Source organism: Citrobacter telavivensis (genome assembly GCF_041807075.1).
Taxonomy (GTDB): domain Bacteria; phylum Pseudomonadota; class Gammaproteobacteria; order Enterobacterales; family Enterobacteriaceae; genus Citrobacter_A; species Citrobacter_A telavivensis.
The window spans coordinates 1-115,343 of the sequence record NZ_JBGUBF010000005.1; the positions used below are offsets into that span (position 1 = coordinate 1).

Consider the following 115,343-nt stretch of genomic DNA (forward strand, 5'->3'; position numbering starts at 1 on the left):
CGATGGTAGTGTGGGGTCTCCCCATGTGAGAGTAGGGAACTGCCAGGCATCAAATAAACAGGAAAACCTCATGCGAAAGCATGGGGTTTTTTTGTTTTATCTGCAGTTCAGTGAAGAGGCCATCCTGAGGATGGCCTTTTTGCGTTTATATCTACTTCTAAACCTTTCAAATCTCCTACGCTTACTCCTAAATTCTTTCCCTGCTAATTAAAATCGTGATCCCTGTCTCATAATAAAATATAACAATTATATAACATTTTATTTACTAAAAATGACAGCAAACACAACCGAAAAGAACAATCGGAACTTTGGCAGGAGTACCATTCTAATGACTGAAAGCAGTGTAACTGCGACCGGGTCACTGACTGACAGTGATACCCGTCGTCGCATATGGGCAATTGTAGGCGCATCATCCGGGAATCTGGTTGAATGGTTTGATTTCTATGTCTACTCGTTCTGCTCGCTCTATTTTGCCCACATCTTCTTTCCTTCCGGAAATACGACAACGCAGCTACTACAAACCGCAGGTGTTTTTGCCGCCGGGTTCTTAATGCGTCCTATTGGCGGCTGGCTATTCGGTCGCATCGCCGATAAACATGGCCGTAAGAAATCCATGCTTTTGTCCGTGTGCATGATGTGTCTGGGATCGCTGGTGATCGCCTGCCTGCCGGGTTATGAAACCATCGGAACCTGGGCTCCGGCACTGTTATTGCTGGCGCGTTTGTTCCAGGGGTTATCCGTTGGCGGGGAGTATGGCACCAGCGCAACCTATATGAGTGAAGTTGCCGTAGAAGGCCGTAAGGGGTTCTACGCCTCTTTTCAGTACGTCACGCTTATTGGCGGTCAACTGTTGGCTCTGCTCGTTGTGGTTGTCTTACAGCAGACCATGGAAGATTCAGCACTCAGGGAGTGGGGCTGGCGTATTCCTTTCGCTTTAGGTGCTGTGCTGGCGGTAGTGGCGCTTTGGTTGCGTCGTCAACTGGATGAAACGTCAAAGCAGGAAACTCGTGCGCTGAAAGAGGCGGGATCGTTGAAAGGGTTATGGCGTAACCGCAAAGCCTTCATCATGGTGCTGGGTTTCACTGCGGCAGGATCGCTGTGCTTCTATACCTTCACCACATATATGCAAAAGTATCTGGTGAACACCGCAGGTATGCATGCCAATGTGGCGAGCGGCATTATGACGGCGGCGCTGTTTGTTTATATGCTCGTGCAGCCGCTGTTTGGCGCACTGTCAGATAAAATTGGCCGACGTACCTCTATGTTGTGCTTCGGTGCGCTGGCAACCCTGTTTACTGTGCCTATTTTGACCGCACTTCAGAATGTGACTTCACCGTATGCAGCATTTGGTCTGGTGATGTGTGCGCTGTTGATCGTCAGCTTCTACACTTCAATCAGCGGTATTTTGAAAGCTGAAATGTTCCCGGCGCAGGTTCGCGCACTGGGTGTGGGGCTTTCTTATGCCGTGGCGAATGCGCTGTTTGGTGGTTCTGCGGAATATGTGGCGCTGTCGCTGAAATCGGTCGGCATGGAGACCTCGTTCTTCTGGTATGTCACCGCTATGTCGATCGTGGCATTTCTGGTCTCGCTGACATTGCATCGAAAAGGGAAAGGTCTGCGTCTCTAGTGATGTGCCATTTGCCAGAGGGTATAGCCGGTCGTTGCGCCGGCGACATCCCAGGCAAAGTCTTTCCAGCTCCAGCCGCTCCCTGCGGGGCGGCTATCCCAAAGTTCTTTTGCTGCCCCCAGACCGACCGAGAACATCAAACCCACCATCGCACTGCGATCGCGGTTCATCCCCTGATGCTGAGCGAACTCATTGCCTGCGGCTGAGAGCATCGCGGAAGCAATAAAGTGCTGTGCTTTGTCCTGCCCACTCCAGCTGTCCTGCGCCATATGGCTACAGCCTGACAGAGTAAAAACACTAAGAAGAAAAATAACGCGCACCCGCGGTCCCCATAGAAAAAACCCCGTTCAGGACGGGGTCTCGCTTACAGAATACGGCTTATCAGCCGGTCGATTCGAATACGACGCAATCGACGGATCAGTTTGCGAACTTTTACCGGGTAATCGGCAATGCTCTGCAAGTCACGATAGTGCTTAACGACGGTGGTATGCGTACGAATCAGCGCCAACTCTTTCTCTCGCTGCGCAGCCAATTCTTGCTTAGGATCGTGGATCAGGATCGCATTTTCCAGATCCAGACGCCAGGCGCGCGGGTTGAGGTTGTTCCCGGTCAACAGCATCCACTTGTCATCGATCCACATCCCTTTGAGATGGTAGGTGTTATCGTCGTCTTTCCACAGGCGAACGACCAGCTGATCGGTATTTACGTAATACTGCAAACGGCTCAGGAAACGACGCAGGTTAATCTCATAGAGATAGGGTAGTGCGCCGATTATCTTAAATGGCTCGTTTTCCGGGATATAAAAGTCGTTGGCGGTTTTGTCTCCCACAATGATCTCAACCTTTTTCCCTTCCCGCAGCAGTTGAATGATGTTGCGGACAAGAATTGCTGGCAGGTTGAAATAGGGGGTGCAAATCGTAAGCTTATGTTCCGCACAGGGCATAAGGTGGAAAATGGTTTTGTTCAGCAGGCTGGATTTCCCCAGACCGACCAATGGCGTCACGGACAGCTGTTCATTATCGGCATCGCCCTGGAAGTGATAAGCGGCGTCGCGTAACTCCTGGCGATATAAACGAATGTCGTTTTTAATCTCCGGGCTTTTCGGACGCTGGGTGTTATCCAGACGATTCACGCCACGACCGTTCATCAGGTTCTGGGTCACCCATTCGAACATGATGTCAGCCATTCGGGCGTTGCGGATTAACTGATAGCGGTCATAGCGATATTTATCGTGCTGATGCAGATAAACATCGTTCAGACTAGCACCGCTATACAGGACGCTATCATCGATGATAAAGCCTTTAAAGTGCAGAACGCCGAGGGCTTCACGGGTATTGATCGGTACGCCGTATACTGGAACATCGACTCCCGGATTTTCATGCGCCATCCGGCAATACCAGTCGGCATTAGTATTGGATGCTGCCGCGCCAATACGTCCACGCTGCGCACGATGCCAGTCGACGAGTACCCGAACATCCAATTCAGGACGCTGCCGTTTCGCCTCGTATAGCGCGCTGAGAATGCCTTTGCCACCGTCGTCCTGTTCCAGATACAGGGCAATAATGCAAATGCGCTGCTTCGCGCTGGCTATCTTTTCCAGCAGGGTCTCCCTGAACCTGGCGGGAGCATAAAAGAAATCGACATCATCAACTGATTGAGAAATCTTAGGTAGTTGGGCAAGGTGTTGTTGATGTTTATTACGCTTAAATTTTGACAACATCACAGTGCATTTCTTCTCTGTTCATTGAAGGGTCCTCTGTGCTATGCAGACGACATAAGCGGGCAATGATAACACCGTCCCCGTCAAAGTGGTCAACATTTCCAGTACCTTACTCACGATTCCTCGGGCGGAGCCAGATCCAGCGACAGCCCGACGATTCCCTCTTCGAGCTGGATATCCACGCTAAAGCCAAGCTTACGCGCCAGCGCGACCATGCCACGATTATTTGGCATCGTAATACCATTCAGCCTTCTCAGTCCGTGATCTCGTGTATAGGTAATCAATTTTTCCAGCAATCGACGACCCAATCCTAACCCTTTGAGATCGGAACGAACCAGCACGGCAAATTCTGCATCAATGTTATCCGGATCGGAGATCGCACGGGTCACGCCGAGGATCTCTTCCGTTCGTTCTACGCGCCTCACCGCGACAAACGCCATTTCCCGATCGTAGTCGATCTGCGTCATGTTAGCTAAATCTTCATGAGTAAATTCATTTATCTCACTGAAATAACGGTAATAAAGATCTTCTTTGGTGACCTGGGAAATAAACTGCTGAAGCTGAGGTTCATCCTCGGGCAGGATAGGGCGGAACAGACATTGCTCGCCGTTTTTCATCTCCACCCACTCTTCCAGTTGCTGCGGGTAGGGGCGCACGGCAAGACGGCTTTCGTTATCGCCCTCGAATGGGGCGATATCCAGCGTGACGTCCAGAGCAGTGAACTCACCGGCGGAGGCCAGCAGCGGATGAATATCCAGACGCTGGATCTCGGGGCAGTCGACAATCAGGTTTGAGACCTGGACCAGCAGTTGGCTTAATCCTGCAACATCCAATGGGCGCAACGCACTGCGGCCGCGGATCTTTTTATTTTTGATCGCCTGAATCACTAAATAGCGCGCCAGGTTCATGTTCAACGGAGGTAATGCCACCACGGCCTGCTCTTCAGGACGCCACTCCACGCCGCCTTCACCCAACATAATCAATGGGCCAAACACCGGATCGTGTTCAACCACCACGCGCAGTTCCTGTGCCCCAGCACGATTCGCCATGCTTTGCACCAGCAGACCGTGGATCCGCGCCTGCGGCCAGGCCATTTTCACGCGATCGATAATGGCGTTGGCTGCCTGCTGAACTTCATTTGCCGTGCGCAGGTAAAGCATGACGCCCTGAACTTCAGATTTGTGCGGGATGTCCGGCGAACGCAACTTCAGTGCAACCGGATAGCCAATTTGTTCCGCAATATGGACGGCTTCGATGCTGTCGCCGGCAATCCAGGTCGGGAGCGTATGCAAGCCATAAGCCTGCAGGATCGGCTGAACCTCATGGGTGTCAAGCGAAGTCGCGCCTTCAGCAATTGCCTGCTGAAGCAGATCATGCGCCTGGGCCGTGTTGGACGTCAGATTACTGGGCAGGGCCGGCGTTTCACGCAGTTGTTTCTGGTTTCGCCGGTACTCGACCATATGCATAAACGCGGTGATAGTCCCTTCCGGGGTGCGATAAGTGGGGAGTCCGGCTTCACTGAACAGTCTGCGGGCTTCCTGGGAGGAAAACTCCCCACACCAGTTGGTCAACAGCGAGACAAATTTTCCGCGTGGATGATGCTTAACGGATTCAATCAGCGTCTGAGCACACTCGGTTGCGGGGGCGGCGGCGCTGGGGGAATGAATCACCATCAGCGCGTCAAAATCCTGGCTGGCGAGCAGGATATCCAGCGTTCGGGTGTAATGCTCAATGCTGGCATCGTCGCGCAGGTCCAGCGGGTTGGCGATCTCAACATGGACAGGCAGAGCATCGCGCAGCTTCTGACTGGTCTCTTCACTCAACATGGCCAACTTGCCGTTACGTGACCAGAGTTGATCAAGCGCCAGCGCTGCAGGTGCGGCACCGTTACTGATGATCATCAGCCTGTCACCGCGCAGAGGGCGCATGTGGCTGAGCGTTTCCACTGCGGAAAAAAGCTCGTGGGTATCATTCACGCGCAGCAAACCGGCGCGCTGGATGGCGGCATCCCAGGCAGGATCCATTCCGGCGCTGGTATGCAATAACCGCTGTGCCGCCGGGCTGCGACCGCTCTTAATCACCAGGATTGGTTTATTGCGTGAGGCACTACGGGCGGCGGAAACAAAGTGTCGGGCATCGCTGAGATGTTCGAGGTAAAGCAGAATGGCACTGGTTTTGCTGTCGCGTGCCAGATAATCCAGCAGCTCATCGACATCAATATCCAGGCTGTCACCGAGTGCAATAAAGTAGGAGAACCCCATTTCCCGCTGCTGCGCCCAGTCGAGAATGGTATTGGAGACCGCGGCGGACTGAGAAATAAACGCCAGCTTGCCGCGTTTAATCGGGACCGGTGAGAAGCTGGCATTCAGCCCCTGCCAGGGGGCCAGCAGGCCAAGACTGTTAGGCCCAAGCAGACGCATGTTGTAGCGTTGCGCACAGGCCAGTAGTTCTGCATGTTGCGCGGCGGGGGCCGAGAGAATAATGCAGGTTTTACAGCCTTTTTCCCCCAGGGCTTCCAGCAATGCCAGATTGCGGCTGGCATTGGTGCACAATACGGCGAGGTCGGGGGTGAAAGGCAGGCTGGCAACATCGGGCCAGGCCAGGACGCCCAGAACGGCTTTCCAGGCGGGGGTTACCGGCAAGACAGGACCGTTAAATCCTCCCGCCAGCAGGTTGCGCATCATCAGATAACCAGCCCGATTGGGCTTCATCGATGCCCCAATTACCGCGATCGATTTTGGTCGCAGAAGCGCTTCCAGTCCTCGCTGACTCATACCGGTTTCCCTTACACAGAAGTGACCGAATGATTCTAAACGCTTTCTGCCGATTCTGCTGTGATGCTTCCCTGATGTTGGGTTTTTCCTGCAAGGTAGCGCGTTTTAAAGCGGGTAAAGTGCTCGCCCAGGCCGCTTGCCGCATCGGTATCCCCGGCCAGATCCAGCAGCGCAATGGCGACTTCGGCCGTGCAATATTGCCCTTCGGCATGGACTTCGCGCAGATGGTAGGCCGACAGACGCGACAGATCCACCGAGATCACGGGTAGAGAGTCGAGATACGGGCTTTTGCGGAACATCTTACGCGCTTCCGGCCAGGTGCCGTCGAGCATTATGAACAGCGGAGGCTTATCTGTTGGTGGGGTAAAAATCACCTCACGTTCGGCTCCGGCATACGATGCAGGAAAGACGACGATCGGTTGATAATCCGGGTTTTTCACCAGATCCAACATGGCCTGCGGCGGTTCTGTTCGTGACCATTGAAACGCGGCGGTGTCCGGTAAGATATCGGCGATCAGACGTCCGGTATTGCTCGGTTTCATCGGTTCCGTATCAAACATCACCAGACAAAAACGGCTTGTCGCCCGAGAGGGTGACAGCGTCGCGCACAGGCAAAGTTTCAGCGGCAGCAGGCAGCGCTGGCAGCGGCGAATGCGATTGCCTCGGGCGAGAAACGGGCGAGTGGCGCGCGCCAGACGTTCAGCGCGAAGCTTGAGAACAGCGTTTTCAGTCATAGTGAATGCGTTGAAAAACGCTATTGTCGCAGAGGTGAAAACGGGGCACAAGATGCGCCCCGCGGAGTTTACAGTGATTCGTTCAGCCAGTTGTCAAATGGCGCTTTGGGAACCGCGCCGTTCAGCATGTCGACAACCTGACCATTTTTGAAGATCATAATGGTGGGAATGCTGCGGATACCAAAGCGCGCGCTGAGCTCACGTTCGGCCTCCGTGTTGACCTTCACGAAGCGAACTTTGCCGCTGCGCTCTTCGGCGACATCTTCAAATATAGGGGCGAAGTTACGGCACGGGCCGCACCACGGTGCCCAAAAGTCGATCACCACGGGCAGATCGTCTTTGAGCAGTTTCTCCAGTGTTTCACCGGTCGCATTGATCACCTCCCCGTCGAACAGGTCGTGACCACAGCGTCCGCATTTTGCCGCATCCTCAACCCGATCGTCGGGAATGCGGTTGATGGCCTGGCAGCTGGTACAAACGGTATTCATAACAAACCTCTGGATGCGTCGGGGTGTTGAACGGCAGAAATGCCGGTATGTTTCCAATATGTTACATATTATCGATGAGACTGTTTTAAACGACAATCTGTTTTATTCAATGAGTACAATAGTCATAAGCTTTTAAATGAAATAATGGCTAACCTGGTGCACATCGGGTAATCTGCGCGCTTCGCGCAGCGCTGGTGGAGAAAAGCATGAACGATGAATTGAAAAGTAAAAGCGGCAAGGTCAAAGTGATGTATGTCCGCAGTGATGATGATTCTGATAAACGTACCCATAACCCGCGTACCGGGAAAGGTGGCGGGCGTCCAGGAAAATCTCGTGCCGACGGTGGCCGTCGCCCCGCCCGCGATGAAAGAACCCCTCAGAACCGCGATCGCAAGCGTGAAGACTCGCCGTGGCGGACCGTATCCCGCGCGCCGAGTGATGAAACGCCTGAAAAAGCCGATCACGGTGGTATCAGTGGTAAAAGCTTTATTGATCCTGAAGTCTTACGTCGTCAGCGTGCGGAAGAGACCCGCGTTTACGGTGAAAATGCCTGTCAGGCCCTGTTCCAGAGCCGTCCGGAAGCGATTGTCCGTGCCTGGTTCATTCAGAGCGTCACGCCACGTTTCAAAGAAGCATTACGCTGGATGGCGGCAAACCGCAAAGCGTACCATGTGGTTGATGAAGCGGAACTGACGAAAGCCTCAGGAACTGAGCATCACGGCGGTGTCTGCTTCCTGATTAAAAAACGTAACGGCACCACGGTGAAGCAGTGGGTGAGCCAGGCGGGCACGCAGGACTGCGTGTTAGCGCTGGAAGATGTTTCTAACCCGCACAATCTTGGCGGCATGATGCGTAGCTGCGCGCACTTCGGTGTGAAAGGCGTGGTGGTGCAGGATGCGGCGCTACTGGAATCCGGCGCGGCGATTCGTACTGCAGAAGGCGGTGCCGAACACGTTCAACCGATTACCGGCGACAGCATCGTTGATGTGCTGGATGATTTCCGTCAGGCGGGCTACACCGTGGTGACAACGTCCAGCGAACGCGGCAAGCCGCTGTTTAAAACCGAACTGCCAGAGAAAATGGTGCTGGTGTTAGGTCAGGAATTTGACGGTTTGCCGGATGCGGCGCGCGATGCCAGCGATCTGTGCGTGAAAATCGATGGCACGGGTCACGTTGAAAGCCTGAACGTCTCGGTGGCAACCGGTGTGTTGCTTGCCGAATGGTGGCGTCAGAACAAAGCCTGACAGAAAAAATGCCAGCGAATCGCTGGCATTTTTTTATTCGCTCTCTGCCGGTAAAACAGGCATCCAGTCAATCGGCTTTTCGCCGCGTTGTTCCAGCCACTGATTCGCCAGGACAAAATGGTTACAGCCAAAGAACCCACGATGTGCCGAGAGCGGTGAGGGGTGAGGCGCTTTCAGTACATGGTGACGTTTCTTGTCAATAATCGCGCCTTTCTTCTGCGCATGAGAGCCCCAGAGCAGGAAAACTACCCCTTCACGATGTTCGTTAATCAGGCTGATCACTTTATCGGTAAAGGTTTCCCATCCCAGACTGGCATGAGAATGCGCCTGACCCGCCCGCACGGTTAATACCGTATTGAGCAGTAGAACCCCCTGATGCGCCCAGCTTTCAAGATAACCGTGGGCAGGACGAGTGAAACCGGGGATTGACCCTTCCAGTTCCTTATACATGTTCAGCAGCGAGGGGGGCGTGGCAATACCGGGGCGAACGGAAAACGCCAGACCATGCGCCTGACCGGGGCCGTGGTACGGGTCCTGTCCAAGGATCACGACCTTAACATCACCCAGCTCGGTGAAGCGAAACGCATTGAACACATCTTTTTGCGGCGGATAAACCGTTATCCCGGATTGACGCTCTCCGGCAACGGTATGCAGCGTATTCATAAAGTAGGGCTGCTGTTTCTCTTCAGCCAGCACATCGTGCCAGGTTAATTCAGTGGCCATCTCGCTCTCCTGCGAATTTTTAATCACCATAGCTTAACTGCTTCTTTCGATGGCGCAAAATTCTCTCCGCAGCGGTGTGTGCTATGCACTTAATAAAGTTGAAAATTTGTGTAAAAAGTTTATGCCTGCACATGGCGTAAGTTGATGTAAAACAATAACATCATCCAATCACCATGTTTGATGTGTGGATTTTATTGATTTAAATCAATGAATCGAGGGTGTTAGGGGGGTATATATACACTCAAGCAACAATGGTTTTACCAATTGGCCGCGAGGCGGCCAACCCTAATCAAATAATTTGCCGGGGAGGCATCACAATGATTACAGGTATCCAGATTACTAAAGCCGCTAATGACGATCTGCTGAATTCCTTCTGGCTGCTGGACAGCGAAAAAGGCGAAGCACGCTGCATCGTGGCGAAAGCCGGTTTTGCCGAAGACGACGTGGTAGCGGTCAGCAAACTGGGTGAAATTGAGTACCGCGAAATTCCGATGGAAGTAAAACCGGAAGTCCGTGTGGAAGGTGGTCAGCACCTGAACGTTAACGTTCTGCGTCGCGAAACGCTGGAAGATGCGGTTAAGCATCCGGAAAAATATCCGCAGCTGACTATCCGTGTTTCTGGCTATGCCGTGCGCTTTAACTCACTGACGCCGGAACAGCAGCGCGACGTTATCGCTCGTACCTTTACTGAAAGCCTGTAAGGCTTAACGTTTAAATAAAAACGCCGGGTTCCCCCCGGCGTTTTTTTTATTCTTCGTTTGATTCCTGCGGCGTCGTTGCCGCACTCGGCTTGCGACGTTTACCAATGTTTTTGGTATCGCGATGGCGTTTTTTCACGCGCGGTTTATCTTTGTCTTTCTCTTTTTTCTTCTCTTCGCGTTTCGCGAGCGCTTTCTTCGACGGTTTGCCCGTCATCTTTTCGCTCGGCGCGCGTGAAGTTGGACGCAACTCATCAATCACCCTTGATTTCAGCGGTTCTTCGATGTAGCGGCCAATTTTCAGCAGCAGCAGGTGATCGTGCGCTTCGACCAGCGAGATTGCCGTCCCCTTGCGACCGGCGCGGCCCGTACGACCAATACGGTGCAGATAGGTGTCTCCGCTACGCGGCATGTCGAAGTTAATCACGTGGCTGACGTCTGGAATATCGATTCCACGCGCGGCAACGTCGGTGGCAACCAGCACGTTAACGCGACCGTCAGTAAGACGATTAATACCTTCGTTACGCTTGACTTGCGCCATCTCACCTTCGAGATAGCAGTTGTTGATCCCCGCCAGACGCAGTTTTTCAGCCAGTTCGTGCACGCGCTCACGTTTGCGGACAAATACGATGGTACGGGTGGCATCGTCTTGTTTCAGCAGGTGCTTCAGCAGTTCGAATTTGTGCTCGAAGTTATCCGCGCGGTAATACCACTGATGAATCTTCTTACGCTCGCGGGTTGATGGTGTCGCAGAGACTTCAACCGGCTCTTCCAGCAAACGCTCGGCGAAATCTTTAATCGCATCGCCTTCCAGCGTGGCGGAGAACAGCAGAGTCTGTTTGCGCCAGCGCGTTTCCCCGGCGATGTGCTCGATGTCCTGGGCAAAGCCCATATCCAGCATTCGGTCAGCTTCGTCGAGGATCAGCGTTTCCACGGCGCGGCAGTCAAAATTCTCTTCTTTAATATACTGCATCAGACGCCCGGTGGTGGCGACCACGATATCCTGGTTTTCGCTGAACACTTCGGCGTGGTTCATGTACGCTACGCCGCCGGTAATCGTCGCGATATCCAGGTGGGTGTTTTTGGCCAGTTCACGGGCATGATCGGCGACCTGCATTGCCAGTTCGCGTGTCGGCGTCAGGATCAAAATACGCGGCGGACCGGATTTTTTACGCGGAAAGTCGAGCAGGTGCTGCAACGCTGGCAGCAGATACGCCGCCGTTTTACCGGTGCCTGTCGGCGCAGAACCGAGTACGTCACGGCCTTCGAGCGCAGGCGGAATGGCGGCAGCCTGAATGGCGGTCGGGCGAGTGAAGCCTTTTTCCTGGAGGGCATCCAGCAGGCTTTCATCGAGTTCAAGTTCGGAAAAAGTCGTTACAGTCATGTTCTACCTCTGTGTGGGGCGCTGATTATAGACGTTACGGCTGCAATCTTCATCTGTTTGTATGGATATCGCTTCTCAGGTATTGTTTCCACCAGGTGCTGTTGCCGTTTTTCCTGCAAGGTTTTTAATTCATGCCTCAGTCTACATCCGTCCTTCGTCGTAATGGATTTACTTTTAAACAGTTTTTTGTCGCGCACGATCGTTGTGCGATGAAAGTCGGTACAGATGGGATTCTGTTAGGGGCATGGGCACCGGTGGCAGGTGTAAAGCGGATCCTTGATATCGGGACCGGCAGCGGCCTGTTGGCGCTGATGCTGGCGCAGCGTACCGATGAAAGCGTCACCGTTGATGCCGTGGAGCTGGATAGCGACGCCGCCGCACAGGCGAAAGAAAATGTTGCCCGATCGCCATGGGCGGATCGGGTGATCGTACAGGCCGAAGATGTTCAACTCTGGGCTGCGCGCCAGACCGTCAAATATGACCTTATCATCAGCAACCCACCTTATTACGAGCAGGGTGTCGAGTGTGCCACGCCGCAGCGGGAGCAGGCGCGTTATACCACGATGCTGGATCATTCCGCATTGTTAGCGACGGCGACGGGGCTTATCACGGAAGAGGGGTTCTTGTGCGTCGTGCTGCCGGAAAATATCGGCAATACCTTCACGCAGCAGGCGTTAAATATGGGCTGGCATTTACGGCTACGCACTGACGTTGCTGAAACCCAGGCGCGATTGCCGCATCGGGTGCTGCTGGCATTCTCCCCAAAGAAGGGAGAATGCTTTAGCGACAGGCTGGTGATTCGCGGGCCGGATCAACGTTACTCTGAAGGTTACACGGCGCTGACCCAGGCATTTTATCTGTTTATGTGAGCATGTAACGGTGAGAGCACTGATGGGCCTGAATCCTCGAGCAGCGCCGGGTAATCGAGCGTGTAGTGCAGACCCCGGCTCTCTTTGCGCATCATTGCACAGCGGACAATCAGTTCAGCAACCTGTACCAGGTTGCGTAGCTCCAGCAAATTATTCGAGACGCGGAAATGGGCGTAATACTCGTCGATCTCCTGCTGTAACATGGTGATACGGCGCAGGGCGCGCTCCAGGCGTTTGGTGGTGCGTACAATCCCCACATAGTCCCACATAAACAGCCGCAGCTCATGCCAGTTATGCTGGATAACGACCAGTTCGTCGGGGTTGTCCACGCGACTTTCATCCCAGGCGGGCAGGGTGTTGACGCTACGGGCATAAGGCATTCGTCTGTCGATATCTTCCGCCGCGGACCAGCCGTAGACCAGACACTCCAGCAGCGAGTTTGAGGCCATGCGGTTCGCGCCGTGCAGGCCGGTATAACTCACTTCCCCGATAGCATACAGGCCATCCACATCGGTGCGACCAAAGTCGTCAACCATCACGCCGCCGCAGGTGTAGTGTGCCGCCGGCACAATGGGCACCGGTTCTTTGGTCAGGTCGATGCCCAGCCCCAGCAGTTTTTCATAAATCATCGGGAAATGCTGACGCACGAAGGCTTCTGGTTTATGGCTGATATCGAGGAACATGCAGTCCGCGCCAAGACGTTTCATCTCATGGTCGATAGCGCGGGCGACGATATCGCGCGGCGCCAGTTCTCCTCGTGCGTCAAAGTCCGGCATAAACCGTGTGCCGTCCGGGCGTTTGAGATGGGCGCCTTCTCCGCGCAGCGCTTCGGTGAGCAGGAAATTACGTGCCTGAGGGTGATACAGCGCGGTAGGGTGGAACTGATTAAACTCGAGGTTGGCGACCCGGCATCCTGCACGCCAGGCCATTGCAATACCATCGCCGGAGGAAATGTCCGGATTCGTCGTGTATTGATACACCTTGGATGCACCGCCGGTCGCCAGCACGACGGACTTCGCGTGGCAGGTTTCCACCGCTTCTTTATTCCGGTTCCAGACCCATGCTCCGACGACGCGTCGCGTGCCGGGCAGGCCAATTTTATCGGAGATGATTAAATCGACGGCATTACTGCGTTCCAGTACCCGAATGTTCGGGTGGTTTTGCGCCTTGCTGACCAGCGTGGTTTCCACCTCTTTGCCGGTGGCGTCGGCGGCATGCAAAATGCGACGATGACTATGGCCGCCTTCACGCGTCAGATGGTAACTTTCTTCACCGTTAGGCTGGACCTGAGTATCAAACAGCACGCCCTGGTCAATCAGCCACTGTACGCAGGGGCGGGCGTTGCTGGCGACAAACTCCACCGCATGGCGATCGCAAATACCGGCGCCAGCAATGAGCGTATCTTCCACATGTGAATCAATACTGTCGGTTTCATCGAAAACGGCGGCAATCCCGCCCTGCGCATAGAAGGTGGAGCCTTCACTGACGGGGCCTTTACTCAGCACGATAACCTGGTGCTTTTCAGCCAGACGCAGCGCCAGCGAGAGTCCGGCAGCGCCGCTACCGATAATTAACACGTCACAAGAGAGATCTGGAGTGGTTTTCATGATTTTTGTTTAATTTACTAAACATTGTTTGGCCAGCATAGCACCACAATTGGCGATTCAGCACGTTTTATTTTCAGTTGTGTTGTAATGGCTAAACAAAAAAGCGCGATGTAAACGGATATCTGCCAGGTAACTCATTTTGCGTGGCAGGCCGTAAGCTCCAGATTAGATGATGAAATAAAGTGGCCATTGGGTTACTCTGCTCGCGGTTTATGGGCATTTCTAAACAATATACCCTTCATACTTCAGGTTGCATGTGCGTTGGCTTTCCTCGCTTACCCAGTCACGTACTGGAGTACGCTCCCGGGGATTCACTGCGTCGCCCCTTTCCGCAACTCGAATTATTTAGGGTATTGTGCGTTGTTCGGACTCTGTAGACTTATAATGAGAGATAATGACCGTCTACAACATGACAAACAAAAAACAGATGCGTAACGGAACTTTACAAAAACGAGACACTCTAACCTGTTGCTTGCTCATAGTGCAGCTAATGGAGTGGCGTTTCGCGAACGCGTGGAAATTTGGTTTGGGGAGACTTTACCTCGGATGAGCGAGCAGTTAACGGACCAGGTCCTGGTTGAACGGGTCCAGAAGGGAGATCAGAAAGCCTTCAATTTACTGGTAGTACGCTACCAGCATAAAGTGGCGAGTCTGGTTTCCCGCTATGTACCGTCGGGCGATGTTCCCGATGTGGTGCAAGAATCATTTATTAAAGCCTATCGTGCGCTGGATTCGTTCCGGGGAGATAGTGCTTTTTATACCTGGCTGTATCGCATTGCGGTGAATACAGCGAAGAATTACCTGGTGGCTCAGGGGCGTCGTCCGCCATCAAGCGATGTTGATGCGATTGAAGCAGAAAACTTCGAAAGTGGCGGTGCGCTGAAAGAAATTTCGAACCCTGAGAACTTAATGTTGTCAGAAGAACTGAGACAGATAGTTTTCCGAACTATTGAGTCCCTCCCGGAAGATTTACGCATGGCAATAACCTTGCGGGAGCTGGATGGCCTGAGCTATGAAGAGATAGCCGCTATCATGGATTGTCCGGTGGGTACGGTGCGTTCACGTATCTTCCGAGCGCGGGAAGCTATTGATAATAAAGTTCAACCGCTTATCAGGCGTTGACGATAGCGGGATACTGGAAAAGGTATTAGGCATGCAGAAAGAAAAACTTTCCGCTTTAATGGATGGCGAGACGCTGGATAGTGAGTTGCTTAATGAACTGGCTCACGACCCGGATATGCAAAAAACCTGGGAAGGCTATCACCTGATCCGTGATTCAATGCGGGGTGATACACCTGAGGTTCTTCATTTCGATATTTCCGCTCGCGTAATGGCCGCTATTGAAGATGAGCCGGTACGCCAGACGGTGCCATTCATTCCAGAGGCCCAGCCTGCGCCGCAGCAATGGCAGAAAATGCCGTTCTGGAAAAAAATGCGTCCGTGGGCCGCGCAACTTACCCAAATGGGTGTTGCCGCGTGCGTATCGCTTGCAGTTATCGTTGGTGTCCAGCACTATAATGGACAATCTGAAACGTCCCAGCAGCCTGAAACACCGGTCTTCAATACTTTGCCGATGATGGGTAAAGCCAGCCCGGTAAGCCTGGGAGTACCTTCTGATGCGACCGCAAACGGTGGGCAACAGCAGCAGGTACAGGAGCAGCGTCGTCGGATCAACGCTATGTTGCAGGATTACGAACTGCAACGCCGACTGCACTCCGAACAGCTTCAGTTTGAGCAGGCACAGACACAGCAAGCCGCTGTTCAGGTGCCAGGAATTCAAACTCTAGGAACGCAATCGCAGTAATGAAGCAACTTTGGTTTGCCATGTCACTTGTGACGGGTAGCCTGTTCTTCTCTGTCAACGCCTCGGCCAACACTGCGTCCGGGGCGTTGTTGCAGCAGATGAACGTGGCCAGCCAGTCACTCAATTACGAGCTGTCATTCGTCAGCATTACGAAACAAGGCGTTGAGTCTCTGCGCTATCGCCATGCACGCCTGGAAAATCGTCCGCTTGCGCAACTGCTGCAAATGGATGGTCCGCGTCGTGAAGTGGTCCAGCGTGGGAATGAAATCAGCTATTTCGAGCCTGGACTCGAACCGTTCACCCTGAACGGTGACTACATCGTCGACTCCCTGCCATCGCTTATCTATACCGATTTCAAACGTCTCGCCCCCTACTATGATTTCATTGCGGTGGGCCGTACCCGTATTGCCGATCACCTGTGCGAAGTGATTCGCGTGGTGGCGCGTGATGGTACGCGTTACAGCTATATCGTCTGGATGGATACTGAAACGAAGCTGCCAATGCGGGTTGATCTTCTCGATCGCGATGGCGAAACGTTAGAGCAGTTCCGGGTGATCGCCTTCACCGTGAATCAGGATGTGGGTAGCAGCATGCAGACGCTGGCGAAAGCCAGTTTGCCGCCGCTGCTTTCCGTTCCGGCGGGTGAAAAAGCGAAATTCAACTGGAATCCAACCTGGCTTCCGAAAGGGTTTAGCGAGGTGTCCAGCGGCCGCAGACCGTTGCCAACGATGGACAATATGCCGATTGAATCGCGTCTCTACTCTGACGGTCTGTTTAGCTTTTCGGTTAACGTAAACCGGGCGACTCAGGCCAGCACCGATCAGATGCTGCGCACCGGACGCAGAACGGTCAGCACCAGCGTACGCGACAACGTGGAAATCACCATTGTGGGTGAATTGCCGCCGCAGACTGCGAAGCGTATTGCCGACACCATTAAGTTTGGAGCCTCACAATGATTAAAGAGTGGGCTACCGTGGTTTCATGGCAAAACGGCGAAGCGCTGGTGAGTTGCGATGTGAAAGCGTCCTGTAGCAGTTGTGCTTCGCGCGCCGGTTGCGGCACCCGTGTGCTGAACAAACTGGGGCCGCAAACCACGCATACCATTGTCGTGGCGAGCGATGTGCCGTTAGAGCCGGGCCAGAAAGTGGAACTGGGGATTGCCGAAGGCAGCCTGTTAGGTTCCGCCATGCTGGTTTATCTGTCGCCGCTGGTGGGGTTATTTCTCATCGCATCGCTTTTTCAGGTGCTGTTTGGCTCTGATCTTGCGGCGTTAAGCGGCGCGATACTCGGTGGCGTCGGCGGATTCCTGATTGCCCGCGGTTATTCCCGCAAACTTGCCGCACGCGAAGCCTGGCAGCCCATTATTCTTAATGTTGCTCTCCCGCCCGACATGATTCGCGTTGAAACACCCTCTGCCGAAACGACCCCATGATATTCTTGCCGGATGGCGGCTTCGCCTTATCCGGCCTGCTAACGATCGGCAAGCCCAGTAGGCCCGATAAGCTTGCGCCATCGGGCATCATGCTTCTTTTACGATGTTTTACATCAGAAAAGCGATGCCGTTTCCAGTTCCCGCTATCCTGACTCTACGAACATTTCCTCGCCTTCGCGTTGTAGTGTAGAATGCGGCGTTTCAGTTAAACAGACGTTAAGCTCAGAACAGCGACTTCTCAAAGCCTGTCCAACCAGGCGTAAGGCACAATAATTACACTATATGAAGAACATACGTAACTTTTCGATCATTGCTCACATCGACCACGGTAAATCGACGCTGTCTGACCGTATTATCCAGATCTGCGGTGGCCTGTCTGACCGTGAAATGGAAGCGCAGGTTCTCGACTCGATGGATCTTGAGCGTGAGCGCGGTATTACTATCAAAGCGCAGAGCGTAACGCTCGATTTCAAATCCGCTGATGGTGAAACTTACCAGCTTAACTTCATTGACACCCCAGGCCACGTTGACTTCTCGTATGAAGTTTCCCGTTCGCTTGCTGCCTGCGAAGGCGCACTGCTGGTGGTGGATGCCGGACAGGGCGTAGAAGCGCAAACCCTGGCAAACTGCTATACCGCGATGGAAATGGATCTCGAAGTGGTGCCAGTCCTCAACAAAATTGACCTGCCAGCCGCCGATCCCGAGCGTGTCGCCGAAGAGATTGAAGATATCGTCGGTATTGATGCGACCGATGCCGTGCGCTGCTCGGCGAAAACCGGTGTGGGCGTGACCGACGTACTGGAACGTCTGGTGCGTGATATTCCGCCGCCGGAAGGCGATCCGGATGGCCCGTTACAGGCGCTGATCATCGACTCCTGGTTTGATAACTATCTCGGCGTTGTTTCGCTGGTGCGTATTAAAAACGGCACCCTGCGCAAAGGCGATAAAATTAAAGTGATGAGCACCGGTCAGACCTATAACGCGGACCGTCTGGGGATCTTCACGCCAAAACAGGTTGATCGTACCGAACTGAAATGCGGCGAGGTAGGCTGGCTGGTGTGCGCCATCAAAGACATTCTCGGCGCACCGGTTGGCGATACCCTGACGCAGGCGCGTAACCCGGCAGAAAAAGCGCTGCCAGGCTTCAAAAAGGTAAAACCGCAGGTTTACGCGGGTCTGTTCCCGGTCAGCTCCGATGACTACGAGAACTTCCGCGATGCGCTTGGCAAACTGAGCCTCAACGACGCCTCCCTGTTCTATGAACCAGAAAGTTCTACCGCGCTGGGCTTCGGCTTCCGCTGTGGCTTCCTCGGCCTGTTGCACATGGAGATCATTCAGGAACGTCTGGAACGTGAATACGATCTGGACCTGATCACCACCGCGCCGACCGTAGTGTATGAAGTCGAAACCACGGCGAAAGAGACAATCTACGTCGACAGTCCGTCCAAGCTGCCACCGTTGAACAACATCTACGAACTGCGCGAGCCGATTGCGGAATGTCATATGCTGCTGCCTCAGGCTTACCTCGGTAACGTCATTACCCTGTGCATTGAGAAACGCGGCGTACAGACCAACATGGTTTACCACGGTAACCAGGTGGCGCTGACCTATGAAATTCCGATGGCTGAAGTGGTACTCGACTTCTTCGATCGTCTGAAATCCACCTCGCGCGGTTATGCATCGCTGGATTACAACTTCAAACGCTTCCAGGCCTCCGACATGGTGCGTGTTGATGTCTTGATCAACAACGAACGTGTCGATGCGCTGGCGCTGATCACACACCGTGATAACTCGCAAAGTCGTGGTCGCGAACTGGTGGAGAAGATGAAAGAACTGATCCCACGTCAGCAGTTCGATATCGCGATTCAGGCAGCTATTGGTACGCACATTATTGCGCGTTCTACCGTGAAACAGTTGCGTAAAAACGTTCTGGCAAAATGCTATGGCGGTGATATCAGCCGTAAGAAAAAGCTGTTGCAGAAACAGAAAGAAGGTAAGAAGCGTATGAAGCAGATCGGTAACGTCGAACTGCCTCAGGAAGCGTTCCTCGCCATTCTGCATGTCGGCAAAGACAGCAAATAATCCTTAAGGAGTTGGCATGGCGAATATGTTTGCCCTGATTCTGGTGATTGCCACATTGGTCACGGGCATGTTGTGGTGCGTGGATAAATTTATCTTCGCGCCAAAACGTCGGGAGCGTCAGGCGGCAGCGCAGGCTGCTGCCGGAGATTCACTGGATAAAGCAACGCTGAAGAAAGTGTCGCCGAAGCCTGGCTGGCTGGAAACCGGTGCCTCGGTTTTTCCGGTGCTGGCTATCGTGCTGGTCGTGCGTTCGTTTATCTATGAACCTTTCCAGATCCCGTCGGGTTCGATGATGCCGACACTGTTGATCGGTGATTTTATCCTGGTGGAGAAATTCGCCTACGGTATTAAAGATCCGATTTACCAGAAAACGCTGATCGAAACGGGTCATCCACAACGTGGCGATATCGTGGTCTTTAAATACCCGGAAGATCCGCGTCTGGATTACATCAAGCGGGCAGTCGGTTTACCCGGCGATAAAGTAACCTATGATCCGGTCGCGAAAGAAGTGACTATTCAACCGGGTTGCCGTTCGGGCCAGGCGTGTGAAAACGCGTTACCTGTCACCTATAGCGACGTTCAGCCGAGCGATTTTGTGCAGACGTTTGCACGTCGTAACGGTGGAGAGGCCACCAGTGGTTTCTTCGAGATCCCTCTGAGCGAAACGAAAGAGAACGGTATTCGTCTGTCTGAGCGTAAAGAGACGCTGGGCGACGTGACGCACCGCATTCTGACCGTGCCGATTGCTCAGGATCAGGTGGGGATGTATTACCAGCAGTCTGGGCAGCCACTGGCGACCTGGATTGTGCCGCCGGGCCAGTATTTCATGATGGGTGACAACCGCGATAACAGCGCAGACAGCCGTTACTGGGGCTTTGTCCCTGAAGCGAATCTGGTTGGCAAAGCCACTGCCATCTGGATGAGTTTCGACAAACAAGAAGGCGAATGGCCTACTGGCGTTCGTTTAAGCCGCATTGGTGGTATTCACTAATTGCTGCGATTCGTTCACGTTGCCATCGTTATGACGGCAACGTGAATTATTTCTTCGATAAATCCGTCCAGGCTAACGACATCCCTTGTCGTTGTGTATAGAATATTCCCCCGAAGTTTCAGGTTGGCGCCTCCTGGTCGCCACGGCACACGAAACAGCGTTGGTCCCCCTATATGAGCGATATAAGCTGCTTAGCGCGGCTGATAGAATGCTACGTATATCAGGTCTGTTTCGTGTGCTGAATTGTTGACGCATTTATTTATTGGTATCGCATGAACCCCATCGTAATTAATCGGCTTCAACGGAAGCTGGGCTACACTTTTACTCATCAGGAGCTGTTGCAGCAGGCATTAACCCACCGCAGTGCCAGCAGCAAACATAACGAGCGTTTAGAATTTCTTGGCGACTCAATTTTAAGTTTTGTGATTGCGAATGCGCTTTATCACCGCTTCCCGCGTGTGGACGAAGGTGATATGAGTCGTATGCGCGCGACGCTGGTGCGCGGTAATACGCTGGCTGAATTGGCCCGTGAGTTCGATCTGGGCGAGTGTTTGCGCTTAGGGCCGGGCGAACTGAAAAGCGGCGGATTCCGTCGCGAATCGATTCTGGCCGATACCGTCGAAGCGCTGATTGGCGGGGTCTTCCTCGACAGTGATATTCAGACCGTCGAAAAGCTGATCCTCAACTGGTATCAGACTCGTCTGGACGAAATCAGCCCAGGCGATAAGCAAAAAGATCCGAAAACGCGTTTGCAGGAATATTTGCAGGGTCGCCATCTGCCGCTGCCGTCATATCTGGTGGTGCAGGTGCGTGGTGAAGCGCACGATCAGGAATTTACTATCCACTGCCAGGTTAGCGGCCTGAGTGAACCGGTGGTTGGCACAGGTTCAAGCCGTCGCAAGGCGGAACAGGCTGCCGCCGAACAGGCGTTGAAAAAACTGGAGCTGGAATGAGCGACGAAAAAACTTACTGCGGATTTATTGCCATCGTTGGACGTCCGAACGTTGGCAAATCCACGCTGTTGAACAACCTGCTCGGGCAGAAGATTTCGATCACCTCCCGTAAAGCGCAGACCACGCGTCACCGCATTGTCGGGATCCATACCGAAGGGGCATGGCAGGCGATTTACGTCGATACCCCGGGCCTGCACATGGAAGAAAAACGCGCGATTAACCGTCTGATGAACAAGGCCGCCAGCAGCTCCATTGGTGATGTTGAACTGGTGATCTTTGTGGTGGAAGGCACTCGCTGGACACCGGACGACGAGATGGTGCTCAACAAACTGCGTGACGGTAAAGCGCCGGTGATTCTGGCCGTCAACAAAGTGGATAACGTGCAGGATAAAGCCGATCTGCTGCCGCACCTGCAGTTCCTGGCAAGTCAGATGGACTTCCTCGACATCGTGCCAATCTCTGCGGAAACCGGGATGAATGTCGACACCGTTGCGGGCATCGTGCGTAAGCATCTGCCGGAAGCGGAGCATCACTTCCCGGAAGATTACATCACCGATCGTTCACAGCGCTTTATGGCTTCTGAAATCATCCGTGAAAAGCTGATGCGTTTCCTGGGCGCTGAGCTGCCGTACTCGGTGACCGTGGAAATCGAACGTTTTGTGACTAACGAACGCGGCGGTTACGATATCAACGGGCTGATCCTCGTCGAGCGCGAAGGGCAGAAGAAGATGGTCATTGGCAACAAAGGGGCCAAAATCAAGACCATTGGTATTGAAGCGCGTAAAGACATGCAGGAAATGTTTGAAGCCCCGGTTCACCTTGAACTGTGGGTGAAAGTGAAATCCGGCTGGGCCGATGACGAACGCGCGCTGCGCAGTCTCGGTTACGTCGACGATCTCTAAACCTGCGCTCTGAACAGGCGACGAGCATGATGGAGGGCTGGCAGCGCGCATTTGTCCTGCATAGCCGTCCCTGGAGCGAAACCAGTCTGATGCTGGACGTCTTCACGGAAGAGTCGGGTCGCGTGCGCCTTGTTGCCAAAGGCGCTCGTTCTAAACGCTCTAATCTGAAGGGTGCACTCCAGCCTTTTACCCCCCTGTTAGTCCGCTTTGGTGGACGTGGCGAAGTCAAAACGCTGCGTAGCGCGGAAGCCGTTTCTCTGGCGCTTCCTCTGAGTGGTATCACGTTGTACAGCGGTCTGTACGTCAATGAGCTGCTCGCCCGCGTGCTGGAGCACGAGACCCGCTTTTCTGAACTCTTTTTCGATTACCTGCACTGCATACAGGCACTGGCGGGGGCAACGGGAACGCCGGAGCCTGTGCTGCGCCGTTTTGAACTGGCGTTGCTCGGTCATCTCGGTTATGGGGTCGATTTCCTGCACTGTGCGGGCAGCGGTGAGCCGGTGGATGACGCCATGACCTACCGCTACCGCGAGGAGAAAGGCTTTATCGCCAGTGTCGTGATCGACAACAGTACCTTTACCGGACGCCATCTGCGGGCGCTGGCAGAACGCGAATTTCCGGATATCGATACGCTGCGCGCGGCGAAACGCTTTACCCGCATAGCGCTGAAGCCGTATCTTGGTGGTAAGCCCTTAAAGAGCCGCGAATTATTCCGGCAGTTCATGCCGAAGCGAACATAAAATCACGAGGATTGTCATGGCTGAATTACTGTTAGGCGTCAACATTGACCACATTGCCACGTTACGTAATGCGCGCGGTACCGCGTATCCGGATCCGGTTCAGGCGGCATTCATTGCCGAGCAGGCGGGTGCTGATGGCATCACCGTCCATTTACGCGAAGATCGCCGCCACATTACCGACCGCGATGTCCGCATTCTGCGCCAGACGCTGGACACGCGTATGAATCTGGAAATGGCGGTGACGGAAGAGATGCTGGCGATTGCCGTTGAAACCAAACCGCATTTCTGTTGCCTGGTGCCGGAAAAGCGCCAGGAAGTGACCACTGAAGGCGGTCTGGACGTAGCCGGGCAGCGCGACAAAATGCGTGATGCCTGCAAACGTCTGGCTGACGCCGGGATCCTTGTCTCGTTGTTCATTGATGCGGATGACGTGCAAATCAAAGCGGCTGCAGATGTCGGCGCGCCATACATTGAAATTCATACCGGCTGCTACGCGGATGCGAAAACCGATGCAGAACAGGCGCAAGAGCTGGCGCGCATCGCGAAAGCCGCGACCTTCGCCGCGAGTCTGGGGCTGAAGGTCAATGCGGGGCACGGTCTGACCTATCACAACGTCAAAGCTATCGCCGCACTGCCGGAAATGCACGAGCTGAATATCGGCCATGCGATTATTGGTCGCGCGGTAATGAGCGGATTGCGTGAAGCCGTAGGGGAAATGAAGCGTCTGATGCTGGAAGCGCGCGGCTAATGGCCATTCTTGGATTAGGCACCGATATCGTGGAGATCGCTCGCATAGAAGCGGTGATCTCCCGCTCCGGTGATCGGCTTGCCAGACGGGTGCTCAGCGATAACGAATGGGCTATCTGGGAAACGCACCAGCAGCCGGTGCGTTTTCTGGCTAAACGCTTTGCCGTCAAAGAGGCCGCCGCGAAAGCCTTTGGTACCGGTATCCGCAATGGGCTGGCGTTTAATCAGTTTGAAGTGTTTAACGATGCGCTCGGTAAACCGCGCCTGCGGTTATGGGGAGAGGCGCTCGCGCTGGCGGAGAAACTGGGCGTTGCGCATATGCACGTGACGCTGGCCGATGAACGTCACTATGCCTGCGCCACGGTCATTATCGAAAGTTAGATTTTATCGGCGTGGTGCATCTGGACGAACTTGTCCCAGAGTTGTTCTTCCGTTTCGATATGTGCCGGATCTTTAAGGATCGTGTTGGGGATTGGGCACACCTTCTGGCAGGTGGGCGTGTCGTAATGACCGACGCACTCGGTGCACTTGTCGCTGTTAATCTCATAGATGCTGTCGCCCATCGAAATGGCCTCATTCGGGCATTCGGGTTCGCACATATCGCAATTGATGCATTTTTTTGTGATTAACAGGGCCATCAGGAAACTCTCAAAACAACACAAACCGGGCGGGCATTATACGCGCATTCTTTGCTCAGACCAGTTTTTTTACCAGCGCCTCACTGTGGCGAATACGTCCCGGTGCGTGCTCCAGATCCTGCTGTACCAGCGCCATAAAAAGCAGGTCGGTGAGCATCATTTGCGCGTGGGTTGATGAGATAGCCGCACTGCGGGTGGCCTGTTCTTCCGCGATGGTATACAGACAGTGGCTGGCGCGCTGCTGGAGCGCATTGGGCGTGAACCCGGTGATCGCCAGGATCTGCCCCCCGACGCGCAGGGTTTCCTCTGCTGCCAGATTCAGTTCCCGACGTTCCCCGCTGTAGGAAATCGCCACCAGCAGAGAGTCTGGCGTCAGCGCCTGAACCGTGGCCAGCAGCGCATGCATATCGCGCTCAACAATGGCGTTCAGACCAATCTTCATCAGTTTCCAGGCAAAATTCTGCGCCACCAGGCCGGATGCGCCAATGCCGGTTAACACTATCCGGCGGGCGTTGCGCAGCATCGTTACGCTTTCGGTCAACTTCTCTTCGTCGTTGACATCCAGCGTGGCATGCATCGCCGCCACGTTCTCTTTGATCAGTTTTTCACCGACCAGACGCAGGGGATCGTCGCCGCGGATTTGGTTATGCACCGGCACGGAATGCGGGTTCGGGTTGCTAACCAGCGCTTCGCTGATCGCCAGTTTCAGCGCCGGGAACCCCTTATAGCCGAGCTTTTGCGCGAACTTCACCACGCTCGACTGGCTGACGCCCGCTTCGGCTGCCAGCTGCTGTGAACTGAGGTGTCGGGCGGCATCGGGTTGGATCAGAAGATAGTCCGCGAGTTTTTTATCGCTTTGCGCAAACCCCGGGTAGCGCTGGCGGATGCGAATCAAACAGTTCATGGTCTCTCCTGGCGAAAACGTGATGGCGGCAACAAAATGAAATTTCACTCGCCTGTACGAATATTATATTCCATTATTGGTCGATAATATGAATTAAAAATTCCTGAGGAGCAAACATGAATCTCGGCGCTTTAGTGTCAGAAACCCGTAATCCGCAAACAATGGACCTCGACGCGCTGTCGACGCTGGAGCTGGTTCACCGTTTTAATCAACAGGATACGCTGGTAGCGGAAGCAGTAAAAGCAACATTGCCCGATGTTGCGAGCGCCGTCGATGCAGCGGCTGAAGCGTTAAAATCCGGTGGCCGGATTATCTACATGGGTGCGGGGACCAGCGGCCGACTCGGCGTGCTGGATGCGTCTGAATGCCCACCCACGTTTGGCGTTCCTCACGGTCTGGTGGTGGGGCTGATTGCCGGTGGTCCGGGGGCCTTACTGAAAGCGGTTGAAGGGGCAGAAGACAATGCGCAGCTCGGTGAAGACGATCTGATTGCCCTGAACCTCGCGCCGCAGGATCTGGTGGTTGGACTGGCGGCCTCAGGGCGTACGCCGTATGTCATCGGCGGACTGAAATATGCCCGCAAAACGGGCTGTACCACGGTCGCTATCTCCTGTAATCCCGACTCTCCTATTGCCCGGGAAGCCGACATCGCGATTTCTCCTGTGGTAGGGCCGGAAGCATTGACAGGCTCAACGCGGTTGAAATCCGGCACCGCGCAAAAGCTGGTGCTCAATATGATCTCCACCGGGGCGATGGTGAAGTTTGGCAAGGTTTACCAGAACCTGATGGTGGATATGAAGGCCACCAATATCAAGCTGATGGACCGCGCATGCCGGATGGTGGTTGAAGCCACTGGCATTGCGCGGGCAGAGGCACAAACGTTGCTGAAGCAGACCGATTTTGATGTGAAACCGGCCATTCTCATGGCGCTGAGCGGCCTTAACGCCGATGCGGCGCGAGAAAAACTGGCCACCCATCAGGGATTTTTACGGGCTGCGTTAGCAGACTCATCGAGGTAACTATGGATAAGACGGCGACCCTTGCCAGCGACATTCTGCTGGGGATAGGCGGAGAACAAAACATTCTGCGTCTGGAAAATTGCATGACGCGCGTCAGGGTGGAGGTGAAGGACGATGCGGTGTTGGATATCCCGCGTCTGAAACAGCTACCCGGCGTCAGTGGCTACGTAAAGCAGGGGGCGCAGCATCAGCTTATCGTCGGGCCCGGCAAGGCGGCAAAGGTCGTTGATGCCATGCGTTCACTACTGACAGAAGGGGGAGCGCGCCCGGTCGGCGATGATATTGAGCGCACGAAATCGCAGGCGAAAGCGAAGTACAAAGCGCCCATGAGCGATGCGCTACGCAAACTGGCGAACGTTTTTATTCCCCTGATCCCGGCGTTTATCGCTTCCGGTTTAATCACCGGCATTATTAACATTCTCAAGCGCCCGGATATCGTCGGTGATTTCGCCACCCATTATCCCAATATGCTGGGGCTGATGGGGATCTTCGGCAGTGCGGTCTTTGCCATCATGAACATTCTGGTGGGGGTGAATACTGCCAAAGTCTTCGGCGGTTCGCTGGCGATGGGGGGCGTGATGGCGGGCATCCTGTCGAGTCCGCAACTGGCGCAAATTACCCTCTTTGGCGAAGCGTTGCAGCCAGGTCGCGGTGGGGTTATCGCCGTGCTGCTGGTGGTGGCGCTGATGTGCTGGATCGAGCGTAAGTTCCGCGAGATATTGCCCGGTTCACTGGAGCTGATCCTCAATCCGCTGCTGACGACGATCATCACCGGCACGATTGCGATTGTGGCGCTGCAACCGCTGGGCGGCTGGATTTCAGAATCGATAGCCCAAGGCGCGTCCTGGGCTATCGATCGCGGCGGCTTGCTGGGGGGCGCGGTCCTGGCGGGAACATTCCTGCCGCTGGTGCTGACGGGGCTGCATCAGGGACTGGTGCCAATTCACGTCGAGCTGGTGCAGGCTCACGGCTACAACGCGCTCTTTCCCATTCTGGCGATGGCAGGCGTCGGGCAGGTGGGGGCGGCGATTGCCGTGCTGATGAAAACCCGTAACGCGCGGCTGAAAAAAGTGATTAAGGGGGCATTACCGGTAGGATTACTCGGGATTGGCGAACCGCTGATTTTTGGCGTCACGTTACCGCTGGGCAAGCCGTTCATGGGGGCCTGCCTGGGCGGCGCGGTAGGCGGGGCGCTGATCAGCTACTGGAAGGTCGCAACCGTTATCACCTTTGGCATTTCCGGATTGCCGCTGGCGTTAACGATTGTTGCCGGAAAAGTGATGTTCTATCTGTTAGGCTATTTAGTAGCAGTCATAGCCGGGTTTTTGTTTACCTGGCTGTTAGGATTCAACGATCCCGAGGAGTAAGGTTTGACCAATCACGCGCGTCGTGTCGTTTTTTTTGATTTGGATGGTACGTTACATCAGCAGGATATGTTCGGCAGTTTCCTGCGCTATCTGTTGCGTCGCCAGCCGCTGAATGCGCTGCTCGTGCTGCCGTTGTTGCCGGTGATCGTTGGCGCATTACTGATCAAAGGGCGCGCCGCGCGCTGGCCGATGAGTCTGCTGCTGTGGGGGTGTACCTTCGGTCATCGCGAGGCTCGTTTGCAGGCCAGACAGGCCGATTTTGTCCGCTGGTTTCGACAGAACGTCACGGCGTTTCCTCAGGTGCAGGAACGTCTGACCACCTATCTGCTCAGTTCTGATGCCGATATCTGGCTCATCACCGGTTCGCCGCAGTCGCTGGTGGAACAGGTCTACATTGATACGCCGTGGCTGCCGCGCGTGAATCTGATCGCCAGTCAGATGACGCGAGGATACGGCGGTTGGGTGCTGACCCTGCGCTGTCTGGGACACGAAAAAGTGGCTCAGCTTGAACGTAAGATCGGCACGCCGCTGCGCCTTTACAGCGGCTACAGCGACAGTAATCAGGACAACCCGCTGCTCTATTTTTGTCAGCACCGCTGGCGCGTTACGCCTCGTGGAGAACTCCAGCAACTGGAATAGTTGAAATCATAGTATAATGCGCCCGCTATGATTACCGGAGTACTCCCTTTGTCAGATGTTGAATTTAGCCACGAATACTGGATGCGTCACGCGTTAACGCTGGCGAAGCGCGCCTGGGATGAACGAGAGGTCCCGGTCGGTGCCGTATTGGTGCACAACAATCGCGTGATTGGCGAGGGGTGGAACCGCCCGATTGGCCATCACGATCCCACCGCGCACGCAGAGATCATGGCGCTGCGCCAGGGCGGCCTGGTCCAGCAAAACTATCGTCTGATTGATGCGACGCTGTACGTGACCCTTGAACCGTGCGTCATGTGCGCGGGTGCGATGGTGCACAGTCGCATTCGTCACGTGGTATTCGGCGCGCGTGATGCAAAAACCGGTGCAGCCGGTTCGCTGATGGATGTCCTTCATCATCCGGGAATGAATCATCGCGTTGAGGTCACTGAGGGGATACTGCGTGAGGAGTGTGCGACGCTGCTCAGCGATTTTTTCCGCATGCGCCGTCAGGAGATCAAAGCGTTGAAGAAAGCCGCAGGTCAGTAACCATTGCGGCTCTGTTTACTTCTTCTCTTCTTTCTTCTGCGGTAAACGCAGCAGTGATGGAGAGTGCGTCAGATAGCCAGATGACGATTGCGACAGGAAGGCGACGAGTGGTCGTCGCTGTTTGCCAAAATCTGTCGGCGAAACGACCGGATACTCTTCAGCCAGTTTCATCTCTTCTGCCAGCTGCTTTTCTTTCTCCTGCAAATAGCCCAGCAGGCTTATCTGATACTTACGGATGTTCTCAACATAGGCGTAGGCTTCATGTCCGCGCGCATAGCCATAGGTCAGCTTGCTGTAATACTGTTTTTGACTGAGCATGGGCAGGCGCTGTTTGACGTCCGCCCAACTGTCCGGATTGCCCTTCGTCTTGGCCGTCAGCGCCCGCGCATCAAGCATATGCGCATAACCCATGTTGTAGGCCGCCAGCGCAAACCAGATGCGCTCGTTTTCCGGCACGGTGTCCGGCACTTTACTCATCATGTCCTGTAAATAGCGCGCCCCACCGCTGATGCTCTGCTCAGGATCGGTCCTGTCGGTCAGACCCAGACTTTGCGCGGTGTTCTTAGTGAGCATCATCATGCCGCGCACGCCGGTGGGCGATGTGGCCTGCGGATCCCAGTGTGATTCCTGCCAGGCAATTGCGGCAAGCAGCTGCCAGTCAATCTCCTGGGCGTATTTCTCAAACAGCGGTTTCAGGTCGGGGAGCATGGCGTCAACCGCGCGCAGAAAGGTGCGGGTATCGACATAGTCAAAATCATCGCCGTGCCCAAGATACTTTTCTTCGAGACGTGCCAGTGAGCCGTCTTCATTCATGCCGTTGAAGAAATCGAGCAGGGCGGCAGATAGCGAGTTGTCATTATCCAGCGGGCTAAACCAGGTCACCGGCTGTTCGTCGGTGACGTCCAGCGCAACGGCAAGTTCGGGGTGGACGCGCTGGTAAAGGCTGATGGCGACAGAGTCGGCGATGGTGTAATCCAGTTGACCGGCAATCACCGCATCAAGCAGTTCAGTTGAGCCTTTTTTCTCGTCGATCCGCCAGCTCAGTTCAGGGTATTTTGTCTGTTTCAGGGTTTGCAGATCGTTCGCCACCACATGTCCTGGGGTGATGGTGAGCTGACTTTCCGTCACGCTGCCCAACGAGCGGGGACGATACTGGCCCACTTTGTAGACCAGTTGCTGGGATACTGAATAGTAGGTTGGCCCCGGCTGATAGTTTTTCACCCGTTCGCTGTTGTAGACCAGCCCGGCCGCCAGCAGGTCGGCGTTGCCATTATCGAGGTCGTCAAACAACTGGCTGATGTTCTGGCGTACGGTAATCTTCAGCTTTACGCCCAGATAGCTGGCGAACTGCTGCGCCAGCTCATAATCGAGCCCGTACGGCTTACCGTTAAGTTTTGACCAGGTGAGCGGCGACTCAATGGTGCTCACGCGCAACTCTCCCCGCGACTGGATCGCGGCGATACGATTATCAGCTTTACCGAACCAGGGGATTGAGGGCCAGAGGGCCGCCGCCAGCAACAGCGTCAGTATGCCGATGAACAGATAATTAATCTTTAATTTTTTCAATTAGTTAATTCTCTGAACCGTGCGTTGCCTCAGGATGGGAAAAGAAATAGAAAGACCAGGATTATTCATCAATGAGCGGCATTTTGCTTAAACTTGCGCCAGTTGGCAACTAATTAGCGCTATCGATAGCATCGTATGACAACAATGCGGGGTGATTTTATTTCGACGCAAACGGTTTCGTCGGCGGCTCAGATTCTTTATAATGACGCCCGTTTCCCCACTTGGGCACACCGAAAGCTTAGAAGACGAGAGACTTATGATGGAAATTCTGCGTGGTTCGCCTGCACTGTCCGCATTCCGTATTAACAAACTGCTGGCACGTTTTCAGGCTGCCAACCTCCAGGTAAGCAATATTTACGCCGAGTACGTCCATTTCGCTGACCTGAACGCCCCGTTGAACGAGGATGAGCACGCGCAGCTTGCCCGTCTGCTGAAATACGGCCCCAGCCTGAGCAGCCACACCCCGGAAGGGAAACTGCTGCTGGTGACGCCTCGTCCTGGCACCATCTCCCCCTGGTCTTCCAAAGCGACGGACATCGCCCATAACTGCGGTCTGCAACAGATTGACCGTCTGGAACGCGGCGTCGCTTATTATGTTGAGGCCTCCACGCTGACCGCTGAACAGTGGCAGCAGGTTGCCGCTGAACTACACGATCGAATGATGGAGACGGTGTTCTCTTCATTAACCGACGCGGAAAAACTGTTTGCCCACCATCAGCCTGCGCCGGTTGCAAGCGTTGACCTGCTGGGTGAAGGCCGTCAGGCGTTGATTGACGCTAACCTGCGTCTCGGTCTGGCGCTGGCGGATGACGAAATTGATTATCTGCAGGACGCGTTTACCCGACTGGGGCGCAACCCGAACGATATTGAACTCTACATGTTTGCGCAGGCGAACTCTGAGCACTGCCGTCACAAGATTTTCAACGCTGACTGGGTTATTGATGGCAAGCAACAGCCGAAGTCGCTGTTCAAGATGATCAAAAACACCTTTGAGACCACCCCGGATCACGTGCTTTCCGCTTATAAAGACAACGCGGCGGTGATGGAAGGGTCTGAAGTGGGTCGTTACTTTGCCGACCACGCGACCGGACGCTACGACTTCCACCAGGAGCCGGCGCATATCCTGATGAAGGTGGAAACCCATAACCACCCGACGGCGATCTCCCCGTGGCCGGGGGCGGCGACCGGTTCCGGCGGCGAAATTCGTGATGAAGGGGCTACCGGACGCGGCGCGAAGCCAAAAGCGGGTCTGGTCGGTTTCTCGGTCTCTAACCTGCGTATTCCGGGTTTTGAGCAGCCGTGGGAAGAAGACTTCGGCAAGCCGGAGCGCATTGTGACCGCGCTGGATATCATGACCGAAGGCCCGCTGGGCGGCGCGGCGTTTAACAACGAATTTGGTCGTCCGGCGCTCAACGGCTATTTCCGGACTTACGAAGAAAAAGTGAACAGCCACAATGGCGAAGAGCTGCGCGGTTATCATAAGCCGATCATGCTGGCGGGTGGGATCGGTAATATCCGCGCCGATCACGTGCAGAAAGGCGAAATAGTCGTTGGGGCGAAGCTGATTGTCCTCGGCGGCCCGGCGATGAACATCGGCCTGGGCGGCGGCGCGGCGTCCTCCATGGCGTCCGGCCAGTCTGACGCGGATCTCGATTTTGCCTCCGTCCAGCGTGATAACCCGGAGATGGAACGCCGCTGTCAGGAGGTTATCGACCGCTGCTGGCAGTTGGGCGACGCCAACCCGATCCTGTTTATCCACGACGTCGGCGCGGGCGGTCTGTCGAACGCCATGCCTGAACTGGTCAGCGACGGCGGACGCGGCGGTAAATTTGAACTGCGTGACATCCTCAGCGATGAACCAGGAATGAGCCCGCTGGAGATCTGGTGCAACGAGTCCCAGGAACGTTATGTGCTGGCCGTTGCGGCGGATCAACTGCCGTTATTTGACGAGCTGTGCAAGCGCGAGCGCGCGCCGTATGCGGTGATTGGCGAGGCGACCGAAGAGCTGCATCTGTCGTTAAACGACCGTCACTTCGACAATCAGCCTATCGACCTGCCGCTTGACGTACTGCTCGGCAAAACGCCGAAGATGACCCGCGACGTCCAGACGCTGAAGGCGAAAGGCGAGGCGCTGAACCGCGCGGACATCACCATCGCGGATGCCGTAAAACGCGTTCTGCATCTGCCGACGGTGGCGGAAAAAACCTTCCTGGTGACCATTGGCGACCGTACCGTGACCGGGATGGTATCCCGCGATCAGATGGTCGGTCCGTGGCAGGTGCCGGTGGCTAACTGCGCGGTGACCACCGCCAGCCTCGACAGCTACTACGGCGAAGCGATGTCGATCGGTGAACGTGCGCCGGTAGCACTGCTCGACTTCTCCGCCTCTGCCCGTCTGGCGGTCGGCGAAGCGCTGACCAACATTGCGGCAACGCAGATTGGCGATATCAAACGCATTAAGCTTTCCGCCAACTGGATGGCCGCAGCCGGTCACCCGGGGGAAGATGCGGGTCTGTATGAAGCGGTGAAAGCGGTCGGTGAAGAACTCTGCCCGGCGCTGGGTCTGACCATTCCGGTGGGCAAAGACTCCATGTCGATGAAAACCCGCTGGCAGGAAGGCAACGAACAGCGCGAAATGACCTCGCCGCTGTCGCTGGTGATTTCCGCTTTTGCCCGCGTGGAAGATGTACGCCATACCATCACCCCGCAGCTTTCGACCGAAGACAACGCGCTGCTGCTGATCGACCTGGGTCGTGGCCACAATGCGCTGGGTGCCACAGCGCTGGCGCAGGTCTATCGTCAGCTTGGCGATACACCGGCAGACGTGCGCGATGTCGCGCAACTGAAAGGCTTCTACGACGCAATGCAGGCGCTGGTGGCGCAACGTAAACTGCTGGCCTATCACGACCGCTCCGACGGCGGCCTGCTGGTGACTCTGGCTGAAATGGCCTTTACCGGTCACTGTGGTATTCAGGCGGATATCGCGGCCCTGGGTGACGATCGTCTGGCGGCGCTGTTTAACGAAGAACTGGGCGCGGTTATTCAGGTTCGCACAGGGGATCGCGAGGCGGTGGAAGCGCTGCTGGCGCAACACGGTCTTGGCGATTGCGTCCATTACCTGGGGCAGGCCGTCGAGGGCGACCGTTTTGTTATCGAAGCCAACGGTCAGGTCGTCTTCAGCGAAAGCCGCACCACACTGCGAATCTGGTGGGCAGAAACCACCTGGCAGATGCAGCGTCTGCGTGATAACCCGGAGTGTGCCGATCAGGAGCACGACGCCAAAACCAACGATGCCGATCCGGGCCTCAGCGTGGAGCTGACGTTTGATATCAATGAAGATATCGCCGCGCCTTACATTGCGACCGGTGCACGTCCGAAAGTGGCGGTGCTGCGTGAGCAGGGGGTGAACTCCCACGTAGAAATGGCCGCGGCGTTCCAGCGTGCCGGTTTTGACGCGATTGACGTACACATGAGCGATCTGCTCGGTGGCCGTACCGGTCTGGGTAACTTCCAGGCGCTGGTGGCCTGCGGCGGTTTCTCTTATGGTGACGTGCTGGGCGCGGGTGAGGGCTGGGCGAAATCTATTCTGTTCAACAACCGCGTGCGCGATGAGTTTGAAACCTTCTTCCATCGCCCACAAACGCTGGCGCTGGGGGTGTGCAACGGCTGCCAGATGATGTCGAACTTGCGCGAGCTGATCCCTGGCAGCGACCTGTGGCCGCGTTTTGTGCGTAACCATTCGGATCGCTTTGAAGCCCGCTTCAGCCTGGTCGAAGTGACCCAGAGCCCGTCTCTGCTGTTGCAGGGAATGGTCGGGTCAATGATGCCTATCGCCGTCTCGCACGGGGAAGGGCGTGTTGAAGTTCGCGACGCTGCTCATCTGGCGGCACTGGAAAGCAAAGGCCTGGTCGCGCTGCGCTTCGTCGATAACTTCGGCAACGTCACGGAAACTTACCCGGCTAACCCGAACGGTTCGCCAAACGGCATTACCGCGGTGACCACCGAAAATGGTCGCGTGACCATCATGATGCCGCACCCGGAACGCGTGTTCCGTACCGTCAGTAACTCATGGCACCCGGAAAACTGGGGTGAAGACGGTCCGTGGATGCGTATCTTCCGCAATGCGCGCCAGCAGTTGGGGTAAGGTACTCGTCATGATCAAAGCCCGGTGGACGTTACCGGGCTTTTTTTATGGCAGGTGCAGGTTCTTTTTTGATTTCCTGTACGTACAATAACTTCCCCGCGTAAGCCCGTCACGGTCAGTCAGGATGAGGGCCGAAGGTGCTGTGCCGTCATGTCGTGTGTCTCGCGTATCTTTATAATCACGGTCGTTAATTAAGCCTGTCGGGAATTCACGACAAACATGCGTCAGGAGTGTCTCCAAAAAGAGACATTTAACTTATTGATTTATATATGGCTAAGTGTATTGCGTTTAAGGTGTTGCTAATTGACGACGGTTTGGTTGAAAAATGCTCACTTTATTAATGATGTGAATGTCATTTAAAGTTCAATAAATTCATTGTGTTAAATAATTGTTTTGAATATTGGCACAGTTACTGCATAATAGTAACCAGTGGCTCATTCACCTTCTTATGTCAGCCCCTTCGGGACGTGCTACATAAACTTCGAATGACGCACAACAAGGTGCCTGCCGTCCAACTTCTGATAATAGCTTGGCTTTATCAACCATCGGGCGAAACGTCGAGTTAGGCACCGCCTTATTCCATAACAAAGCCGGGTTCAGCCCGGCTTTGTTGTATCTGGCGTTCCCCTCAGTTAGCATCGTCCTATTCATCTCTTGTGAGAGTAACGCATTGAAGCGCTGGTCTGTTTTCCCCCGGTCATTACGCCAACTGGTGACGCTGGCATTTCTGCTGATCCTGTTACCACTGCTGGTCCTCGCCTGGCAGGCGTGGCAAAGTCTGAACGCACTCAGCGCCCAGGCGGCGCTGACGAACCGTACCACGCTTATTGACGCGCGCCGCAGCGAGGCGATGACCAATGCCGCGCTGGAGATGGAGCGCAGCTACCGCCAGTATTGCGTCCTTGACGATCCGACGCTGGCGAAGGTGTATCAGAGCCAGCGCAAACGCTACAGTGAAATGCTGGATGCTCATGCGGGCGTTCTGCCGGATGATAAGCTGTATCAGGCGTTGCGGCAGGATCTCAACGGTCTGGCACAACTGCAATGCCGTAACAGTGGACCCGATACCGCCGCCGCCGCACGGCTGGAAGCGTTTGCCAACGCCAATACTGAAATGGTGCAAGCGACGCGTACCGTGGTTTTTTCGCGCGGGCAGCAGTTGCAGCAGGAGATTGCCGAACGCGGGCAGTTCTTCGGCTGGCAGGCTCTGGTGCTGTTTCTGGTGAGCCTGGCGATGGTGCTGTTGTTCACGCGAATGATTATCGGGCCGGTAAAGGGGATCGAGCGGATGATCAATCGGCTGGGGGAAGGGCGATCGCTGGGCAATACCGTCACTTTTGCCGGGCCGCGCGAACTGCGTTCCGTTGGGCAACGGATCATCTGGCTGAGCGAGCGCCTTTCCTGGCTGGAATCCCAGCGCCATCAATTTTTGCGTCATCTCTCCCATGAGCTGAAAACCCCCCTGGCCAGTATGCGTGAAGGTACCGAACTGCTGGCGGATCAGGTGGTGGGGCCGCTGACGCCGGAACAAAAAGAAGTGGTTGGCATTCTTGATGACAGCAGCCGCAATCTGCAAAAATTGATTGAGCAACTGCTTGATTACAACCGCAAACTGGCTGACAGCGCCATTGAAATGGAAAGCGTGGAGATTGAACCGCTGGTGGATATGGTGGTTTCCGCTCATAGTCTACCGGCCCGCGCTAAAATGATGCATACCGACATTGAACTGGCGGCGGAACGCTGTCTTGCCGAGCCGATGTTACTGATGAGCGTACTGGACAATCTTTATTCCAATGCGGTGCACTACGGGGCTGAATCCGGTAACATTCGTATTCGCAGCCGCTTACAGGGGACAACGGTATATATCGATGTTATCAATACCGGAACGCCCATCCCTGAAGCGGAAAGAACCATGATTTTCGAACCTTTTTTCCAGGGAAGTCATCAACGCAAAGGGGCAGTGAAGGGGAGTGGACTGGGGCTGAGCATCGCCAGAGATTGTATCCGCCGTATGCAGGGGGAGCTGTATCTTGTCGATGAACAGGCGCAAGAGGTTTGCTTTCGCATAGCACTGCCGCTATCTGCAACGAAAAACGATTAAATAACGCTAAGCCTGGTGAATATGCCACACGTTTTTGTTCACATTTTCCAACGTTTATTCTCCCGTCAGGTTCTCCTGGCGGGAATGCCCTGCCTTGCGCTGATGGGCTGTACGCCGCATGCGGTGAAACACATCACCGGGGATGCGCCGCAGGACGTCCTCCCGACGTATCAACTGGCGGACTACCTGTCGGTTGAGTGTACCGATATCTGGGCATTGCAGGGGCAATCGACCGACACCAATCCCCTTTACTGGTTGCGCGCTATTGACTGCGCGGATCGCCTGTTGCCGGTGCAGTCGCGTAGCGAGGCCCGTATGCTGAGTGACGACGGCTGGCAAAACGCCTTTAAGCGCGGCATCCTGCTGGCGAACGCCAAAATCACGCCGCTGGAGCGTCGCGAGAACGTCTCGCGACTGGATGCGTTAAGCCCGCAAATTCCGGCGCAGGTGCGTCCGCTTTATCAGATCTGGCGCGACGGTCAGTCGCTACAGCTCCAGCTCGCCGAAGAACGCCAGCGCTACAGCAAACTGCAGCAAACGACCGATGGCGATCTGGACACGCTGCGTCAGCAGCACCAGTATCTTCAGGCGCAGCTCGATCTCACGACGCGCAAGCTGGAAAACCTGACCGATATTGAGCGTCAGCTTTCCACCCGTAAACCGGCAGGAAATTACAATCCGGATACGACGCATGGCGGCGACAAGTCAGAGGGACAAGCGCCTGTACCTTCACAAGATGAGGTGACCCCATAATGAGTCGTAAACCGGCGCATTTACTGCTCGTGGATGATGACCCTGGCCTGCTGAAACTGCTGGGCATGCGTCTGACCAGTGAAGGCTATAGCGTGGTGACCGCAGAGAGCGGGGCCGAAGGTCTGCGCCTTCTGAACCGTGAAAAAGTGAATCTGGTGATTAGCGATCTGCGTATGGATGAGATGGACGGCATGCAGCTGTTCAGCGAGATCCAGAAGGTTCAGCCGGGGATGCCGGTTATCATTCTTACCGCTCACGGTTCGATTCCGGATGCGGTCGCGGCAACGCAAAAAGGCGTGTTCAGCTTCCTGACCAAACCCGTGGATAAAGACGCGTTGTATCAGGCGATCGACGAGGCGCTTGAGCAGTCGGCGCCGGCCACGGACGATAGCTGGCGCGAATCGATAGTCACCCGTAGCCCGCTGATGCTGCGTCTGCTGGAACAGGCGCGGATGGTGGCACAGTCCGACGTCAGCGTGTTGATCAATGGTCAGAGCGGCACCGGGAAAGAGATCTTCGCTCAGGCTATCCACAATGCCAGCCCGCGCAGCAGCAAACCGTTTATCGCCATCAACTGCGGCGCACTACCGGAACAACTGCTGGAGTCGGAGCTATTCGGCCACTCACGCGGTGCGTTTACCGGCGCGGTGAGCAACCGTGAAGGGCTGTTTCAGGCGGCGGAAGGCGGGACGCTGTTTCTTGACGAGATTGGCGATATGCCTGCGCCGTTACAGGTCAAACTGCTTCGCGTCTTGCAGGAACGTAAAGTCAGACCGCTTGGCAGCAACCGCGATATCGATATTGATGTGCGCATCATCTCGGCAACCCATCGCGATCTGCCGAAAGCGATGGCGCGCGGCGAATTTCGCGAAGATTTATACTACCGCCTCAATGTGGTCAGTCTGAAGATCCCGGCCCTGGCGGAGCGAACGGAAGATATTCCACTGTTGGCGAATCATCTGCTGCGCCAGTCGGCGGAGCGGCATAAGCCGTTTGTGCGCGCGTTTTCGACGGATGCAATGAAGCGGCTGATGACCGCCAGTTGGCCTGGCAACGTGCGTCAGTTGGTGAACGTGATCGAACAGTGTGTGGCACTGACCTCCTCGCCGGTGATCAGCGATGCTCTGGTGGAGCAGGCGCTGGAAGGGGAAAATACTGCACTGCCGACCTTTGTCGAAGCGCGTAATCAATTTGAGCTGAACTATCTGCGCAAATTGCTGCAAATCACCCGAGGCAATGTCACGCATGCGGCAAGAATGGCGGGCCGTAACCGTACGGAGTTTTATAAGCTACTGTCGCGCCATGAGCTGGATGCAAACGATTTCAAAGAATAAGTCAGCGTAATATGTTACGTTTATCCGATTAAAAGACAGGCGACCTTTTCAAGGACTAGCATGAAAAAGATTGATGCGATTATTAAACCCTTCAAGCTCGATGATGTGCGTGAAGCGCTGGCTGAGGTAGGGATCACCGGTATGACCGTCACCGAAGTGAAAGGCTTTGGGCGTCAGAAAGGGCATACCGAGCTGTACCGTGGCGCGGAATATATGGTGGATTTTCTGCCGAAGGTCAAAATTGAAATCGTCGTGCCGGACGATATCGTTGAAACCTGCGTCGATACCATTATCCGTACGGCGCAGACGGGCAAAATTGGCGACGGTAAGATTTTCGTCTTTGATGTGGCACGCGTGGTACGTATCCGTACCGGTGAAGAAGACGACGCGGCAATTTAAGCCGCGCCGTGCTTGCCGGATGGCGGCGTGAACGCCTTATCCGGCCTACAACATCCCGCAGGCCTGATAAGCGCAGCGCCATCAGGCATGACGTGATTACAAGACCTTATCCGGACTACAACATCCCGTAGGCCTGATAAGCGTAGCGCCATCAGGCATGACGGAATTACAAGACCTTATGCGGCCTACAATATCCCGTAGGCCTGATAAGCGCAGCGCCATCAGGCATGACGTAATTACAAGACCTTATCCGGCCTACAACATCCCGTAGGCCTGATAAGCGCAGCGCCATCAGGTATGACGTAATTACAAGACCTTATGCGGGCCGAAGCATTCGTAATGAATGTTTTCGTTATTCACACCCAGTTCAACAAGCTGCTTCGCGGCAAACTGCATAAAGCCCACCGGACCGCACAAATAGAACTGCATTCCCGGAATATCGATAGCCGCTTTCATCGCCTTCAGATCCATCAGACCTTCGCTGTCAAAGGCATCGTTAGCGCGATCCGTTTCGCTCGGTTCGCGGTACCAGGTGTGCGCGGTAAAGTTCGGCAACGTTTTACCCAGTTCGTTTACCTCATCGGCAAACGCATGCACATCGCCGTTTTCTGCGGCGTGGAACCAGTTGACCTGGGCGCTGTGCTGCGCGTTGGCCAGCGTATCCAGCATTGCCAGCATCGGCGTTTGACCGACACCGGCAGAAATCAGCGAAACCGGCGTGTCGTGGTCAACCGCCATAAAGAAATCGCCAGCCGGCGCCGCTAAATGCACCACGTCGCCAACGCGCGCCTGATTGTGCAGCCAACTGGAGACCTGACCACCCTCTTCACGCTTAACGGCAATGCGGTAACCTTTACCCTCCGCTTTACGGGTCAGAGAATACTGACGAATTTCCTGATGCGGAAAACCTTCCGGTTTCAGCCAGACGCCCAGATACTGGCCTGGCTGGTAGTCAGCCACGGCGCCACCGTCCACCGGTTCAAATTCAAAGCTGGTAATCAGTGCGCTGCGCGGGGTTTTCGCCACGATCCGAAACGGACGTGTGCCTTCCCAGCCGCCGGTTTTACTGGCGTTTTCACGGTAGATTTGCGCTTCGCGATTGATAAAGACGTTAGCCAGCACGCCGTAGGCTTTGCCCCACGCCTCCAGCACTTCCTGGCCCGGGTTGAACATTTCGTCCAGGGTCGCCAGCAGATGGGTTCCGACAATGTTGTACTGTTCTGGTTTGATCTGGAAGCTGGTGTGCTTCTGGGCGATTTTTTCGACCGCAGGCAGCAGGGCAGGCAGATTTTCAATGTTGCTGGCATAGGCGGCAATGGCATTGAACAGGGCTTCACGCTGGGAGTCATTACGCTGGTTACTCATGTTAAAAATTTCTTTGAGTTCAGGATTATGAGCAAACATGCGATCGTAAAAATGGGCGGTCAGTTTGGGGCCCGTTTCAACCAGCAGGGGAATGGTGGCTTTTACAGTGGCGATGGTTTGAGCGTCAAGCATACGGTCTTCCTTTATGTGAACTTTTAATGATGTATGTCAAATGCATCTTATAAAAAATACCCCTGCACTGTAAATGGTTCTTTGACGCTTTGCGTTTTAAAAGCGACAACGTGAAAAATCTGCATCACAAACCTGAAAAGAAATCCGTTGAAATTTGTAAGGTCTTCATTCGGCAAAGCCTTGTGTCGTGTGAAGGTAATCGTTTGCGTAAATTCCTTTGTCAAGACCTGTTATCGCAGAATGATTCAGTTATACTGTTGCCCGTTGTCCAACAGGACCGCCTTTTAAGGCCAAAAATTCTATCGTTAGCTGAGTCAGGAGATGCGGATGTTAAAGCGTGAAATGAACATTGCCGATTATGATGCCGAACTGTGGCAGGCTATGGAGCAGGAAAAAGTACGTCAGGAAGAGCACATCGAACTGATCGCCTCCGAAAACTACACCAGTCCGCGCGTCATGCAGGCGCAGGGCTCTCAGCTGACTAACAAATACGCTGAAGGATATCCGGGCAAGCGCTACTACGGCGGCTGCGAATACGTGGATATCGTTGAGCAACTGGCGATTGACCGCGCGAAAGAACTGTTTGGCGCAGACTACGCTAACGTGCAACCGCACTCTGGCTCCCAGGCTAACTTCGCCGTCTATACCGCGCTGCTGCAACCGGGTGATACCGTTCTGGGTATGAACCTGGCGCAAGGCGGTCACCTGACTCACGGCTCCCCGGTTAACTTCTCTGGCAAACTGTACAACATCGTGCCTTACGGTATTGATGAGTCCGGTAAAATTGACTACGAAGAGATGGCGCAGCTGGCTCAGACCCACAAACCGAAGATGATCATCGGCGGCTTCTCTGCCTATTCCGGCGTGGTTGATTGGGCAAAAATGCGTGAAATCGCTGACAGCATTGGCGCATACCTGTTCGTCGATATGGCGCACGTCGCGGGTCTTATCGCCGCAGGCGTTTACCCGAACCCGGTTCCGCATGCTCACGTTGTGACCACCACCACCCACAAAACGCTGGCTGGCCCGCGCGGTGGCCTGATCCTGGCGAAAGGCGGTGACGAAGAGCTGTACAAAAAACTGAACTCTGCCGTTTTCCCAAGCGCGCAGGGCGGCCCGCTGATGCACGTTATCGCGGGTAAAGCCGTGGCGCTGAAAGAAGCCATGGAGCCAGAGTTCAAAGTCTACCAGCAACAGGTTGCGAAAAACGCCAAAGCGATGGTGGAAGTATTCCTGAATCGTGGCTACAAAGTCGTGTCCGGCGGTACTGAGAACCACCTGTTCCTGCTGGATCTGGTGGACAAAAATCTGACCGGTAAAGAAGCTGACGCCGCGCTGGGTCGTGCCAACATCACGGTGAACAAAAACAGCGTGCCGAACGATCCGAAAAGCCCGTTCGTCACTTCCGGTATCCGTATCGGTTCTCCGGCTATCACGCGTCGCGGCTTTAAAGAAGCGGAAGCGAAAGAGCTGGCAGGCTGGATGTGTGATGTGCTGGACAACATCAATGATGAAGCGGTGATTGAGCGCATCAAAGGTAAAGTTCTGGATATCTGCGCACGCTTCCCGGTTTACGCATAAGTTATCGCAGAAGTCAAAAAGGCCGCGCGAGCGGCCTTTTTGATTGATGACAAACATCCTGCAGACGAAATTGGTACATCTTCGACACATGAATTGTCGGGTGGCGCTACGCTTACCCGACCTACAAAAACCTGCGATATCAATGGTTTTGTAGGCCCGATAAGCGAAGCGCCATCGGGCGACGGTCTAACGCCTGTCTACCGATATCGCCCCCGGACCAGTCACGGCTAATAACAAAAACCCCCCGGCAATGCTGACATTCTTATAGAAATTAATCATATTCGGACCGACCGCATCACCGGTCATATTCCAGAAATGATGGCCGATTACTGCCGTACCCAGCGTATAAAAAACGAAGAGGATTGCCAGCGGGCGAGTAAAAAAGCCCAGTACAATCAGTATCGCTGCGGGAACCTCCATGACGACGGCAATAATGGCCGCCAGCATTGGCGCAGGCGTACCGAGAGAGGTCATGTACTGTACGGTGCCGTCGAAACCCGTCAGCTTAGGAAAGCCAAAAATAATAAACAGAACCGTCAGCGCAATGCGGGCAATCAGTAAAAACAGATGGCGTGATTCACCGAACTCAAAATAACGTAACGTGTTCATAGCAGGCTCATTGACATGAGTAACGTACTTTAAAATTAATACACAACGGCCCGCCTCGCCATTGGCTAAATGTCGTTTAGCTGCGACTCAACGTACAGATAGCCAATTCCCATCAACTGCTGGGCGCGAGTCAGCGTACCAAAGCCAATCTGTGTCGCTTTTGCTCGCGGGTTATCTCCGTGATCGAAAGGATTAAATCCCGTCTGTTGTCTTAGCGTGTTGAGCCAGGGTTCACCGAAGGCGCAACTGCGCCCGTACAACCAGATCTGATTAATATTCAGGATATTGAGAAAGTTATACAGGCTTAGACCAATCGCGCTGGCGGCATGCTCCACCCACGCCTGAATGCGCACATCACCCCTGCGCCAGGCATCGATTAGCATATCCGTGGTCAGCGTTTCCGGATCCCTTCCCGGCACCGGCTGCGCCTTCATCCAGACTCTGGCCTGCTTTTTCAATGCGCTCAGTGAGGCGACGGTTTCCAGACAGCCATAACGGCCACAGTCGCAGGCGATGCCGTCGGGGTTAACGATGGTATGACCAATCTGACCGCTGCCGTACAGACTGCCGCGATAAATCTGTTCGTTGATAACGAAAGAGGACCCAATACCGTAGTCGACGTTGATGACGCAGAAATCTTCATTGGCTGCCGGGTTTTGCCATTTTTCCGCTAGCGCCAACATCACACAGTCGTTGTCCAGACGGACCTGTATGCCGAGCCGCTCCTCCAGCAGATACTTTATTTCCACTGGCGTTTTCCACGGTGCCTGCGGCATGGTTTTCGACGCGCCGGTGATCGGATCCACCTGACCGTGGACGCCCAGCGCCAGGTTGATTGTGATGTCGGGATAGCGCTGACGCCAGCGCCGCCAGTGGCTGGCAATCGCCGCGAGCAGCGCTTCAGGCGTTGCGGCGTTGATCACCTCGTGCTGCCAGTCGCCAACCGCCATCAGTCGGGCATCGGCAAGTTGGCTGGTCAGGCTGGTGGGGGTGACGTTCATACACAGCGTCCACGCGCCCCGTTCCGGCAGATGAAAACTCCCGCTGCTGAGCCCGCGCTGGCTTAGCGTTTCCCGGGAGTGGTAAATCCGGCCTTCATCCAGCAACTCTTCAAGAATGTTACTCACCGCCGGAATCGACAGGCCGGTGAGCTGCGCCAGCTGCGATTTACTGAGCTGCTTTTCGCGCCACAAATGCGACAGAAAGATCTGTTTATTCGCCTGTCTGACCCGGGCGTTATTGAATCCCGAACGCTGCATACACTTAACTCCCTTAACTATATTGCGTGAGCATTGCGCATTTTACCGCCAGTTAACTGCCACACAATAGCCACAAGACGACATTTTACTTTTGTTTATTGAGTGGAGGCAGCATGTACGGTTCAGTTAAGGTCTGGCAGGAGACCCTCTCATTACCGACCTGGACGGTGGGTGAGGAAGACACCAATCCAATGTTCCTGGAAAAACGGGTTTATCAGGGTTCTTCAGGGGCGGTTTACCCTTATGGCGTGATCGACACCCTGACCGGCAAACGCGAGATGCGCGATTACCAGGCCGTGTGGATGGAAAACGATTTTATCCGCGTCATGCTGTTACCAGAACTGGGTGGGCGTATTCACCGCGCGTATGACAAAGTACAGCAGCGCGATTTTGTCTATTACAACGAGGTGGTGAAACCCGCGCTGGTTGGTCTGTTGGGGCCGTGGATCTCGGGTGGGATCGAATTTAACTGGCCGCAGCACCATCGTCCCACCACTTTTATGCCGGTGGATTTTACGCAGCGGGCAGGGGAGCACGGTGAGCAAACCGTCTGGATGGGCGAAGTGGAGCCGATGCGCGGCCTACAGGTGATGACCGGATTCACCCTCTACCCGGATCGCGCGCTGATAGAAATTACCGGTAAAGTCTTCAACGGCAACGCCACGCCGCGCCACTTTTTATGGTGGGCGAACCCGGCGGTGAAGGGCGGCGACGATCATCAAAGCGTGTTCCCACCTGATGTTACGGCGGTATTCGATCACGGCAAGCGCGATGTTTCCGCTTTTCCGATCGCCACGGGCACCTATTACAAAGTCGATTACTCGGCGGGGGTGGATATCTCCCGCTACAAGAATGTGCCGGTGCCGACTTCGTACATGGCGGAAAAATCGGACTACGACTTTGTCGGTGCCTGGCATCACGGCGAGCGCGGCGGACTGTTGCACGTTGCCGATCATCATATCTCGCCGGGAAAAAAACAGTGGAGCTGGGGCTACGGGGATTTCGGTGTCGCCTGGGATCGCAACCTGACCGATGAAAATGGTCCGTACATCGAATTAATGACCGGGGTGTTTACCGACAACCAGCCTGATTTCACCTGGCTTGCGCCTTACGAAGAGAAGGTGTTCGTTCAGAACTTCCTGCCGTATAGCGAATTAGGGACGGTGCAAAACGCCAGCACTGACCTGGCGCTGCGACTGGTGCGTGATGAAAACCATCTGTCCGTCGGCGTCTATGCCGTTGCGCCATTACATGACGTGCGGGTGACGCTCAGCGCAGACCGCGGGCCTTTCTTCGAAACCACGCTGACGCTGGCACCGGGGGAACACTGGCTGACGACGCTTGCCGATTCGGGCTATACGCGGATCGCCATGACGGTCACGCGTCACGACGGTCAGACGCTGCTGCGATACGAAGAGCATATTGCTGACGATCTGCCGCTACCTTCGGCGGCAACGGCCCCCGCACAACCGGAGGCGTTGTCTAACACGGATGAACTCTACTTTATCGGTCAGCATCTGGAGCAGTACAACCATGCCAGTCGTTACGCCGGGGATTACTATCGCCGGGCGTTAGCGATTGATCCGCTGGATTACCGCAACAACGTCGCATTGGGGACGCTGGCGCTGAACCAGGCTGACTGGACGCAGGCTGAACGCTGTGCGAGAGCAGCATTACAGCGAGCGCATCACCTGAACAAAAACCCGCGCGATGGCGAAGCCAGTATGTTGTTGGCCACTGCGCTGGAGCGCCAGGGCGATTGCGAACAGGCCTGGGAGCATTACTACAAGGCGAGCTGGAGTGGAAACTGTCGCGATGCGGCCTTCTGGGCTCTGGCGAGGATCGCGATGGCGCGCGGCGACCAGGCGGATGCATTGGAAAAAGTGACGCAGAGTCTGCGTTTTAACGGCAGCAACAACCTGGCGATGGGGCTGAAAGCGCTGGTGCTGGCAGCGTTGGGGCGCACATCAGAGGCGTTGAAGTACATCGAACAGCAGCTCCATGACTATCCGCTCAGCTATGCGTTGCACTATGCGCGCTGGGCAATACGCCGGGATGAACTGTCGAAAACGGCGCTTATCGCTATTACGGGTCGACGCGGTACCAACGCTTGTGAACTGGCGGGGTGGCTGCTCTCTTTCGGTCAGAAAGCCGCGGCTCGCGAACTGCTGGAGCTACTGGACAGCCAGGAAACGCTGCCGCTGCTGTGGCGGGCGTCGCTAAGCGACAATCCGCAGCCGTTCATCGACCAGGCGCGGGCCTGCCTGCACAACCGGGTGCGTTTCCCAAACACTCTTGACGAAGTGCAGATGCTGCAAACGCTGTCGCACAGCGCCTATGCCCGCTATCTGCTGGGCTGCTTCTGGTACAGCAAACGCCGCTACGAAGAGGCGCTTTCCTGCTGGCAATTCACCCTGCAACAAGAACCTGAATTTGCGCCAGTGCATCGTCTGCTGGGGATTTATGCGTGGAACAAACAGCAGGATGCCGTAAAAGCACACCAGTATTTGTCGCAGGCAGTGGCGCTGGAGCCCGACAACGCCCGCTTCCTGTTTGAACTGGATTATCTCAATAAGCTGTTGGCTACGCCTGTCGGGCAGCGTTTGCAACAGCTTGAATCACGCAAAACGGTGGTATTCCAGCGTGACGATCTGACGGTGGAGTTACTTAGTCTGTGGAACGGACTGGGCTACTACGATGAAGCGGCGAAGGTTCTTGGCGAGCGCGTGTTCCATCCCTGGGAAGGGGGCGAAGGGAAAGCGACCGGGCAGTACTTGCTGAACCAGGTTCATCGGGCGCTGGCGGCGATCGGCAGGGAGGAATTATCTGCCGCGGTCAGCCTGCTACAACAGGCGCTGAGCTATCCGCATAACCTGGGGGAAGGACGCCTGCCCGGACAAACCGATAACGATATCTGGTATCTGTTGGGCTATTGCGCCCAACGTCAGGGGCATCATGACGAGGCACAGCGTTACTTTGCGCGCGCCACCCGCGGTGGAAGTACGTTGGATGCTGGTCGTTACTACAACGATCAGCCCGTGGACTATCTCTTCTGGCAGGGCATGGCGCTGAAAAAACTGGGTAAGAGTGACGATGCTGAACAACTCTTCAAAAGCTTCCTGCAATGGGTAGCGTCACAGCGAGACCATGTGCCAGAGGTGGATTTCTTCGCCGTCTCATTACCGGATCTGGTGGTGCTCGATACCCCGGCGGAGGCAAAGCATCAGCAGCACTGCCTGTTTATCACCGCGTTGGGGCATCTGGGACTGGGGGATTTATCCGCCTGCCAGCAGGCGCTTGATGCTCTTCTGCAACAGAATCCGGCGCATGACAAAGCTCTGCTCCTGCGCCATGTCATCAGACTGGAGTTATTGCACTAAACCCTGAACCGGTGGTGGTGACGCCACCGGAAACCTACTGTTCCCTGCGTTTCCCTGAAAGAGGAATCATAATGAATAACGCGCAGACACATTTGAAAATCGGCTACGTCTGGACCATCTGTCTGGTCGCGGCCTGTGGTGGTTTGCTGTTTGGCTACGACTGGGTGGTGATTGGCGGGGCAAAACCCTTTTATGAAGCGTACTTCTCAATAACCGATCCGGCGCAGTCGGGCTGGGCGATGAGTTCAGCGCTGGTAGGCTGTATTTTTGGGGCGCTGATTTCCGGCTGGTGTGCGGATAAATTTGGCCGAAAAATGCCGCTGATCCTCTCGGCTATTCTGTTCAGCGCCTCCGCATGGGGAACCGCCGTTGCCAGTAACTTCGACATGTTCGTGATTTACCGCATCGTCGGCGGCGTCGGGATTGGCCTTGCCTCCGCGCTCAGTCCGCTGTACATCGCCGAAGTCAGTCCGGCGGAGAAACGCGGACGCTTTGTGGCGGTGAACCAGTTGACCATTGTGATTGGCGTGCTGGCGGCGCAACTGATCAACCTGATGATCGCCGAACCCGTTGCGACAGGAGCCACGCAGCAGGCGATCGTCGAGAGCTGGAACGGGCAGATGGGCTGGCGCTGGATGTTTGGCGCAGAGTTAGTCCCTGCACTGGTGTTTCTGGTGCTGATGTTTTTCGTTCCCGAATCCCCGCGCTGGCTGGTGAAGGCGGGTAAACCGGAACGCGCGCGCGCCATGCTGCAACGCATTGGTTCTACGGAATATGCCGGGCAGACGCTGAAGGAGATTGAGCACACGCTGCTCAAAGATAACCATAAGGTGGCATGGTCAACGCTGTTGCAACCACAGATCAAACCGATAGTTATTATCGGCATGGTGCTGGCGGTCTTCCAGCAGTGGTGTGGGATCAACGTGATCTTTAATTACGCGCAGGAGATTTTCGCCTCCGCCGGTTTCGACATCAACGGCACCCTGAAATCCATCGTCGCCACCGGCATTATCAATCTGGTCTTTACTATTGCCGCGCTGCCGCTGGTGGATAAACTCGGTCGCCGCAAACTGATGCTGTTTGGCGCATCCGGCCTGACCGTGATTTATGTGTTGATTGCTGGTGCATACGGGATGGGGATTATGGGCTGGCCGGTGCTGGTTCTGGTGCTGGCAGCCATTGCAATCTATGCCCTGACGCTGGCACCTGTCACCTGGGTGCTGCTGTCCGAAATTTTCCCTAACCGCGTGCGCGGGCTGGCGATGTCGTTGGGCACGCTGGCACTGTGGATTGCCTGCTTCCTGCTGACCTATACCTTCCCGCTGCTCAATGCCGGGCTGGGCGCAGCCGGGAGTTTCCTGCTCTACGGCGTGATTTGTGCGATGGGCTATGTGTACGTGCTGCGTAATGTACCTGAAACCAAAGGCGTCACCCTGGAAGCCCTTGAGGAACAACTGGCGGCGAGACACCTGAAGGCCAGCCCGTCGGCACAGCAGAGAAGTGCTCGCTGATGACGACGCCGCTGACGCTGAATAACGCGCATCTGCGGATGCGCGTGGACCCGCAGGGCGGTAGGCTGCTGGCGTTGTTTTCGTTACAACATCAACAGCCGGTTTTACGTGCAGGCGAGGGGAAATCCGTTGGTGAGGGTGGGCTGTTTCCGATGCTTCCGGTCGCCAATCGTGTGGCCGATAACCGCTTCAGCCAGCGCGGAACAGAGGTGCAGTTGCCGCTGCATAATGCGGATGAACGTTTCTTTCTGCACGGTGACGGCTGGCTTAAGCGCTGGGAGATAGCAGACGTAACCGACGACAGTTGTCGATTGCGTCTGCGCAGTCAACTGGCGTGCGGGTATGACTATCTGGCAGAACTCCAGTATGTGCTGGAGGCGTCGGTACTCAGAGCGTCGCTGACGATCGTTCATCTGGGCAAACGCCCGATGCTTTACGGCTGCGGTTTTCACCCGTTCTTTGTGTTTGATGCTCAAAGCACCGTGCAGTTCTCGGCAAGCGGTTACTGGCCAGAAGGCGAACATCATTTGCCACTGGCCTGGCAGAGCGAACTCCCGGCGGAAGTCGATTTCACCAGGGCGCAATATGGCGCGGATCGCTGGCTGAACGTGGGATATTCCGGATGGAGCGGACAGGCAGTCATCCGTAGAGGTGTGATGAATGTCACGATTTCTGCGCAAACTCCCTGGCTGATGCTCTTCAGAATGCCAGGTCAGTCATTCCTTTGTCTGGAACCGCAGACGCATCCGGTAAATGCCCACCACATGCCGGGGCAGCCGGGATTACGGATGTTAGGCTCCGGAGAACAGTGTTGTTTTACGATGGAGATTCGCGTTGATTAGCGACAAAACGTTGTTATGTCGCTGTTAATGTTCACTTGCGCCAGCCTGCGTTTATCGCCAGACTATCGCCTCCACACGGGAGGGGATCATGTCTTTGCACTCCACGCGCTGGCTGGCGCTCGGTTACTTCACCTACTTTTTTAGCTACGGGATTTTTCTTCCCTTCTGGAGCGTCTGGCTTAAAGGGCTTGGCCTCACGCCAGAAACGATCGGCCTGCTGCTAGGCGCTGGACTGGTGGCGCGTTTTCTCGGGAGTCTGATCATTGCCCCGCGGGTCAGCGACCCGTCGCGACTGATCCGTGCGTTACGCCTCCTGGCGCTGCTGACGCTGGTCTTTGCACTGGCCTTCTGGGCCGGAACCCATGTCGCGTGGCTGATGGTGGTGATGGTTGGCTTTAACCTCTTCTTCTCACCGCTGGTGCCGCTCACGGACGCGCTGGCGAATACCTGGCAAAAACAGATTACGATGGACTACGGTCGGGTACGACTGTGGGGATCGGTGGCGTTTGTTATCGGTTCGGCGTTGACCGGAAAACTGGTCAGCGTGTTTGATTATCGGGCGGTTCTGGCGCTGCTGACGCTGGGCGTCGCCTCAATGCTGCTGGGAATGCTGATTCGCCCCAGCGTGCTGCCACAGGGGGAAAACCGGCATCAGGAGAGCGCCGGTTGGCCCGCCTGGCGTGCGCTGGTCACGCAGAGCTGGCGCTTTCTGGCCTGCGTCTGTCTGTTGCAGGGGGCGCATGCCGCTTACTATGGCTTTAGCGCCATTTACTGGCAGGGAGCCGGCTATTCCGCTTCGGCGGTAGGCTATCTCTGGTCGCTCGGCGTGGTTGCGGAAGTGATTATCTTTGCTCTAAGCAACAAACTGTTCCGCCGCTTCAGCGCCCGCGATCTGTTACTGCTCTCCGCCGTCTGCGGGGTGATTCGCTGGGGACTGATGGGCTGGACGACGGCGCTGCCGTGGCTGATTGTCGTGCAGATCCTCCATTGCGGCACTTTTACCGTGTGCCACCTGGCGGCGATGCGCTATATCGCGGCGCGTCAGGGAAGCGAAGTGATCCGTCTGCAGGCGGTCTATTCTGCGGTGGCGATGGGCGGCAGTATTGCCATCATGACCGTGTTCGCCGGCTTCCTGTATCAGAACCTGGGCAACGGCGTCTTCTGGGTCATGGCGCTGGTGGCGCTGCCGGCCATGGTGCTGCGGCCAAAGGTGACCGCCTCAGCCTGATTCCAGCATCTTGCGGATCTGCTGTTGCTGATGTGGCGTCAGCGCTTGATCCGCGTGAATCAACGGTGGTGAAAAGAGCGGCAGCAGCGTGGCGTAAGGGGTGACAATCAGCGCCACGCCGCGCGGCGAGCCCTCCCGCTGGAAAGTCCGCATTGGCAACGGCTTGATGTTCAGCGGCAGCAGGGTCAGCTCACGCAGCTGTTGCTCTATCTGCTGCTCCAGTTGCGGATTATCCCCGGTCAGTAAGACGACCTGCTTCTCATGCAGATCATTATCCTGCATCAGCCATGCGCCAAAAATCACCGCCACCAGCCCCGTCTCTTCCTCGGAAAATTCAACGTCATACTCTTCTTCAAGCCCGCGTAACGCATCACGAGTGGTACGCATCAGACGCGGATAGAGGCGGGCGAATTCTTCCGGCAACGTGTTATCGATACCGATAGAAAACAGACTGCGGTTCAGCGCCTGAGCGAGGTGGATGTAGAGTTGGGCATTCAGTCCGTGCTCGTCATTGAAACGCACCGCGCCCATTTCGCGAAAGCGCAGGATCAGTCGGGCGATCGCCAGACGCAACCGCCGGTTCTGCTGATGGTTATCGCGAATCGGATCCGGGATGCGGATCATCGAAAACAGCAGCGCCATAAACAGTGATTCCGTGAGCGGCGCATTTTGCATGACGCGCCGCTGCCAGTGGCGACCGATCTCCTGCGCCAGCGGGTATTCGGCGCAGGATTGCGCCCAGCGCTGCTGGACAGGATTAAATTCCGGGGAGATCCCCGCGTGATGCTGCAACAGGCAATATTGCAGATAGAGGTGCAGGAACTGAATATCCCGGCACTCAAACGGTTTTTGCAGGCGACGCGCGCAGAGGTTAATCAGCGCATGCAGATTGGTGTCGTCATACAGCGTGCGCAGGATCCCCCGCTGTTTCAGTTCGGTTTTGAGGGCGGGAGCAAAGTGTTGGGCAATGAACGCCGGACACAAACGCAGGCCGCGTCTGAGCCAGTGTAAGAGGCAGAGGCGTTGGTTTAACGCGGTACCTTCGATCCGGTAGCACCCGTTCGGGCCAGTGCTAATGCTGAGTCGATGATAACGCTGGATCTCCCGTCCCGTTTCGACAATATCCTCACGGGCAACAGCATCATCGACACCATTTAGCGCACTGAACATTTCCGCGGTGGCACTTTGCCCCGGCTGGAAAAGCGTCAGCAAAACCTGGCAACGGCGCTGGGGAGCAGAAAGTACAGATGGCGGAGCAAGCGTTGGCATCATCTGTCGGATCTCCCGTAGGTATGTTAGATAAGAATAGCTAAAGTTTTTCCATAGCCATTACGAATGAAATGTTTTGCGTCAGGATTGCAGGGAGAGGTCACAGAATTTTTCACGCGTGCAGCCACATCAGAAAGTTTAACGCAGCGCTTTACCAGGATTTTTCGCGTTTTTTATCTTCAGATGGCGCAAAAAAAAGCCCCGCCGGAGAAGGCGAGGCTGAAAGGTTGCTAATGGATTAGCGCTCCTGTCGCAGGGTTAAACCGACATCCCCCCCCGGATGCACGGCCAGCAGCGTTTCTTTGGTGTAGCCGCTCTCGCTCATTAGACACGCGCAGGCGGCATCAAAGATCGCAATCACCAGCATGATGGAGGTGGTCGCCAGCATGTTCAGCGGATCCGCCTCGCGCTGGACGCCGGTAGAAATTACCAGTCGGGCGGCGCGGGCAATGGCGGAATCCGGGTTTTCCGTGACGCTGATAATCGGCACGTTGCGTGCGGCCAGCCCCGGCAACAGTCGCGTGAGCTCGTCAGAGTTACCGCCACGGGAAAGCAGAATGACCCGATCGTCCGCGCGTAAAAAACCGAGATCGCCGTGTGCGGCATCGGTGGCGTTGAGATAGATTGCCGGGCGCTCAACGCAGGCCAGCATGTGGGCGATTTTTCGCGCCGCAATGCCGGAGGTGCCGACGCCGGTGACCACAATTTTCCCACGGCATTCGCGCAGTTCCGTCATTAACGCGTTCCAGACCGGTTCGTTAAGATGCTGACCCAGACCGGCCAGCGCCTCGCTGTAGAGGCTCCAGGTGTCGCTGGCCTGCTGCCATGAACTACTCATGCGTCCCCCTGCATCAGTTGACGGTACTTCATATGATCCTGATACATCTCATGGAACACCTGATATTTGCGGTCGTAATACTGCTTAATGCGGTTGGTCTGTGGGGTGACCGTTTTACCAATCCGGCTCATCGCCGACATCGCTTCCGGGAAGGTCTCGAAAACGCCGGCGGCGATGGTGCCCATCATCGCGCCGCCCAGCAGCATCGCTTCGCTCTCTTCCGGCAGTAACATGGCGCAACCGGTGGCATTGGCATGTTCTTGCACAAAAATAGGGTTCTTGGTGCCGCCGCCGCTGGCCATGATGGTGTCAATGCTGTAACCGCTCTGGTTCATCGTCTCAATGATATGGCGCGTACCCAGCGCGATGGCCTGAATGGTCGCCAGATAGTGCAGCGCCATATCTTCCGGCGTGCGGGAAAGCTTCAGACCGCTGATCGCCCCGGTCAACGTTGGGTTGGCGCGCGGTGAACGGTTGCCGTGAAAGTAGGGCAGGATATGAATATCGCGGGTCAGGAAGGCGATATTTTCCGGCTCACCCGCCATTTTACGCAGCAGCGCGTTCAGCACTTCATAAATGGTGTGTCCCTGCGCTTTTGCCTGCGCCAGCAGCGTTTCGTAACAAGGATGCGACTGAATAATATGGTCGATCAGCGCGCCGGTAGCGGACTGTCCACCTTCATTGAGCCAGTATTCCGGCAGTACGGCGGAATAGTAGGGACCCCAGACGCCGCCGATAAAGCGCGGCTGTTTAGAGATGGCCATGTGACCGGTGGAGGTTCCGCCAATCAGCGCGACGCGGCGGTCAAAGTCAGCGACTTCGCCGGAGACGCCGCAGGCGCCGAGCGTGCCGAGCGTGCCGGCGTGGGCGTCGATGATCGACACGCTGACGGCAGTGCCCGGAATCAGCCCCATTTCACTGGCGGCGCGCTGGGTCAGCCCGTGGCCGAGCGGTTCGCCCATTGTTTTCACGTAGCGGCCAATTTTTTCCGCATCGTGTTCCAGCAGATCTTCCAGGCCGATTTCGCGGAAGTAGCTGGCATCCCACTTGTCTTCATGGCCCATGTAGGTCCATTTGCACACCGTGGAGCAGAGGGAACGCGTGTCGTCGCCAGTGGCGCGCCAGGTCAGGAAGTCAGGTAAATCAAAATAGTAGCCCGCGTTCGCCCAGGTGTTAGGCATATGCTGCTTCAGCCACAGTAACTTCGGCGTCTGCATTTCCGGGGAGATAATCCCGCCCACGTAGTCCAGAACCCGGTGGTGCATCGCGTTGATGCGCTCGGCCTGGGTGATGGCGCGGTGATCCATCCACACGATAATGTTCTGTTCGCTGCGCCCGGAAGGGCTGATGGTCAGCGGTTTGCCCTCTTTATCCAGCACCACCAGCGAACAGGTGGCGTCAAACCCCAGCCCTTTCACCTGGATTGGGTTGATATCGGACTGATTAATGGCATCTCGAACCGCGTTGCAGACGGCCTGCCAGATGTTATCGGACGACTGCTCGACGAAATCGGCCTGCGGGCGGTAAATCTCAATCGCGCGAGTGGCCTGACCGACCATTCTGCCGTTAAGATCAAATACGCCTGCGCGAGCGCTGCCGGTTCCTACATCCACACCAATAAAGTAACTCGCCATAATTTTTCTCCTGAAATCAGGCTCTACGATTCTGTAATGCGATAAAGAGGATGAGGACCGCGCCCCAAAGCGCCATCGTCAGATAGCTACTGATCCCCAGCAAGTTAAAGCCGCTTTCCAGCATTTGCAGCACAATCAGCGCCAGCACCAGGCCGATGATACGGCCAAATCCGCCGTCCGGATTAATGCCGCCCAGCACCGACGCGAGAATAGTGACCAGCAGATAAGACTCTCCGTATCCGGCCTTCGCCGAGTTGAATTTCGCCATCATTAAGATTGCGGCCACCCAGCCGAGCAGGGCGGAAATGACGTAGACGGAAATCTGCACCCGAACGGTGTTCACGCCGCTGTAGCGGGTCGCCTGTTCGTTGGAACCCATCAGATAGAGACTGCGCCCAAGCGTGGTGTGTTCCAGTAGAACCCACAGCAGCACGGCGACCAGCAAGAAGAGCAGCAGGGCGACGGGAATACCCGCAAGGGTGGCGTTGCCGAGATACTGAATTGCCGCCGGGAAGCCGGAAATCACCGTGCCGTTGGAGAGCAAGATGTTCAGCCCGGAGATAAGCGTCATGGTGCCGAGCGTGGCAAGGATCGGCGACACGCCAACCCAGGCGATCAGCGCACCGTTCAGCGTACCTATCGCGACGGCGACCGCGGCACCGGCCAGCAGCGCCAGCGCGAGGAACAGCGGATTGTCCGGATGGCTGACGATGACGGCGGCCATGACCAGCGAGCAGGCGTTGGCACCGGCGATAATTGACAGGTTAATGCCGCCCGTCAGCATGGTCATGCCCATTCCCAGCGCCAGCATGCCGAGGATCGGCAACTGCGAACCGATGGACTGGAAGTTTGCGACGCTGAAAAAGCGGGTGCCCAACAGCGCCGAGAAGACGACGGCGACGACGATAATAATCACGCACTGCAGGCGGATGATGGCATCACCGGGTAATACTTTTGCGAACGCTTTCATCTCAAAGCTCCCTTGCCAGTTTGCGTTTTTCATTCCACGCCGTGGCGCTGATGCTGACCAGGATAATGACGCCGCTGAAAACGGTGTGCCAGTACGAGGAGACGCTGAGCAGCGTCAGACCGTTTTGCAAAAAGGCCAGCAGAATCACCCCCAACAGCGTACCGGTCAATGTACCGCGCCCGCCGCTCATGCTGGTGCCGCCCAGTACGACCGCCGCCAGTACCGTCAGCTCAAAACCGAGCAGCGAGTTTGGCGCCACGGACTGTGTGATCTGCGCCTGCACGACAGCGGCTACACCTGCGAGAACGCCCATAAAACCATAGACATAGAAATGCAGCTTCAACAGGTTCAGCCCGAGGCGGGATGCGGCGTCGCGGTTGCCGCCCATCGCGTAAATCTGACGCCCGAGACGGGTGTAATTCATCAGGATGGCGGTGAAAACGATCGCGGCTGCCAGGCACAGTAGCGGGAGCGTGAGGCCATAGTCATAGCCATCTGCCGCCGTGAAGGAAAACCAGTTGATGCCGTTCATAAACCAGTCCGGGAAGCCGTACAGCCAGGTGCCTTTAGTGGCGTACACCAGCAGACCGTAATAGACGTTCAGCGTCGCGATGGTGATGATGATCGCAGGCACGCGCAGCCAGTAGACCAGAAAGCCGTTAATCAGCCCGAGCAGGAGTCCGACGACGACCGCGATGGCCAGCGCCAGCAGAAAGTTACCGCCATGCGCGATCACCCAGCTTGCCATCGCGTATTGCGCTATCGCCGTCATCGCCGGGAACGAAATATCGATCCCCCCGGAGATCAGCACGACGAACAGCCCGCAGGCGAGAATACCGAGAATGGCATAGCTGGTGGCGACGTCTGTCAGGTTGCCGAGTGACAGAAACTCGTCGGTGCTGACGCTCAGTCCAACGGCAAGCGCAATCACCAGCAGCCCCAGCCAGAATTCATGGTGCCCGACTAAACGGGAGAGACGAAAGTTATTCATGGATGACCTCGACCACCTCTGCAATGTCCTCTTCACGACAACGATGCGGATTAAACTCGGCGACCAACTTCCCGCGCCGCATAACCAACACGCGATGGCTGTTGTAATAGGCTTCCGGGATTTCATCGCAAATCATCAGCACTGCCATTCCTTGCTCCGCCAGGTTGCGGGCAATCTGATAAATCCCTTCTTTGTTGGCGATATCGACGCCCACCGTCGGGGAGTCCAGGATCAGGATACGCGGCTGGGTCGCCACCCATTTGGCGATGGCAATGCGCTGGGCGTTGCCGCCGGAGAGCGTTTTGACTGGCAACTGCGGATCGGCCACCTTGATATTCAGTTCACGGATCAGATCGGCGACCAGCGTTTTTGCTTTACCGTGATCGAGCAGGCCGCTGCGGGTATGTAGTTTGTCGAAGACCGTGACAATGGTGTTGTCGTAGATCGACTGTTCCATGATGAGCCCCTGGGTCAGGCGATCTTCCGAGACATAGCCGATCCCATGTTTGATGGCGTCATGGTTGTTACGAAGCTGAACCGGTTTGCCGTTAATGCGGATTTCCCCGCTTTCCGGGTGCGTCATACCAAACAGGCTCAGGCAAAGCTCTGTGCGGCCCGCGCCGAGCAGACCGACGATCGACACGATCTCACCGCTGCGCAGTGACAGGTTGATGTCCTGATATTTTCCTTTGCGGCTCAGGTTGCGCAGTTCCAGCATCGGCTCCTGCTCAACCGGTGGTTTTTCCGGCAGCGGACTGTAGTGGAAGCGTTGACCGGTCATCAGGAATGCCAGCTCATGGCTGTCGAGTTCGCTGGCGGGATACGTCCCCACCAGTTTACCGTCGCGCATGACGCTGATGCGGTCCGCCACTTCCATCACCTCATCAAGACGGTGGCTGACGAATACCACGCAAATGCCGTCGGCTTTCAGTTCGTTGACCACGCGCAGCAGGCCGTTGACCTCCTGGCGCGTCAGGGACGCGGTGGGTTCGTCCATGATGACCAGGCGCGCGTCGGCAGCAATGGCGCGGCAAATCGCCACCAACTGGCGATCGGCAATGGAGAGTTTTTCCACTTTTTTATCGGGATCGATGCTGACGCCAATTCGCTTCATCGTCGCCAGCGCCTGTTGCTTCATCGAACCGCGTCGGACCCAGATATCACCGCCGGGCAGATAGCGGTTGACGGTAATATTCTCTGCCACGCTGAAGTTCGGGAAGAGGGATAAATCCTGGTAGATAACCTGGATGCCGTAATGCGAAGAGAGCTGTGGCGACAGATGGTGGAACAGTTTGCCGTCCAGCAGGATCTGCGCCCCTTTTTCCGGCTGGTAGACTCCGGAGATCACTTTAATAATGGTGCTTTTGCCGCAACCGTTCTGCCCTGCCAGACAGTGAACTTCGCCTTTTTTCAGCGTCAGATTCACATTATCCAGCGCCAGCACGCCCGGGAATTGCTTGCTGATATTCTCAAGAGTGATAAATGCGGTGGTGTCTGTCATGGACAATACCCCTGCGAGCGCCCTGACGGGCGCAGAGTGTTAAGCCTGTTGGTAGCGCCGACCAGACGGTCGGCGTTGGGTTTCCCTGGTGGTGGCTGGAGCCTTAGAAACCGAGTGACTGTGCGTTGTCTTTGGTGACTTCGAGGATCTTGTTAAAGCGGATCACTTTCTTCTCCATGTCGACATCGGCTTTCCCTAATCCATCAATGGTCAGATCTGGCGTCACTTCTTTGCCTTGCAGCAACTGATCTGCCACGGTCACCAGCGCGTAGCCGGCATCTTTCGGATCCCACAACATCGCTTTTTTGATGTCGCCACGCATCAGATAAGGCGCAGCCTGTGCGGGCATGGCAATCCCCACCACGGCAATTTTATCTTTCGCGCGTTTTTTCTGTACTGCCTGACCCGCACCAATCGGACCCAGCGAACCGAAGCCAATGATGCCCTTCATCTGCGGATAGGTTTTCATCAGATCCAGCGTGGTGGAGTAGGATTTGTCGATGCTCTCGGCCACCGGTAGACGGGTGGTCACTTCAAACATCTCCGGGTATTTCTCTTTCTGGTACTTGATGGCGTAATCGGCCCAGGCGTTGTGTAACGGCACGGTCAGCGAGCCGACGTAAATCGCATAGCCACCTTTGCCGCCCATATCCTTCGCCAGCTCGTCGACGTTGGCCTGCGCGTACTTCTCGCTGTCGATCGTTTCGATATCCCACTGGCCGATTTGTTGATCCGGTGACTCATGGGTCAGAACGACAATGCCCTTATCGCGCGCTTTTTTCAGCACGGGCTCAAGCACCTTGGCGTCATTAGGTACCACAATGATCGCGTTAACGTTCTTGGCAATGAGATCTTCAATGACCTTCACCTGCTGAGCCGGATCCGGCGTGGAAGGGCCGGTCTGATAAGCATTCACATCCAGTTTTTTCGCTGCTTCATTCACGCCGGTTTCCATGCGGTTGAACCACGGAATGCCGGTGACTTTAGCAACCACAGCGATTTCGTATTTTTCTGCCGCAAAGGACGGGCCGGACAACATGCATGCAGAAACCAGGGTTGCACTGAGTAATGCGAGTTTGAATTTCATAGTTGTACCTTTTGTAGGGACCGGGGCATGTCACGAACAGGAGGTTATCAACGAAGGGAAGAGGTAATGAATCTCAAGTTTATAAAATGTGATAAATGCCCATTATTGTTAATTTATAGATATTATTTGGTTAAATGTTAGTTAATTTTAATGGTTTTTGTGCAGTGAGGGTTAATTGTTATGTTAAAAAATGTCGTAATTTGATTATTTTATTTTACAGTTTGTTATCAATTCAGGCGTGGCGCACAGAAAATCACCGGAATGGGAACGTTGTACTTAACGACAAAATATCAAATCTGAGAACTGAATCGAGCCCATAAATCCGCGCTCAACATTCATCATTTCAATGTTATCCTCACGGGCAATCCTGTCACGGCGATCGTGACTCTCGTGGCCATCCTGTTTTTATGGGGAGTCAAAGTCATTCATGATACGCGGCGTTTTGTTGGTGTTACTCGCTTTTTTGACGTTTACGGTGAGCGCACATCCTCACAGTTTTATCCGTCTGAAAACGGAAGTGGTTAGCGATAACGGGTCTATTGTGGCGCTAAAAATGCGCTGGACGATGGATGAGCTGACCTCTGCCGACCTGCTCTATGATGCGGGCGATGCAAAACCGGGTTCCGACATCTGGAAAAAACTGGCGGCGGAAGTGATGGCGAATGTCCTGGGACAGCACTATTTCACCGAAATGTGGCACAACGGACAGCGCGTCAAATTTAAAAACCGCCCCGCGGAATACGGTATGGCGCGCGATGAGCATCAGGCGGTGCTCACCTTCGTGCTGCCGCTTGCCGAACCGCAGCCGTTGAGCGGGCAACGTTATACCTTCTCGACCTTTGATCCCTCTTATTATGTCGATATGAGCTACGAAGAAGACCGCGATGCGGCGCTATCGCCGACGATGCGTGAGCGCTGCAACATCGCGCTACATACCCCCGAGCCGAACGAGGCGTCGCTCAGTTTTGCCCAGTCTCTGGATAAGGACGATGCGCCGCCCGAGGATATGGAACTGGGTAAACAATTCGCACAGACGGTGATAGTCACATGCCAGTAATGTCGCTAAACCGCATTCGCGCACAACGCTGGATATCGCTGTGGCCGCTGGCGCTTTTTTTGCTGATGGCGGCGATCGGTGGCGTCTGGCTGTGGCAAACCTGGCCGCAGGTGATGGTCAACAGTATCGTCTGGCAGCGGGAGGTGAATCAGCAGATGAGTGTGCTGCTGAAGGCCGTTGCCGCCAGCCCAGCCCAGGCGGGCGGTTCGTTGCTGCTGTTTAGCTTTTTATATGGCGTACTGCACGCGCTGGGGCCGGGGCACGGAAAGGTCGTGATTACCACCTGGCTGGCGACCCATCCTTCAAAACTGAAGTCGAGCATTAGCCTGACGCTGGCCTCCTCGTTATTGCAGGGGCTGGTGGCGATCGGGCTGGTTGTGGTGGTGCTCAGCATCCTGCAACTGCCGGCGAGACAGCTCCATCTGAGCGGTTTCTGGCTGGAGAAGGGGAGCTACGCGCTGGTGGGGATTCTGGGCCTGTTGCTCTGCTGGCGGGCGCTGAAGAAACTACATGCGCTGCTGCGCAAACCCAGATTTACCGCCTTTACGCCACACCATGTGCACCATGAAAACTGTGGGTGCGGGCATCAGCACTTGCCGCATCCGGAACAACTGCACCATGGCGATGACTGGCGCGCACGGCTGATGATTATCCTGTCGATGGGGATGCGTCCCTGTTCCGGGGCTATCATGGTGCTGCTGTTTAGCAAAGTCATCGGCGTATTTTACTGGGGAATAGCGTCGGCGCTGGCGATGGCGGCGGGCACGTCGTTGACCATTACCTCTCTGGCGCTGCTGGTGCACAGTTTTCGCACGCTGGCGGTCAGGCTGAGCGGTAACCGCGCGACGGTATTGTGGCGACAGGTTGGCTGGTCGACGCTGGCGTTAGCCGGTGGCGTGATACTGCTGGTGGCTGCGGGAATAATGTGGGTGAGTGCGGTGCCCGTGGGAAGGGGATTACGACCGTTTTAAACGTGCCCTGAGGGAGAATGCCTGATGGCGCTTCGCTTATCCGGCCTACAGATCATTTTACTCTGTAGGCCGGATAAGGCGTTAGCCGCCATCCGGCAGCAAACGATTAACGCTTCAGTGCGTCGCTCAGTTCATCACGCATGCTCGCCAGCATTGCTTTTACCACGCGCGGGTTACCCGCCACGATGTTGCCGGTCATCATGTAGTTATGACCGCCGGTAAAGTCGCAAACCAGTGCGCCTGCTTCGCGGGCGATCAGTTCACCTGCGGCGAAATCCCACGGCTTGAGGCCGATTTCGAAATAACCGTCAACGCGCGCGGCGGCAACATACGCCAGATCCAGTGCGGCAGAACCAGTGCGGCGGAAGTCAGCGCACTCGGTAAACATTTTGCCGAGGATATTCATGTAAGAGGTGGCGTGCTGTTTGGCTTTGAACGGGAAGCCGGTAGCGATAATGGTGCCGTCCAGATCGCGCGCATTGCTGCCGCGCAGACGATAGCCATTCAGCTGAGCGCCCTGGCCGCGAGTGGCGGTGAACAGTTCATTACGCATGGGATCGTAAACCACAGCGACTTCAGTACGGCCTTTAATGCGTACTGCAATAGAAACGGCGAAGTGTGGCAGACGTTTTATGAAGTTGGTGGTGCCATCCAGTGGATCGATAACCCATTGAACATCCTGATCGGTACCTTCATGTTCACCGCTTTCTTCGGTGATGATGGTGTGCTGTGGGTAAGATTTGCGGATCGTTTCGATAATAATCGCTTCGGCGGCTTTATCGACGTTGGTCACAAAATCATTGCTGCCTTTCTGGCTGGTTTCTACTGAGTCAGGCGTTTCGTAGTGTTTGGCAATTACATTACCCGCCTTGCGCGCTGCGCGCACGGCGATGGTCAGCATCGGATGCATCGGTCTCTCTCACTGGATGTTAAAGAACGGGAAAACGGCGCAGAGTATAGCAGCGAGATCGGAATATGTCTTCGATTTATGATAATATGGGCGAATAATCTTTAGCTGAAGAAAGACAATGCTGCAAAATATTCGAATCGTGCTGGTGGAAACGTCACACACCGGCAACATGGGCTCTGTTGCCCGCGCAATGAAAACAATGGGGTTAACCAATCTGTGGCTGGTTAACCCGCTCGTAAAACCTGACTCCCAGGCTATCGCCCTGGCGGCAGGGGCCAGTGATGTGATCGGCAACGCGCAGATCGTCGACACCCTCGATGAAGCGCTGGCCGGATGCAGCCTGGTCGTCGGAACCAGCGCGCGTTCGCGTACGCTGCCGTGGCCGATGCTCGATCCGCGCGAATGCGGTTTAAAAAGCGTCGCGGAAGCGGCAAATACCCCCGTAGCGCTGGTGTTTGGTCGTGAACGCGTTGGACTGACCAACGACGAACTGCAAAAATGCCATTACCACGTCGCGATTGCGGCAAACCCGGAGTACAGTTCGCTGAACCTGGCGATGGCGGTACAGGTCATCGCCTATGAAGTGCGCATGGCCTGGCTGGCAACACAGGAAAACCCTGACGCGGTGGTGCATGAAGAAGCACCGTACCCGCTGGTGGACGATCTGGAGCGTTTTTACGGTCACCTTGAGCAGACGTTACTGTCGACGGGGTTTATCCGTGAGAACCACCCCGGGCAGGTGATGAACAAACTGCGTCGTCTGTTTACGCGCGCGCGTCCGGAGAGCCAGGAGTTGAATATTCTGCGTGGAATGCTTGCCTCTATTGAGCAGCAGAATAAAAGCAAGTAACGGTGCTAATGCCGGATGGCGCTTCGCTTATCCGGCCTACGAATCGTGCGGTCTGTATGCCGGATAAGCGAAGCGTCATCCGGTAACGCAAAATGGCACTGAAGGTTAAATACCTGACTAAAACAGTCAAGTAAATAGTTGACTGATTTAGTCGGGAATGTCAGACTTGACCCTGCTATGCAATACCCCCATTTTACAATAAAAAACCCCGGGCAGGGGCGAGTTTGAGGCTAAGTAAGACATGAGACTGACATCTAAAGGGCGTTATGCCGTGACCGCAATGTTGGACGTTGCGCTCAACTCCGAAGCGGGCCCGGTACCGTTGGCTGATATTTCTGAACGTCAGGGAATTTCCCTTTCTTATCTGGAACAGCTGTTCTCCCGTTTGCGTAAAAATGGTCTGGTTTCCAGCGTACGTGGACCAGGCGGCGGTTATCTGCTGGGCAAAGATGCCGGCAGTATTGCAGTTGGTGAAGTGATTAGCGCTGTTGACGAGTCGGTTGATGCGACCCGTTGTCAGGGCAAAGGCGGTTGTCAGGGCGGCGATAAATGCCTGACCCACGCGCTGTGGCGTGACTTGAGCGACCGTCTGACCGGTTTCCTCAACAACATCACGTTAGGCGAACTGGTGAATAATCAGGAAGTCCTGGATGTGTCTGGTCGCCAGCACAGCCACGACGCTCCACGCACAAATCGTGCACAAGACGCAATTGACGTTAAGTTACGCGCTTAATTAGAAAAGTACGCAATATCTTCAGGCTGCCAACGCAGAGGCAGTCTGAAGGATGAAGCGTAAAAGTATTTCAGAGTCAGGCCGGGGCGCTTGCGCTCCGTTAACACGGTCGTACATCCAGCCGGTTGCCTGACTCCTTGCATTGAAGCGATGTACGGAGTTTATAGAGCAATGAAATTACCGATTTATCTCGATTACTCCGCAACCACGCCGGTGGACCCGCGTGTTGCCGAGAAAATGATGCAGTTCCTGACGCTGGACGGAACCTTTGGTAACCCGGCCTCCCGTTCACACCGTTTCGGCTGGCAGGCTGAAGAGGCGGTGGATATCGCCCGTAATCAGATTGCCGATCTGGTGGGTGCCGATCCGCGTGAAATCGTTTTTACCTCCGGTGCGACTGAATCCGACAACCTGGCGATCAAAGGTGCAGCCAACTTTTATCAGAAAAAAGGCAAGCACATCATCACCAGCAAAACCGAACACAAAGCCGTGCTGGATACCTGCCGTCAGCTGGAGCGCGAAGGGTTTGAAGTAACCTACCTGGCGCCGCAGAGCAACGGGATTATCGATCTCAACGCGCTGGAAGCGGCGATGCGTGACGACACCATTCTGGTTTCCATCATGCACGTGAATAACGAAATCGGCGTGGTGCAGGATATCGCGACTATCGGCGAAATGTGCCGTGCGCGCGGCATCATCTATCACGTTGACGCCACCCAGAGCGTGGGCAAACTGCCTATCGATCTGAGCCAACTGAAAGTTGACCTGATGTCTTTCTCTGGTCACAAAATTTATGGCCCGAAAGGGATCGGCGCGCTGTACGTTCGCCGTAAGCCGCGTATTCGCATCGAAGCGCAGATGCACGGTGGCGGCCACGAGCGCGGTATGCGTTCCGGTACGCTGCCCGTCCACCAGATCGTCGGCATGGGCGAAGCCTATCGCATCGCGAAAGAAGAGATGGAAACCGAGATGGCGCGTCTGCGCGGTCTGCGTAACCGTCTGTGGAACGGCGTGAAAGATATGGAAGAAGTCTACCTGAACGGTGACCTCGAACAGGGCGCGCCAAACATCCTCAACGTGAGCTTTAACTATGTTGAAGGCGAGTCGCTGATCATGGCGCTGAAAGACCTTGCGGTCTCTTCAGGTTCCGCCTGTACCTCTGCGAGCCTCGAGCCTTCCTATGTGCTGCGCGCGCTGGGAATGACCGACGAGCTGGCGCATAGCTCTATTCGTTTCTCTTTAGGTCGTTTTACTACCGAAGAAGAGATTGATTACACCATCGAACTGGTTCGTAAATCTATCGGCCGTCTGCGTGACCTTTCTCCACTGTGGGAAATGCACAAGCAGGGCGTGGATCTGAACAGCATCGAATGGTCACATCATTAATCGGTACCGATAAGGGGAATTCATCATGGCTTACAGCGAAAAAGTAATCGATCATTACGAGAATCCACGTAACGTGGGCTCTTTTGACAACAGCGACGAGAACGTGGGCAGCGGCATGGTGGGTGCACCAGCCTGTGGCGACGTGATGAAGTTGCAGATCAAAGTCAACAATGAAGGTATCATTGAAGACGCGCGTTTCAAGACTTACGGCTGCGGTTCCGCTATCGCGTCCAGCTCCCTGGTCACCGAATGGGTGAAAGGGAAATCGCTGGACGAAGCACAGGCGATCAAAAACACCGATATCGCCGATGAGCTTGAGCTGCCGCCCGTGAAAATTCACTGTTCTATTCTGGCAGAAGACGCGATCAAAGCCGCTATTGCGGACTACAAAAGCAAACGTGAAGCAAAATAAGAAGAGTTGAGGTTTTATTATGTCGATTACACTTAGCGACAGTGCAGCAGCGCGAGTAAATACCTTCCTGGCGAACCGCGGTAAAGGGTTTGGCCTGCGTCTGGGCGTGAGAACCTCCGGCTGCTCAGGTATGGCGTATGTACTGGAATTTGTTGATGAACCGGCGGCAGAAGACACCGTGTTTGAAGACAAAGGCGTTAAGGTCGTGGTTGACGGAAAAAGCCTGCAATTTCTGGACGGAACGCAGTTAGACTTCGTAAAAGAAGGTCTGAACGAAGGGTTTAAATTCACTAACCCGAATGTGAAAGACGAGTGTGGTTGCGGCGAAAGCTTCCACGTGTAACGCGCGTCATCCGAAAACCCCGCCGTGGCCAAGCTATGTGTGGGGTTTGTTCTAACAGGCTACCCCTGAGAATGTTATGGACTACTTCACCCTCTTTGGCTTACCGGCCCGTTATCCGCTCGATATTCAGGCGCTGAGCCTTCGTTTTCAGGATCTGCAACGTCAGTATCACCCTGATAAATTTGCCAGCGGTACCCAGGCGGAACAGCTTGCTGCCGTTTCGCAATCCGCCACCATCAACCAGGCCTGGCAAACGCTGCGCCATCCTCTGATGCGCGCAGAATATCTGCTTTCGTTACACGGTTTTGATCTCAGCAACGAGCAGCACACGGTGCGCGATACCGCATTCCTGATGGAACAACTGGAATTGCGTGAAGAACTCGATGAGATCGAACAGGCGAAAGACGAGGCGCGGCTGGAACGTTTTATTCAGCGCGTGAAAAAGATGTTTGATAGCCGCCATCAGCTAATGGTGGAACAACTGGATAGCGAGACGTGGGACGTTGCGGCCGATACCGTGCGTAAACTGCGTTTTCTCGATAAACTGCGAAGCAGTGCAGAACAACTCGAAGAAAAACTGCTCGATTTTTAATATTCGGAAGCAATTATGGCCTTATTACAAATTAGTGAGCCTGGTCTGAGCGCAGCGCCACACCAGCGTCGTCTGGCTGTGGGTATCGATCTCGGGACCACCAACTCTCTGGTCGCAACCGTACGTAGCGGGCAGGCGGAAACGCTGGCCGATCACGACGGTCGTCATCTGCTGCCGTCCGTCGTTCACTATCAGCAGCAGGGCCACACGGTCGGCTATGATGCGCGCGCCAATGCCGCGCTGGATACCGCCAATACCATCAGCTCGGTAAAACGCATGATGGGGCGTTCGCTGGCAGATATTCAGACTCGTTACCCCCATCTGCCGTACCGTTTTCAGGAAAGCGTTAATGGTCTGCCGATGATTGAAACGGCGGCGGGTTTGCTGAATCCGATTCGTGTTTCTGCTGATATTCTGAAAGCGCTGGCGGCGCGTGCCACTGAGTCGCTTTCCGGCGATCTGGATGGCGTGGTCATTACCGTACCGGCGTACTTTGACGATGCACAGCGTCAGGGGACCAAAGATGCCGCGCGTCTGGCGGGTCTGCATGTCCTGCGCCTGCTCAATGAACCGACCGCTGCGGCGATTGCCTACGGCCTGGATTCCGGCAAAGAGGGCGTCATTGCGGTGTATGACCTCGGCGGCGGAACGTTTGATATTTCTATTCTGCGCCTGAGCCGCGGCGTGTTCGAAGTGCTGGCGACCGGCGGGGATTCTGCGCTTGGCGGCGATGACTTCGATCACCTGCTGGCGGATTACATCCGCGAACAGGCGGGGATTGCCGATCGCAGTGATAACCGTGTTCAGCGCGAATTGCTGGATGCCGCCATCGCGGCGAAAATTGCGCTCAGCGATGCCGAATCCGTAACGGTCAACGTGGCGGGCTGGCAGGGTGAGATTACCCGCGAACAGTTTAATGAACTCATTTCCGCGCTGGTTAAGCGCACGCTACTGGCCTGTCGTCGTGCACTGAAAGATGCCGGCGTTGAGGCGCAGGAAGTCCTGGAAGTGGTGATGGTGGGCGGTTCCACGCGCGTACCGCTGGTGCGCGAACGTGTGGGCGAATTTTTTGGTCGTCCGCCGCTGACGTCCATCGACCCGGATAAAGTGGTGGCGATTGGCGCGGCTATCCAGGCCGATATCCTGGTCGGCAACAAGCCGGACAGTGAAATGCTGCTGCTCGACGTGATCCCGCTGTCGCTGGGACTGGAAACGATGGGCGGTCTGGTGGAGAAAGTGATCCCACGTAACACCACCATTCCGGTGGCCCGCGCGCAGGACTTTACTACCTTCAAAGACGGTCAGACCGCGATGTCTATCCACGTGATGCAGGGCGAACGTGAACTGGTGCAGGACTGCCGTTCGTTGGCGCGCTTTGCACTGCGCGGTATTCCGGCGCTGCCGGCTGGCGGCGCGCACATTCGCGTCACCTTCCAGGTGGACGCTGACGGTCTGCTGAGCGTCACCGCGATGGAAAAATCCACCGGCGTTGAGGCCTCTATCCAGGTGAAACCGTCCTACGGTTTGACCGACAGCGAAATTGCCTCGATGATTCAGGATTCGATGAGCTTTGCTGAACAGGACGTAAAAGCCCGTATGTTGGCAGAGCAGAAAGTCGAAGCGGCGCGCGTGCTGGAGAGTTTAACCGGCGCGCTGACCGCTGATGCCGCGCTGTTAAGCGCCGCAGAACGTCAACAGATCGACGATGCCGCCGCGCACCTGAGCGAGGTGGCGCTGGGCGATGATGTTGACGCTATCGAACAAGCCATTAAAAACGTAGACAAACAAACCCAGGAATTCGCCGCCCGGCGCATGGACCAGTCGGTCCGTCGCGCGCTGAAAGGCCATTCCGTGGACGAGGTTTAATATGCCAAAGATTGTTATTCTGCCTCATCAGGATCTATGTCCGGATGGCGCAGTTCTGGAAGCGGAGACCGGTGAAACCATTCTTGACGTTGCGCTGCGCAACGGTATCGAGATTGAACACGCCTGCGAAAAATCCTGCGCTTGTACGACCTGCCACTGCATCGTGCGTGAAGGTTTTGATTCCCTGCCGGAAAGCACGGAAGAAGAAGACGACATGCTGGATAAAGCCTGGGGACTGGAGCCGGAAAGCCGTTTAAGCTGCCAGGCTCGCGTGACCGGGGATGATTTAGTGGTCGAAATCCCACGTTACACAATCAATCATGCTCGTGAGCATTAACAGAGGGTAGTATGGGACTGAAGTGGACCGATAGCCGCGAAATCGGCGAAGCGCTGTACGACGCCTTCCCCGATCTCGATCCCAAGACCGTTCGTTTCACCGATCTCCATCAGTGGATCTGCGATCTTGAGGAATTTGATGACGACCCTGACGCATCCAGTGAAAAAATTCTGGAGGCGATTCTGTTAGTCTGGTTAGATGAAGCAGAGTAATTTCCCCGTCATGCTTCACGCTGCAGATGCGTTGGCCGCGCTCGCTCACCCCAGTCACAGAGTAATCTCTGCTCCCGGGGATTCACTCGATTGCCGCCTTCCTGCAGCGCGAATCATTTAGTGGAATGAACATACGGGCTGCCTTCGGGCGGCCCGTTTGCTAATAAGGAAAAATTACAATGACAGAAGCCATGAAAATCACGCTCACTACGCAGCCTGCCGATGCGCGTTGGGGCGAAAAAGCCACATACAGCATTAATAACGATGGTATTGCTTTGCATCTTAACGGTAAAGACGACCTCGGTTTGATCCAGCGCGCAGCGCGGAAGATCGACGGCCTCGGTATCAAGCATGTACAGCTGGCAGGTGAGGGCTGGGATGCTGACCGCTGCTGGTCATTCTGGCAGGGCTACAAAGGGCCGAAAGGCAGCCGCAAAGTGGAATGGCCAAACCTGGACGATGCACAGCGCCAGGAACTGGATAACCGTCTGACCATCATTGACTGGGTGCGTGACACCATTAACGCACCGGCGGAAGAGTTGGGGCCAGAGCAACTGGCGCAGCGCGCCGTTGATCTCCTGTGCAGCGTGGCGTGCGATCACGTCTCCTACCGCATTACCAAAGGTGAGGATCTGCGCGAGCAGAACTACATGGGACTGCATACCGTTGGTCGCGGTTCTGAACGTCAGCCGGTACTGCTGGCGCTTGATTACAACCCGACAGGGGATAAAGAAGCCCCGGTTTATGCCTGCCTGGTCGGGAAAGGGATCACCTTCGATTCCGGCGGCTACAGCATCAAGCAGAGCGCCTTTATGGACTCCATGAAGTCTGATATGGGTGGTGCCGCAACGGTAACCGGCGCGCTGGCGTTTGCTATCACGCGCGGTCTGAACAAACGCGTGAAGCTGTACCTGTGCTGTGCGGACAACCTGATCAGCGGTAATGCCTTCAAGTTGGGCGATATCATCCATTATCGCAACGGTAAAAGCGTGGAAGTGATGAATACCGATGCTGAAGGGCGTCTGGTGCTGGCGGACGGTTTGATCGACGCCAGTGCGCAGAAACCGGAACTGATCATCGATGCCGCAACCCTGACCGGTGCCGCGAAAACCGCACTGGGTAACGACTATCATGCGCTGTTCAGCTTTGATGACCCACTGGCGAATCGTCTGCTGGCAAGCGCTGCCGAAGAGAACGAGGCGTTCTGGCGTCTGCCGCTGGCGGAATTCCATCGCAACCAGTTGCCGTCTAATTTCGCCGAGCTGAACAATACCGGCAGCGCAGCGTATCCGGCGGGGGCGAGTACGGCCGCAGGATTCCTGTCGCACTTTGTGGAAAACTACCAGCAGGGCTGGCTGCATATCGACTGCTCTGCAACCTATCGCAAAGCGCCGGTTGAGCAGTGGTCTGCCGGGGCGACAGGTCTGGGCGTGCGTACCATCGCCAACTTGTTGACTGCCTGAAAGGTGTTTTTGTAGGCCGGGTAAGCGAAGCGCCACCCGGCATTTTGCCTGATGGCGACGCTGTGCGTCTTATCAGGCCTACAATTCATATAGATAATTTGTGACCCCTATGTCTGAAACCAAAAACGAATTAGAAACCTTACTGGAACAAGCCGCGACTGAACCTGCGCATCGTCCGGCATTTTTCCGCACCCTGCTGGAATCCACCGTTTGGGTGCCAGGCACTGCGGCAGAAGGCGAGGCGATTGTCGAAGACAGCGCGCTCGATCTTCAGCACTGGGAAAAAGAAGATGGCACCACCGTTATTCCCTTTTTCACCTCTCTGGAAGCGTTGCAGCAGGCAGTAGAAGATGAGCAGGCGTTTGTGGTGATGCCGGTACGCACGCTGTTTGAAATGACGCTCGGCGAAACGCTGTTCCTTAACGCTAAATTGCCGACAGGCAAAGAGTTCATGCCGCGCGAAATCAGCCTGCTGATGGGGGAAGAGGGCAATCCGCTGAGTACGCAGGAAGTGCTGGAAGGCGGGGAATCCCTGATCCTCTCCGAAGTGGCCGAACCGCCCGCGCAGATGATTGACTCGCTCACTACGTTGTTCAAAACCATCAAACCGGTGAAGCGCGCCTTTCTCTGCTCGATTAAAGAGCGTGCGGACGCTGAGGCCAACCTGCTGATTGGTATCGAAGCCGATGGCGATATTGAAGAAATTATTCATGCTGCAGGCAGTGTGGCGACAGATACATTACCGGGCGATGAACCGATTGATATCTGCCAGGTAGTAAAAGGGGAGAAGGGGATCAGCCACTTTATCACCGAACATATCGCACCGTTCTACGAACGCCGTTGGGGTGGGTTCCTGCGCGATTTTAAACAGAATCGGATAATTTAAGTGAAGGAAAGCCGCCCCGAAAGGCGGCATCCTCGCTTACCTGCCCTGGCCGTTGGTCTTTACGAAAACAGAATTACCGAAGTAACTCTGGTCTGCGTGAAGGCACAACACGCCAGAAACAAGAAGCACGATACAGACGTACCGTATCTTCATTGTGCGGTCCATGCGAAGACCGCTTCACGACAGCACCACTGGCGATAATGCCGTGACAGCAAGTGCTGGGGGCACTTACATTTACGGCCATGGGACATCCTTTCCTGAAGCCAGTGCCCGTTTGCGAAGCGGCGGAAAGGGCCGGGAAGAATAATACATCAACTTAATAATAGTTTCTCGGCTAACTAACTTGACATTTTCTCCCTTTAACGAGAGTATTTGTGCGCTGGGGTGTACTTACATTGCTGTGGCAACACAGCCAGCTGGAAAGGCCGCGAACCGGACCAGCACAAAAAAACCGCTCAAACGTTAGAGCGGTTTTTTTGTGGGCGAGACAGACTAATAAATCAGAATTTATTTAGTTTCCGCCGGGTTCAACCGGTAAATCCGCACGGGCTCCCCATTCGCTCCATGCGCCGTCATACAGCGCGACGTCTGGCACGTCCAGCGTCGTCAGCGCCAGTACAACAACCGCAGCTGTCACGCCGGAACCACAGCTGGCAATGATCGGTCTGTCAAAACTGACCCCGTGGCGAAAGAAGATGGCATCCAGTTCGTCGGTTGTTTTCAGTTCACCGTCCTGAACCAGTTCTGTCCACGGCACGTTTAAGGCACCAGGCACATGACCGCGTCTGAGACCCGGACGCGGCTCGTCGGCTTCGGCATTAAACCGTGCAGCCGGGCGGGCATCGACAATCTGTGCGCTTTTTTCGTGGCTGGCGAGCAACACGTCGGTGACGCGTACTACGGCTTCAGGAGTAAACGCCGCATCAAAGTCGCCTTCCGGCAGTTCGACGTTGCCTTCCTGTAGCGGCAATTCATCACGTTGCCAGCCGGCCAGGCCCCCTCCCAGAATGGATACATTCTCCACGCCAAAGGTTCGCAGCATCCACCACGCGCGCGGGGCGGAGAACAGATTTCCCTCATCATAAACAATCAGATGTTTATCCTGATCTACCCCCAGTTCACGCATCGCAACGGCGAAGCTTTCCGGGCGTGGCATCATATGCGGCAGCGGTGAGGTGTGGTCGGAGAGCGCTTCGATATCAAAAAACACCGCGCCCGGGATGTGTCCCGCGCGATACTCTTGCGCAACGTCGCGGTCTTCCTGTCCTGGCGGCGCCATACGGGCGTCGATAATTTGAATCTGCGGATCGTCAATATGCTCGGCAAGCCAGTCGGCGGCGACAAAAAAGGCAGTAGTCATGGGTATCTCCATGTTTATCAGGTGTCCGGCAAATTGTCGGGCCTTTGCCAACAGGGGACAAGTAAAAGAGGCCGATTTGTCTGGTGATCCCACACTTCTTAATTAAATTCAGACTGGCCTGGCTGGATAGAGACTTACACAAAGTGAAATCTCACGCATAATAACGGTTCTACGTTGCTAACGGGCCATGCTGGCCAGGGATTAAACATGAAACACATACGCGTAGTCGCCTGCATGTTAATGCTGGCGCTGGCAGGGTGCGACAACAACGATAAAGCAGCAACGGTGGCGAAAAACGACGCCCCCGCCGCGCAACCCGCTGCGGAAAAGAAAGCGGACAAAGATACCGCGCAGTTGCAGAAACTGGCCCAACAGAGTGAAGGCAAAGCGCTGACGCTGCTGGATGCCTCCGAAGTGCAACTGGACGGTGCATCCACCCTGGTGCTGGCCTTCTCCATCCCGTTAGATCCTGAACAGGATTTTGCCCGTGTTGTCCACGTGGTGGATAAAAAAAGCGGCAAAGTCGATGGCGCATGGGAGCTGTCGCCGAATCTGAAAGAGTTGCGCTTACGTCACCTGGAACCCAATCGCGAACTGATTGTGACCATTGAGCGCGATCTCAGAGCGCTGAATAAAGCGATTTTCGAAATCAACTATGAGAAAAGCCTGACCACGCGTGATATCCAGCCCAGCGTGGGCTTTGCCAGCCGCGGTTCGCTGCTGCCGGGTAAAGTGGTGGAAGGTTTACCTGTGATGGCGCTTAACGTGAACAACGTAGACGTTAACTTTTTCCGCGTGAAGCAGGAATCGCTGGCGGCCTTTGTCAGCCAGTGGGAGTACCGAAATTCTCTGTCCAACTGGGAATCTGACAATCTGCTGAAAATGGCGGATCTGGTCTATACCGGTCGTTTCGATCTCAATCCCGCGCGTAACACCCGCGAAAAACTCCTTCTACCACTGAGCGAGATTAAACCGCTGCAGCAGGCCGGTGTCTATGTTGCGGTGATGACCAAAGCTGGGCAGTACGAGTACAGCAACGCTGCAACGTTATTCACGCTCAGCGATATCGGCGTGTCAGCGCATCGCTACCAGAGTCGGCTCGATGTGTTTACGCAAAGCCTGGAGAATGGTACCGCACAGCAGGGCGTGGAGGTTGCCTTGCTGGATGAGAAAGGGCAGACCCTGGCGAAGGCAACCAGCGATGCGAAAGGCCATGTCCAGCTCGAAAATAACCCAAACGCCGCGCTGCTGCTGGCGCGTAAAGAGGGGCAAACCACGCTGCTGGATCTGAAACTCCCGGCGCTGGATTTAGCGGAATTCGATATCGCCGGGGATCCCGGTTACCGCAAGCAGTTTTTTATGTTTGGCCCGCGCGATCTGTATCGTCCCGGCGAGACGGTGATCCTCAATGGTCTGCTGCGCGACAGTGACGGCAAGACGCTGCCCGATCAGCCGGTGAAGCTGGAAGTGGTTAAGCCGGATGGTCAGGTCATCCGTACCGTGGTCAGCCAGCCGGATAACGGGTTGTATCGCTTCACGTATCCGCTGGACAGCGGTGCGCCGACCGGAATGTGGCACATTCGCGCCAACACGGGTGACAACCAGACCCGGATGTGGGATTTCCACGTTGAAGATTTCATGCCGGAGCGGATGGCGCTGAATCTCGCCGGTCAAAAAACGCCTTTGTCGCCGTCTGACGAGGTGAAGTTCTCGGCGGTCGGCTACTACCTTTACGGTGCCCCGGCGAACGGCAATGCGTTGCAGGGACAATTGTATCTGCGTCCGCTGCGTGATGCGGTACCGTCATTGCCAGGCTTCCAGTTTGGCAATATTGCCGAGGAGAACCTGTCGCGCAGTCTTGATGAAGTACAACTGGCGCTGGATGAAACCGGGCGTGGCGACATCAGCACCCGCAGCGAATGGCGTGAGACCCACTCGCCGTTGAAGGTGATTTTGCAGGCCAGCCTGCTGGAGTCCGGTGGTCGTCCCGTTACGCGTCGCGCTGAGCAGGCTATCTGGCCAGCAGACACGTTACCGGGTATCCGTCCGCAATTTGCGGTGAAAGCGGTGTATGACTACCGCACCGATACCACGGTGAATCAGCCGATTGTCGACGAAGACAGCAATGCCGCCTTTGACATTGTCTATGTCGATGCCCAGGGCGAGAAGAAAGCGGTCTCCGGATTACAGGTGCGTTTGATTCGTGAGCGTCGCGACTACTACTGGGACTGGCTGGAAAGCGAAGGCTGGCAGTCGCGCTTTGATCAAAAAGATCTGGTGGAAGGTGAACAGACGCTGGATCTGAAAGCGGATGAAACCGGCAAAGTGACATTCCCGGTGGAATGGGGTGCTTACCGACTGGAAGTTAAAGCGCCAAACAATGCGGTCAGTAGCGTCCGTTTCTGGGCGGGCTATAGCTGGCAGGATAACAGCGATGGCAGCGGCGCGGCGCGGCCGGATCGCGTCACGCTGAAACTGGACAAACCGGCCTATCGTCCGGGCGATACCATGAAATTGCATATCGCGGCACCGGCGGCGGGGAAAGGCTATGCGATGGTGGAATCCAGCGAAGGTCCGCTGTGGTGGCAGGAAATTGATGTTCCGGCCCAGGGGCTGGATCTCTCCATTCCGGTCGATAAATCCTGGAATCGCCACGATCTGTATCTGAGCACGCTGGTGGTGCGTCCGGGCGATAAATCCCGCTCTGCAACGCCGAAACGTGCCGTGGGGCTGCTGCATCTACCGCTGGGGGACGAAAACCGTCGTCTGGATCTGGCGCTCGAAGCCCCGGCTAAAATGCGTCCGAACCAGCCGTTGACCGTGAAGATCAAGGCCAGCAGTAAAAATGGCGAGACGCCAAAACAGGTAAATGTGCTGGTGTCGGCGGTGGACAGCGGCGTGTTGAACATTACTGATTACGTCACGCCGGATCCGTGGCAGGCGTTCTTCGGGCAAAAACGCTACGGCGCGGATATTTATGACATCTATGGTCAGGTGATTGAGGGCCAGGGGCGGCAGGCAGCACTGCGCTTTGGTGGTGATGGCGATGAACTGAAGCGCGGCGGCAAACCGCCGGTCAATCATGTGACTATTGTGGCGCAGCAGGCGCAACCGGTCATGCTGAATGAACAGGGTGAAGGCAGCGTGACGCTACCGATTGGCGATTTCAACGGCGAGCTGCGCGTGATGGCGCAGGCGTGGACGGCGGATGACTTTGGCAGCAATGAAAGCAAGACCATCGTCGCCGCCCCGATCATTGCTGAGCTGAATATGCCGCGCTTTATGGCCGGCGGTGATACTTCGCGACTGGTACTGGACGTGACCAACCTGACCGATCAACCGCAATCACTGAACGTGGCGCTGACCGCCAGCGGACTGATCGAACGGGTCAGCGACCAGCCTGCGCAGGTTAGTCTGGCGCCGGGCGTGCGTACAACGTTGTTTGTTCCTGTTCGTGCGAAAGAGGGATTTGGCGATGGCGAGTTGCAGGCGACGATAAGCGGACTGAACGTGCCGGGAGAAAGCATCGGACCGCAACAGAAGCAGTGGAAGATTGGCGTACGTCCGGCATTCCCGGCGCAAACGGTCAATAACGGCGTGATGCTGCAACCGGGTGAAAACTGGACACCTCCCGCGGAGGCGTTAGCGAATTTCTCTCCGGTTACCGTACAGGGTCAGTTGTTGTTCAGCGGTAAACCGCCGTTGAATCTGGCGCGCTACATCCGTGAGCTGAAGGCATATCCTTACGGCTGTCTGGAACAAACCACCAGCGGTCTGTTCCCGTCGCTTTATACCAATGCTGCGCAGCTAAAAGCGCTGGGCATTACGGGTGATACCGACGAGAAGCGTCGTGCGGCAATCGAAACCGGGATTTCCCGTCTGCTGCAAATGCAGCGTGACAACGGCGGATTCGCGCTGTGGGATAAAAATGGTCCGGAAGAGTACTGGCTGACAGCCTATGCGATGGATTTCCTGGTGCGGGCGGGTGAGCAGGGTTATAGCGTTCCGACAGAGGGGATCAATCAGGGTAATGCGCGTCTACTGCGTTATCTGCAGGATCCGGGGATGATGTCGATTCGCTACACCAGCGACACGCAGGCGAGCAAATTTGCCGTGCAGGCCTATGCTGCACTGGTACTGGCGCGTCAGCAGAAAGCCCCGCTTGGCGCACTGCGCGAGATCTGGGAGCGTCGCAGTCAGGCTGCTTCCGGCTTACCGCTGCTGCAACTTGGCATGGCGTTGAAAACCATGGGTGACGCGAAGCGGAGTGACGACGCGGTGACGCTGGCACTGTCTACCCCACGTCACGATGAACGTCAGTGGCTGGCCGATTACGGCAGTCCGCTTCGTGATAACGCGATGATGCTGGCGCTGCTGGAAGAGAATAACCTGAAGCCGGATGTCCAGAACACGTTGCTGAATACGCTCTCTGAACAGGCGTTTGGTCAGCGCTGGCTGTCAACACAGGAGAATAACGCGCTGTTCCTGGCCGCCCGTTCGCTGCAGGATTTACCCGGTACCTGGCAGGCGCAGACCTCGTTCGCTGAGCAATCGCTGACGGGCGATAAAGCGCAAACCCGTAATCTGGATGCCGATCAACTCGCGGCGCTGCAGGTGACGAATAACGGTTCTCTGCCGATGTGGTTGCGTCTGGACGTGAGCGGTTATCCACAAACGATTCCGGCACCTGTCAGCAATGTGTTGCAGATTGAGCGTCATATTCTGGGAAGCGATGGGCAGAGCAAATCGCTGGAATCACTGCGCAGCGGTGAGCTGGTGTTGGTCTGGCTGGAAGTGAAAGCCAGCCAGGACGTGCCGGATGCGCTGGTGGTAGATCTGCTGCCTGCCGGACTGGAACTGGAAAACCAGAATCTGGCCAACGGCAGCGCCAGTTTGCAGGACAGCGACAGTGAGGTACAGAATCTGCTAAATCAGATGCAGCAGGCAGATATTCAGCACGTGGAGTTTCGCGATGACCGCTTTGTCGCCGCCGTGGCGGTGAATCAGGGGCAGCCAGTAACGCTGGTCTATCTGGCGCGAGCCGTGACGCCGGGAACCTATCAGGTGCCGATGCCCATGGTGGAATCAATGTATGTTCCGCAATGGCGGGCAACCGGCGCGGCTGAGGAAATGCTGATTGTTAAGCCGTAAATGGGGCAATTAACCGGTAAACGCGGCGGCTGGCTTGGTCTGGTTGCCGCATCTGTTTTACTTGTTTGCGCCGTCTGGGCGGCCGATAAAATCTGGCCGCTGCCTTTGCGTGAGGTCAATCCTGCGCGGGTGGTGGTGGCGCATGACGGGACGCCGCTGTGGCGGTTTGCAGACGCGGACGGTATCTGGCGCTATCCGGTGACGGTCGAAGAGGTCTCCCCGCGCTATCTTGAGGCGCTGATCAACTATGAAGACCGTTGGTTCTGGCAACATCCGGGAGTAAACCCTCTCTCCATCCTTCGCGCCGCCTGGCAGGATCTCTCCTCCGGGCGGGTGATTTCCGGTGGCAGCACGCTAACCATGCAGGTGGCGCGTCTGCTGGATCCACATCCCCGCACGTTCGGCGGTAAGTTTCGCCAGCTCTGGCGCGCCCTGCAGCTTGAATGGCACCTCTCAAAACGCGACATCCTGACGTTGTACCTCAACCGCGCGCCGTTTGGCGGCACGTTGCAGGGGATTGGCGCGGCCAGTTGGGCTTATCTCGGTAAACCTCCGGCGCAACTCAGTTACTCTGAAGCCGCTTTACTGGCGGTATTACCGCAGGCGCCGAGCCGACTGCGTCCCGATCGCTGGCCGGATCGGGCAGAAGCGGCGCGTAACAAAGTGCTCGCGCGCATGGCGGCGCAGGGGATCTGGTCGCAGCGCCAGGTTAAGGAGTCACGTGAAGAGCCTGTATGGCTGACGCCTCGCCAGATGCCGCAGTTGGCACCGCTTTTTTCGCGGATGATGCTGGGCAAAAATCAAGGCGACAAAATTGTCACTACCCTGGATGCCGGGCTGCAGCGACAACTGGAAGAGCTGGCGCAAAACTGGAAAGGCAGGCTGCCTGCGCGCAGTTCGCTGGCGATGATCGTCGTCGATCACACCGACATGAGCGTGCGTGGCTGGGTCGGATCGGTCGATCTGAACGATGACACGCGCTTCGGTCATGTGGATATGGTAAAGGCGATTCGATCGCCTGGCTCAGTGCTGAAGCCTTTTGTTTATGGACTGGCGCTGGATGACGGATTAATCCATCCGGCGTCTTTATTGCAGGATGTGCCGCGTCGTAGCGGGGACTATCGCCCAGGTAATTTTGACAGCGGTTTTCATGGCCCCGTCAGTATGAGCGAAGCGCTGGTGCGCTCGCTGAATTTGCCAGCGGTACAGGTGCTGGAAGCCTACGGTCCAAAGCGCTTTGCCGCACAATTACGTAATATCGGGTTGCCGCTGTTCCTGCCCGCAGGCGCGGCTCCCAATCTGTCGCTTATTCTGGGAGGGGCAGGCGCACGGCTGGAGGATATGGTCGCGGGGTACAGCGCTTTTACCCGCCACGGCAAAGCGGGAATCCTGCGTCTGCAACCGGGCGATCCGCTTGTCGAACGCACGCTAATGTCACCGGGCGCGGCGTGGATCATCCGACGAATTTTAGCCGATGAAGCGCAACCGCTGCCGGACAGCGCGCTTCCCCGGGTAGTGCCGCTGGCATGGAAAACCGGCACCAGCTACGGCTATCGTGATGCGTGGGCGATTGGCCTCAATGCCCGTTATATCATCGGTATCTGGACGGGCAGACCGGACGGCACGCCCGTTGCCGGACAGTTCGGTTATGCCAGCGCTATCCCGCTGCTCAATCAGGTGAACAACCTGCTCTTAGCCCGCAATACCTCGCTGCCGGAAGACTCGCGACCGCAGTCGGTTACGCGTGGCGTCGTGTGCTGGCCAGGCGGACAGTCTCTTCCTCCGGGTGACAGCAATTGCCGGCGTCGTCTGGCCACCTGGCTGCTGGAGGACGCACAACCGCCCACGCTACTGCTGCCGGAACAGGAGGGGGTGAGCGGTATTCGTTTCCCTGTCTGGCTGGATAAGGCTGGTCGACGCGTTGCTGCCGATTGCCCGCAGGCGCGAGAGCAGATGCTGATTGTCTGGCCGTTGCCGCTGGAACCGTGGTTGCCCGCCGCAGAACGTCGCAGTGCGCGCTTGCCGTTGGCCTCAACGGAATGTCCGCCACACGGGCAGGATCCTGCGTTGCCGCTGTTGCTGTCAGGCGTACGTGATGGCGCTATCGTCAAACGTTTACCGGGGGCCGCTGAGGCAAGCTTAACGATTCAGAGCAGCGGCGGGGCAGGCGAGCGCTGGTGGTTCCTCAATGGTGAACCGCTGCAAGAACGTAGGCGCAGTATCACGTTGCGTCTGAGCGAAAAAGGGGACTATCAGCTACTGGCGATGGAGGCGAGCGGACAGGTTGCGACGGTGAGATTTACCCTGCAGTAGACCAGATTGACACTTTTTGTTGCTAATGCTCATCTTATTTTAAAAAAATGTTACCTTCGTCCATATGCAATAGCCGGGATGCTCTTTATAATCCGCGCCAGGTAAAACACAACAGAACATCTTTCAGAGGTAATCATGGCTATTGAACGTACTTTTTCCATCATCAAGCCAAACGCGGTGGCAAAAAACGTTATTGGTAATATCTTTGCGCGCTTTGAAGCAGCAGGGTTTAAAATTGTCGGCACCAAAATGCTGCACCTGAGCGTTGAGCAGGCGCGCGGCTTCTATGCTGAGCATGACGGCAAGCCGTTCTTCGACGGCCTGGTTGAGTTCATGACCTCGGGTCCTATCGTGGTGTCCGTGCTGGAAAGCGAAAACGCGGTACAGCGTCACCGCGATCTGCTGGGCGCAACCAACCCGGCTAACGCCCTGGCGGGTACGCTGCGTGCTGACTACGCTGACAGCTTCACCGAAAACGGTACTCACGGTTCTGATTCCGTGGAATCCGCCCAGCGTGAAATCGCCTACTTCTTTGGCGAAGGCGAAGTGTGCGCCCGCACGCGCTAATTCCCTTCATCCGGGAATTCGTCAGTGTGCCACCTTCCCGCGACGCGAAATATTCGGGAATAATTTTTCGATAAATGCCGCGTGCAAACGTGGCATCCTTGCGCCAGACTTTGTACAATGCAACGCCCCGGATGAGCCACTGCTTACCGGGGCGTTTCTTTTCAACCTCCCATGGGCCATAACGTGTAACAACGAGGCCGGAAAAAATTATGTCTGAATTAGTTAACACTTCCGAAATTATCACGCCTGCGGTTCCTGCGAAAAATGGCAAAATCAACCTGTTGGATCTGAACCGTCAGCAGATGCGCGAATTCTTTAAAGAGATGGGCGAGAAGCCGTTTCGCGCCGACCAGGTGATGAAATGGATGTACCACTATTGCAGCGACAACTTTGATGATATGACCGACATCAACAAAGTGCTGCGTAACAAGCTCAAAGAGGTGGCGGAAATCCGCGCACCGGAAGTGGTTGAAGAACAGCGCTCCTCGGATGGCACCATCAAATGGGCGATTGCCGTGGGCGATCAGCGCGTTGAAACGGTGTATATCCCGGAAGATGACCGTGCCACGCTGTGCGTCTCTTCGCAGGTAGGATGTGCGCTGGAGTGTAAATTCTGTTCAACCGCACAGCAGGGGTTTAACCGTAACCTGCGCGTTTCTGAAATTATCGGTCAGGTCTGGCGTGCGGCGAAAATTGTCGGCGCGGCGAAAATCACCGGTCAGCGTCCGATCACCAACGTGGTGATGATGGGGATGGGTGAACCGCTGCTTAACCTGACTAACGTCGTGCCGGCCATGGAAATCATGCTTGATGATTTCGGCTTCGGTCTGTCCAAGCGTCGCGTTACGCTGTCGACCTCCGGCGTGGTGCCTGCGCTCGACAAATTAGGTGACATGATTGACGTCGCACTGGCTATCTCACTGCATGCGCCAAATGACGAAATTCGTGACGAAATTGTGCCCATCAACAAAAAGTACAATATCGAAACCTTCCTGGGCGCGGTTCGCCGCTATCTGGAGAAATCCAATGCCAACCAGGGACGTGTCACGATTGAATACGTCATGCTTGATCACGTTAACGACGGCACAGAACATGCGCATCAGTTGGCGGAGTTGTTGAAGGATACGCCTTGTAAGATAAACCTCATCCCATGGAACCCGTTCCCGGGAGCGCCATATGGACGTAGCTCTAATAGCCGCATTGACCGTTTCTCTAAAGTGTTGATGAGCTACGGTTTTACCACTATTGTGCGTAAAACGCGGGGTGATGACATCGACGCCGCCTGTGGGCAACTGGCGGGGGATGTGATCGACCGTACTAAACGTACGCTGCGTAAGCGTATGCAGGGTGAGGCTATCGACGTTAAAACTGTCTGATGCAGAACGTGCTACAGCCTGATTTTTGTGCTGTGGCACAGTGTAATTTGCATGAGGGTCAGAGTCGTACTTGTCCGGTCAATAATAACGGTGCGTTTTTGTCGACTTTAGGGCAGTATGTACGGCGCGACAATAGTTTAGCCCTCAGGCTTAAGCTGTTTTTGTTAAGAGTCAGCAGACGGGTTTATACTGTTTGACTCAGGTTGACTGACCAGATTCTCGCGGCGTGGGTGGGCATTATGACTCGCCGGCGCCTGAACCTTAATTTTCACCAGCAGCTGTAGCGAATGAATACTGAAGCCACTCACGACCAACATGAAGCACAATCCACCGGCGTTCGTCTACGCAATGCCCGTGAACAACTCGGACTCAGCCAGCAGGCTGTCGCTGAGCGACTTTGCCTGAAGGTATCCACCGTACGCGACATTGAAGACGATAAGGCTCCTGCCGATTTGGCTTCAACGTTCCTGCGTGGGTACATCCGCTCTTATGCGCGTCTGGTCCATATTCCTGAAGAAGAACTTCTACCGGCTCTGGAGAAGCAGGCGCCGGTTCGAACAGCGAAAGTTGCACCGATGCAGAGCTTCTCGTTAGGCAAACGCCGTAAAAAGCGCGATGGCTGGTTGATGACGTTTACCTGGCTGGTGCTGTTTGTGGTGGTCGGTCTGACGGGCGCATGGTGGTGGCAAAACCACAAAGCGCAGCAGGAAGAGATCTCCACAATGGCCGATCAATCCTCTGCTGAGCTGAACGCCAACAGCGAAAACACGCAAAGCGTGCCGCTGGATACCAGCGCAACGGCAAGCCAGGACAACACGCCGGCGTCCACCGGTCTGGCGGAGACGGCACAAACGCCTGCGCCGACGACGGCACCGGCGATTGATCCGCAGCAGAACGCCGTGGTCGCCCCATCTCAGGCCAACGTTGACACCGCAACAGCCGCCCCTGCTACACCGGCAACGCCAGACGGCGCGGCCCCGTTGCCAACCAATCAGGCGGGCGTGGAAGCGGCTGCCGATCCGAACGCACTGGTAATGAATTTTACCGCCGACTGCTGGCTGGAAGTGAGCGATGCAACGGGCAAAAAGCTGTTTAGCGGAATGCAGCGCAAAGATGGTAATTTAAACCTGACCGGTCAGGCGCCTTATAAGCTTAAAATTGGCGCGCCGGCTGCGGTGCAGATCCAGTATCAAGGAAAACCTGTCGATCTGAGCCGTTTTATCAGAACTAACCAGGTTGCGCGTCTGACCCTAAATGCCGAACAATCACCGGCGCAGTAATAGACGGGTAACGCGGGAGATTTTTCATGCATAACCAGGCTCCAATTCAACGTAGAAAATCAACGCGTATTTACGTTGGGAATGTGCCGATTGGCGATGGTGCTCCCATCGCCGTACAGTCGATGACCAACACGCGGACCACGGATGTGGAAGCAACGGTTAATCAGATCAAAGCGCTGGAACGTGTGGGCGCTGATATTGTTCGTGTCTCCGTCCCCACGATGGATGCCGCAGAAGCCTTCAAACTGATCAAGCAACAGGTTTCGGTTCCGCTGGTCGCCGACATTCACTTCGACTACCGTATTGCGCTTAAAGTGGCGGAGTACGGCGTTGATTGCCTGCGTATTAACCCTGGCAATATCGGTAACGAAGAGCGTATCCGCATGGTAGTGGATTGCGCCCGTGACAAAAACATCCCGATTCGCATCGGTGTTAACGCCGGATCGCTGGAAAAAGATCTACAGGAAAAGTACGGTGAACCGACGCCGCAGGCTTTGCTGGAATCGGCAATGCGCCATGTGGATCATCTCGATCGTCTGAACTTTGATCAGTTCAAGGTCAGTGTAAAAGCATCTGATGTTTTCCTCGCCGTTGAATCCTATCGCCTGCTGGCAAAGCAAATCGATCAACCGCTGCATTTAGGGATCACCGAAGCCGGTGGTGCGCGTAGCGGTGCGGTGAAATCGGCGATCGGTCTTGGCCTGCTGTTGTCTGAAGGGATTGGCGATACATTGCGAGTTTCGCTGGCAGCCGATCCGGTGGAAGAGATCAAAGTTGGCTTCGATATCCTGAAGTCTCTGCGCATCCGCGCTCGCGGGATCAACTTCATCGCCTGTCCGACCTGTTCGCGCCAGGAGTTTGACGTGATTGGTACGGTTAACGCGCTGGAGCAGCGTCTGGAAGACATCATTACGCCAATGGATGTCTCCATCATCGGCTGCGTGGTTAACGGGCCGGGTGAAGCGCTGGTGTCCACGCTGGGTGTGACCGGCGGCAACAAGAAAAGTGGTCTCTATGAAGATGGCGTTCGCAAAGATCGTCTGGATAATAGCGATATGATTGACCAGCTTGAAGCCCGCATTCGTGCCAAAGCGACGATGCTCGACGAAGCACAGCGTATTAACGTGCAGCAGGTTGAAAAATAATAACGTGATGGGAAGCGGCGTGCTTCCCGTGTATGATTGAACCCGCATGGCTCCCGTATCGCTCGGGGAAGCGCTGAGGGTTCATTTTTATATTCAGAAAGAGAATAAACGTGGCAAAAAACATTCAAGCCATTCGCGGCATGAACGATTATCTGCCTGGCGAAACCGCCATCTGGCAGCGCATTGAAGGCACACTCAAAAACGTGCTCGGCAGCTACGGTTACAGTGAAATCCGCTTGCCGATTGTAGAGCAGACCCCGTTATTCAAACGCGCGATCGGCGAAGTGACCGACGTGGTTGAAAAAGAGATGTATACCTTTGAGGACCGCAATGGCGATAGCCTGACGCTGCGTCCGGAAGGGACGGCGGGCTGTGTACGCGCCGGCATCGAACATGGTCTTCTGTACAATCAGGAACAGCGTCTGTGGTACATCGGGCCGATGTTCCGCCACGAGCGTCCGCAGAAAGGGCGCTATCGTCAGTTCCATCAGTTGGGCGCCGAAGTTTTTGGTCTGCAAGGACCGGACATTGATGCCGAACTGATCATGTTAACCGCGCGCTGGTGGCGTGAACTGGGTATCGCTGAGCATGTCAATCTGGAACTGAACTCCATTGGTTCTCAGGACGCACGTGCAAACTATCGCGATGCGCTGGTGGCGTTCCTGGAACAGCACATTGAGAAACTGGACGAAGATTGCAAACGTCGCATGTACTCCAATCCACTGCGCGTCCTGGATTCAAAAAATCCGGACGTTCAGGCGCTGCTCAACGATGCTCCTCAGCTTGGCGACTATCTGGATGACGATTCCCGCGAGCACTTTGCGGGTCTGTGCAAACTACTGGAAGCCGCAGGCATTGCCTACACCGTCAACCAGCGTCTGGTGCGCGGCCTTGACTACTACAACCGCACCGTATTCGAGTGGGTCACCAACAGTCTGGGGTCTCAAGGTACGGTCTGTGCGGGCGGTCGTTATGACGGACTGGTAGAGCAACTCGGTGGTCGCGCGACCCCGGGGGTAGGCTTTGCAATGGGTCTGGAGCGACTTGTTTTACTGGTTCAGGCAGTTAATCCGGAATTTAAAGCCGATTCTGTTGTCGATATATACCTGGTCGCTTCAGGCGCGGATACGCAGTCTGCGGCAATGACACTGGCTGAGCGCGTGCGTGATGAAATCCCGGGCGTGAAGCTGATGACAAACCACGGCGGCGGCAACTTTAAGAAACAGTTTGCCCGAGCTGACAAATGGGGCGCCCGCGTTGCTCTGGTGCTTGGCGAGTCCGAAATGGCTGCCGGCACCGTTGTAGTGAAGGATTTGCGCTCCGGTGAGCAAACTGAGGTGGCACAGGACAGCGTTGCCGCCCATTTGCGCACGTTAATGGCTTAAGGAGAAGGACTGCGTGGAAATTTACGAGAACGAAAACGACCAGGTCGATGCGATTAAACGCTTCTTTGCCGAAAACGGCAAAGCCCTGGCTGTTGGGGTTATTTTAGGTGTTGGAGCGCTGGTTGGCTGGCGCTACTGGAACAGTCATCAGACTGAGTCCGCTCGCTCTACTTCTCTGTCATATCAAACTGTAGTGAGTTCGCTCAGTGCGGGTAAAGCAGAAGACCTGTCTGCAGCGGAGAAATTTGCCGCAGACAATAAGAACGCTTACGGCGCGTTAGCGTCGATGGAACTGGCGCAGCAGTTTGTCGATCAGAATCAACTTGAGAAAGCCGCAGCCCAGCTTCAGCAGGGACTGGCCGCCACGAGTGATGAGAATCTTAACGCGGTGATCACGCTGCGTCTTGCTCGCGTTCAGGTTCAACTCAAGCAGGCGGACACGGCGCTAAAAACCCTTGATAGCGTGAAGGGTGAAGGATGGGCAGCAATTGTTGCCGATCTGCGCGGCGAAGCGCTGCTGAGCAAAGGTGATAAACAAGGTGCGCGTAGTGCATGGGAAGCGGGCGTGAAAAGTAATGCCTCCCCGGCACTGAGCGAAATGATGCAGATGAAAATCAATAATTTGTCCATCTGAGAGGGACCCGATGCAATTGCGTAAATTACTTCTGCCAGGGCTGCTTTCCGTTACCCTGTTGAGCGGCTGTTCACTGTTTAGTGGCGAAGAAGACGTTGTAAAAATGTCCCCATTACCGGTGGTTGAAAATCAGTTTACCCCGTCTACGGTCTGGAGCACTTCTGTAGGCAACGGTATCGGTGATTTCTATTCCAACCTCCACCCGGCGTATGCCGATAACGTGGTCTACGCTGCCGATCGGGCTGGCGTGGTGAAAGCATTGAATGCTGATGACGGTAAAGAAGTTTGGTCGGTTAACCTGGGCGAGAAAGATGGCTGGTTCTCACGCTCGTCGGCGCAGTTGTCTGGCGGCGTAACGATTGCTGGCGGTCACGTTTATCTTGGCAGCGAAAAAGCGCAGGTTTACGCGCTGAACGCGGCGGACGGTACGGTTGCGTGGCAAACCAAAGTGGCGGGCGAAGCGCTCTCTCGTCCGGTAGTCAGCGACGGAATGGTGCTGATTCATACCAGCAACGGTCAGTTGCAGGCCCTGAATGAAGCCGACGGCGCCATTAAGTGGACCGTGAACCTGGATATGCCGTCTCTGTCGCTGCGTGGCGAATCTGCGCCGGCAACCGCCTTTGGTGCAGCCATCGTCGGTGGTGATAACGGTCGCGTAAGTGCCGTGCTGATGCAGCAAGGCCAGATGATTTGGCAGCAACGTATTTCTCAGGCTACCGGCTCTACCGAGATCGACCGTCTGAGCGATGTGGATACCACGCCGGTTATCGTCAATGGCGTCGTTTACGCCCTGGCTTATAATGGTAACCTGACCGCGCTGGATCTGCGCAGTGGCCAGATCATGTGGAAACGTGAACTGGGCTCGGTGAATGACTTTATCGTCGACGGCAACCGTATCTACCTGGTGGATCAGAATGACCGCGTACTGGCGCTGACTACCGATGGCGGCGTAACGCTGTGGACGCAGAGCGATCTGCTGCACCGTCTGCTGACTTCCCCGGCGTTGTATAATGGCAACCTGGTGGTAGGGGATAGCGAAGGTTACCTGCACTGGCTTAACGTCGAAGACGGCCGTTTTGTGGCTCAGCAGAAAGTAGACAGCTCTGGCTTCCTGACCGAACCGGTCTCTGCCGATGGCAAACTGCTGATCCAGGCCAAAGACGGTACCGTGTACTCTATTACACGTTAATCGTCCTGGTCGTACGCTTTAAAAAACGGCTCCTGGTGCAGGGGCCGTTTTCCTGTTTTTAACAACAGCGCAAAAATAGCGGCTGTTGTCTGATGATTTTTAAAATGAGGCTTTAAACATGGTACCTGTGGTCGCGCTTGTCGGGCGCCCTAACGTCGGAAAATCCACGTTATTTAACCGTCTAACTCGCACCCGAGATGCGCTGGTTGCGGATTTCCCGGGTCTGACTCGTGACCGTAAGTACGGTCGTGCGGAGATTGAAGGTCGTGAGTTTATCTGTATCGATACCGGCGGTATTGATGGCACTGAAGATGGCGTAGAAACGCGTATGGCGGAGCAGTCGCTGCTGGCGATTGAAGAGGCGGATGTGGTGCTGTTCATGGTTGATGCGCGTGCTGGCCTGATGCCAGCCGATGAAGCTATCGCCCAGCATTTACGCTCCCGTGAAAAACCGACGTTCCTGGTCGCCAACAAAACGGACGGACTCGATCCGGATCAGGCCATCGTTGATTTCTACTCGCTGGGTCTGGGTGAAATTCACCCGATCGCCGCGTCTCATGGTCGTGGCGTGCTCAGTTTGCTGGAACACGTTCTGCTGCCGTGGATGGACGATGCCGCGCCGCAGGAAGAGGTGGATGAAGACGCCGAATACTGGGCGCAGTTCGAAGCCGACGAGAACGGTGAAGAAGAGCCGGAAGATGACTTCAATCCGCAGGATCTGCCGATCAAACTGGCGATTGTCGGTCGTCCGAACGTCGGTAAGTCCACACTGACTAACCGCATTCTGGGTGAAGACCGCGTGGTGGTTTACGACATGCCAGGGACTACCCGTGACAGTATTTATATCCCGATGGAACGTGATGAGCGCGAGTATGTGCTGATCGATACCGCCGGGGTGCGTAAGCGTGGCAAGATCACCGATGCGGTGGAAAAGTTCTCGGTTATCAAAACATTGCAGGCAATTGAAGACGCTAACGTGGTGATGCTGGTGATTGATGCTCGTGAGGGTATTTCTGACCAGGATCTGTCTCTGCTGGGCTTCATCCTCAATAGTGGGCGCTCACTTGTTATCGTGGTGAATAAGTGGGACGGACTGACTCAGGAAGTGAAAGAGCAGGTGAAAGAGACGCTGGACTTCCGTCTGGGCTTTATCGACTTCGCGCGCGTGCACTTTATCTCTGCGCTGCACGGCAGCGGTGTCGGTAACCTGTTTGAATCCGTCCGTGAAGCGTATGACAGCTCCACCCGCCGCGTCAGTACGGCGATGCTGACCCGTATCATGACGATGGCGGCTGAAGATCACCAGCCACCGCTGGTCCGTGGCCGTCGCGTGAAGCTGAAATATGCCCATGCGGGGGGATATAACCCACCGATCGTGGTGATTCACGGTAACCAGGTCAAAGACCTGCCGGATTCCTATAAGCGCTACCTGATGAACTACTTCCGTAAATCGCTGGAAGTGATGGGGACGCCGATTCGCATTCAGTTTAAAGAGGGCGAGAACCCGTACGCCAATAAGCGCAATACGCTGACTCCAACCCAGATGCGTAAGCGTAAGCGTCTGATTAAGCACATCAAGAAAAGTAAGTAATAACTTACCTGCCAGGCAGGTAACCCCCAAAAAGCCCGCACCCGTCGGGCTTTTTGGTATCTTTCCGTCTACCGTTTATATTCTGGTAACGTTACTCAGGCGCACGGCAGTCCGTCTTTAAAGATCGCCTGATGACCGATAAAGCAAAACAAATCGAGAAAACCCGTAATCTACTGGCGCTTGCCGCACAGTCCTCTAATGATGGTGAGCCCGAAGATGACCTTTACCGGTTTCATGTCAGAAAAGGCATTGGGTCAGTATCTTCCGGACAGAGCCCCCAGTAATTGATGGCATCCTCAGAAGAGGAGAGTGAGGAGATAGTATGGAACTGATGTGTCCTGTTTGTCATAACCCGTTGGAGCGCAATGGTGAAACGGCCCATTGCGCGACCTGTCATACAGACTTTACCGTTGAAGCACGTTGTCCGGACTGCCACAAGCCGCTCCAGGTGTTGAAAGCCTGCGGTGCGGTGGATTATTTTTGCCAGAACGGCCACGGATTGATTTCAAAAAAACGCGTTGAGTTTACGTTGCATAACGCGTGAACGGATAGGGGCAGTCCCTGACAGGGGCTGGCCACTTACTTGCGGGCGCGCTTCTTCACCGGTTTGATATCGGTGACCTGGCTTTCCACCCAGCCGTCTTCCAGTCGGGTGGTCATCACATCACCCGCCTTCACCTGCTTCACTTTTTTCAGCACTTTGCCATCGGTGGCGGTAGAGACGCTATAACCACGCGCCAGAGTTGAGAGTGGGCTGACGGCTTCCAGATGCGTTACCGCGTTGCCAAAGCGTTCACGCGTGGCGCTCAGACGTGAGCGCACATTCTCCGCCAGACGATATTCCAGTTGCTGAATACGGGTTTGCGCCCGATGAATACGCGGCTGAGGACTTTGCTGGTTCAGGCGTTGTACCAGGCGAGACTGGCGCTGGCTGGTGCGCTTCACCTGGCTGTCGATGGCCACGTTCATACGCTGATGCAATCGTTCCAGCGCCGTCTGCTGACGGGCGAGACGCAACTGTGGATGCTGCTGTTGCAGGCGGTGATAAATCTGGGTGAATCGGCGACTGCGGTTTGCCAGAAAGTAGTCCATTGCCATGCCAAGGCGCTGTTGGGCGGACTGGATCTGGCGCAGCAACTCCTGCTGATTCCGGCTGACCATTTCAGCCGCGGCCGAAGGCGTTGGCGCACGCAGGTCGGCAATAAAATCGGCAATCGTCACGTCGGTTTCGTGGCCGACCGCGCTGACGACGGGGATCGCGCTGGCAAAAATAGCCCGGGCGACGCGCTCGTCGTTAAAGCTCCAGAGATCTTCCAGCGAACCGCCACCACGCCCGACAATCAGAACATCACATTCCTGGCGCGCATTCGCCAGTTCAATAGCACGGACAATCTGCCCCGGCGCGTCGTCGCCCTGGACGGCGGTCGGATAGATAATGACCGGCAAAGAGGGATCGCGGCGTTTCAGTACGTGGAGAATATCGTGCAGTGCAGCCCCGGTCTTCGAGGTGATCACGCCCACACAGTGGGCGGGAGAGGGGAGAGGCTGCTTGTGCTGTTGATCAAAAAGCCCTTCAGCCTGCAGCTTGGCTTTTAACTGTTCATACTTTTGCTGGAGCAGGCCTTCGCCGGCAGGCTGCATACTTTCGACGATAATCTGATAGTCGCCGCGCGGCTCGTACAGAGTGATATTGGCGCGAACCAGCACCTGCTGGCCATGCTGGGGGCGAAAGGTCACCCGACGATTGCTGTTGCGGAACATTGCACAGCGCACCTGCGCAGTGTCATCTTTGAGCGTGAAGTACCAGTGCCCCGATGACGGCTGCGAGAAATTGGAAATCTCACCGCTGATCCAGACCTGCCCCATCTCTTGTTCAAGCAGCAGACGAACCGTCTGATTCAGGCGGCTAACAGTAAAGATTGCGGAGGTCTGAGAGGATAACATGTGAGCGGGATCAAATTCTAAATCAGCAGGTTATTCAATCGATAGTAACCCGCCTGAGCAGGAGCGCAAGCATTATTTGCAAAAAAGTGTGGATGCAACCGATTACGCTCTGTATAATGCCACGGCAATATTTATCCACCCCCAGGTTAGAGATATTGCCCATGCTACGTATTGCTAAAGAAGCTTTGACGTTTGACGACGTCCTCCTCGTTCCCGCTCACTCCACCGTTCTGCCGAATACTGCCGACCTCAGCACGCAGTTGACGAAAACCATTCGTCTGAACATTCCTATGCTTTCCGCAGCAATGGACACCGTGACTGAAGCGCGCCTCGCAATTGCGCTGGCACAGGAAGGCGGCATCGGTTTTATCCATAAAAACATGTCGATTGAGCGTCAGGCGGAAGAAGTTCGCCGCGTGAAAAAACATGAATCTGGCGTGGTAACCGACCCGCAAACCGTTTTGCCAACCACGACCCTGCGTGAAGTGAAAGAACTGACCGAACGCAATGGTTTTGCGGGTTACCCGGTGGTGACACAAGACAATGAACTGGTCGGGATCATCACCGGTCGTGACGTGCGTTTTGTGACCGATCTGAGCCAACCGGTCAGCGTTTACATGACGCCGAAAGAGCGTCTGGTCACCGTTCGCGAAGGCGAAGCGCGCGATGTCGTGTTGTCTAAAATGCACGAGAAACGCGTTGAGAAAGCGCTGGTTGTCGATGACAGCTTCCACCTGCTCGGCATGATCACCGTGAAAGACTTCCAGAAAGCCGAACGTAAACCGAACTCCTGTAAAGATGAGCATGGTCGTCTGCGCGTTGGCGCTGCGGTTGGCGCTGGCGCGGGTAACGAAGAGCGTGTTGATGCGCTGGTAGCTGCCGGTGTTGACGTGCTGCTGATCGACTCTTCTCATGGGCACTCAGAAGGCGTGTTACAGCGCATTCGTGAAACGCGTGCTAAATACCCGGATCTGCAAATTATTGGCGGCAACGTGGCGACCGGCGCGGGCGCACGTGCTCTGGCGGAAGCCGGCGTGAGCGCGGTGAAAGTGGGTATCGGCCCTGGCTCCATCTGTACGACCCGTATCGTGACCGGCGTGGGCGTTCCGCAGATCACCGCGGTGTCTGATGCCGTTGAAGCGCTGGAAGGCATGGGTATTCCGGTGATCGCTGACGGCGGTATCCGTTTCTCTGGTGATATCGCCAAAGCCATCGCCGCGGGCGCAAGCGCGGTAATGGTTGGCTCCATGCTGGCAGGTACCGAAGAATCCCCAGGTGAAATCGAACTCTACCAGGGCCGTTCTTACAAATCCTACCGCGGCATGGGCTCTCTGGGCGCAATGTCCAAAGGCTCTTCTGACCGTTACTTCCAGAGCGATAACGCTGCTGACAAACTGGTGCCGGAAGGTATCGAAGGTCGTGTTGCCTATAAAGGCCGCCTGAAAGAGATCATTCACCAGCAGATGGGCGGCCTGCGCTCCTGTATGGGGCTGACCGGCTGTGGTACTATCGACGAATTGCGTACTAAAGCGGAATTCGTACGTATCAGTGGTGCGGGTATTCAGGAAAGCCACGTTCACGACGTGACCATCACCAAAGAGTCCCCGAACTACCGTATGGGCTCCTGATTTTCTTCGCCCGACCTTGTGTCGGGCGATTTATTTAACCTGTTTCACTTGCCTCGGAATTAGCGTCAATGACAGACAATATTCACAAGCATCGCATTCTCATCCTTGATTTCGGATCTCAGTACACACAACTGGTTGCACGTCGCGTGCGTGAACTGGGCGTTTACTGCGAACTGTGGGCATGGGATGTGACTGAAGCACAGATTCGCGAGTTTAATCCTAGCGGTATCATTCTTTCCGGTGGCCCGGAAAGCACCACCGAAGAAAACAGCCCGCGTGCACCGCAATACGTTTTCGAAGCCGGTGTTCCGGTCTTCGGCGTGTGTTACGGCATGCAGACGATGGCGATGCAGTTGGGCGGTCATGTTGAAGGTTCGACTGAGCGTGAATTCGGCTACGCGCAGGTTGAAGTGGTGACCGACAGCGCGCTAACTCGTGGTATCGAAGACTCCCTGACCGCTGATGGCAAACCGCTGCTGGACGTGTGGATGAGCCACGGCGATAAAGTGACGGCGATTCCGTCTGATTTCGTCACCGTTGCCAGCACCGAAAGCTGTCCGTTTGCCATCATGGCGAACGAAGAAAAACGCTTCTATGGCGTACAGTTCCACCCGGAAGTCACCCACACCCGTCAGGGAATGCGCATGCTGGAGCGTTTTGTCCGCGACATCTGCCAGTGTGAAGCGCTGTGGACGCCAGCAAAAATTATCGATGACGCCGTTGAGCGTATCCGCCAGCAGGTTGGCGATGACAAAGTGATCCTCGGTCTTTCCGGCGGTGTGGATTCTTCAGTCACCGCAATGCTGTTGCACCGTGCGATCGGTAAAAACCTGACCTGTGTCTTCGTTGATAACGGCCTGCTGCGTCTGAATGAAGCCGAGCAGGTGATGGACATGTTCGGTGACCACTTTGGTCTGAACATTGTTCACGTTCCGGCGGAAGAACGTTTCCTGACGGCGCTGAAAGGCGAAAACGATCCAGAAGCGAAACGTAAGATTATTGGTCGCGTCTTTGTTGAAGTCTTCGACGAAGAAGCGCTCAAGCTGGAAGATGTGAAATGGCTGGCGCAGGGCACCATTTATCCGGATGTTATCGAATCTGCGGCCTCTGCGACCGGTAAAGCGCACGTCATCAAATCTCACCATAACGTAGGCGGTCTGCCGAAAGAGATGAAGATGGGTCTGGTTGAACCGCTGAAAGAGCTGTTTAAAGACGAAGTGCGTAAAATTGGTCTGGAACTGGGCCTGCCGTACGACATGCTTTACCGTCACCCGTTCCCGGGGCCAGGTCTGGGCGTACGCGTGCTGGGTGAAGTGAAGAAAGAGTACTGCGACCTGCTGCGTCGTGCGGACGCTATCTTCATTGAAGAGCTGCACAAAGCGGACCTGTACAACAAAGTGAGCCAGGCGTTCACCGTGTTCCTGCCGGTTCGCTCTGTTGGCGTGATGGGCGATGGTCGTAAATACGACTGGGTGGTTTCTCTGCGTGCGGTCGAAACTATCGACTTTATGACTGCGCACTGGGCACACCTGCCGTATGACTTCCTGGGCCGTGTATCTAACCGCATCATCAACGAAGTGAATGGGATTTCACGCGTTGTGTATGATATCAGCGGTAAGCCGCCAGCCACGATCGAGTGGGAATGATTTCGCGTCTGGCAACAGCCTGCACGTAAAAGCAGTAAAGAACCTCTAAGCCCGCGTAACTGCGGGCTTTTTTGTTTTTGTGTCTGGCACTTTCTGGCAGCTGTTAGCAACGGGAAGCACGGTTTTTTCAATGGAATTTTTGATGGTACTCTCTGGTTTCGAATTCAGGTTTGAAAAAGTACCATGTGATAAATTTCGGTTGAGTTATGGTATTTATTTTTTATAACTCAATTAAAAACAGAGAGTTAAACAACTTTTCTGAATTTTTTACAACATGGTATTTTTGATAAAGGAAAACAATAAACCATGTTGACTGACACCAGGCTGCGTCACCTTAAGCCGAAGGAGAAACTCTATAAAGTTAATGACCGTGATGGTCTGTATGTTGCGGTCACTCCGGCTGGAACTATTTCATTTCGTTATAACTATTCAATAAACGGAAGACAGGAGACCGTTACTTTTGGCCGCTATGGTGTTGGAGGGATCACGCTTGCAGAAGCGCGTGAACGGCTCAATGAAGCCAAAAAAATGGTTGCCAGTGGAATATCGCCTGCGAGGGAAAAAGCCAGAGATAAAGCACGTATTAAAGATGCGGAGACTTTTGGTGCGTGGACTGAGAAATGGTTACGCGGTTATCAAATGGCTGAATCGACGCGTGATATGCGGCGTTCGGTATATCAAAGGGAGTTGAAGTCAAAATTTGCCCAGCAGAAACTTAGTGAGATTACACATGAAGACTTACGCGCATTAACCGATAACATTGTCGAGAGAGGGGCACCGGCGACAGCTGTACACGCCAGAGAGATTGTATTGCAAGTCTATCGCTGGGCTATTGAGCGCGGTCAGAAGGTGGAGAATCCAGCTGATCTGGTACGGCCTGCAAGCATAGCGAAATTTGAGCCTCGAGACAGGGCATTGACGCCAATTGAAATTGGTCTGATGTATCGGTACATGGAACGGGTAGGAACGACGCCATCAATCAGAGCAGCGGTTAAACTTTTGCTGTTAACGATGGTACGTAAAAGTGAGCTTACTAACGCAACCTGGAACGAGATCAATTTTAGTGAGGCATTATGGACGATACCAAAGGAAAGGATGAAACGACGTAATCCACATTTGGTTTTTCTTTCCAGACAGGCAATGGATATTATGATTGCTCTCAAAACCTTTGCCGGTAGCTCTGATTTTATCCTTCCTTCGCGGTACGATTCCGATGCGCCAATGAGTAGCGCTACTTTAAACCGGGTTTTGACACTGACGTATCGCCTGGCTCAGAAAGAAGGGGAGTTGTTGCCTAAGTTTGGTCCCCATGACTTACGGCGTACAGCCAGCACCTTGCTACATGAGGCCGGGTACAATACTGACTGGATTGAGAAGAGCCTTGCCCATGAACAAAAAGGGGTACGAGCTGTTTATAACAAGGCAGAATATCGTGAGCAGAGGGCTGAGATGCTACAAGATTGGGCGAATATGATTGATGAATGGACTAGTAAGTAGTTAATAATCAGTAAGTTAAGTGGATATGCTTCTTTTATCTACGCTAGGAGAGCAATTTTAGCCGCTAAAATTTACTGAATCTTTACTGGTTTTATCTGGATTGCATAAAAAGGAAAAATAAAAGTGCCTGAGTTGTCTGTAATTATACAATGGATGAATCAATACCCTAAGACCGGCTGGCTATTGCTGTGTATCTATATTGCACTCGGTGTAGTTCGTCACAGAGTAATTAATGCTGAATCTGGAAGTGTATTTCGTGGACTACTCAATCTTAGGAAGCGCCGGCTAGAGCAAATGCTGACACAGCCATATTTGAATAAAAATGCGGTCCGTCTGGCAAAGCGTGAGCTTCGTCAGCGCAGCCTTTATCGGCTTACAGGCTTGTATAATTATCGGCTGCAGGATTTGGCTGTAATAATGTGTGATCGTTATGGGTTGCGGGCTGGTTATCTCAAGCCGTGGCGTAACTGGCTCGAAGAACGGGATGGACGGATTGTGTTCAACAGGAAATGGCATTGTTTTCGCTGGCGTCTTTTTCTGGTAGGTCAGATTGTAAACACAGTTCTACTAATATTATTCATTATGTATATAGTTTCTCATTCTTCGGCCGAAATGATCGCACCGCTTATGTTACTCTTCATGCTTGTATGGTGGTTTCCTTGGCTAATGATCACCTCGGTACCTACCCCTAGGTGGACTCGCGAAATGGAAGTCTATCTTGAGAAATTTAACGCTGAACAGACCATGGTTTAAACTGTTCTTTGTTACCATGCATTCAGAGTGAATTGTCAGAGTTTTGGAAGATTCCATCCTACGAGTAATACTCACAAGGTAATTCACATAATCAATAGGTTAAGTCATAAGCTTCTTGACCCTACATGAGAAGACGAATTTTAGCTGCTAAAATTTTGGGCATATTTGGACTTAAATGCCACCGACATGATTCTAATAATTAAGCCAGTACCTAATGAGCCAAGACAAGACAACTGTAAACGCCCCATGGCTTAGACTTGCTTTCAGGAAAGCGAATGCTTTTTATGGTCAGGGACAAGTAAGGGGATGAGCCATTGCATAACCATAAAACCAATTCGTTCTATGTCATTACAGATCGGCTTCAGTGATTTACTGGTGAGGTAGTCTCACTGTGATCCGTTTTGCATAACGCTTACAGCTGCGCTACAAACAATAAACTATAATACTGTATTTTCAAAATCATCAATTTGAAGCAGGGTAATCGCGAAAAAACCTCGTAAGTGGCTGGTTATAATTCAATAAAGTGGATGATATTAAGACTTAAACTGCCACCATAATAGCTCGTGGATATACTATTTTAAATATAAAATTCTTTCCTCACAGACGCTAAGGCCTTGGACACAGCCTGCTTTGTCATAGTTGTGTAGTGATTTTTTTCTAAAACCTGTGCGGTTTCAAACTGGTTAAAACCTTGGTGTTTTAATATGATTATTTTTTTCTTAGTATCAGTGAATTTGGAGTCAACCATTCGTCTGGCGATATTCCTAAGTTTATCTAGATCTGCTGGGGTTAAAGTTTGACCCTGCATCCACTCATGAAAATATGTATCAATCAATATATCCCCTGTTTTTGCGTTAGCTTTATGCGGTTTAGCGCATTGCCGTCTAAGCCTTATTAATTCTTTATTGAACTGTTCGAGAGACCGCTTTCCTTGTCTGTATTTGGGATTCCATAGACCATTGGTGAGTTTGGGCCTATGGTCAGAACAATATCGATGACTAAGGACCTGTTTTTCATGAACGGGGAACTCATTATCGTTAGCAACAAATTCTGATATCTCACTGATCAACTTGGAAAATTCGGTTAGATTACCGCAGAACTCGCAATAACCGAGCTTACGCTGTGAATTTATAGTTACTCCTTTTGCAGGAGAGGACTTCTTCGGCCGCTTGGATGCGCACTCACTGACTAATTCAATAAGAGACTCAATCGTAGCGGTAAAGCATTTATCAAGAGAAGTTTGTTGATCTAAAGTCAGAACGAAATTACGCAAAAGAAGTCTTTGTGCCCGTACTACGACGTTTAAGCCCACTTTTTTAAGTACATCACTAAATCCTAGATTTACTCCAGAAATGTAGTCTTTATGACTTGGTGGCAGGGAATTTACATAAGCAGCTACTGCTGGATCAATAACTTCCTGTATGAGACGCAGTATTGGATACCTCCGTGAAAATATGGAGTACGGATAACTACGCTCTACAAATAATTTAATTGCAGCTGCAACTGTGAGGTCACAGCTTTCCCAGATAGTAATTTTCATGTCAACCATTTTAGCCAATGAATAGGTTTTAGCAAGTGGTAATGCTTGGCATTGTATAGGCCTGATTGGAAACAGGAGGAAGGCAGATGCAAACAAAGGCACATAGCACGCTCATTAACAGAAAAACACTTCTGGAAATGATCCCATTGTCAGCCCGCACCATTTATAACCTTGAACAGCGAGGCGAGTTTCCTCGCCGTATAGCACTTACTAGCCGAAATGTAGCATGGCAGTTATCCGAAGTAGAACAGTGGATTGCGGATCGTAAATCAGCAATGTTTAAAGCGGCCAGACCCGGTGTTGTTTTAGGTAGGTAACAGCAATGTCATTGAACATAATGGAAGCATTTGAAGCTAAGCCGCAACCAATTGATTACGTCTTGCCTAATTTGGCTATTGGTACTATCGGATCGATTGTTTCTCCGGGAGGCGTTGGAAAGTCAATGCTGGCATTACAATTGGCTGTGCAGATTACTTGTGGTGTAGATCTTTTAAACTTTGGTGAATATCCGACTGGGTTGGTGGCATATTTACCTGTGGAGGACTCTGAAACCATCGTTCACCATCGTTTATATGCTTTGGGAAAATATCTAACAGCACGTCAGCAGCAGATTGTAGCTGATAAGCTACTGGTCGAACCTTTGGTAGGGAAGTGTCCAAATATTTTCTTGCCGGATTGGAGCAACTTGATCAATGAAGTTTCAAAAGGTAGACGTTTAATAATTTTGGATACTCTTCGCCGTTTCCACCAGGAGGATGAGAATAATAGCGCAGCAATGTCCAAAGTCATTGGAAAACTAGAAGGTATTGCTGCTGATACTGGATGTTCGATTATATTTCTACACCATTTAAACAAAGGCGCTGCCACGATGGGGGTTGGTGATATACAGCAAGCAAGCAGGGGTAGTAGCGTCCTGGTTGATAATATACGGTGGCAATCTTATCTGGCGGGCATGACCGCCTTAGAAGCGAAGACGTATGGTATTTCTGATGATGTTCGAGGTCAATTTGTTAGATTTGGAATAAATAAAGCAAATTATGGAGAACGTGCGCCAGATTGTTGGTTACAGAGACATGAGGGCGGAGTATTAAGGATAACGCAACTCAAATCGAAGAATAAAAAACAAATAGCTAAAGAATGTATGTCTTCATGGAGTGGTGCAGAAAATGATAACTGGTAATAAAGTTACACCTACTAGTACAGCTCTGCAGGCTAGAGTCATTCTGTACCAACCAAGTCAACGTCCCTTGACGCTGAAGGGGCAGTGGATGGAGACTAGTTTTGGTCGTTGTCGAGTTACCGGAAGACTAGGACAACGTCATGCGGATATTGTGGAAACAATGCTTTATGTGGCCGAGAAACGTCGAGAAATTTCTGACGGAGGAATCGAGTTATTAGTAGATCCAGCGAAAGTACGCCGAACTCTATCAGATGCACAATACAGTTATGATCGAATTAAAAAACTACTCGTTGATCTACGAGTGGCGACTGTTGAAATAGTAACACCAGATTTAGAAAAAAACGGTTATTGCATTCTAGGCGGTTTAATTGACCATGTCGTACCCTCACCAATGACCAGGCGTAATCCTCTAACTGGTGGTGAACGTAACCTATGGAGAGTACGCTTGGGTGTTGCATTGGTAATGTTGTTGAAGCGAGATTTGCATTTTCATCATGATCCTGGTCCTATTGCTCGTCTCCAGCATGGTATTAGCCAAGCAGTTGCACGTCATATATTAACACATAAGCACGATCCTAAAGGCGGCTGGCATATTGATACATTAATTTTAGCTGTCAGTGGTGAAGGTACTAATAATATGACATTACGTAACTATCGGAGGAGATTAAAAGAAGATAGCAAACAATTTCTAGCGATTGGTATTGAGATACAAAATTCTAGGATAAAACGAGCTACAACGGCCCGGTAGCGTGTCGTTACGGCCCGGAGATGTGCTGTAACGGCCCGCCAGTGTGCTACAGAGGCCTGATTTTTTAACTCCTTTGCAGGTTATTCAGGATCAATCAGTATATTCAGGCTTTGAAATCACCTGCCTGAGCAGGCGCTTTCAAATCTAGAATCGGCCAAAGGCCGATGGTTGTACGCCAGAAGAAGAGATTACTTACACGCTTGGCATATTAACACTTGAGGTAGATTTTATGACATATGAGGTACACCCTTGGCTTTATGCATAGGGAGGCAGATTTTAGCCGCTAAAATCTGCAATGCACATGCTCAGACAAGGTAAGTAAAAAAGTGTATGAGAAAATAAAAAACTTCTTACGATATATCGAAACATAAATACAGTGTGGACGTCCATTTATAACTACTAAAGGTCCTTTTCAAAAGGGAGAAATATAGTTTCCTTGCAAAAAACACATTTGCTGCAGATCTTTACTCGAGTAATCCAATATTAATACGCTAAGAAAACACATCCTGTACACTGAAATACACATTGTCTTGCACAGATATACAACGGCAATTGTAGGGCAGGACATGTAAAGTAGGCCCACCGCTACGGTGTTCCAACTTTACCACTCCCTATTCGCCGCATCACGGCTCAAGGGCGTCCTGCTCTGCGAGGCTGCCAGGCTACCGCCTGTATGGAGAGCTATATGAAAGTTACTCAGACTAGAAAAAATAGTACGTCAATAAAAGTTTATTGTTTACCCGAAGAAAAAGTTCTCATCCAAGAAAATGCAGAAGCATCTGGATTAAGTGTTGCCTGTTTTGTTCGTAGAGTTGCAATGGGTTATCAGGTTGATTCTATCGTAGATATAAAACAGGTTAATGAACTTAGCCGAGTAAACGCTGATCTTGGAAGACTTGGAGGATTACTTAAATTATGGCTCGCAAATGATCCTCGAACAGTTTATTTTTCACCCACACTGATAAGAACCTTGCTTGCGAAAATAGAATCAACTCGGCAAGAACTAAGGAACATTATGGATAAAATCTTGGATAAATAAATGTGTGGTTTCCTATATACCTGCGTCTGTTAACAGACAGAGTGTTAAAGATTACTAATCTGTTGAATAAGAGGTGAGAAAATGAATTTAATGTTCCGATTGGTTTCATCACAAAGAGGGATTTTAGCCGCTAAAAAAGCTTTAATAGTTCCTTTCGTGGCGTCCGTCATGGCATTACCGGTGAAGGCCGGAATTCCCGTTATTGATGGCACCAATGTGGTTCAGACCACAATCAGCGCAGTTAACAACGTTCAGGCTGTGGCTAAACAAATCCAGCAGTACCAGACGCAGCTGCAGCAGTATGAAAACATGCTGCAGAACACCGTAGCTCCTGCGGCCTATATCTGGGACCAGGCAAATTCAACAATTAATAAATTGTTGCAGGTGCAGGATACCCTTAATTACTACAAGAATCAGGCCGGGAGTCTCGATGCGTACCTGAAACGATATCAGGATGTTAACTACTACAGGACATCACCTTGCTTTAACAGCAATGTTAAATGCACCTCGTCTGAAATTAGCGCATTGCGTGAAGCTGAACAGAACAGTTCAGGGGCACGTAAAAAGGCCAATGACGCGCTATTTAAGGTAATTGACGAACAGCAGAACACCCTGCAGAGCGATGCTGATAACCTCGCCGAGTTACAAACTCAGGCAACCGGCTCACAAGGGCAAATGGAAGCTATTCAGGCCGCTACCCAGCTTGCCAGCGCGCAGACAAACCAGTTACTGCAAATCCGCTCGCTTCTGATAGCTCAACAAAACGCTGCGGCAACACTGGCACAGGCTCAGGCCGATAAAGAAGCCCAACAAATAGCTGCTGATGAGAACGTATTAGCTGGGCAGAACACACCAAGCCCGAAGCGAATTTGGTGAGGAACAACTGAATGGAAAATAAAATTATGATGGTTTTTATTATAATCATTTCAATGATTATATGTTCTTGCGAAAAAAAAAGATAACGATTGCTCATCGATGCCAGATAATAAATTTGATGCACATAGATCCGATAAGTGTGCATTGCGTAGTAATAACAATCCAAGCCCTAAACGAGAATGGTAATCATGAAAATAGTAAGTAAGCTCACCTTTTTAGGTATCATAATTTTCTTTTCTATAAATGCCTATGCTGGTCAATTAGATAGTAGCGGGCTACTTGATTCTTTATTAGATAAGTTTCAACAAGTAGCCAGTACATGGACAACAGTAATTGCTGACTATGCAAATTGGCTCTTCTGGGGGCTGGTATTAATAAGTATGGTTTGGACATTTGGTATGATGGCGATGCAAGGGGAAGGGTTGACAGGCGTACTTGCTGAAATAGTTCGCTTTTTTGCCGTCATTGGTTTTTTTTATTATCTTTTAATCAACGGCCCATCCATATCGCAATCCATAATTAATTCAATGAGGCAACTTGCAGCAAACGCTTTAGGAATAAGTACTGGTATTTCGCCATCAAGCATAGTTGATATGGCGTTTGCGATATTAACAAAGGTCAGTTCAGCCGCATCAATTTGGTCGCCAATGATATCCACCATTATGATAACAGTCGCGATAATCGTTTTGGTAGTGATGTCCCTTATAGCGATAAATATGCTAATCATGTTGGTTTCTGCATGGGTGTTATGTTATGCAGGAGTTATATTGCTTGGATTTGGTGGTTCGAAATGGACCTCTGATATAGCAATTAATTACTTACGAACTGTTTTATCGATTGGCCTTCAATTATTCACGATGACATTAATTATTGGGATTGGACAATCATTTATAGATCAATATTTTTCTCTTATTAGAGATGATGTTCCTGATCTTAATAGTCTTATCGTTTTGCTTCTGGCGTCAATTATCCTGTTAGTATTAACGAATAAGCTACCACTGTTGTTATCAGGTGTTGTAGGAGGGGCTTCTTTACAAGGGATTGGTGGATTTGGGGCGGGTATGATTACCGGCGCTGCCGCTACTGCCATCAGCGGTGCTGGAGCAATGGCAATAGGGGCATCAGCTCAAGTCAGCGGCGGAGCCTCTGCATTAAAGGCAGCGTTCGAGTCTGCGCAAGCTGCCATAGCCGAGGAATCTGGTTCAGGCGGTGGAGGCGGTTCCGGTGGAGGATTTGGCGGCGGGGAAGATACCGGTTCTGTAGATACTTCTGGAGGCCAACCCTCAGGCAGTTCTGGTGGTTCGTCAGCAGGGAGCAGTTCAGTTAGCGCCAGCGGAGGAAGTCAGGGGTTTGCTTCATTCTCACGAGCTGGCCGCATGGCAAGCCATATGGGAAATATCATGGCCAACGGAGCTGCTGAGTACCAGAAAATGAAGCGAAGTAGCAATTCTTCTCGTGTCCAACAAACTATTGGAGGGGAGTTGGCGACTCAGATACGTAAGCAGACAGTTACTCATCGGGATAACCGCGAACATGATGATTTTGCCGATGATAGCTTATCGGGTAATAATAAATCTTGAATCACGTGCGTCAGTTTACGAGGTAGCGTGAGCTGACGCTTTCACTGTGCGAACTTTACTCCTGCAATTCAAAGGAAAAACATGTCCAGGACTCCCTGTACACGGTTACGCATTGAGGGCTTCCGCAAAGCAGAGGCTTCCCTGAGACTTGAAGGAATGGACCCCAGTGGTACGCCACTGTACGAGTCCGTTAAAGCACGTATCATTTCAGGTGATCTGACGTATGAGCAGGGGCGTTCTGAGATTTTTGCATACTACACAAAATCAGATACCGCCGGGCCTGTGACCGTGGGAGAAATGCTGACAGAGGAATTTTTAAAACCGCTGAACAAGTCTCATGCTGAACTGGCGGAATCAATGGGTATTTGCGAACAGGATATTGACGATATTATCTGCGGTTTGCATCGTCTTACGGATGATGAAGCTCGCGTTCTTGCTGACATATTTGGTACTGATGAGGACTTTTGGAGTAACCTTCAAAAGTTGCAAGATCGCAAGGAAAAACGAAGTAAGTAGCCTTCGTCCATCCCGTGTTAGACCATACTAGCTGCTATTCACATGTCATGAATGTAAGAATATTTGTTCAAAGTCATTTCTTAGAGCAAAATTTTTAATAGATGATAGAAAAATGCAAGGCATGTTGGAAAAATAAACGAAGCGAGTACGCAAACGTCTTGAAATGCAGTAACATCATTCCGCCGCACTGGCAGCTCGCTAACGGTGAAAGGAGTTCATGTGAGCCAAGAAGATGATGATAAGTATCCAGCCAGCGCCGTATCCTCATGGAGCGGCTTCGTTTATCAAGGGAAAATTGCACTATATCACTCCCTTAAGATTATTCACGATGGCGACCTAGACTTTGAGCTTCAGCTAGACAGTAGTGACGACTTCGCTATTTATAAAAATGGAAAACTACATACAGCCCATCAAGTAAAAGCTAAGATAAGTAAATATCGAAGTGGTTACACCAAGGCGCTGGAACAGTCTACTTTGATCGAGCACGACAAAATCAAAGGGACAACTCGTTACTTCCATGTATCTGTCCCGCTAAGTAATACAGATGATCACAGAGGCGCTAGCGGAGAAGTAGTAAAATTCTATCGTTATGGAAACAACTATTATTGCGGCTTGGGTGAAATTGAAGGGCTTACCAAAGAGCTCATAAAAAATATATGTATCAAACAGCACATCATTGTCAGTGATAATCTTATAAATTTTAACTATTGTTTACTTTCTGAAAAAATCAGTACCAAGGCAATACACAATCATAAATTAAATCAGGTTGGCGGAATTTCAGAAAACAGAGCCGCATATGAGGGCCGTATCAAGGCCAGAACTATTTTAGAAGACTTGCTAACCGAAAACCCCTATCAGAACAGGGACTACTATACAGTTGCATTAAAGGCCAGGCTTCAAACTCACCTGGAAGAGAGATTGGATCAGGCGCTTCCAACAATGAGTGACGCTACTTACGAGAGAGCAAGATGTCTGTGTGAGCACATTCGCGAAACTCCTATCAATGAATTGAAAGCCCTCTGCCAGATGATAAAACCCTCCGAGCGATTTCAAGACGTTCAGACGAACGACATCAGGCGATACACAAAGCTCATCCAGGCTATTTCGGTGGAGCCTATATTCAACCATCTCCCACACTACCTTGACAGCGAAAATCGATTCTACGTACCTACCGCTCTTGACGTGGATGAACGCGAAGAGTGTGAGTTTGACATGACCCGTGAAATAAAAAACAACGGAGATCTGCTGAGACTACTTTTTGAGTACAACCATCTAATCGCCAGCAAAGCGGAAGCCTCATTCACCTTTAATACAAAATTCACAAACTCAGATGACTTCGACGACAAGCAGACCACTGAAAAATTCGAAAGTAACATCACCAAGTCGCTATGCATTAGCGTGATAACAAAAGACGATGCGGAGAAACGACTGAATGATAAAGCAACTCATTGATGAAGCACTTGTTGCCCATGGCTTTGTTAGTAAACGAGACTTGGACAACACAGGCTTTTATATTCGCGAGTCAGGATCTGCTATTAGGTTCGCAGTTCTACATAATCTTGACGACCTTCCTGACCCAGCCGAATTGAATAATAGAATAAATCATCTTGCTCCTGATGAGTTTCTCAGAAACCCTAGCTTTAAGAAAAACTGCGACTTGATTTGTATTCATCGTCTTGATGTTCTGGCCAAGTTCAAGGATCACGAAGAAGAAATTTTCGCAATTGAGGAAGACCCGCACTTCTATAAAAAATATGTCCTCTATTACAGTATTGCGGAAGAAAGTGCACTCACTAATTTCACATACGACAAACTGGTATATGTTATTGCTGACAAAAAGGAATTTCTTGAATACAAAGAAAACCCTCTTATCGCCACACAATACAGCTTTGCGGCGAAGATCTTTATCAAGCTTCCTTTTTTAGAGTTACCTAGCCATCAAGAAAATCTTGTGTCCTTGAGGTTACAGGCAGCAGAGGCTGTTGCACAAGCCAGCCTTAACGATACGTATTTGACTATCCAAAAAGTCACAGAAAAAAACGCCGACGAAATTATCAAGGAAATGATTAAAAATGAACTGGCAGATATCCAAGATTGAAGTCTCTAGCTTCAAAGCATTCAAGCATATCTACTTGGATCTTGGCAAGTCGTCTTTGCTAACTCTGGACGGCCCTAACGGTTATGGCAAAACAAGCATATTCGACGCAATCGAACTACTGCTTACCGGCCAGATCAGTCGAATACAAAATCTATTCAAAACATTATTAACCAAGAACAAGAGAGACTACGCGGACAATCTTTTCTGGAACAGCCGCTCAGGAGAGAACGACCTCTGCATTAAGATTGAATTTACTAATGATGGTCGCAAACTTGTTTTAGCTAGACATTGCCAAGCTGCAATATTCAAAAAACCAGTAAACAATCGTGCTGACAAATACGAAAATTTCAAGCTTTATGAGCTGCCAGGATTCGAATCATCTGACTTCACTAAGGCAAATCTGCGCGACAACAATTTCCTTGACGAAATTTTCGGAAAAAACTTCAGGGAAAACTTCTCCTTTCTTAACTATCTGGAGCAAGGGCAAAACCGGCTGTTACACACTCGGGTAGACGAACGGAAGGATAAACTAGGAAACCTATTTAACATCAGCGATATTGAAGCCGAGATCGAAAGCTGCAATTCCGTATGTAGTAAACTCACAAGGTACATCAATAATCCTGAACGCACGGCAAAAGCTGCATCTCTTAAAGAAGAGATATCCACCCTAAAGGACACATTGTTGGCAGAGGCCGGGATCATTGAGTACAAAAAAATCTCGACGTCCGATGTCCAACCAGGGTGGGACAAGGAGGTACTGTTCTCAACTTATTCGTCGGTAGACCATGCAGCCTACCAGGAATCAGTTCGAAAGATTATTGCCCTTCTGCCACTCAAAGCCACGATAAAAACCAGGGTTCACAACGAGGCAATTGATGCCGACATTGAGCGTAACGAGGAATCGCTGAGAAGTTTGGCGCAGTTTGGTAAAGACCTGGGCAAGCTTGATGTTCTTGAAGCTATCAAGAAGAGAATTGATGAATTAGAGCGTTCAGCAAGCATCATTAAACGCGGTGCCACGGTGATCAAGCTCGAAGAAGCCCGTTCATTACAAGGCTGGACGGATGGGCGTCTTGAGTGGTTTGAGTCACAAATTAATGCCCGAAACAGCCTACAAGTAAAAAGCAGCGCCAATGCGAACGTCGTAGCCGAATTGGAACGTCTAAAAAGGCAGTTACTTGGGGAACATAAGAAGTCTCATCCCGACGAGCAGTTTTGCCCTCTCTGTGGCGCTGACTGGGAAGATCACAAATCAATGGCTGATGCCATTGAATCAAGAACTAAACAGATCTCTGAATCATTAGGCCAGGATGGTAAGAGCTTAGTTAGCCTTATCACTGCTATGGATGCTGAGCTGAAACTCATCGACACCTTTATACAAGACAGCCTGAAACTCCTCACGCCTACATTTGTATCAAATCTTCATACAGGGCTAACCAGAATTAAGCTTCGGCTGCCGGCAATAACACTACTACGGGAGAAGCTGCAGAGCGAGAACATTCAATTTACTGATTCATTTACTGAAATTGATGATTTAATAGATGAGCGACTTGAAAAGCTCAAGGAGATTCTAAGAAATAAAAAACAGGTTGAAGCTGATGCCTTAGCGCTGCCGGAGGATTGGCGAGAGACCACAAACTGCGCTTTCCAAGACCTGCAGGACTTCTACATAGTCACGGCTGAAGATTTGAAGGATAAAGAGCAGTACATATCGATTAAAGCTAACGAGGCTCAAAGCTCTAGGCTCCAAACCTGTATTAACGATCTTAAGATTATCGAAAAAGAAACCCTGGCAGCCCAAAAAGCACAAGGTAAAATCGAAAAGCTCCGCAGCATATTGAAGAAGACAGAGCAGAATTATACTGACCAGACAATTTCGGCTATTGAGTTCATATTCCACATCTATAGTGGTCGGCTGATCCAAAACTACCAGCGCGGCTTGGGCCTGTTTATCGAGAGTCGCGAAGGTACGCAACTAAGGTTCCTGACTGCCGAGAAGTCTGAACACGACGCAGTTATGTCCATGAGTTCTGGTCAGGTGTCTGCCCTTAGCCTTGCTTTCTTCCTTGCGCTCAATAAGGTCTATGCTCGGGTGCCTCTTATCCTGATTGATGACCCGTCGCAATCACTGGATGAAGTAAACGTTGCTTCCTTGACTGATCTACTCCGTTGCGAACTCAAGCATTGTCAGTTGGTCGTCTCCTCTCATGAGGACGATATTTCGGCTTATATGCGCTACCGGTTCGACAGAGCAGGTTTGACAGCAAGTTCGCTCAACATGCAGCTCTTGGCAAAAGAAACCTTTTAAAACCGCCCGTGGCTACCTGAGAGCTGGGTGGCCACAGGGAATTGTATCGTGGTCTTCCCTGAGGCTCTGCGCTGAAGCAGCTCTGGGGCGGATCCGCAGTGCTATCTTCCAAGCCCTAAAAGAAACTGATCAACGCGTTCAAACAGATAGGTATTAGGATCTGAGCCTTCGTCTTTGGTTTTCAGCAAATCTATTATCTCTGGTACCGATAGGGGAATGATCAGCTTCCCATGTTCTCTCATCGCTCCGGCAATTACGTCCTTAGCAGAGTCCGCACAGTCCTCATGTGAAATCACAATCGCAACCTTCCTGAGGGCTGAGGGGTATAAATAACGCTCAGTGGTGACGATCTCGTTCTGGGTAATGGGCTTGCTGTAGTTCTTAAATTCAAAGACCACATATCTGCTTCCCAGGTCTTCGAGCATCAGACGCCACACCTCGGCTGCCTTTGCCAAGATCCGGCACACCAGATCCCTACGATGCAAGGTATCTACGGTACGAGACTGCACGTGCCAGCCGTGTAGATCTTTTTCAAAGAGATATTTAAGAGCGTTAATGCAGGCATTCTCGAAATCTGTAGCCATATCGCGGCCACGCTCGATTTCTGCTAAGGCCACGGCCAATACCTTACCTTTCTTAGGTTCCGGTGTCGGTTCATCAGCACCAGTAATCGCGGACGATGACGAACTAAGGCTCAGAGTTTCAGCACTCTTAGGTGTGTCAGCTTCGAATATCTCTTCAAACAGGGTCAAGATCTCAGGGAATGGGGCTGCCATCTCAAATAGCTTCGTTTCGTCCCAAATCTCAACAGCGGGGTATATATGGGCTACATTCGAAAAACGCTTATCCATGGGGCAGGAGATTGCCAGCACAATTCTGGCAGCACCGATCCTACTACCTCTGTCATGTGTGTGCTCTAGAGCGCGTTTAAAAATAGAAGATGGCGGCGGAGAACTGCGACGATAAAACTTTGTTTCGATCATAGTCAGAGAGTCTTGCTGACCATACGTGATATCGGGTTCTATTCCCTGTATATCCGGCTCCTCCATTACATTGTGCTTACCCAAACGTTTCAAAAGAAGCGCCAAAGCAGATGTAAAGGCATATGCAGCCTTGGCAACCCCATGCCGGTGTGATAGAGCCATAAATCTTCCTTACTAAATAAACGTCTTTTCTCGCATACTGCTGACGACTGCTCTTACCCACCATTAGTGAATACGAGAATATGTTTTCCCATCCAAAAGTCGTCGCACTTGAGGTACATTAAGTGCACTAATTTTAGCTGCAATTTCTTCCACTGATATTCCAACTTGATGTAGCTCACGAGCTTTACGCACTTGTTCAACTGATAGGCGACCTTCAGCGCCACAAATGATTTTTGCTGCGTAACTGTCTTCTTTCCATAATCCCGAAATAAGAAGGTTAGGTACTCCGCTTCGGGGAGTAGCTCGTTTGGCAGCTTTTATTGCGCTTCTAAGCTCTTTCAACGTCGGTCGATCTTTGTTGAGGACTCTAAGTTTATGTAATTCTCGAATACCTTTGAATCCACCCGGAATCATATTTAATGCTCTTCCCTCCGCCATTTCTATATCCACTCGGGCTTCTTCCCAAGCCATAATGTCATCATAAGATTGATTGACAACTAATAGTTCAGACATGAAATCGACGCGTTCGTTTTTAACGAAATGCCTCCAAGCATTATAGAATTTTTTGTTTTCGCCTGATTCAATACCACGTATATGTTCACTCATTCTTACCAACCAGTTACGTGATGTAATACCTACGTAGTTGTATCGTGGTTCTTCCGGGAGCCCCTCTAAAGTCTCATTCTCCTTGAGCCACTCACGCAAATACGAATCCGGGTGCTGGACAACAAGGCTATGATAGTAACCCATGTGACCGTTTGGTTTCAATGGAAAACCTTTCATGAGATATTGAATCGGAAGTGATATTCGCCAAATATGACCTTTGAACATCTCTTTGTATATATGCAATATAGCCCTATGTTGTTCTGGTGGTCGATAACAAGAACTATATTTGCAATCACCGAGGTTATATACCTGAACTGTTGATTCTAGCAACGTCTGTTCGCTCCAGCTTTCATGGAAGCGAGGCATGTCTTGTCTGGAACCATACCTAATTGTTAGGTCGAATGGAGCTGAATAGAACGAACGCTCCTTCATTAATTCTGGATGAGACACTAACTTGTGATTGTATTTTTCCATTTCATCAACTACACCAATCACTGTACTGTTATATTCTTTGCTAAGATATAGAGGTTTTATTCCTCCGCCGCCCATGCGAATAGTGGCTTCGTCATTCAGAGCTACCAAGTCAACATCAATTAGCTTAGCTAAAATATCTGATGGAAAAAAACCACCGATCAGGCGTTTAACTTTTAATGGGTCAATATAACGAAGTTTTTTATTTGGTTGTTTAAGAGTCTTACTCATAGGTTTACGACGAATTCTCATATCAAATACCTATTGAACGCCATTTGCTGTTGCTGGACACGAGTGAGTGAATAGCCCTCGTTAAAGTAGTCACATTATAGCATTTCTTGAAGTGGATCTCTTTCAGAGGATACTTTGAAGCATCACAAAAATTTGGTCAATAGGTCTACTACTAATAAGGGATTTATAAATCATTCTTGGTCCAATTCATCTCCTGCTGATGGGATAAACCCTATATTTCAACTAATTAGATAAGATCTCTAAATTTTACGATATTTTTTAATTGACTTTAGCTAATCCGCTCAACTTGCATAAAACGAGTCACTATGGTGTTAGGCTTTTTGGGGAGGCACCCTATCCAAGATAGTAACTATATCAGTCACTTTTATCTGATCGATGAGTTGCAATAACGTATAACAATAGATGTCGGACAGTAAGTGATTGAATGTTATCTAATTGCTTGTAAATAAATAAGAAAATTGAAAAAGTTACGTTTTCTTGTTATAATTTATCAGTAATTTGCCGGGGGATGTTTATATGAAGCTTGAAACTCGTATGCGCCAGTCGATTCAACACCGTTGTGGAGTTGTACTATCTCGTTCTGATTTGGCTCCATTGGGAAGCAAGACCCAAGTTACACATGCATTGAGTGTGTTAGTGAAAAATGGTGAACTTCTTCGCCTTTCTCAAGGGGTTTACGTTAAGGCCAAAAGAGCGGGGAATGATGTAAAAGCGCAGGGTAGTCTTGATGTTATCATTCGTGAAGCAGCCAACAAATTAGGCTTCCAGCTTCTCCAAAAAGACTTGTGCCTCGAGAAAGTAAATGCCTCACAAGGTGAAATTATTGTTGAAGTCGATGCACCAAGAGTTAAGCGCAAGCTTGTCATAAATGGGAAGACTATTTGCTTTCGTAGTTATAGCCGTAAGTCTGCTACTAAAAATACAGAATTCAAATTGGCAAAGACACCTCCTACTAAGGGAGTTGCTCGTTATGTCGTAGAGCTTGCTCGCTATTACAACGTATATTATTGCTACAACGCAATGGATCAGTGGGCTGATGCTGTAACTCGCTTAGCTGGTGATGAGATAGTACATGATACCGTCGAAGATCTTCTTGTTGCTCTAAAACGTGCGGGGAAAATCACCAAGCAAGAAGTTGCGAAGTTGTCAGTCAATTACCTGCGAGAACAAAAACAAAGTGTTTGATCCGTTTAATGATTTTGAGCAAGTCGGTTATTTACGTAACCATCATGGTGTAAAAGACCCAGAGATTGTTCGTCAACTTGAACATACAATGTTTCGTGCTGGTTTAGATGAAGCTTTAGTTTACTTAGCGGGAAGAGCGGACTTGTGTTACGAAGATTTCTTGGAAGTTCATCGGATATTATTCGAAGAATTCTATCCGTGGGCAGGTCAAGATCGTACAATTACTGCTCCTAATTGTGCGGTATCTAAAGCTGGCACGATGTTTTGCCATCCTCATGATGCACGTTTAGCTATTGAGCAGGGTCTACGTCTCGGACAGAATGCAGAGTCTATGCGTCAGCGTCCTGGTGAGGTTATGGGCTTTTTTGCATATGGGCATCCATTTCTTGATGGGAACGGACGTACTATGTTAATTGTTCATAATGAGCTTTGTCATCGAGCAGGCTTTTCGATTGATTGGCATAGAACTAATAAAATTGATTACCTAAGAGCCTTAAGCGCTGAAATTGAATCCCCATCAAAAGGGCTTTTGGATAACTACCTATTACAGTTTATAGGCGGTACTCGAGATCGAAATCTTTGGGGGGAATCTATAAATGGTATTCGTGGTTTAGACGGTCAAGGTATAGAAAATTCCGTAGATGGTGAGTACACGGACATAGCAGTTGCTCAAAAGTATCAATCATTCGAGATGAATAGAGGTCTGTGACAAAGCGTTGGGAGGAATGATTGAGACCCGAACTGACCAGTCTATACCCCAATGAGCTCTATCAGATCCGCATGGATATCAGTGAATCCTTTGCCTAGATGAAAGCTGAGCTAAAACGTCAACATGTAGTAAAAAATTTTAGCATGGTATATATAATGGTACCGAGTATGTTCTTATTTCTAACTAACTGTTATATAGACTAATTCACTTCTTGTTTATATTCGAATGGGAGTGAGGGGTGATTTTTTAATTGCCTGACTTGATAAAAGAACACCAATAAATTTTATCTATTGGTATTCTTTTTAATAATATGAAAGATTTAAATTCCCGTGTTAAATTAAGAATGCTTTATTATTCATAGTCCCAGCCCCATGAATATAAACATTGTATTGCATGAAGGAGAGCACATAAATGGATACTTTTGGATATTGAGAAATAAAACTTCCCACTAAAAGACTTATCTAAGTCCTCAGGCATGTTTATATAACCTAATGTTCTCAGTTGTGTTTTTGTTCTTTTCATTTCAGAGTAAAGTCGTGGAGATTCTCTCAGTTTGAAATGCTCTTTATTTCCCTGATGGATCAAATCTTCAAGGTAATTAGCGCTTATGGAAAGATTGGCTTTTAGATTGTTGTGCAACGTATTGAAGTTAATCATTTCTTTTTGAACGTTGCTCATCAACTCTTGTAGTTTAGATTGTTCAAGTCTTGCTTTCATCTCTAGAACCAGATTGCAAAAATAAGTATCATTCACTAAATCCGCCTCTAGATATGCATTTGGTTCTAAATGATACTTTAAATTGATTTTCTCCCTGAATGAACAATCTCCAAATATATTTTTAACTGGATTGAGATTATCCTCAATAAAAGATATTTGGTAAAATCTATGTGATATGTTTTCTGAGGTTTGCCAGGCAAGTTGCCCCTGGAATGTACGGAAAACCATTTCTGAACTTTCATGCAGTAAATGCCTTAGATATCTCTCTGCATGTTGATTAGTGTCATATCGGTCGAAATGGTTAACTATTTTTACTAATGTTTCCCCAGCTAGTCTACTTAATTCAAGAAGATCATTTTTATGTCTGTTTTGTGTTTTAATTAGTGCTTTTCTATATGCCAAATGAGATTGATATAAATGAGAGCGATAGTCATTAAAATGATTTTTCTTTGCAAAATCACTTTGCTTTTTTGCATACAGCATACTGAATACCGATACAATTAATGCAGCAAATGATAATATTTCAGTTAATCCAATATTCATTGTATCCATAGCATATCAATTATTTTTCCACGTCCAGTAATTATACTTTGTTGAACATTTCTGCATCAAGGGAATTGTTCAAAACATTAGAATGGTAAAAATCCGCCAGGGATCGTTGTGAGACTGATTGATCTGTCCCTAGTATTAGACACAATCGTCAGTTAGTAGAGTCGGTTTGTTTACCTTAACATTTTCCATTTCGCCACCGTGCTGCAAACTCTGATGGCGTCTGACAATTCATTATTGGATGTGGGCGGCACTTGTTATAATCCCGTCACCAGTCATTAATGATTTTCCATATCGCTGAACCAGTGCTCATTCAGACATTCATCGCGAAATCGTCCGTTAAAGCTCTCAACAAATCCGTTCTGTGTTGGCTTGCCCGGCTGGATTAAGCGCAACTCAACACCACGCTCAAAGGCCCATTGATCCAGTGCACGGTAAGTGAACTCCTGACCTGCACTCACTACTCCGTAAATGCAATTCACACTCAGAGAAGCAACCAAGATTCCAGACCGTGGACGTCGATAGACACATATTCGGGCTGCCTCTAGCTCAGTCCTGGTGTTGTGGTGCACTGGATGCTTATACCACCACCGCATGGGGACTTGAATATTGCGGGAAGGCCGTTCCAGCCCACCAGGATACCACCAAGATTTGCGCCAGTGGCTCCAGCAACAGTATGTCGTGCGGTCGCTCTGACGTCATCGAAGGAGTTAGGGTCCTTATCAGCCGGAGTGGGTAAATGCCATGCTCCATGATCCCACCCAGCTCCTATATTTAGTGTCGCCGTGTTGAGCGTCGGGTGGCGGACACCTGTTGCCCCGTGTGCATTGTCGTGGCCGAACGAATAGAGCAGGCGGCAGTACTCGTTCACACCGCGGAATGGTTTTGGTGCAGCGGCTCCTCCATTAAGGTTTGCTCCATGATGAGGGACTACCACAGCTATAGGGTTTTTAGGCGCTAATGAAGGCTCGATGTGCGTATAGTTGCAGTCGCCAGTTAGAAGCCAGGTTCTACTGGGACTTAGATTTCTGTTCTCCACTACCGCAACAATTCCAGTGTCGTTTCTGCCATTCCCGGTTCCGAGCGCCAATCGGAGTTCAGTCCTCATAGAGAGTGCGACCGTATCAATCCCCCCCGGGGGCGGGTTGTAGATGGAGAGTTTGCCACCTTGGGCAATGATGTCATTTGCAAAGGCAATGTGCAGTGGTCCGACAGTTTGTA

The 115,343-nt window shown here is 53.1% G+C and carries 100 protein-coding genes and 3 pseudogenes (1 of these 103 running past the window's edge); 71 read left to right on the forward strand and 32 right to left on the reverse strand.

Going from position 1 to position 115,343, the window contains the following annotated elements; translation table 11 throughout:
* The first annotated feature begins 328 nt into the window (after positions 1–328).
* Positions 329–1,627 (forward strand): MFS transporter, encoded by a 1,299-nt coding sequence (locus ACERJC_RS18695; RefSeq protein WP_286631391.1) that lies wholly within the window; start codon positions 329–331, stop codon positions 1,625–1,627.
* On the opposite strand, the gene ACERJC_RS18700 is transcribed toward ACERJC_RS18695, so the two are convergent.
* The 5 genes from ACERJC_RS18700 to trxC form a co-directional block, all read right to left on the reverse strand.
* Positions 1,624–1,947 (reverse strand): YfiM family lipoprotein, encoded by a 324-nt coding sequence (locus tag ACERJC_RS18700; RefSeq protein ID WP_178827288.1) that lies wholly within the window; start codon positions 1,945–1,947, stop codon positions 1,624–1,626. The two genes, ACERJC_RS18695 and ACERJC_RS18700, sit on opposite strands and share 4 nt — an antisense overlap.
* Before the next feature lie 44 nt (positions 1,948–1,991).
* Positions 1,992–3,347, reverse strand: a complete 1,356-nt coding sequence (gene pssA, locus ACERJC_RS18705) for a CDP-diacylglycerol--serine O-phosphatidyltransferase (protein ID WP_044253171.1) — start codon at positions 3,345–3,347, stop codon at positions 1,992–1,994.
* Between the two features lie 113 nt (positions 3,348–3,460).
* On the reverse strand, positions 3,461–6,121 hold the full coding sequence (locus ACERJC_RS18710) for a bifunctional acetate--CoA ligase family protein/GNAT family N-acetyltransferase (protein WP_152402768.1): 2,661 nt from the start codon (positions 6,119–6,121) through the stop codon (positions 3,461–3,463).
* 35 nt (positions 6,122–6,156) lie between these two features.
* The gene (tapT, locus tag ACERJC_RS18715) at positions 6,157–6,855 is read right to left on the reverse strand and encodes a tRNA-uridine aminocarboxypropyltransferase (protein ID WP_152402771.1); all 699 of its coding nucleotides are present in this window, start codon (positions 6,853–6,855) and stop codon (positions 6,157–6,159) included.
* A gap of 68 nt (positions 6,856–6,923) precedes the next feature.
* Positions 6,924–7,343 (reverse strand): thioredoxin TrxC, encoded by a 420-nt coding sequence (trxC, locus tag ACERJC_RS18720; RefSeq protein ID WP_373672240.1) that lies wholly within the window; start codon positions 7,341–7,343, stop codon positions 6,924–6,926.
* 206 nt (positions 7,344–7,549) lie between these two features.
* On the opposite strand from trxC, the gene ACERJC_RS18725 reads away from it, so the two are divergent.
* Positions 7,550–8,587 carry a tRNA/rRNA methyltransferase gene (locus ACERJC_RS18725; protein WP_152402775.1) on the forward strand — a complete coding sequence of 346 codons (1,038 nt, stop codon included), beginning with the start codon at positions 7,550–7,552 and terminating at the stop codon, positions 8,585–8,587.
* Between the two features lie 33 nt (positions 8,588–8,620).
* Here ACERJC_RS18725 and ung read toward each other — a convergent pair whose 3' ends face one another.
* Positions 8,621–9,310, reverse strand: coding sequence for a uracil-DNA glycosylase (ung, locus tag ACERJC_RS18730; protein WP_152402777.1), 690 nt, complete (start codon positions 9,308–9,310; stop codon positions 8,621–8,623).
* A 317-nt stretch (positions 9,311–9,627) separates the two neighbouring features.
* Between ung and grcA the strand changes: the two genes are divergently transcribed.
* Positions 9,628–10,011, forward strand: a complete 384-nt coding sequence (grcA, locus tag ACERJC_RS18735; protein WP_042317514.1) for an autonomous glycyl radical cofactor GrcA — start codon at positions 9,628–9,630, stop codon at positions 10,009–10,011.
* Between the two features lie 46 nt (positions 10,012–10,057).
* Here grcA and srmB read toward each other — a convergent pair whose 3' ends face one another.
* The gene (srmB, locus tag ACERJC_RS18740; protein ID WP_178825532.1) at positions 10,058–11,392 is read right to left on the reverse strand and encodes an ATP-dependent RNA helicase SrmB; all 1,335 of its coding nucleotides are present in this window, start codon (positions 11,390–11,392) and stop codon (positions 10,058–10,060) included.
* A gap of 131 nt (positions 11,393–11,523) precedes the next feature.
* Between srmB and trmN the strand changes: the two genes are divergently transcribed.
* Complete coding sequence (trmN, locus tag ACERJC_RS18745; RefSeq protein ID WP_152402782.1) at positions 11,524–12,261, forward strand: tRNA(1)(Val) (adenine(37)-N(6))-methyltransferase TrmN; 738 nt, start codon at positions 11,524–11,526, stop codon at positions 12,259–12,261.
* On the opposite strand, the gene nadB is transcribed toward trmN, so the two are convergent.
* Positions 12,246–13,868: an L-aspartate oxidase gene (nadB, locus tag ACERJC_RS18750; RefSeq protein WP_373672241.1), complete on the reverse strand. Its 1,623-nt coding sequence runs from the start codon at positions 13,866–13,868 to the stop codon at positions 12,246–12,248. The two genes, trmN and nadB, sit on opposite strands and share 16 nt — an antisense overlap.
* 384 nt (positions 13,869–14,252) lie before the next feature.
* Here nadB and rseD point away from each other — a divergent pair.
* The 12 genes and pseudogenes from rseD to acpS all read left to right on the forward strand — a co-directional run bounded on the left by rseD (position 14,253) and on the right by acpS (position 23,900).
* Positions 14,253–14,418 (forward strand): annotated as a pseudogene (rseD, locus tag ACERJC_RS18755) (rpoE leader peptide RseD).
* A complete protein-coding gene (gene rpoE / locus ACERJC_RS18760; protein ID WP_000003307.1) occupies positions 14,415–14,990 on the forward strand; it encodes an RNA polymerase sigma factor RpoE in 576 nt (191 codons plus the stop codon). The pseudogene rseD and the gene rpoE overlap by 4 nt, the downstream one beginning before the upstream one ends.
* Before the next feature lie 31 nt (positions 14,991–15,021).
* On the forward strand, positions 15,022–15,672 hold the full coding sequence (gene rseA, locus ACERJC_RS18765; protein WP_152402785.1) for an anti-sigma-E factor RseA: 651 nt from the start codon (positions 15,022–15,024) through the stop codon (positions 15,670–15,672).
* A complete protein-coding gene (rseB, locus tag ACERJC_RS18770; protein WP_152402788.1) occupies positions 15,672–16,628 on the forward strand; it encodes a sigma-E factor regulatory protein RseB in 957 nt (318 codons plus the stop codon). The genes rseA and rseB overlap by 1 nt, the downstream gene beginning before the upstream one ends.
* Positions 16,625–17,104: a SoxR-reducing system protein RseC gene (gene rseC, locus ACERJC_RS18775; protein WP_152402789.1), complete on the forward strand. Its 480-nt coding sequence runs from the start codon at positions 16,625–16,627 to the stop codon at positions 17,102–17,104. The genes rseB and rseC overlap by 4 nt, the downstream gene beginning before the upstream one ends.
* Positions 17,105–17,386: 282 nt before the next feature.
* On the forward strand, positions 17,387–19,186 hold the full coding sequence (lepA, locus tag ACERJC_RS18780) for a translation elongation factor 4 (RefSeq protein ID WP_152402865.1): 1,800 nt from the start codon (positions 17,387–17,389) through the stop codon (positions 19,184–19,186).
* 16 nt (positions 19,187–19,202) lie between these two features.
* Complete coding sequence (lepB, locus tag ACERJC_RS18785; RefSeq protein ID WP_046485158.1) at positions 19,203–20,177, forward strand: signal peptidase I; 975 nt, start codon at positions 19,203–19,205, stop codon at positions 20,175–20,177.
* A gap of 272 nt (positions 20,178–20,449) precedes the next feature.
* A complete protein-coding gene (gene rnc / locus ACERJC_RS18790) occupies positions 20,450–21,130 on the forward strand; it encodes a ribonuclease III (protein ID WP_042291512.1) in 681 nt (226 codons plus the stop codon).
* The gene (gene era, locus ACERJC_RS18795; protein ID WP_152402868.1) at positions 21,127–22,032 is read left to right on the forward strand and encodes a GTPase Era; all 906 of its coding nucleotides are present in this window, start codon (positions 21,127–21,129) and stop codon (positions 22,030–22,032) included. Before rnc ends, era begins: the two co-directional genes overlap by 4 nt.
* A gap of 29 nt (positions 22,033–22,061) precedes the next feature.
* Positions 22,062–22,772: a DNA repair protein RecO gene (gene recO, locus ACERJC_RS18800; protein WP_152406278.1), complete on the forward strand. Its 711-nt coding sequence runs from the start codon at positions 22,062–22,064 to the stop codon at positions 22,770–22,772.
* A 16-nt stretch (positions 22,773–22,788) separates the two neighbouring features.
* Positions 22,789–23,520 carry a pyridoxine 5'-phosphate synthase gene (gene pdxJ / locus ACERJC_RS18805; protein WP_152402870.1) on the forward strand — a complete coding sequence of 244 codons (732 nt, stop codon included), beginning with the start codon at positions 22,789–22,791 and terminating at the stop codon, positions 23,518–23,520.
* On the forward strand, positions 23,520–23,900 hold the full coding sequence (gene acpS / locus ACERJC_RS18810) for a holo-ACP synthase (protein WP_152402871.1): 381 nt from the start codon (positions 23,520–23,522) through the stop codon (positions 23,898–23,900). Before pdxJ ends, acpS begins: the two co-directional genes overlap by 1 nt.
* Here acpS and ACERJC_RS18815 read toward each other — a convergent pair.
* Together ACERJC_RS18815 and ACERJC_RS18820 are read right to left on the reverse strand one after the other, a co-directional pair.
* Complete coding sequence (locus tag ACERJC_RS18815; protein ID WP_373672242.1) at positions 23,897–24,157, reverse strand: YfhL family 4Fe-4S dicluster ferredoxin; 261 nt, start codon at positions 24,155–24,157, stop codon at positions 23,897–23,899. The genes acpS and ACERJC_RS18815 overlap by 4 nt on opposite strands.
* Before the next feature lie 55 nt (positions 24,158–24,212).
* Positions 24,213–25,061 (reverse strand): MurR/RpiR family transcriptional regulator, encoded by an 849-nt coding sequence (locus ACERJC_RS18820; RefSeq protein WP_152402874.1) that lies wholly within the window; start codon positions 25,059–25,061, stop codon positions 24,213–24,215.
* A gap of 116 nt (positions 25,062–25,177) precedes the next feature.
* Here ACERJC_RS18820 and murQ point away from each other — a divergent pair, with 116 nt between their 5' ends.
* From murQ to tadA, 4 genes are read left to right on the forward strand one after another with little or no spacing between them, the layout of a single operon-like run.
* Positions 25,178–26,080, forward strand: a complete 903-nt coding sequence (gene murQ, locus ACERJC_RS18825) for an N-acetylmuramic acid 6-phosphate etherase (protein WP_286632730.1) — start codon at positions 25,178–25,180, stop codon at positions 26,078–26,080.
* Between the two features lie 2 nt (positions 26,081–26,082).
* The gene (locus tag ACERJC_RS18830; protein ID WP_373672243.1) at positions 26,083–27,447 is read left to right on the forward strand and encodes a PTS transporter subunit EIIC; all 1,365 of its coding nucleotides are present in this window, start codon (positions 26,083–26,085) and stop codon (positions 27,445–27,447) included.
* Positions 27,448–27,450: 3 nt separating this feature from the next.
* Positions 27,451–28,086: a phosphatidylglycerophosphatase C gene (gene yfhb, locus ACERJC_RS18835; RefSeq protein ID WP_373672244.1), complete on the forward strand. Its 636-nt coding sequence runs from the start codon at positions 27,451–27,453 to the stop codon at positions 28,084–28,086.
* A gap of 27 nt (positions 28,087–28,113) precedes the next feature.
* Positions 28,114–28,632 (forward strand): tRNA adenosine(34) deaminase TadA, encoded by a 519-nt coding sequence (gene tadA, locus ACERJC_RS18840; RefSeq protein ID WP_152402882.1) that lies wholly within the window; start codon positions 28,114–28,116, stop codon positions 28,630–28,632.
* Between the two features lie 15 nt (positions 28,633–28,647).
* Here tadA and mltF read toward each other — a convergent pair whose 3' ends face one another.
* Complete coding sequence (gene mltF / locus ACERJC_RS18845) at positions 28,648–30,198, reverse strand: membrane-bound lytic murein transglycosylase MltF (protein ID WP_152402884.1); 1,551 nt, start codon at positions 30,196–30,198, stop codon at positions 28,648–28,650.
* A gap of 256 nt (positions 30,199–30,454) precedes the next feature.
* Here mltF and purL point away from each other — a divergent pair, with 256 nt between their 5' ends.
* From purL to glnB, 5 genes are all read left to right on the forward strand, one after another.
* Positions 30,455–34,342 (forward strand): phosphoribosylformylglycinamidine synthase, encoded by a 3,888-nt coding sequence (gene purL, locus ACERJC_RS18850; RefSeq protein WP_373672245.1) that lies wholly within the window; start codon positions 30,455–30,457, stop codon positions 34,340–34,342.
* 670 nt (positions 34,343–35,012) lie between these two features.
* Positions 35,013–36,443 (forward strand): two component system sensor histidine kinase QseE/GlrK, encoded by a 1,431-nt coding sequence (qseE, locus tag ACERJC_RS18855; protein ID WP_373672246.1) that lies wholly within the window; start codon positions 35,013–35,015, stop codon positions 36,441–36,443.
* A 21-nt stretch (positions 36,444–36,464) separates the two neighbouring features.
* Complete coding sequence (qseG, locus tag ACERJC_RS18860) at positions 36,465–37,196, forward strand: two-component system QseEF-associated lipoprotein QseG (protein WP_373672247.1); 732 nt, start codon at positions 36,465–36,467, stop codon at positions 37,194–37,196.
* Positions 37,196–38,530 (forward strand): two-component system response regulator GlrR, encoded by a 1,335-nt coding sequence (gene glrR / locus ACERJC_RS18865; protein WP_373672248.1) that lies wholly within the window; start codon positions 37,196–37,198, stop codon positions 38,528–38,530. The genes qseG and glrR overlap by 1 nt, the downstream gene beginning before the upstream one ends.
* 60 nt (positions 38,531–38,590) lie before the next feature.
* Entirely contained in the window at positions 38,591–38,929 is a 339-nt protein-coding gene (gene glnB, locus ACERJC_RS18870; RefSeq protein ID WP_012906673.1) for a nitrogen regulatory protein P-II, read from the forward strand.
* Here the strand turns inward: glnB and ACERJC_RS18875 are convergent.
* Together ACERJC_RS18875 and hmpA are read right to left on the reverse strand one after the other, a co-directional pair.
* Positions 38,926–39,042: pseudogene (locus ACERJC_RS18875) on the reverse strand (hypothetical protein); the annotation flags it as partial. The gene glnB and the pseudogene ACERJC_RS18875 overlap by 4 nt on opposite strands.
* 193 nt (positions 39,043–39,235) lie before the next feature.
* Positions 39,236–40,426 (reverse strand): NO-inducible flavohemoprotein, encoded by a 1,191-nt coding sequence (hmpA, locus tag ACERJC_RS18880; RefSeq protein ID WP_373672249.1) that lies wholly within the window; start codon positions 40,424–40,426, stop codon positions 39,236–39,238.
* A gap of 327 nt (positions 40,427–40,753) precedes the next feature.
* Between hmpA and glyA the strand changes: the two genes are divergently transcribed.
* Positions 40,754–42,007, forward strand: a complete 1,254-nt coding sequence (gene glyA, locus ACERJC_RS18885; protein ID WP_042999800.1) for a serine hydroxymethyltransferase — start codon at positions 40,754–40,756, stop codon at positions 42,005–42,007.
* A 186-nt stretch (positions 42,008–42,193) separates the two neighbouring features.
* Here the strand turns inward: glyA and ACERJC_RS18890 are convergent, their stop codons facing one another.
* Positions 42,194–42,616: a DoxX family protein gene (locus ACERJC_RS18890; protein ID WP_373672250.1), complete on the reverse strand. Its 423-nt coding sequence runs from the start codon at positions 42,614–42,616 to the stop codon at positions 42,194–42,196.
* Between the two features lie 65 nt (positions 42,617–42,681).
* Positions 42,682–43,875 carry an ROK family transcriptional regulator gene (locus tag ACERJC_RS18895; protein ID WP_371894485.1) on the reverse strand — a complete coding sequence of 398 codons (1,194 nt, stop codon included), beginning with the start codon at positions 43,873–43,875 and terminating at the stop codon, positions 42,682–42,684.
* Between the two features lie 113 nt (positions 43,876–43,988).
* Between ACERJC_RS18895 and ACERJC_RS18900 the strand changes: the two genes are divergently transcribed.
* From ACERJC_RS18900 to ACERJC_RS18915, 4 genes are all read left to right on the forward strand, one after another.
* Positions 43,989–47,255: a DUF5107 domain-containing protein gene (locus tag ACERJC_RS18900; protein WP_373672251.1), complete on the forward strand. Its 3,267-nt coding sequence runs from the start codon at positions 43,989–43,991 to the stop codon at positions 47,253–47,255.
* A 71-nt stretch (positions 47,256–47,326) separates the two neighbouring features.
* The gene (locus ACERJC_RS18905) at positions 47,327–48,766 is read left to right on the forward strand and encodes a sugar porter family MFS transporter (RefSeq protein ID WP_286632742.1); all 1,440 of its coding nucleotides are present in this window, start codon (positions 47,327–47,329) and stop codon (positions 48,764–48,766) included.
* Entirely contained in the window at positions 48,766–49,608 is an 843-nt protein-coding gene (locus ACERJC_RS18910; protein ID WP_373672252.1) for an aldose 1-epimerase, read from the forward strand. Before ACERJC_RS18905 ends, ACERJC_RS18910 begins: the two co-directional genes overlap by 1 nt.
* A gap of 88 nt (positions 49,609–49,696) precedes the next feature.
* Positions 49,697–50,836 (forward strand): 3-phenylpropionate MFS transporter, encoded by a 1,140-nt coding sequence (locus ACERJC_RS18915; protein WP_152402907.1) that lies wholly within the window; start codon positions 49,697–49,699, stop codon positions 50,834–50,836.
* Here ACERJC_RS18915 and csiE read toward each other — a convergent pair.
* The 7 genes from csiE to ACERJC_RS18950 all read right to left on the reverse strand — a co-directional run bounded on the left by csiE (position 50,828) and on the right by ACERJC_RS18950 (position 59,126).
* Entirely contained in the window at positions 50,828–52,108 is a 1,281-nt protein-coding gene (csiE, locus tag ACERJC_RS18920; protein WP_373672253.1) for a stationary phase inducible protein CsiE, read from the reverse strand. The two genes, ACERJC_RS18915 and csiE, sit on opposite strands and share 9 nt — an antisense overlap.
* 235 nt (positions 52,109–52,343) lie before the next feature.
* Positions 52,344–52,943 carry a KpsF/GutQ family sugar-phosphate isomerase gene (locus tag ACERJC_RS18925; protein ID WP_152402913.1) on the reverse strand — a complete coding sequence of 200 codons (600 nt, stop codon included), beginning with the start codon at positions 52,941–52,943 and terminating at the stop codon, positions 52,344–52,346.
* Positions 52,940–54,577: an FGGY-family carbohydrate kinase gene (locus tag ACERJC_RS18930; RefSeq protein ID WP_152402915.1), complete on the reverse strand. Its 1,638-nt coding sequence runs from the start codon at positions 54,575–54,577 to the stop codon at positions 52,940–52,942. Before ACERJC_RS18930 ends, ACERJC_RS18925 begins: the two co-directional genes overlap by 4 nt.
* Before the next feature lie 16 nt (positions 54,578–54,593).
* Entirely contained in the window at positions 54,594–55,547 is a 954-nt protein-coding gene (locus ACERJC_RS18935; RefSeq protein ID WP_046485096.1) for an ABC transporter permease, read from the reverse strand.
* Position 55,548: 1 nt separating this feature from the next.
* On the reverse strand, positions 55,549–56,538 hold the full coding sequence (locus ACERJC_RS18940) for an ABC transporter permease (protein ID WP_152402917.1): 990 nt from the start codon (positions 56,536–56,538) through the stop codon (positions 55,549–55,551).
* Positions 56,531–58,039 (reverse strand): sugar ABC transporter ATP-binding protein, encoded by a 1,509-nt coding sequence (locus ACERJC_RS18945; RefSeq protein WP_373672254.1) that lies wholly within the window; start codon positions 58,037–58,039, stop codon positions 56,531–56,533. The genes ACERJC_RS18940 and ACERJC_RS18945 overlap by 8 nt, the downstream gene beginning before the upstream one ends.
* A gap of 103 nt (positions 58,040–58,142) precedes the next feature.
* Positions 58,143–59,126: an autoinducer 2 ABC transporter substrate-binding protein gene (locus tag ACERJC_RS18950; RefSeq protein WP_178826434.1), complete on the reverse strand. Its 984-nt coding sequence runs from the start codon at positions 59,124–59,126 to the stop codon at positions 58,143–58,145.
* A gap of 427 nt (positions 59,127–59,553) precedes the next feature.
* Between ACERJC_RS18950 and ACERJC_RS18955 the strand changes: the two genes are divergently transcribed.
* Together ACERJC_RS18955 and ACERJC_RS18960 are read left to right on the forward strand one after the other, a co-directional pair.
* Complete coding sequence (locus ACERJC_RS18955) at positions 59,554–60,183, forward strand: DUF1007 family protein (protein WP_373672255.1); 630 nt, start codon at positions 59,554–59,556, stop codon at positions 60,181–60,183.
* Entirely contained in the window at positions 60,174–61,154 is a 981-nt protein-coding gene (locus ACERJC_RS18960) for a nickel/cobalt transporter (protein WP_373672256.1), read from the forward strand. The genes ACERJC_RS18955 and ACERJC_RS18960 overlap by 10 nt, the downstream gene beginning before the upstream one ends.
* Positions 61,155–61,260: 106 nt before the next feature.
* Here ACERJC_RS18960 and suhB read toward each other — a convergent pair whose 3' ends face one another.
* Positions 61,261–62,064, reverse strand: coding sequence for an inositol-1-monophosphatase (gene suhB / locus ACERJC_RS18965; protein WP_152402932.1), 804 nt, complete (start codon positions 62,062–62,064; stop codon positions 61,261–61,263).
* Positions 62,065–62,182: 118 nt separating this feature from the next.
* Here suhB and trmJ point away from each other — a divergent pair, with 118 nt between their 5' ends.
* From trmJ to sseB, 11 genes are all read left to right on the forward strand, one after another.
* Positions 62,183–62,914, forward strand: coding sequence for a tRNA (cytosine(32)/uridine(32)-2'-O)-methyltransferase TrmJ (trmJ, locus tag ACERJC_RS18970; protein WP_152402934.1), 732 nt, complete (start codon positions 62,183–62,185; stop codon positions 62,912–62,914).
* 241 nt (positions 62,915–63,155) lie between these two features.
* Positions 63,156–63,647 carry a Fe-S cluster assembly transcriptional regulator IscR gene (iscR, locus tag ACERJC_RS18975; RefSeq protein WP_042317591.1) on the forward strand — a complete coding sequence of 164 codons (492 nt, stop codon included), beginning with the start codon at positions 63,156–63,158 and terminating at the stop codon, positions 63,645–63,647.
* 171 nt (positions 63,648–63,818) lie between these two features.
* Positions 63,819–65,033 (forward strand): cysteine desulfurase, encoded by a 1,215-nt coding sequence (gene iscS / locus ACERJC_RS18980; RefSeq protein ID WP_152402936.1) that lies wholly within the window; start codon positions 63,819–63,821, stop codon positions 65,031–65,033.
* Between the two features lie 25 nt (positions 65,034–65,058).
* Entirely contained in the window at positions 65,059–65,445 is a 387-nt protein-coding gene (gene iscU, locus ACERJC_RS18985; RefSeq protein WP_002913991.1) for a Fe-S cluster assembly scaffold IscU, read from the forward strand.
* Positions 65,446–65,464: 19 nt separating this feature from the next.
* A complete protein-coding gene (gene iscA / locus ACERJC_RS18990) occupies positions 65,465–65,788 on the forward strand; it encodes an iron-sulfur cluster assembly protein IscA (protein WP_003037681.1) in 324 nt (107 codons plus the stop codon).
* 76 nt (positions 65,789–65,864) lie between these two features.
* Positions 65,865–66,380 carry a co-chaperone HscB gene (hscB, locus tag ACERJC_RS18995; protein WP_042317593.1) on the forward strand — a complete coding sequence of 172 codons (516 nt, stop codon included), beginning with the start codon at positions 65,865–65,867 and terminating at the stop codon, positions 66,378–66,380.
* Between the two features lie 15 nt (positions 66,381–66,395).
* On the forward strand, positions 66,396–68,246 hold the full coding sequence (gene hscA / locus ACERJC_RS19000; RefSeq protein WP_286632751.1) for a Fe-S protein assembly chaperone HscA: 1,851 nt from the start codon (positions 66,396–66,398) through the stop codon (positions 68,244–68,246).
* A 1-nt stretch (position 68,247) separates the two neighbouring features.
* Entirely contained in the window at positions 68,248–68,583 is a 336-nt protein-coding gene (gene fdx, locus ACERJC_RS19005; protein WP_042317595.1) for an ISC system 2Fe-2S type ferredoxin, read from the forward strand.
* 11 nt (positions 68,584–68,594) lie between these two features.
* Positions 68,595–68,795, forward strand: a complete 201-nt coding sequence (iscX, locus tag ACERJC_RS19010) for a Fe-S cluster assembly protein IscX (RefSeq protein WP_152402939.1) — start codon at positions 68,595–68,597, stop codon at positions 68,793–68,795.
* 179 nt (positions 68,796–68,974) lie between these two features.
* Positions 68,975–70,258 (forward strand): aminopeptidase PepB, encoded by a 1,284-nt coding sequence (pepB, locus tag ACERJC_RS19015; protein ID WP_152402941.1) that lies wholly within the window; start codon positions 68,975–68,977, stop codon positions 70,256–70,258.
* A gap of 109 nt (positions 70,259–70,367) precedes the next feature.
* Entirely contained in the window at positions 70,368–71,144 is a 777-nt protein-coding gene (gene sseB / locus ACERJC_RS19020; RefSeq protein ID WP_152402943.1) for an enhanced serine sensitivity protein SseB, read from the forward strand.
* Between the two features lie 36 nt (positions 71,145–71,180).
* Here sseB and timP read toward each other — a convergent pair whose 3' ends face one another.
* Together timP and sseA are read right to left on the reverse strand one after the other, a co-directional pair.
* Positions 71,181–71,309, reverse strand: coding sequence for a small toxic inner membrane protein TimP (gene timP / locus ACERJC_RS19025; RefSeq protein ID WP_353655488.1), 129 nt, complete (start codon positions 71,307–71,309; stop codon positions 71,181–71,183).
* A 346-nt stretch (positions 71,310–71,655) separates the two neighbouring features.
* On the reverse strand, positions 71,656–72,504 hold the full coding sequence (sseA, locus tag ACERJC_RS19030; protein ID WP_152402946.1) for a 3-mercaptopyruvate sulfurtransferase: 849 nt from the start codon (positions 72,502–72,504) through the stop codon (positions 71,656–71,658).
* A 207-nt stretch (positions 72,505–72,711) separates the two neighbouring features.
* Between sseA and ACERJC_RS19035 the strand changes: the two genes are divergently transcribed.
* The 12 genes from ACERJC_RS19035 (at position 72,712) to ACERJC_RS19090 (ending at position 89,679) form a co-directional block, all read left to right on the forward strand.
* Positions 72,712–77,655: an alpha-2-macroglobulin family protein gene (locus ACERJC_RS19035; protein WP_373672257.1), complete on the forward strand. Its 4,944-nt coding sequence runs from the start codon at positions 72,712–72,714 to the stop codon at positions 77,653–77,655.
* Positions 77,656–79,968, forward strand: a complete 2,313-nt coding sequence (pbpC, locus tag ACERJC_RS19040; RefSeq protein ID WP_373672258.1) for a peptidoglycan glycosyltransferase PbpC — start codon at positions 77,656–77,658, stop codon at positions 79,966–79,968.
* Positions 79,969–80,103: 135 nt separating this feature from the next.
* Positions 80,104–80,535 carry a nucleoside-diphosphate kinase gene (gene ndk / locus ACERJC_RS19045; RefSeq protein WP_046485030.1) on the forward strand — a complete coding sequence of 144 codons (432 nt, stop codon included), beginning with the start codon at positions 80,104–80,106 and terminating at the stop codon, positions 80,533–80,535.
* A 209-nt stretch (positions 80,536–80,744) separates the two neighbouring features.
* The gene (gene rlmN, locus ACERJC_RS19050) at positions 80,745–81,911 is read left to right on the forward strand and encodes a dual-specificity RNA methyltransferase RlmN (protein WP_152402952.1); all 1,167 of its coding nucleotides are present in this window, start codon (positions 80,745–80,747) and stop codon (positions 81,909–81,911) included.
* A gap of 287 nt (positions 81,912–82,198) precedes the next feature.
* Entirely contained in the window at positions 82,199–83,191 is a 993-nt protein-coding gene (gene rodZ / locus ACERJC_RS19055; RefSeq protein WP_286632759.1) for a cytoskeleton protein RodZ, read from the forward strand.
* A gap of 26 nt (positions 83,192–83,217) precedes the next feature.
* Positions 83,218–84,336 carry a flavodoxin-dependent (E)-4-hydroxy-3-methylbut-2-enyl-diphosphate synthase gene (ispG, locus tag ACERJC_RS19060; RefSeq protein WP_042999832.1) on the forward strand — a complete coding sequence of 373 codons (1,119 nt, stop codon included), beginning with the start codon at positions 83,218–83,220 and terminating at the stop codon, positions 84,334–84,336.
* Positions 84,337–84,446: 110 nt separating this feature from the next.
* A complete protein-coding gene (gene hisS / locus ACERJC_RS19065) occupies positions 84,447–85,721 on the forward strand; it encodes a histidine--tRNA ligase (protein WP_152402956.1) in 1,275 nt (424 codons plus the stop codon).
* 13 nt (positions 85,722–85,734) lie between these two features.
* On the forward strand, positions 85,735–86,355 hold the full coding sequence (locus ACERJC_RS19070; RefSeq protein WP_152402959.1) for a YfgM family protein: 621 nt from the start codon (positions 85,735–85,737) through the stop codon (positions 86,353–86,355).
* A gap of 10 nt (positions 86,356–86,365) precedes the next feature.
* Positions 86,366–87,544, forward strand: coding sequence for an outer membrane protein assembly factor BamB (gene bamB, locus ACERJC_RS19075; RefSeq protein ID WP_152402961.1), 1,179 nt, complete (start codon positions 86,366–86,368; stop codon positions 87,542–87,544).
* 118 nt (positions 87,545–87,662) lie between these two features.
* Complete coding sequence (der, locus tag ACERJC_RS19080) at positions 87,663–89,135, forward strand: ribosome biogenesis GTPase Der (RefSeq protein WP_046485008.1); 1,473 nt, start codon at positions 87,663–87,665, stop codon at positions 89,133–89,135.
* Between the two features lie 131 nt (positions 89,136–89,266).
* Complete coding sequence (locus ACERJC_RS19085; RefSeq protein WP_373672259.1) at positions 89,267–89,419, forward strand: hypothetical protein; 153 nt, start codon at positions 89,267–89,269, stop codon at positions 89,417–89,419.
* 38 nt (positions 89,420–89,457) lie between these two features.
* A complete protein-coding gene (locus tag ACERJC_RS19090) occupies positions 89,458–89,679 on the forward strand; it encodes a zinc ribbon domain-containing protein (protein ID WP_373672260.1) in 222 nt (73 codons plus the stop codon).
* A 35-nt stretch (positions 89,680–89,714) separates the two neighbouring features.
* On the opposite strand, the gene xseA is transcribed toward ACERJC_RS19090, so the two are convergent.
* Positions 89,715–91,079, reverse strand: a complete 1,365-nt coding sequence (gene xseA, locus ACERJC_RS19095) for an exodeoxyribonuclease VII large subunit (protein ID WP_373672261.1) — start codon at positions 91,077–91,079, stop codon at positions 89,715–89,717.
* A 161-nt stretch (positions 91,080–91,240) separates the two neighbouring features.
* Between xseA and guaB the strand changes: the two genes are divergently transcribed.
* The 4 genes from guaB (at position 91,241) to ACERJC_RS19115 (ending at position 96,603) form a co-directional block, all read left to right on the forward strand.
* Complete coding sequence (guaB, locus tag ACERJC_RS19100) at positions 91,241–92,707, forward strand: IMP dehydrogenase (RefSeq protein WP_046485000.1); 1,467 nt, start codon at positions 91,241–91,243, stop codon at positions 92,705–92,707.
* Between the two features lie 68 nt (positions 92,708–92,775).
* Positions 92,776–94,353: a glutamine-hydrolyzing GMP synthase gene (guaA, locus tag ACERJC_RS19105; RefSeq protein ID WP_373672262.1), complete on the forward strand. Its 1,578-nt coding sequence runs from the start codon at positions 92,776–92,778 to the stop codon at positions 94,351–94,353.
* Positions 94,354–94,659: 306 nt separating this feature from the next.
* Entirely contained in the window at positions 94,660–95,850 is a 1,191-nt protein-coding gene (locus ACERJC_RS19110; protein WP_001588187.1) for a tyrosine-type recombinase/integrase, read from the forward strand.
* Positions 95,851–95,973: 123 nt separating this feature from the next.
* Positions 95,974–96,603 (forward strand): hypothetical protein, encoded by a 630-nt coding sequence (locus ACERJC_RS19115; protein ID WP_023308176.1) that lies wholly within the window; start codon positions 95,974–95,976, stop codon positions 96,601–96,603.
* A gap of 577 nt (positions 96,604–97,180) precedes the next feature.
* Here ACERJC_RS19115 and ACERJC_RS19120 read toward each other — a convergent pair.
* Positions 97,181–98,152 carry a LuxR family transcriptional regulator gene (locus tag ACERJC_RS19120; protein ID WP_373672336.1) on the reverse strand — a complete coding sequence of 324 codons (972 nt, stop codon included), beginning with the start codon at positions 98,150–98,152 and terminating at the stop codon, positions 97,181–97,183.
* Between the two features lie 77 nt (positions 98,153–98,229).
* Between ACERJC_RS19120 and ACERJC_RS19125 the strand changes: the two genes are divergently transcribed.
* The 10 genes from ACERJC_RS19125 (at position 98,230) to ACERJC_RS19170 (ending at position 108,488) form a co-directional block, all read left to right on the forward strand.
* The gene (locus ACERJC_RS19125; protein WP_023308174.1) at positions 98,230–98,460 is read left to right on the forward strand and encodes a helix-turn-helix transcriptional regulator; all 231 of its coding nucleotides are present in this window, start codon (positions 98,230–98,232) and stop codon (positions 98,458–98,460) included.
* Between the two features lie 5 nt (positions 98,461–98,465).
* A complete protein-coding gene (locus ACERJC_RS19130; RefSeq protein ID WP_373672263.1) occupies positions 98,466–99,323 on the forward strand; it encodes a helicase RepA family protein in 858 nt (285 codons plus the stop codon).
* Positions 99,310–100,071, forward strand: coding sequence for an ABC transporter ATPase (locus tag ACERJC_RS19135; protein WP_097752545.1), 762 nt, complete (start codon positions 99,310–99,312; stop codon positions 100,069–100,071). The genes ACERJC_RS19130 and ACERJC_RS19135 overlap by 14 nt, the downstream gene beginning before the upstream one ends.
* Positions 100,072–100,756: 685 nt before the next feature.
* Complete coding sequence (traJ, locus tag ACERJC_RS19140) at positions 100,757–101,110, forward strand: conjugal transfer transcriptional regulator TraJ (RefSeq protein ID WP_373672264.1); 354 nt, start codon at positions 100,757–100,759, stop codon at positions 101,108–101,110.
* An 81-nt stretch (positions 101,111–101,191) separates the two neighbouring features.
* Positions 101,192–101,986: a P-type conjugative transfer protein TrbJ gene (gene trbJ, locus ACERJC_RS19145; protein WP_323093164.1), complete on the forward strand. Its 795-nt coding sequence runs from the start codon at positions 101,192–101,194 to the stop codon at positions 101,984–101,986.
* 188 nt (positions 101,987–102,174) lie between these two features.
* Entirely contained in the window at positions 102,175–103,566 is a 1,392-nt protein-coding gene (gene trbL / locus ACERJC_RS19150; RefSeq protein ID WP_096936873.1) for a P-type conjugative transfer protein TrbL, read from the forward strand.
* A gap of 81 nt (positions 103,567–103,647) precedes the next feature.
* Entirely contained in the window at positions 103,648–104,082 is a 435-nt protein-coding gene (locus ACERJC_RS19155) for a HigA family addiction module antitoxin (protein WP_323093163.1), read from the forward strand.
* A 219-nt stretch (positions 104,083–104,301) separates the two neighbouring features.
* On the forward strand, positions 104,302–105,534 hold the full coding sequence (locus ACERJC_RS19160; protein WP_323093162.1) for an ABC-three component system protein: 1,233 nt from the start codon (positions 104,302–104,304) through the stop codon (positions 105,532–105,534).
* Positions 105,515–106,180 carry an ABC-three component system middle component 1 gene (locus ACERJC_RS19165; protein WP_373672265.1) on the forward strand — a complete coding sequence of 222 codons (666 nt, stop codon included), beginning with the start codon at positions 105,515–105,517 and terminating at the stop codon, positions 106,178–106,180. Before ACERJC_RS19160 ends, ACERJC_RS19165 begins: the two co-directional genes overlap by 20 nt.
* Positions 106,155–108,488 (forward strand): AAA family ATPase, encoded by a 2,334-nt coding sequence (locus tag ACERJC_RS19170; protein ID WP_373672266.1) that lies wholly within the window; start codon positions 106,155–106,157, stop codon positions 108,486–108,488. Before ACERJC_RS19165 ends, ACERJC_RS19170 begins: the two co-directional genes overlap by 26 nt.
* Before the next feature lie 101 nt (positions 108,489–108,589).
* On the opposite strand, the gene ACERJC_RS19175 is transcribed toward ACERJC_RS19170, so the two are convergent.
* Both ACERJC_RS19175 and ACERJC_RS19180 read right to left on the reverse strand, forming a co-directional pair.
* On the reverse strand, positions 108,590–109,633 hold the full coding sequence (locus tag ACERJC_RS19175) for a hypothetical protein (protein ID WP_373672267.1): 1,044 nt from the start codon (positions 109,631–109,633) through the stop codon (positions 108,590–108,592).
* A gap of 63 nt (positions 109,634–109,696) precedes the next feature.
* The gene (locus ACERJC_RS19180) at positions 109,697–110,962 is read right to left on the reverse strand and encodes a hypothetical protein (protein ID WP_373672268.1); all 1,266 of its coding nucleotides are present in this window, start codon (positions 110,960–110,962) and stop codon (positions 109,697–109,699) included.
* A gap of 516 nt (positions 110,963–111,478) precedes the next feature.
* On the opposite strand from ACERJC_RS19180, the gene ACERJC_RS19185 reads away from it, so the two are divergent.
* Both ACERJC_RS19185 and ACERJC_RS19190 read left to right on the forward strand, forming a co-directional pair.
* The gene (locus ACERJC_RS19185; RefSeq protein WP_373672269.1) at positions 111,479–112,147 is read left to right on the forward strand and encodes a hypothetical protein; all 669 of its coding nucleotides are present in this window, start codon (positions 111,479–111,481) and stop codon (positions 112,145–112,147) included.
* Positions 112,140–112,856 carry a Fic/DOC family protein gene (locus ACERJC_RS19190; protein ID WP_196095697.1) on the forward strand — a complete coding sequence of 239 codons (717 nt, stop codon included), beginning with the start codon at positions 112,140–112,142 and terminating at the stop codon, positions 112,854–112,856. Before ACERJC_RS19185 ends, ACERJC_RS19190 begins: the two co-directional genes overlap by 8 nt.
* 351 nt (positions 112,857–113,207) lie before the next feature.
* Here ACERJC_RS19190 and ACERJC_RS19195 read toward each other — a convergent pair whose 3' ends face one another.
* The 3 genes and pseudogenes from ACERJC_RS19195 to ACERJC_RS19205 all read right to left on the reverse strand — a co-directional run.
* Positions 113,208–114,125, reverse strand: a complete 918-nt coding sequence (locus ACERJC_RS19195; protein WP_373672270.1) for a hypothetical protein — start codon at positions 114,123–114,125, stop codon at positions 113,208–113,210.
* A gap of 175 nt (positions 114,126–114,300) precedes the next feature.
* Positions 114,301–114,574, reverse strand: a pseudogene (locus tag ACERJC_RS19200) (integrase core domain-containing protein); the annotation flags it as partial.
* A gap of 92 nt (positions 114,575–114,666) precedes the next feature.
* Positions 114,667–115,343: the end of a ComEC/Rec2 family competence protein gene (locus ACERJC_RS19205; protein WP_373672271.1), read on the reverse strand. The gene runs 874 nt beyond the window's last position; the window shows 677 of its 1,551 coding nt (coding positions 875–1,551); its start codon lies beyond the right edge, outside the window; the stop codon is at positions 114,667–114,669.

What these genes read in the sequence shown, in the direction of transcription:
- era (WP_152402868.1), top strand. Translation starts at nt 21,127, where the DNA reads ATGAGCGACGAAAAAACTTACTGCGGATTTATTGCCATCGTTGGACGT.
- lepA (WP_152402865.1), top strand. Translation starts at nt 17,387, where the DNA reads ATGAAGAACATACGTAACTTTTCGATCATTGCTCACATCGACCACGGT.
- tapT (WP_152402771.1), bottom strand. Translation starts at nt 6,855, where the DNA reads ATGACTGAAAACGCTGTTCTCAAGCTTCGCGCTGAACGTCTGGCGCGC.
- pssA (WP_044253171.1), bottom strand. Translation starts at nt 3,347, where the DNA reads ATGTTGTCAAAATTTAAGCGTAATAAACATCAACAACACCTTGCCCAA.
- glyA (WP_042999800.1), top strand. Translation starts at nt 40,754, where the DNA reads ATGTTAAAGCGTGAAATGAACATTGCCGATTATGATGCCGAACTGTGG.
- ACERJC_RS18815 (WP_373672242.1), bottom strand. Translation starts at nt 24,157, where the DNA reads ATGGCCCTGTTAATCACAAAAAAATGCATCAATTGCGATATGTGCGAA.
- rseA (WP_152402785.1), top strand. Translation starts at nt 15,022, where the DNA reads ATGCAGAAAGAAAAACTTTCCGCTTTAATGGATGGCGAGACGCTGGAT.
- ACERJC_RS18820 (WP_152402874.1), bottom strand. Translation starts at nt 25,061, where the DNA reads ATGAACTGTTTGATTCGCATCCGCCAGCGCTACCCGGGGTTTGCGCAA.
- nadB (WP_373672241.1), bottom strand. Translation starts at nt 13,868, where the DNA reads ATGAAAACCACTCCAGATCTCTCTTGTGACGTGTTAATTATCGGTAGC.
- ACERJC_RS18950 (WP_178826434.1), bottom strand. Translation starts at nt 59,126, where the DNA reads ATGAAATTCAAACTCGCATTACTCAGTGCAACCCTGGTTTCTGCATGC.
- ACERJC_RS19090 (WP_373672260.1), top strand. Translation starts at nt 89,458, where the DNA reads ATGGAACTGATGTGTCCTGTTTGTCATAACCCGTTGGAGCGCAATGGT.
- rpoE (WP_000003307.1), top strand. Translation starts at nt 14,415, where the DNA reads ATGAGCGAGCAGTTAACGGACCAGGTCCTGGTTGAACGGGTCCAGAAG.
- ACERJC_RS19185 (WP_373672269.1), top strand. Translation starts at nt 111,479, where the DNA reads ATGAAGCTTGAAACTCGTATGCGCCAGTCGATTCAACACCGTTGTGGA.
- hscA (WP_286632751.1), top strand. Translation starts at nt 66,396, where the DNA reads ATGGCCTTATTACAAATTAGTGAGCCTGGTCTGAGCGCAGCGCCACAC.
- ACERJC_RS18900 (WP_373672251.1), top strand. Translation starts at nt 43,989, where the DNA reads ATGTACGGTTCAGTTAAGGTCTGGCAGGAGACCCTCTCATTACCGACC.
- ACERJC_RS19155 (WP_323093163.1), top strand. Translation starts at nt 103,648, where the DNA reads ATGTCCAGGACTCCCTGTACACGGTTACGCATTGAGGGCTTCCGCAAA.
- ACERJC_RS18905 (WP_286632742.1), top strand. Translation starts at nt 47,327, where the DNA reads ATGAATAACGCGCAGACACATTTGAAAATCGGCTACGTCTGGACCATC.
- sseB (WP_152402943.1), top strand. Translation starts at nt 70,368, where the DNA reads ATGTCTGAAACCAAAAACGAATTAGAAACCTTACTGGAACAAGCCGCG.
- ndk (WP_046485030.1), top strand. Translation starts at nt 80,104, where the DNA reads ATGGCTATTGAACGTACTTTTTCCATCATCAAGCCAAACGCGGTGGCA.
- suhB (WP_152402932.1), bottom strand. Translation starts at nt 62,064, where the DNA reads ATGCATCCGATGCTGACCATCGCCGTGCGCGCAGCGCGCAAGGCGGGT.
- rseB (WP_152402788.1), top strand. Translation starts at nt 15,672, where the DNA reads ATGAAGCAACTTTGGTTTGCCATGTCACTTGTGACGGGTAGCCTGTTC.
- ACERJC_RS19175 (WP_373672267.1), bottom strand. Translation starts at nt 109,633, where the DNA reads ATGGCTCTATCACACCGGCATGGGGTTGCCAAGGCTGCATATGCCTTT.
- guaA (WP_373672262.1), top strand. Translation starts at nt 92,776, where the DNA reads ATGACAGACAATATTCACAAGCATCGCATTCTCATCCTTGATTTCGGA.
- csiE (WP_373672253.1), bottom strand. Translation starts at nt 52,108, where the DNA reads ATGATGCCAACGCTTGCTCCGCCATCTGTACTTTCTGCTCCCCAGCGC.
- rseC (WP_152402789.1), top strand. Translation starts at nt 16,625, where the DNA reads ATGATTAAAGAGTGGGCTACCGTGGTTTCATGGCAAAACGGCGAAGCG.
- ACERJC_RS18930 (WP_152402915.1), bottom strand. Translation starts at nt 54,577, where the DNA reads ATGGCGAGTTACTTTATTGGTGTGGATGTAGGAACCGGCAGCGCTCGC.
- iscA (WP_003037681.1), top strand. Translation starts at nt 65,465, where the DNA reads ATGTCGATTACACTTAGCGACAGTGCAGCAGCGCGAGTAAATACCTTC.
- ACERJC_RS19085 (WP_373672259.1), top strand. Translation starts at nt 89,267, where the DNA reads ATGACCGATAAAGCAAAACAAATCGAGAAAACCCGTAATCTACTGGCG.
- ACERJC_RS19110 (WP_001588187.1), top strand. Translation starts at nt 94,660, where the DNA reads ATGTTGACTGACACCAGGCTGCGTCACCTTAAGCCGAAGGAGAAACTC.
- bamB (WP_152402961.1), top strand. Translation starts at nt 86,366, where the DNA reads ATGCAATTGCGTAAATTACTTCTGCCAGGGCTGCTTTCCGTTACCCTG.
- xseA (WP_373672261.1), bottom strand. Translation starts at nt 91,079, where the DNA reads ATGTTATCCTCTCAGACCTCCGCAATCTTTACTGTTAGCCGCCTGAAT.
- pdxJ (WP_152402870.1), top strand. Translation starts at nt 22,789, where the DNA reads ATGGCTGAATTACTGTTAGGCGTCAACATTGACCACATTGCCACGTTA.
- ACERJC_RS18925 (WP_152402913.1), bottom strand. Translation starts at nt 52,943, where the DNA reads ATGAGTAGTTCATGGCAGCAGGCCAGCGACACCTGGAGCCTCTACAGC.
- tadA (WP_152402882.1), top strand. Translation starts at nt 28,114, where the DNA reads ATGATTACCGGAGTACTCCCTTTGTCAGATGTTGAATTTAGCCACGAA.
- ACERJC_RS18945 (WP_373672254.1), bottom strand. Translation starts at nt 58,039, where the DNA reads ATGACAGACACCACCGCATTTATCACTCTTGAGAATATCAGCAAGCAA.
- pepB (WP_152402941.1), top strand. Translation starts at nt 68,975, where the DNA reads ATGACAGAAGCCATGAAAATCACGCTCACTACGCAGCCTGCCGATGCG.
- acpS (WP_152402871.1), top strand. Translation starts at nt 23,520, where the DNA reads ATGGCCATTCTTGGATTAGGCACCGATATCGTGGAGATCGCTCGCATA.
- ACERJC_RS18955 (WP_373672255.1), top strand. Translation starts at nt 59,554, where the DNA reads ATGATACGCGGCGTTTTGTTGGTGTTACTCGCTTTTTTGACGTTTACG.
- ACERJC_RS18895 (WP_371894485.1), bottom strand. Translation starts at nt 43,875, where the DNA reads ATGCAGCGTTCGGGATTCAATAACGCCCGGGTCAGACAGGCGAATAAA.
- ACERJC_RS19170 (WP_373672266.1), top strand. Translation starts at nt 106,155, where the DNA reads ATGAACTGGCAGATATCCAAGATTGAAGTCTCTAGCTTCAAAGCATTC.
- murQ (WP_286632730.1), top strand. Translation starts at nt 25,178, where the DNA reads ATGAATCTCGGCGCTTTAGTGTCAGAAACCCGTAATCCGCAAACAATG.
- traJ (WP_373672264.1), top strand. Translation starts at nt 100,757, where the DNA reads ATGAAAGTTACTCAGACTAGAAAAAATAGTACGTCAATAAAAGTTTAT.
- iscU (WP_002913991.1), top strand. Translation starts at nt 65,059, where the DNA reads ATGGCTTACAGCGAAAAAGTAATCGATCATTACGAGAATCCACGTAAC.
- guaB (WP_046485000.1), top strand. Translation starts at nt 91,241, where the DNA reads ATGCTACGTATTGCTAAAGAAGCTTTGACGTTTGACGACGTCCTCCTC.
- srmB (WP_178825532.1), bottom strand. Translation starts at nt 11,392, where the DNA reads ATGACTGTAACGACTTTTTCCGAACTTGAACTCGATGAAAGCCTGCTG.
- fdx (WP_042317595.1), top strand. Translation starts at nt 68,248, where the DNA reads ATGCCAAAGATTGTTATTCTGCCTCATCAGGATCTATGTCCGGATGGC.
- trmJ (WP_152402934.1), top strand. Translation starts at nt 62,183, where the DNA reads ATGCTGCAAAATATTCGAATCGTGCTGGTGGAAACGTCACACACCGGC.
- timP (WP_353655488.1), bottom strand. Translation starts at nt 71,309, where the DNA reads ATGGACCGCACAATGAAGATACGGTACGTCTGTATCGTGCTTCTTGTT.
- ACERJC_RS18935 (WP_046485096.1), bottom strand. Translation starts at nt 55,547, where the DNA reads ATGAAAGCGTTCGCAAAAGTATTACCCGGTGATGCCATCATCCGCCTG.
- pbpC (WP_373672258.1), top strand. Translation starts at nt 77,656, where the DNA reads ATGGGGCAATTAACCGGTAAACGCGGCGGCTGGCTTGGTCTGGTTGCC.
- rnc (WP_042291512.1), top strand. Translation starts at nt 20,450, where the DNA reads ATGAACCCCATCGTAATTAATCGGCTTCAACGGAAGCTGGGCTACACT.
- ACERJC_RS19180 (WP_373672268.1), bottom strand. Translation starts at nt 110,962, where the DNA reads ATGAGAATTCGTCGTAAACCTATGAGTAAGACTCTTAAACAACCAAAT.
- iscX (WP_152402939.1), top strand. Translation starts at nt 68,595, where the DNA reads ATGGGACTGAAGTGGACCGATAGCCGCGAAATCGGCGAAGCGCTGTAC.
- hscB (WP_042317593.1), top strand. Translation starts at nt 65,865, where the DNA reads ATGGACTACTTCACCCTCTTTGGCTTACCGGCCCGTTATCCGCTCGAT.
- ACERJC_RS18695 (WP_286631391.1), top strand. Translation starts at nt 329, where the DNA reads ATGACTGAAAGCAGTGTAACTGCGACCGGGTCACTGACTGACAGTGAT.
- ung (WP_152402777.1), bottom strand. Translation starts at nt 9,310, where the DNA reads ATGGCCACTGAATTAACCTGGCACGATGTGCTGGCTGAAGAGAAACAG.
- ACERJC_RS18890 (WP_373672250.1), bottom strand. Translation starts at nt 42,616, where the DNA reads ATGAACACGTTACGTTATTTTGAGTTCGGTGAATCACGCCATCTGTTT.
- iscS (WP_152402936.1), top strand. Translation starts at nt 63,819, where the DNA reads ATGAAATTACCGATTTATCTCGATTACTCCGCAACCACGCCGGTGGAC.
- ACERJC_RS18960 (WP_373672256.1), top strand. Translation starts at nt 60,174, where the DNA reads ATGCCAGTAATGTCGCTAAACCGCATTCGCGCACAACGCTGGATATCG.
- ACERJC_RS18830 (WP_373672243.1), top strand. Translation starts at nt 26,083, where the DNA reads ATGGATAAGACGGCGACCCTTGCCAGCGACATTCTGCTGGGGATAGGC.
- ACERJC_RS19165 (WP_373672265.1), top strand. Translation starts at nt 105,515, where the DNA reads ATGATAAAGCAACTCATTGATGAAGCACTTGTTGCCCATGGCTTTGTT.
- trbJ (WP_323093164.1), top strand. Translation starts at nt 101,192, where the DNA reads ATGAATTTAATGTTCCGATTGGTTTCATCACAAAGAGGGATTTTAGCC.
- hmpA (WP_373672249.1), bottom strand. Translation starts at nt 40,426, where the DNA reads ATGCTTGACGCTCAAACCATCGCCACTGTAAAAGCCACCATTCCCCTG.
- ACERJC_RS18710 (WP_152402768.1), bottom strand. Translation starts at nt 6,121, where the DNA reads ATGAGTCAGCGAGGACTGGAAGCGCTTCTGCGACCAAAATCGATCGCG.
- grcA (WP_042317514.1), top strand. Translation starts at nt 9,628, where the DNA reads ATGATTACAGGTATCCAGATTACTAAAGCCGCTAATGACGATCTGCTG.
- ACERJC_RS19135 (WP_097752545.1), top strand. Translation starts at nt 99,310, where the DNA reads ATGATAACTGGTAATAAAGTTACACCTACTAGTACAGCTCTGCAGGCT.
- sseA (WP_152402946.1), bottom strand. Translation starts at nt 72,504, where the DNA reads ATGACTACTGCCTTTTTTGTCGCCGCCGACTGGCTTGCCGAGCATATT.
- glnB (WP_012906673.1), top strand. Translation starts at nt 38,591, where the DNA reads ATGAAAAAGATTGATGCGATTATTAAACCCTTCAAGCTCGATGATGTG.
- recO (WP_152406278.1), top strand. Translation starts at nt 22,062, where the DNA reads ATGGAGGGCTGGCAGCGCGCATTTGTCCTGCATAGCCGTCCCTGGAGC.
- ACERJC_RS18910 (WP_373672252.1), top strand. Translation starts at nt 48,766, where the DNA reads ATGACGACGCCGCTGACGCTGAATAACGCGCATCTGCGGATGCGCGTG.
- ACERJC_RS18725 (WP_152402775.1), top strand. Translation starts at nt 7,550, where the DNA reads ATGAACGATGAATTGAAAAGTAAAAGCGGCAAGGTCAAAGTGATGTAT.
- ACERJC_RS19125 (WP_023308174.1), top strand. Translation starts at nt 98,230, where the DNA reads ATGCAAACAAAGGCACATAGCACGCTCATTAACAGAAAAACACTTCTG.
- ACERJC_RS18940 (WP_152402917.1), bottom strand. Translation starts at nt 56,538, where the DNA reads ATGAATAACTTTCGTCTCTCCCGTTTAGTCGGGCACCATGAATTCTGG.
- trbL (WP_096936873.1), top strand. Translation starts at nt 102,175, where the DNA reads ATGAAAATAGTAAGTAAGCTCACCTTTTTAGGTATCATAATTTTCTTT.
- ispG (WP_042999832.1), top strand. Translation starts at nt 83,218, where the DNA reads ATGCATAACCAGGCTCCAATTCAACGTAGAAAATCAACGCGTATTTAC.
- trmN (WP_152402782.1), top strand. Translation starts at nt 11,524, where the DNA reads ATGCCTCAGTCTACATCCGTCCTTCGTCGTAATGGATTTACTTTTAAA.
- trxC (WP_373672240.1), bottom strand. Translation starts at nt 7,343, where the DNA reads ATGAATACCGTTTGTACCAGCTGCCAGGCCATCAACCGCATTCCCGAC.
- ACERJC_RS19195 (WP_373672270.1), bottom strand. Translation starts at nt 114,125, where the DNA reads ATGGATACAATGAATATTGGATTAACTGAAATATTATCATTTGCTGCA.
- ACERJC_RS18915 (WP_152402907.1), top strand. Translation starts at nt 49,697, where the DNA reads ATGTCTTTGCACTCCACGCGCTGGCTGGCGCTCGGTTACTTCACCTAC.
- ACERJC_RS19130 (WP_373672263.1), top strand. Translation starts at nt 98,466, where the DNA reads ATGTCATTGAACATAATGGAAGCATTTGAAGCTAAGCCGCAACCAATT.
- der (WP_046485008.1), top strand. Translation starts at nt 87,663, where the DNA reads ATGGTACCTGTGGTCGCGCTTGTCGGGCGCCCTAACGTCGGAAAATCC.
- rodZ (WP_286632759.1), top strand. Translation starts at nt 82,199, where the DNA reads ATGAATACTGAAGCCACTCACGACCAACATGAAGCACAATCCACCGGC.
- ACERJC_RS19035 (WP_373672257.1), top strand. Translation starts at nt 72,712, where the DNA reads ATGAAACACATACGCGTAGTCGCCTGCATGTTAATGCTGGCGCTGGCA.
- iscR (WP_042317591.1), top strand. Translation starts at nt 63,156, where the DNA reads ATGAGACTGACATCTAAAGGGCGTTATGCCGTGACCGCAATGTTGGAC.
- lepB (WP_046485158.1), top strand. Translation starts at nt 19,203, where the DNA reads ATGGCGAATATGTTTGCCCTGATTCTGGTGATTGCCACATTGGTCACG.
- rlmN (WP_152402952.1), top strand. Translation starts at nt 80,745, where the DNA reads ATGTCTGAATTAGTTAACACTTCCGAAATTATCACGCCTGCGGTTCCT.
- qseG (WP_373672247.1), top strand. Translation starts at nt 36,465, where the DNA reads ATGCCACACGTTTTTGTTCACATTTTCCAACGTTTATTCTCCCGTCAG.
- glrR (WP_373672248.1), top strand. Translation starts at nt 37,196, where the DNA reads ATGAGTCGTAAACCGGCGCATTTACTGCTCGTGGATGATGACCCTGGC.
- ACERJC_RS19120 (WP_373672336.1), bottom strand. Translation starts at nt 98,152, where the DNA reads ATGGTTGACATGAAAATTACTATCTGGGAAAGCTGTGACCTCACAGTT.
- purL (WP_373672245.1), top strand. Translation starts at nt 30,455, where the DNA reads ATGATGGAAATTCTGCGTGGTTCGCCTGCACTGTCCGCATTCCGTATT.